This is a genomic window from Psychrobacillus sp. FJAT-21963, assembly GCF_001420585.1.
Classification (GTDB): domain Bacteria; phylum Bacillota; class Bacilli; order Bacillales_A; family Planococcaceae; genus Psychrobacillus.
Genome location: NZ_LJIY01000001.1, coordinates 860,507 through 975,849 on the forward strand (window position 1 = coordinate 860,507; position 115,343 = coordinate 975,849).

At 35.3% G+C, this 115,343-nt stretch carries 113 protein-coding genes, 2 other RNA genes and 1 pseudogene (2 of these 116 running past the window's edge); 45 read left to right on the forward strand and 71 right to left on the reverse strand.

The window, feature by feature from the left end; genetic code table 11:
• Nucleotides 1-1,158, forward strand: the 3' end of a protein-coding gene (locus AN959_RS04120; protein ID WP_056829130.1) for a S8 family serine peptidase. It extends 2,553 nt beyond the left edge of the window; 1,158 of the gene's 3,711 nt are visible here — the last part of the coding sequence; the start codon falls outside the window, past its left edge; its stop codon occupies nt 1,156-1,158.
• 49 nt (nt 1,159-1,207) lie between these two features.
• Here AN959_RS04120 and AN959_RS04125 read toward each other — a convergent pair whose 3' ends face one another.
• The 10 genes from AN959_RS04125 to AN959_RS04170 form a co-directional block, all read right to left on the reverse strand.
• A complete protein-coding gene (locus AN959_RS04125; RefSeq protein WP_056828526.1) occupies nt 1,208-3,310 on the reverse strand; it encodes a methyl-accepting chemotaxis protein in 2,103 nt (700 codons plus the stop codon).
• Between the two features lie 168 nt (nt 3,311-3,478).
• Nucleotides 3,479-4,474, reverse strand: coding sequence for a YecA family protein (locus AN959_RS04130; RefSeq protein ID WP_056828528.1), 996 nt, complete (start codon nt 4,472-4,474; stop codon nt 3,479-3,481).
• A gap of 226 nt (nt 4,475-4,700) precedes the next feature.
• A complete protein-coding gene (locus AN959_RS04135) occupies nt 4,701-5,006 on the reverse strand; it encodes a monooxygenase (protein ID WP_056828530.1) in 306 nt (101 codons plus the stop codon).
• Between the two features lie 49 nt (nt 5,007-5,055).
• Entirely contained in the window at nt 5,056-6,354 is a 1,299-nt protein-coding gene (locus AN959_RS04140) for a hypothetical protein (RefSeq protein WP_056828532.1), read from the reverse strand.
• On the reverse strand, nt 6,351-7,058 hold the full coding sequence (locus AN959_RS04145) for a helix-turn-helix domain-containing protein (protein WP_053590741.1): 708 nt from the start codon (nt 7,056-7,058) through the stop codon (nt 6,351-6,353). Before AN959_RS04145 ends, AN959_RS04140 begins: the two co-directional genes overlap by 4 nt.
• A gap of 47 nt (nt 7,059-7,105) precedes the next feature.
• Nucleotides 7,106-7,858, reverse strand: a complete 753-nt coding sequence (locus AN959_RS04150; protein ID WP_056828534.1) for a sensor histidine kinase — start codon at nt 7,856-7,858, stop codon at nt 7,106-7,108.
• An 82-nt stretch (nt 7,859-7,940) separates the two neighbouring features.
• Nucleotides 7,941-8,942, reverse strand: a complete 1,002-nt coding sequence (locus tag AN959_RS04155; RefSeq protein ID WP_056828535.1) for an ABC transporter ATP-binding protein — start codon at nt 8,940-8,942, stop codon at nt 7,941-7,943.
• Nucleotides 8,939-9,952, reverse strand: a complete 1,014-nt coding sequence (locus AN959_RS04160) for an ABC transporter ATP-binding protein (protein ID WP_056828537.1) — start codon at nt 9,950-9,952, stop codon at nt 8,939-8,941. Before AN959_RS04160 ends, AN959_RS04155 begins: the two co-directional genes overlap by 4 nt.
• Before the next feature lie 11 nt (nt 9,953-9,963).
• Nucleotides 9,964-10,884 (reverse strand): nickel ABC transporter permease, encoded by a 921-nt coding sequence (gene nikB / locus AN959_RS04165; RefSeq protein WP_053590745.1) that lies wholly within the window; start codon nt 10,882-10,884, stop codon nt 9,964-9,966.
• A 14-nt stretch (nt 10,885-10,898) separates the two neighbouring features.
• The gene (locus tag AN959_RS04170; RefSeq protein ID WP_053590746.1) at nt 10,899-11,801 is read right to left on the reverse strand and encodes an ABC transporter permease; all 903 of its coding nucleotides are present in this window, start codon (nt 11,799-11,801) and stop codon (nt 10,899-10,901) included.
• Between the two features lie 164 nt (nt 11,802-11,965).
• Here AN959_RS04170 and AN959_RS04175 point away from each other — a divergent pair, with 164 nt between their 5' ends.
• The 11 genes from AN959_RS04175 to AN959_RS20945 all read left to right on the forward strand — a co-directional run bounded on the left by AN959_RS04175 (nt 11,966) and on the right by AN959_RS20945 (nt 24,712).
• On the forward strand, nt 11,966-13,540 hold the full coding sequence (locus AN959_RS04175) for a glutathione ABC transporter substrate-binding protein (RefSeq protein WP_056828539.1): 1,575 nt from the start codon (nt 11,966-11,968) through the stop codon (nt 13,538-13,540).
• Between the two features lie 58 nt (nt 13,541-13,598).
• Nucleotides 13,599-14,846, forward strand: coding sequence for an amidohydrolase family protein (locus AN959_RS04180; protein ID WP_056828542.1), 1,248 nt, complete (start codon nt 13,599-13,601; stop codon nt 14,844-14,846).
• Nucleotides 14,843-16,057 carry an amidohydrolase gene (locus AN959_RS04185; RefSeq protein WP_056828544.1) on the forward strand — a complete coding sequence of 405 codons (1,215 nt, stop codon included), beginning with the start codon at nt 14,843-14,845 and terminating at the stop codon, nt 16,055-16,057. Before AN959_RS04180 ends, AN959_RS04185 begins: the two co-directional genes overlap by 4 nt.
• Before the next feature lie 429 nt (nt 16,058-16,486).
• A complete protein-coding gene (locus tag AN959_RS04190) occupies nt 16,487-17,365 on the forward strand; it encodes a DMT family transporter (RefSeq protein ID WP_056828546.1) in 879 nt (292 codons plus the stop codon).
• A 119-nt stretch (nt 17,366-17,484) separates the two neighbouring features.
• Nucleotides 17,485-17,787, forward strand: a complete 303-nt coding sequence (locus AN959_RS04195; protein ID WP_056828548.1) for a nucleotide pyrophosphohydrolase — start codon at nt 17,485-17,487, stop codon at nt 17,785-17,787.
• Between the two features lie 121 nt (nt 17,788-17,908).
• Nucleotides 17,909-18,997 (forward strand): hypothetical protein, encoded by a 1,089-nt coding sequence (locus AN959_RS04200; RefSeq protein ID WP_056828550.1) that lies wholly within the window; start codon nt 17,909-17,911, stop codon nt 18,995-18,997.
• A gap of 637 nt (nt 18,998-19,634) precedes the next feature.
• The gene (locus AN959_RS04205) at nt 19,635-21,005 is read left to right on the forward strand and encodes a DL-endopeptidase inhibitor IseA family protein (RefSeq protein ID WP_056828552.1); all 1,371 of its coding nucleotides are present in this window, start codon (nt 19,635-19,637) and stop codon (nt 21,003-21,005) included.
• 210 nt (nt 21,006-21,215) lie between these two features.
• Complete coding sequence (locus tag AN959_RS04210; protein WP_056828553.1) at nt 21,216-21,644, forward strand: hypothetical protein; 429 nt, start codon at nt 21,216-21,218, stop codon at nt 21,642-21,644.
• 176 nt (nt 21,645-21,820) lie between these two features.
• Complete coding sequence (locus AN959_RS04215) at nt 21,821-23,032, forward strand: histidine kinase dimerization/phospho-acceptor domain-containing protein (RefSeq protein ID WP_156350720.1); 1,212 nt, start codon at nt 21,821-21,823, stop codon at nt 23,030-23,032.
• Between the two features lie 119 nt (nt 23,033-23,151).
• Nucleotides 23,152-24,444, forward strand: coding sequence for a HAMP domain-containing sensor histidine kinase (locus tag AN959_RS04220; protein WP_056828555.1), 1,293 nt, complete (start codon nt 23,152-23,154; stop codon nt 24,442-24,444).
• Nucleotides 24,445-24,547: 103 nt separating this feature from the next.
• Nucleotides 24,548-24,712, forward strand: coding sequence for a YfhD family protein (locus AN959_RS20945; RefSeq protein ID WP_156350721.1), 165 nt, complete (start codon nt 24,548-24,550; stop codon nt 24,710-24,712).
• A gap of 25 nt (nt 24,713-24,737) precedes the next feature.
• On the opposite strand, the gene ptsP is transcribed toward AN959_RS20945, so the two are convergent.
• The 4 genes from ptsP to AN959_RS04240 form a co-directional block, all read right to left on the reverse strand.
• Complete coding sequence (ptsP, locus tag AN959_RS04225; protein WP_056828557.1) at nt 24,738-26,459, reverse strand: phosphoenolpyruvate--protein phosphotransferase; 1,722 nt, start codon at nt 26,457-26,459, stop codon at nt 24,738-24,740.
• Nucleotides 26,460-26,637: 178 nt separating this feature from the next.
• Nucleotides 26,638-27,750, reverse strand: coding sequence for a Ger(x)C family spore germination protein (locus tag AN959_RS04230; RefSeq protein ID WP_056828559.1), 1,113 nt, complete (start codon nt 27,748-27,750; stop codon nt 26,638-26,640).
• Nucleotides 27,747-28,826 (reverse strand): GerAB/ArcD/ProY family transporter, encoded by a 1,080-nt coding sequence (locus AN959_RS04235; RefSeq protein WP_056828561.1) that lies wholly within the window; start codon nt 28,824-28,826, stop codon nt 27,747-27,749. Before AN959_RS04235 ends, AN959_RS04230 begins: the two co-directional genes overlap by 4 nt.
• A gap of 25 nt (nt 28,827-28,851) precedes the next feature.
• On the reverse strand, nt 28,852-30,318 hold the full coding sequence (locus tag AN959_RS04240) for a spore germination protein (RefSeq protein ID WP_082460765.1): 1,467 nt from the start codon (nt 30,316-30,318) through the stop codon (nt 28,852-28,854).
• 145 nt (nt 30,319-30,463) lie between these two features.
• Here AN959_RS04240 and AN959_RS04245 point away from each other — a divergent pair, with 145 nt between their 5' ends.
• Nucleotides 30,464-31,267, forward strand: a complete 804-nt coding sequence (locus AN959_RS04245) for an EcsC family protein (protein ID WP_056828563.1) — start codon at nt 30,464-30,466, stop codon at nt 31,265-31,267.
• 24 nt (nt 31,268-31,291) lie between these two features.
• Here the strand turns inward: AN959_RS04245 and AN959_RS04250 are convergent, their stop codons facing one another.
• From AN959_RS04250 to AN959_RS04260, 3 genes are all read right to left on the reverse strand, one after another.
• Nucleotides 31,292-31,900 carry a hypothetical protein gene (locus tag AN959_RS04250; protein ID WP_056828565.1) on the reverse strand — a complete coding sequence of 203 codons (609 nt, stop codon included), beginning with the start codon at nt 31,898-31,900 and terminating at the stop codon, nt 31,292-31,294.
• A gap of 290 nt (nt 31,901-32,190) precedes the next feature.
• Nucleotides 32,191-32,604 carry a pyridoxamine 5'-phosphate oxidase family protein gene (locus AN959_RS04255; RefSeq protein WP_056828566.1) on the reverse strand — a complete coding sequence of 138 codons (414 nt, stop codon included), beginning with the start codon at nt 32,602-32,604 and terminating at the stop codon, nt 32,191-32,193.
• A gap of 82 nt (nt 32,605-32,686) precedes the next feature.
• On the reverse strand, nt 32,687-33,559 hold the full coding sequence (locus AN959_RS04260; RefSeq protein WP_056828568.1) for a patatin-like phospholipase family protein: 873 nt from the start codon (nt 33,557-33,559) through the stop codon (nt 32,687-32,689).
• Nucleotides 33,560-33,842: 283 nt separating this feature from the next.
• On the opposite strand from AN959_RS04260, the gene AN959_RS04265 reads away from it, so the two are divergent.
• A complete protein-coding gene (locus tag AN959_RS04265) occupies nt 33,843-35,105 on the forward strand; it encodes an Nramp family divalent metal transporter (RefSeq protein WP_056828570.1) in 1,263 nt (420 codons plus the stop codon).
• A gap of 37 nt (nt 35,106-35,142) precedes the next feature.
• On the opposite strand, the gene AN959_RS04270 is transcribed toward AN959_RS04265, so the two are convergent.
• The 3 genes from AN959_RS04270 to AN959_RS04280 form a co-directional block, all read right to left on the reverse strand.
• A complete protein-coding gene (locus AN959_RS04270; RefSeq protein WP_053590762.1) occupies nt 35,143-35,328 on the reverse strand; it encodes a hypothetical protein in 186 nt (61 codons plus the stop codon).
• 45 nt (nt 35,329-35,373) lie between these two features.
• The gene (locus AN959_RS04275; protein ID WP_056828572.1) at nt 35,374-36,483 is read right to left on the reverse strand and encodes a low specificity L-threonine aldolase; all 1,110 of its coding nucleotides are present in this window, start codon (nt 36,481-36,483) and stop codon (nt 35,374-35,376) included.
• A 170-nt stretch (nt 36,484-36,653) separates the two neighbouring features.
• Entirely contained in the window at nt 36,654-37,373 is a 720-nt protein-coding gene (locus AN959_RS04280) for a gamma-glutamyl-gamma-aminobutyrate hydrolase family protein (protein WP_056828574.1), read from the reverse strand.
• A gap of 160 nt (nt 37,374-37,533) precedes the next feature.
• Here AN959_RS04280 and AN959_RS04285 point away from each other — a divergent pair, with 160 nt between their 5' ends.
• Nucleotides 37,534-38,415, forward strand: coding sequence for an SDR family oxidoreductase (locus tag AN959_RS04285; protein WP_056828576.1), 882 nt, complete (start codon nt 37,534-37,536; stop codon nt 38,413-38,415).
• Nucleotides 38,416-38,586: 171 nt separating this feature from the next.
• Here AN959_RS04285 and AN959_RS04290 read toward each other — a convergent pair.
• From AN959_RS04290 to AN959_RS04300, 3 genes and pseudogenes are all read right to left on the reverse strand, one after another.
• Nucleotides 38,587-38,784, reverse strand: a pseudogene (locus tag AN959_RS04290) (IS5/IS1182 family transposase); the annotation flags it as partial.
• Nucleotides 38,785-39,129: 345 nt separating this feature from the next.
• A complete protein-coding gene (locus tag AN959_RS04295) occupies nt 39,130-39,969 on the reverse strand; it encodes an aldo/keto reductase (protein ID WP_056829137.1) in 840 nt (279 codons plus the stop codon).
• A 69-nt stretch (nt 39,970-40,038) separates the two neighbouring features.
• Complete coding sequence (locus tag AN959_RS04300; protein WP_056828580.1) at nt 40,039-41,238, reverse strand: MFS transporter; 1,200 nt, start codon at nt 41,236-41,238, stop codon at nt 40,039-40,041.
• Nucleotides 41,239-41,428: 190 nt separating this feature from the next.
• Between AN959_RS04300 and AN959_RS04305 the strand changes: the two genes are divergently transcribed.
• Nucleotides 41,429-41,815: a helix-turn-helix domain-containing protein gene (locus AN959_RS04305; RefSeq protein WP_056828582.1), complete on the forward strand. Its 387-nt coding sequence runs from the start codon at nt 41,429-41,431 to the stop codon at nt 41,813-41,815.
• 59 nt (nt 41,816-41,874) lie between these two features.
• Here AN959_RS04305 and AN959_RS04310 read toward each other — a convergent pair whose 3' ends face one another.
• A complete protein-coding gene (locus AN959_RS04310) occupies nt 41,875-42,225 on the reverse strand; it encodes a helix-turn-helix domain-containing protein (protein WP_253278866.1) in 351 nt (116 codons plus the stop codon).
• 132 nt (nt 42,226-42,357) lie between these two features.
• Between AN959_RS04310 and AN959_RS04315 the strand changes: the two genes are divergently transcribed.
• Nucleotides 42,358-42,987, forward strand: a complete 630-nt coding sequence (locus AN959_RS04315; protein WP_056828586.1) for a nitroreductase family protein — start codon at nt 42,358-42,360, stop codon at nt 42,985-42,987.
• Between the two features lie 77 nt (nt 42,988-43,064).
• Here AN959_RS04315 and AN959_RS04320 read toward each other — a convergent pair whose 3' ends face one another.
• The 3 genes from AN959_RS04320 to AN959_RS04330 form a co-directional block, all read right to left on the reverse strand.
• Entirely contained in the window at nt 43,065-44,468 is a 1,404-nt protein-coding gene (locus tag AN959_RS04320) for a SpoVR family protein (protein ID WP_056828588.1), read from the reverse strand.
• Nucleotides 44,469-44,485: 17 nt separating this feature from the next.
• A complete protein-coding gene (gene yhbH, locus AN959_RS04325) occupies nt 44,486-45,640 on the reverse strand; it encodes a sporulation protein YhbH (protein WP_056828590.1) in 1,155 nt (384 codons plus the stop codon).
• Between the two features lie 107 nt (nt 45,641-45,747).
• Nucleotides 45,748-47,643 carry a PrkA family serine protein kinase gene (locus AN959_RS04330; RefSeq protein ID WP_053590773.1) on the reverse strand — a complete coding sequence of 632 codons (1,896 nt, stop codon included), beginning with the start codon at nt 47,641-47,643 and terminating at the stop codon, nt 45,748-45,750.
• 206 nt (nt 47,644-47,849) lie between these two features.
• Here AN959_RS04330 and AN959_RS20950 point away from each other — a divergent pair, with 206 nt between their 5' ends.
• The gene (locus AN959_RS20950) at nt 47,850-48,023 is read left to right on the forward strand and encodes a hypothetical protein (protein WP_156316806.1); all 174 of its coding nucleotides are present in this window, start codon (nt 47,850-47,852) and stop codon (nt 48,021-48,023) included.
• A 48-nt stretch (nt 48,024-48,071) separates the two neighbouring features.
• Here AN959_RS20950 and AN959_RS04335 read toward each other — a convergent pair whose 3' ends face one another.
• A complete protein-coding gene (locus tag AN959_RS04335; RefSeq protein WP_056828592.1) occupies nt 48,072-48,962 on the reverse strand; it encodes a DUF4349 domain-containing protein in 891 nt (296 codons plus the stop codon).
• A gap of 244 nt (nt 48,963-49,206) precedes the next feature.
• Between AN959_RS04335 and hutH the strand changes: the two genes are divergently transcribed.
• From hutH to AN959_RS04350, 3 genes are all read left to right on the forward strand, one after another.
• Nucleotides 49,207-50,703: a histidine ammonia-lyase gene (gene hutH / locus AN959_RS04340; protein WP_056828594.1), complete on the forward strand. Its 1,497-nt coding sequence runs from the start codon at nt 49,207-49,209 to the stop codon at nt 50,701-50,703.
• 166 nt (nt 50,704-50,869) lie between these two features.
• Nucleotides 50,870-51,115, forward strand: coding sequence for a hypothetical protein (locus AN959_RS04345; protein WP_056828596.1), 246 nt, complete (start codon nt 50,870-50,872; stop codon nt 51,113-51,115).
• Nucleotides 51,116-51,458: 343 nt separating this feature from the next.
• Nucleotides 51,459-52,175, forward strand: a complete 717-nt coding sequence (locus tag AN959_RS04350; protein WP_056828598.1) for a TIGR02206 family membrane protein — start codon at nt 51,459-51,461, stop codon at nt 52,173-52,175.
• Between the two features lie 36 nt (nt 52,176-52,211).
• Here AN959_RS04350 and AN959_RS04355 read toward each other — a convergent pair whose 3' ends face one another.
• Genes AN959_RS04355 through AN959_RS04365 form a run of 3 tightly spaced genes read right to left on the reverse strand, consistent with a single transcriptional unit; the run spans nt 52,212 to nt 54,977 of the window.
• Nucleotides 52,212-53,252 carry a YheC/YheD family protein gene (locus AN959_RS04355; protein WP_053590777.1) on the reverse strand — a complete coding sequence of 347 codons (1,041 nt, stop codon included), beginning with the start codon at nt 53,250-53,252 and terminating at the stop codon, nt 52,212-52,214.
• Between the two features lie 49 nt (nt 53,253-53,301).
• On the reverse strand, nt 53,302-53,742 hold the full coding sequence (locus AN959_RS04360; protein WP_056828600.1) for a CotY/CotZ family spore coat protein: 441 nt from the start codon (nt 53,740-53,742) through the stop codon (nt 53,302-53,304).
• 17 nt (nt 53,743-53,759) lie between these two features.
• A complete protein-coding gene (locus AN959_RS04365; RefSeq protein WP_056828601.1) occupies nt 53,760-54,977 on the reverse strand; it encodes an ATP-grasp domain-containing protein in 1,218 nt (405 codons plus the stop codon).
• A 670-nt stretch (nt 54,978-55,647) separates the two neighbouring features.
• Between AN959_RS04365 and sda the strand changes: the two genes are divergently transcribed.
• From sda to AN959_RS04385, 4 genes are all read left to right on the forward strand, one after another.
• Nucleotides 55,648-55,779 carry a sporulation histidine kinase inhibitor Sda gene (gene sda / locus AN959_RS04370; RefSeq protein ID WP_082355375.1) on the forward strand — a complete coding sequence of 44 codons (132 nt, stop codon included), beginning with the start codon at nt 55,648-55,650 and terminating at the stop codon, nt 55,777-55,779.
• A gap of 212 nt (nt 55,780-55,991) precedes the next feature.
• Nucleotides 55,992-56,438 (forward strand): hypothetical protein, encoded by a 447-nt coding sequence (locus AN959_RS04375; RefSeq protein WP_056828603.1) that lies wholly within the window; start codon nt 55,992-55,994, stop codon nt 56,436-56,438.
• Nucleotides 56,426-56,716: a DUF2653 family protein gene (locus AN959_RS04380; RefSeq protein ID WP_053590782.1), complete on the forward strand. Its 291-nt coding sequence runs from the start codon at nt 56,426-56,428 to the stop codon at nt 56,714-56,716. The genes AN959_RS04375 and AN959_RS04380 overlap by 13 nt, the downstream gene beginning before the upstream one ends.
• A gap of 107 nt (nt 56,717-56,823) precedes the next feature.
• Nucleotides 56,824-57,600 (forward strand): alpha/beta fold hydrolase, encoded by a 777-nt coding sequence (locus AN959_RS04385; RefSeq protein ID WP_056828605.1) that lies wholly within the window; start codon nt 56,824-56,826, stop codon nt 57,598-57,600.
• A 36-nt stretch (nt 57,601-57,636) separates the two neighbouring features.
• Here the strand turns inward: AN959_RS04385 and AN959_RS04390 are convergent, their stop codons facing one another.
• The 7 genes from AN959_RS04390 to cax all read right to left on the reverse strand — a co-directional run bounded on the left by AN959_RS04390 (nt 57,637) and on the right by cax (nt 65,754).
• Nucleotides 57,637-57,846: an alpha/beta-type small acid-soluble spore protein gene (locus AN959_RS04390; RefSeq protein WP_053590783.1), complete on the reverse strand. Its 210-nt coding sequence runs from the start codon at nt 57,844-57,846 to the stop codon at nt 57,637-57,639.
• Nucleotides 57,847-57,989: 143 nt separating this feature from the next.
• Nucleotides 57,990-58,781 (reverse strand): VLRF1 family aeRF1-type release factor, encoded by a 792-nt coding sequence (locus AN959_RS04395; RefSeq protein WP_056828607.1) that lies wholly within the window; start codon nt 58,779-58,781, stop codon nt 57,990-57,992.
• A 153-nt stretch (nt 58,782-58,934) separates the two neighbouring features.
• Nucleotides 58,935-60,161 (reverse strand): amidohydrolase family protein, encoded by a 1,227-nt coding sequence (locus AN959_RS04400; protein ID WP_056828609.1) that lies wholly within the window; start codon nt 60,159-60,161, stop codon nt 58,935-58,937.
• Between the two features lies 1 nt (nt 60,162).
• A complete protein-coding gene (locus tag AN959_RS04405) occupies nt 60,163-61,260 on the reverse strand; it encodes a hypothetical protein (protein ID WP_056828611.1) in 1,098 nt (365 codons plus the stop codon).
• A 195-nt stretch (nt 61,261-61,455) separates the two neighbouring features.
• Complete coding sequence (locus AN959_RS04410) at nt 61,456-63,483, reverse strand: Na+/H+ antiporter (RefSeq protein ID WP_056828613.1); 2,028 nt, start codon at nt 63,481-63,483, stop codon at nt 61,456-61,458.
• 134 nt (nt 63,484-63,617) lie between these two features.
• On the reverse strand, nt 63,618-64,556 hold the full coding sequence (locus AN959_RS04415) for an MBL fold metallo-hydrolase (protein WP_056828615.1): 939 nt from the start codon (nt 64,554-64,556) through the stop codon (nt 63,618-63,620).
• A gap of 142 nt (nt 64,557-64,698) precedes the next feature.
• On the reverse strand, nt 64,699-65,754 hold the full coding sequence (cax, locus tag AN959_RS04420; RefSeq protein ID WP_053590788.1) for a calcium/proton exchanger: 1,056 nt from the start codon (nt 65,752-65,754) through the stop codon (nt 64,699-64,701).
• A gap of 353 nt (nt 65,755-66,107) precedes the next feature.
• Between cax and AN959_RS04425 the strand changes: the two genes are divergently transcribed.
• Both AN959_RS04425 and AN959_RS04430 read left to right on the forward strand, forming a co-directional pair.
• Nucleotides 66,108-66,410, forward strand: a complete 303-nt coding sequence (locus AN959_RS04425) for a YunC family protein (RefSeq protein ID WP_056828617.1) — start codon at nt 66,108-66,110, stop codon at nt 66,408-66,410.
• Between the two features lie 117 nt (nt 66,411-66,527).
• Nucleotides 66,528-66,887 carry a hypothetical protein gene (locus AN959_RS04430; protein WP_253278884.1) on the forward strand — a complete coding sequence of 120 codons (360 nt, stop codon included), beginning with the start codon at nt 66,528-66,530 and terminating at the stop codon, nt 66,885-66,887.
• Here the strand turns inward: AN959_RS04430 and AN959_RS04435 are convergent.
• From AN959_RS04435 to AN959_RS04445, 3 genes are all read right to left on the reverse strand, one after another.
• On the reverse strand, nt 66,884-67,888 hold the full coding sequence (locus AN959_RS04435) for an LLM class flavin-dependent oxidoreductase (protein WP_056828621.1): 1,005 nt from the start codon (nt 67,886-67,888) through the stop codon (nt 66,884-66,886). The two genes, AN959_RS04430 and AN959_RS04435, sit on opposite strands and share 4 nt — an antisense overlap.
• Before the next feature lie 19 nt (nt 67,889-67,907).
• The gene (locus AN959_RS04440; RefSeq protein ID WP_053590792.1) at nt 67,908-68,189 is read right to left on the reverse strand and encodes a DUF3219 family protein; all 282 of its coding nucleotides are present in this window, start codon (nt 68,187-68,189) and stop codon (nt 67,908-67,910) included.
• Nucleotides 68,190-68,283: 94 nt separating this feature from the next.
• Nucleotides 68,284-68,544, reverse strand: coding sequence for a hypothetical protein (locus AN959_RS04445; protein WP_056828623.1), 261 nt, complete (start codon nt 68,542-68,544; stop codon nt 68,284-68,286).
• Nucleotides 68,545-68,731: 187 nt separating this feature from the next.
• Between AN959_RS04445 and AN959_RS04450 the strand changes: the two genes are divergently transcribed.
• Nucleotides 68,732-68,941 (forward strand): hypothetical protein, encoded by a 210-nt coding sequence (locus tag AN959_RS04450; RefSeq protein WP_056828626.1) that lies wholly within the window; start codon nt 68,732-68,734, stop codon nt 68,939-68,941.
• Nucleotides 68,942-68,988: 47 nt separating this feature from the next.
• Here AN959_RS04450 and AN959_RS04455 read toward each other — a convergent pair whose 3' ends face one another.
• Complete coding sequence (locus AN959_RS04455; RefSeq protein ID WP_056828628.1) at nt 68,989-69,561, reverse strand: hypothetical protein; 573 nt, start codon at nt 69,559-69,561, stop codon at nt 68,989-68,991.
• A 149-nt stretch (nt 69,562-69,710) separates the two neighbouring features.
• Nucleotides 69,711-70,637 carry a serine hydrolase gene (locus AN959_RS04460; protein WP_082460767.1) on the reverse strand — a complete coding sequence of 309 codons (927 nt, stop codon included), beginning with the start codon at nt 70,635-70,637 and terminating at the stop codon, nt 69,711-69,713.
• A 140-nt stretch (nt 70,638-70,777) separates the two neighbouring features.
• Between AN959_RS04460 and AN959_RS04465 the strand changes: the two genes are divergently transcribed.
• A complete protein-coding gene (locus tag AN959_RS04465) occupies nt 70,778-71,452 on the forward strand; it encodes a hypothetical protein (RefSeq protein WP_253278867.1) in 675 nt (224 codons plus the stop codon).
• Nucleotides 71,453-71,491: 39 nt separating this feature from the next.
• On the opposite strand, the gene AN959_RS04470 is transcribed toward AN959_RS04465, so the two are convergent.
• On the reverse strand, nt 71,492-72,181 hold the full coding sequence (locus AN959_RS04470) for a YqjF family protein (protein ID WP_056828632.1): 690 nt from the start codon (nt 72,179-72,181) through the stop codon (nt 71,492-71,494).
• Nucleotides 72,182-72,526: 345 nt separating this feature from the next.
• Here AN959_RS04470 and qoxA point away from each other — a divergent pair, with 345 nt between their 5' ends.
• The 4 genes from qoxA (at nt 72,527) to qoxD (ending at nt 76,337) form a co-directional block, all read left to right on the forward strand.
• Entirely contained in the window at nt 72,527-73,450 is a 924-nt protein-coding gene (gene qoxA / locus AN959_RS04475) for a cytochrome aa3 quinol oxidase subunit II (RefSeq protein ID WP_053590797.1), read from the forward strand.
• Nucleotides 73,451-73,511: 61 nt separating this feature from the next.
• A complete protein-coding gene (qoxB, locus tag AN959_RS04480; protein WP_056828634.1) occupies nt 73,512-75,461 on the forward strand; it encodes a cytochrome aa3 quinol oxidase subunit I in 1,950 nt (649 codons plus the stop codon).
• Entirely contained in the window at nt 75,458-76,054 is a 597-nt protein-coding gene (qoxC, locus tag AN959_RS04485; protein ID WP_056828636.1) for a cytochrome aa3 quinol oxidase subunit III, read from the forward strand. Before qoxB ends, qoxC begins: the two co-directional genes overlap by 4 nt.
• A gap of 1 nt (nt 76,055) precedes the next feature.
• Nucleotides 76,056-76,337 (forward strand): cytochrome aa3 quinol oxidase subunit IV, encoded by a 282-nt coding sequence (gene qoxD, locus AN959_RS04490; protein WP_053590800.1) that lies wholly within the window; start codon nt 76,056-76,058, stop codon nt 76,335-76,337.
• Between the two features lie 22 nt (nt 76,338-76,359).
• Here the strand turns inward: qoxD and AN959_RS04495 are convergent, their stop codons facing one another.
• The 3 genes from AN959_RS04495 to AN959_RS04505 all read right to left on the reverse strand — a co-directional run bounded on the left by AN959_RS04495 (nt 76,360) and on the right by AN959_RS04505 (nt 82,852).
• Nucleotides 76,360-76,593 carry a hypothetical protein gene (locus tag AN959_RS04495; protein WP_053590801.1) on the reverse strand — a complete coding sequence of 78 codons (234 nt, stop codon included), beginning with the start codon at nt 76,591-76,593 and terminating at the stop codon, nt 76,360-76,362.
• A gap of 134 nt (nt 76,594-76,727) precedes the next feature.
• Nucleotides 76,728-78,191: a hypothetical protein gene (locus AN959_RS21640; protein WP_253278868.1), complete on the reverse strand. Its 1,464-nt coding sequence runs from the start codon at nt 78,189-78,191 to the stop codon at nt 76,728-76,730.
• A gap of 203 nt (nt 78,192-78,394) precedes the next feature.
• Entirely contained in the window at nt 78,395-82,852 is a 4,458-nt protein-coding gene (locus AN959_RS04505; protein WP_082460770.1) for a S8 family peptidase, read from the reverse strand.
• A 592-nt stretch (nt 82,853-83,444) separates the two neighbouring features.
• Between AN959_RS04505 and AN959_RS04510 the strand changes: the two genes are divergently transcribed.
• The 3 genes from AN959_RS04510 (at nt 83,445) to AN959_RS04515 (ending at nt 84,998) form a co-directional block, all read left to right on the forward strand.
• On the forward strand, nt 83,445-83,828 hold the full coding sequence (locus tag AN959_RS04510; RefSeq protein ID WP_056828638.1) for an SLAP domain-containing protein: 384 nt from the start codon (nt 83,445-83,447) through the stop codon (nt 83,826-83,828).
• A gap of 77 nt (nt 83,829-83,905) precedes the next feature.
• Complete coding sequence (locus AN959_RS21245) at nt 83,906-84,079, forward strand: hypothetical protein (protein ID WP_172794311.1); 174 nt, start codon at nt 83,906-83,908, stop codon at nt 84,077-84,079.
• A 112-nt stretch (nt 84,080-84,191) separates the two neighbouring features.
• The gene (locus tag AN959_RS04515) at nt 84,192-84,998 is read left to right on the forward strand and encodes a S1C family serine protease (RefSeq protein WP_056828640.1); all 807 of its coding nucleotides are present in this window, start codon (nt 84,192-84,194) and stop codon (nt 84,996-84,998) included.
• 145 nt (nt 84,999-85,143) lie between these two features.
• Here the strand turns inward: AN959_RS04515 and AN959_RS04520 are convergent, their stop codons facing one another.
• Nucleotides 85,144-85,902 carry a hypothetical protein gene (locus AN959_RS04520; protein WP_056828642.1) on the reverse strand — a complete coding sequence of 253 codons (759 nt, stop codon included), beginning with the start codon at nt 85,900-85,902 and terminating at the stop codon, nt 85,144-85,146.
• Nucleotides 85,895-89,713, reverse strand: coding sequence for an AAA domain-containing protein (locus AN959_RS04525; protein ID WP_056828644.1), 3,819 nt, complete (start codon nt 89,711-89,713; stop codon nt 85,895-85,897). The genes AN959_RS04520 and AN959_RS04525 overlap by 8 nt, the downstream gene beginning before the upstream one ends.
• 223 nt (nt 89,714-89,936) lie before the next feature.
• Between AN959_RS04525 and AN959_RS04530 the strand changes: the two genes are divergently transcribed.
• Entirely contained in the window at nt 89,937-90,326 is a 390-nt protein-coding gene (locus AN959_RS04530) for a DUF485 domain-containing protein (RefSeq protein WP_082355274.1), read from the forward strand.
• A complete protein-coding gene (locus tag AN959_RS04535) occupies nt 90,323-91,846 on the forward strand; it encodes a cation acetate symporter (protein ID WP_056828646.1) in 1,524 nt (507 codons plus the stop codon). The genes AN959_RS04530 and AN959_RS04535 overlap by 4 nt, the downstream gene beginning before the upstream one ends.
• A 116-nt stretch (nt 91,847-91,962) precedes the next feature.
• On the opposite strand, the gene gltS is transcribed toward AN959_RS04535, so the two are convergent.
• Both gltS and hutG read right to left on the reverse strand, forming a co-directional pair.
• Nucleotides 91,963-93,153, reverse strand: a complete 1,191-nt coding sequence (gltS, locus tag AN959_RS04540) for a sodium/glutamate symporter (protein ID WP_056828647.1) — start codon at nt 93,151-93,153, stop codon at nt 91,963-91,965.
• Nucleotides 93,150-94,112: a formimidoylglutamase gene (hutG, locus tag AN959_RS04545; RefSeq protein WP_056828649.1), complete on the reverse strand. Its 963-nt coding sequence runs from the start codon at nt 94,110-94,112 to the stop codon at nt 93,150-93,152. The genes gltS and hutG overlap by 4 nt, the downstream gene beginning before the upstream one ends.
• Before the next feature lie 120 nt (nt 94,113-94,232).
• Between hutG and AN959_RS04550 the strand changes: the two genes are divergently transcribed.
• Nucleotides 94,233-95,114, forward strand: a complete 882-nt coding sequence (locus tag AN959_RS04550) for a LysR family transcriptional regulator (protein WP_056828651.1) — start codon at nt 94,233-94,235, stop codon at nt 95,112-95,114.
• A gap of 215 nt (nt 95,115-95,329) precedes the next feature.
• Here the strand turns inward: AN959_RS04550 and AN959_RS04555 are convergent, their stop codons facing one another.
• From AN959_RS04555 to AN959_RS04580, 6 genes are read right to left on the reverse strand one after another with little or no spacing between them, the layout of a single operon-like run.
• A complete protein-coding gene (locus tag AN959_RS04555; protein WP_056828653.1) occupies nt 95,330-96,637 on the reverse strand; it encodes an MFS transporter in 1,308 nt (435 codons plus the stop codon).
• 56 nt (nt 96,638-96,693) lie between these two features.
• Complete coding sequence (locus AN959_RS04560) at nt 96,694-97,872, reverse strand: acetyl-CoA C-acetyltransferase (RefSeq protein WP_056828655.1); 1,179 nt, start codon at nt 97,870-97,872, stop codon at nt 96,694-96,696.
• A 19-nt stretch (nt 97,873-97,891) separates the two neighbouring features.
• The gene (locus AN959_RS04565) at nt 97,892-98,647 is read right to left on the reverse strand and encodes a 3-hydroxybutyrate dehydrogenase (protein WP_056828656.1); all 756 of its coding nucleotides are present in this window, start codon (nt 98,645-98,647) and stop codon (nt 97,892-97,894) included.
• On the reverse strand, nt 98,644-99,606 hold the full coding sequence (locus AN959_RS04570) for a 3-hydroxyacyl-CoA dehydrogenase family protein (protein ID WP_056828658.1): 963 nt from the start codon (nt 99,604-99,606) through the stop codon (nt 98,644-98,646). The genes AN959_RS04565 and AN959_RS04570 overlap by 4 nt, the downstream gene beginning before the upstream one ends.
• Before the next feature lie 35 nt (nt 99,607-99,641).
• Nucleotides 99,642-100,295, reverse strand: a complete 654-nt coding sequence (locus AN959_RS04575) for a 3-oxoacid CoA-transferase subunit B (protein ID WP_056828661.1) — start codon at nt 100,293-100,295, stop codon at nt 99,642-99,644.
• A complete protein-coding gene (locus AN959_RS04580) occupies nt 100,279-100,965 on the reverse strand; it encodes a CoA transferase subunit A (RefSeq protein WP_053590814.1) in 687 nt (228 codons plus the stop codon). The genes AN959_RS04575 and AN959_RS04580 overlap by 17 nt, the downstream gene beginning before the upstream one ends.
• A gap of 199 nt (nt 100,966-101,164) precedes the next feature.
• Here AN959_RS04580 and AN959_RS04585 point away from each other — a divergent pair, with 199 nt between their 5' ends.
• A complete protein-coding gene (locus tag AN959_RS04585; RefSeq protein ID WP_056828663.1) occupies nt 101,165-101,770 on the forward strand; it encodes a TetR/AcrR family transcriptional regulator in 606 nt (201 codons plus the stop codon).
• A gap of 102 nt (nt 101,771-101,872) precedes the next feature.
• On the opposite strand, the gene ssrS (AN959_RS20545) is transcribed toward AN959_RS04585, so the two are convergent.
• From ssrS (AN959_RS20545) to AN959_RS04590, 3 genes are all read right to left on the reverse strand, one after another.
• A non-coding RNA gene (gene ssrS / locus AN959_RS20545) (6S RNA) lies at nt 101,873-102,067 on the reverse strand.
• A 132-nt stretch (nt 102,068-102,199) separates the two neighbouring features.
• Nucleotides 102,200-102,394, reverse strand: a non-coding RNA gene (gene ssrS / locus AN959_RS20550) — 6S RNA.
• A 53-nt stretch (nt 102,395-102,447) separates the two neighbouring features.
• Entirely contained in the window at nt 102,448-102,981 is a 534-nt protein-coding gene (locus tag AN959_RS04590; protein ID WP_056828665.1) for a YhcN/YlaJ family sporulation lipoprotein, read from the reverse strand.
• 216 nt (nt 102,982-103,197) lie between these two features.
• Between AN959_RS04590 and AN959_RS04595 the strand changes: the two genes are divergently transcribed.
• Together AN959_RS04595 and AN959_RS04600 are read left to right on the forward strand one after the other, a co-directional pair.
• Entirely contained in the window at nt 103,198-104,091 is an 894-nt protein-coding gene (locus tag AN959_RS04595) for a CdaR family transcriptional regulator (RefSeq protein WP_056828667.1), read from the forward strand.
• A gap of 110 nt (nt 104,092-104,201) precedes the next feature.
• The gene (locus AN959_RS04600; protein WP_056828669.1) at nt 104,202-105,299 is read left to right on the forward strand and encodes an ABC transporter ATP-binding protein; all 1,098 of its coding nucleotides are present in this window, start codon (nt 104,202-104,204) and stop codon (nt 105,297-105,299) included.
• 54 nt (nt 105,300-105,353) lie between these two features.
• On the opposite strand, the gene AN959_RS04605 is transcribed toward AN959_RS04600, so the two are convergent.
• The 9 genes from AN959_RS04605 to AN959_RS04645 form a co-directional block, all read right to left on the reverse strand.
• Nucleotides 105,354-105,965 (reverse strand): hypothetical protein, encoded by a 612-nt coding sequence (locus AN959_RS04605; protein ID WP_056828671.1) that lies wholly within the window; start codon nt 105,963-105,965, stop codon nt 105,354-105,356.
• A 72-nt stretch (nt 105,966-106,037) separates the two neighbouring features.
• Entirely contained in the window at nt 106,038-106,814 is a 777-nt protein-coding gene (locus AN959_RS04610; RefSeq protein WP_056828674.1) for a sulfite exporter TauE/SafE family protein, read from the reverse strand.
• Between the two features lie 57 nt (nt 106,815-106,871).
• Nucleotides 106,872-107,099 carry a sulfurtransferase TusA family protein gene (locus AN959_RS04615; protein WP_056828675.1) on the reverse strand — a complete coding sequence of 76 codons (228 nt, stop codon included), beginning with the start codon at nt 107,097-107,099 and terminating at the stop codon, nt 106,872-106,874.
• 27 nt (nt 107,100-107,126) lie between these two features.
• Entirely contained in the window at nt 107,127-108,254 is a 1,128-nt protein-coding gene (locus AN959_RS04620) for an MBL fold metallo-hydrolase (protein WP_056828677.1), read from the reverse strand.
• A gap of 55 nt (nt 108,255-108,309) precedes the next feature.
• Nucleotides 108,310-108,705 carry a DsrE/DsrF/DrsH-like family protein gene (locus AN959_RS04625; protein ID WP_056828679.1) on the reverse strand — a complete coding sequence of 132 codons (396 nt, stop codon included), beginning with the start codon at nt 108,703-108,705 and terminating at the stop codon, nt 108,310-108,312.
• A 17-nt stretch (nt 108,706-108,722) separates the two neighbouring features.
• Nucleotides 108,723-109,280, reverse strand: coding sequence for a sulfurtransferase TusA family protein (locus tag AN959_RS04630; protein ID WP_056828680.1), 558 nt, complete (start codon nt 109,278-109,280; stop codon nt 108,723-108,725).
• Between the two features lie 51 nt (nt 109,281-109,331).
• Complete coding sequence (locus AN959_RS04635; protein ID WP_056829140.1) at nt 109,332-109,628, reverse strand: rhodanese-like domain-containing protein; 297 nt, start codon at nt 109,626-109,628, stop codon at nt 109,332-109,334.
• A gap of 14 nt (nt 109,629-109,642) precedes the next feature.
• Nucleotides 109,643-109,984: a rhodanese-like domain-containing protein gene (locus AN959_RS04640; RefSeq protein ID WP_056828682.1), complete on the reverse strand. Its 342-nt coding sequence runs from the start codon at nt 109,982-109,984 to the stop codon at nt 109,643-109,645.
• Between the two features lie 78 nt (nt 109,985-110,062).
• Nucleotides 110,063-110,326 carry a metal-sensitive transcriptional regulator gene (locus AN959_RS04645; RefSeq protein ID WP_053590826.1) on the reverse strand — a complete coding sequence of 88 codons (264 nt, stop codon included), beginning with the start codon at nt 110,324-110,326 and terminating at the stop codon, nt 110,063-110,065.
• 202 nt (nt 110,327-110,528) lie between these two features.
• Between AN959_RS04645 and AN959_RS04650 the strand changes: the two genes are divergently transcribed.
• Complete coding sequence (locus tag AN959_RS04650) at nt 110,529-111,413, forward strand: DMT family transporter (RefSeq protein ID WP_056828683.1); 885 nt, start codon at nt 110,529-110,531, stop codon at nt 111,411-111,413.
• Nucleotides 111,414-111,438: 25 nt separating this feature from the next.
• Here the strand turns inward: AN959_RS04650 and AN959_RS04655 are convergent, their stop codons facing one another.
• Nucleotides 111,439-111,672: a hypothetical protein gene (locus AN959_RS04655; protein ID WP_056828685.1), complete on the reverse strand. Its 234-nt coding sequence runs from the start codon at nt 111,670-111,672 to the stop codon at nt 111,439-111,441.
• Nucleotides 111,673-111,698: 26 nt separating this feature from the next.
• Entirely contained in the window at nt 111,699-112,955 is a 1,257-nt protein-coding gene (locus AN959_RS04660) for a cytochrome P450 (RefSeq protein WP_305811683.1), read from the reverse strand.
• A 301-nt stretch (nt 112,956-113,256) separates the two neighbouring features.
• Here AN959_RS04660 and AN959_RS04665 point away from each other — a divergent pair, with 301 nt between their 5' ends.
• Nucleotides 113,257-115,017, forward strand: a complete 1,761-nt coding sequence (locus AN959_RS04665; RefSeq protein ID WP_056828688.1) for a methyl-accepting chemotaxis protein — start codon at nt 113,257-113,259, stop codon at nt 115,015-115,017.
• A 99-nt stretch (nt 115,018-115,116) separates the two neighbouring features.
• A protein-coding gene (locus AN959_RS04670; protein WP_056828690.1) for an alpha/beta hydrolase crosses the window boundary here: on the forward strand, nt 115,117-115,343 show its 5' portion. 403 nt of this gene lie beyond the right edge of the window; the window shows 227 of its 630 coding nt (coding positions 1-227); its start codon is at nt 115,117-115,119; its stop codon lies off the right edge, out of view.

Here is a 115,343-nt window from a genome sequence, read left to right on the forward strand (position 1 = left end):
AATGGAGATGGAACTTTAGATAAAGCTATTCCTGTTTATTCTTTATTACGTAACGCAAAAAACTTTGAAGTTAATATTCTAGATGCAAATGGTAAAAAGTTACGAACCATTCGTACGGAAAGATATTTGACGAAACATTATATTGATTCACCAACTAGAGCTCCATACACTTATAATTCAGCCTATGGATGGGACGGTTTAATAAACGGTAAACCAGCTGCTGATGGACAATATAAAATCCAACTTAGAGGAGTTATTGATTTTGAAGGTGCACAATGGCAATCGATTGAATATCCAATCATTGTTGACACTAAAGCCCCTTCTGCTGATGTTACATTTGATCCATCTACAAAAACATTAGCAATTGCTAATGCAAGTGATGACGGTGTTGGAATTGATCGTGTAGAAGTTTATGTAAATGATCAGGAAGTAACAGAAGCTGCTACTCTTGAGTCTTATGTGGTGGAACAAGCTCAGCCAGGAGATAAGCTGTCTGTTAAAGTTTGGGATATCGCAGGTAATGTGACTACAGAAGAGGCTTCAATAGGAAATGCAACAGAAACAAAAGAACCTGTTATCTTTATTCAATCACCAGAGGCATTAGGAACATATAATACTTCTAATATATTGGTAGAAGGAACTGTCGAAGATGATTCTGCTATCAAATCACTTAAAATAAATGGTGTAGCTGCAAAATCATTCGACGGTAAAGCTTTCTCACACACTTTAACATTCAATAGTGGTGTACACGATGTAAATGTGGAAGCAATCGATGAATTTGATAATAAAATGGCTATCACTCGTAAAATTATTGTAGACACAGAGAAACCAACTGTACAAGCAGTGAAAAAATCATTACCTAAAAATGTTAAAGCAGAAGATCCTAATCCAACAATACAAGTTCAAGTTGGTGATAACTTTGATGAGGTTCGTCTGTACTTGAATGGAAGTGAAGTATTCTATAATCCACTTTCTGAGCCATACGCAATGAAAGGCTACAATCATACTGTAGATGTAGAACTTCCATTAGAACCAGGTAATAATAACTTTGAACTAAAAGTGGTGGACTTAGCCGGTAACGAATCAGTACAAAATATTACTGTTACGAAGCAAGAAGTAAAAGAAACAAAACCACCCAAAGGAAAAGATAAAAATTAAATATGAAAAGGGTTGTCCCAATATCTTTTTGGGACAACCCTTCTTTTGTTTAAGAAAGCTTGAATCGATTTACAACTTCCTGTAATTCTTGCGCAATCTTGTTCATATGTTCAACGGAACCCGCAACTCTTTCTAATTCAGCTTGTTGATCAGCAGCAGAAGCACTAACCTCTTCTGCTGAAGCAGCAGTTTCTTCTGATATAGCCGAAATACTTTGAATGGCCATTATTGCTTGATTTTTATGTTCCAACATATCAGAAAGCTCCGTTACTAACTCGTTAATCGCACTGGCAATGGCACTTGAAAGTTCATTATTATCTTTGAAAGCCGTCTCTGTACTATGGACCGATTCACTCTGTGCTTGCATTAAAGCTACATTAGAAGCAATAACTGCTACGGTTTGTTTTGATTCCTCTAATATACTATCCACAGTGCGCTTAATGACTTCGGTTTCGCTTCTTGACTGTTCGGCCAGTTTTCTTACTTCTTCTGCAACTACTGCAAATCCTTTACCATGCTCTCCAGCTCGAGCAGCCTCGATGCTTGCATTAAGGGCAAGTAAGTTTGTTTGTTCTGCAATACCTTGAATAGAAGCAATAACTTGATTGATATTTGCAATGTTTGAAGATAGGGTTTCTATTTGTTGTTGAACCTTTTCATTCATTTCATTCGTTGCAATATTATTTTCACGTAATGCCGCTACTTCATTCATGCCTTTTTGTGTCGATATACTAGTTTTATTTGATAACTCATTCATTTGCTCAGATAATGTTGTAAGTGCATCTATTTGTTCCGATAATTCAATCATTCGGTGATTCGTTTCTTCTGTATCCTCTGATTGCTTAGAAGCACCTTGTGCAATTTCATTCGTAGCTAAAGACACCTCTTGGCTAGAAGCAACTATTTCATCAAATGCTTCGTGTACATCACTAGACGATTTATTAAGAAGTGTAGAAGAATTAAGTACGGTATGTATTGCATCTTTTGTTTTTTCTAGCATATTGTTATAAGCTAATGCAACCGCGCCTATCTCATCGGATTTAATATATTTTTCTTCCACCTTTTTAGTTAAATCTCCACCTGCAGCAGTTTCAATTGACGCGCGTAAAAACTTCAAAGGTTTTAATTGCCTAAAGATAAACCACGCAGTTACAATTGCCATTAAAGCTACCATTATAATAGCTGCAACAATTGTTAATATTAATATTTGATTATACGTCTCTAAGATTTTAGATTTTGGTAATACCAGTTGAACTGACCATGTATCATCAATTCCCTCAATTATCATTGGTGAAAATGCATTATAGGAGTTTTCTCCAAGCTGCTTCGAATCCACATATAAATGCGCTGGCTTTCCACTATCAAGTGTACTTTTCACTGGGTTCCAATCAATTGAATCCTCCATATTCGTTCCATTCATTTTTTCATTAATGCTATTTACTGTAAGCATTCCACTCTGCGTAATAATACCTGCATATCCACCAGCAGGTTTAATGGAATTTACTAGTTCTGCTAAAAATTCAATGGACAAGTCGGCAGTAAGGACACCAAAAAAAGTGCCGGAAGATGTAACTAAAGGGACGGAGATCGTTGTCATAGAAACTGTTTTTCCATTTACATCATAATCATATGGCTCCGTCAAAACTGCTCGTCCCTCTTTTTTCGGAATCCAGTACCAGTCAGCAGAATCTTCTTTTTCATACCCTTCTATAGGACTAGTTATTATACTATCCCCTTCTTTATACAAATAAGGAATAAAGCGTTTCTCACTATCAGTAAGCGTATTGGAAATAGTGGAATCTACTTCTACTGTTCCGGGTTCCAAGAGTGCCGCTACTCCGAACAAATCATTGTTTTTAGCTAAATTTGTTTCTAAAACATTTAATACTTCGTCTTCTGATAGGTCTCCGTTTGCCTGCATTGTCTCAAGAATATTCTTAGTAGTCTGCAAGACATCATTTGTTTTCTTAAAACGATCGCTCATCTTCGCGGCAGAGAATTGTGCATTTTGAAGAGTTGATTTCTCAGAATCATCTATACTTTGGTTGTACAAAATCACACTTGTTACAACTGTATAAGCAAGAAATAAAATCAAAAATAGACCAATAATAAGTGCTGATAACTTTATAGCAATACTTTTTAACTTTTTCACATTATTACACTCCTTTTTCAACTAAATTTATCATAATGTTTTATTTATCAAGCAACAAGACTATAATTTGGAGTTTAATTAGACCTATTTGATCGTTTTTAGTGAAGGTTTTTTGTCTTAAACAAAAAAACAGCAAGTGGGACTTAATACCACTCGCTGTAGGTCAATTTATTTAGTTAGATTCATGCTTATATAATAATTGTTTAACTCATGATAATACTTATTTAAAGATGAAGTCGATACTTGAAAATTCTCAGCGATTTCCTTCACCGTCAAATTTAACGGTTCAAAAAGACCGTTTTCTTGTCCAAATCGAATAGCACCTGCCGCAATAGCTACTTCTTTACGAGCATTCGGTTGCTGTTCAAATAAATAGTCTTCTACTATTTCTAATAATTTTTCATACTCTCTATCATTGTTCTTCAAAAAATTAATAGCGACTTGTAGTACCCCTGCTTCAAAGTGTGTATATTCCCCACCCTCATAGCCATTTTCTCCAAGTAAACTCCAAAATATTGGGCCGTTTTCTTTAAGAAAATCTGATGGTGATACCTCCTGCTGATCCTCGTATTGTTTCGTTAGATTCTCAAATACGCATTTGTGATCTGTCGGAAAGAAGATTAAGCTGGAAATAGCTAAAAAATGGTTTTCTTCCGTTCCATCTGGTAATACAAAGCAATACGTATGCATTCCTACCGGTACTGGTTTTTCACTTTCTCGTTTCAGTTTAATGTTTTCTTTTGTAAAAATGTTCCTTACAGTTAAATAATATTCTTCCACCCCTTCTACTTCACCAATGTACACTCGAGGTTCTTCCCACATCTTTAACACTTCTAATGTCGAAGGTCGCACTACTTTCTTTTGCTGCTTTTCTAAATAATCTCTCCAAATTTCTGGTTGATGATGGAAAAAGAATTCATCTAGTACAATCGCTTCAATCATTTCTTGGTCCAAATATTTTTTTAATGGCTCACTCCATGTTTTTACAAGCTCTACGTAATTAGGTAAATCTTTTCTTTCTGGATATTCCTCGTAAAACGTCTGTAATATTCGTTCCAACTCTTCTGACTGAACTTCTTCTATTGTAATAGTCTCTTTCGACTCGCAACATTTTTTATATTTCTTCCCGCTCCCACATGGACAGGGATCATTACGTCCTACCATCTAAACACTTCCTTTTACTAATTAACATATCGTTTTAGTCTATCATAATATTGGTAGACAATTAAGGAACTAACGACTTGGTGCATATTTCTTAGTATAAAGCTCTGTTAAATTTCATTGTTGATATGTAATGAAAAGAATGGATGCAGCAATTCGCCTATAGGATATAAAAAAGGAAAACACCAAGCTCTTATTCAAGGCTAGTGTTTCCCTATTTTTTTTTACTTTATTTCATTGGTCCACCGTTAATCGTTGTTAATGCTTCATTCGCCTTAAAAATTTTTCCATTCACTTCGGTTATCCCATAACTTTCTAAGCGTTTGGAGTGCATGGTCAAGTAGTTTTCGGCATCTACTTTTGATTCAAAAAGATAAATTCCACCTACTTCTTTCGTCTCTTCGTTCTCTGCCCATATTTTCCATTTAAACCCTTTTTCTTCATTTATACTTTTTGCCAAATCTGCATATGCTTCATACATTTCTTTTCCGTAAGGACCATTTTGTTTAAAATCTACTTGTAAAATATATGGCATTTGTTGATCTCCTTTTATCTACTTCTATTTTATAATTTGTAGTTTGGCTTTACACGGACATTTCTATCCTCGCAAATAACATCGATATATAAGAAAAAATGGTAGAAAGAACAAAGCTAATCCAAATCGTTTGCAGGGATGTGAACTCTGTAAAAAGAGTCACACTTAAGAGCCAACCAATGACAATTGAATAGGGTAGTAATCTAGAAATCTCACGCTTTGAAAAAATGATGATTAACATTACAGGAATAGAAGCAGCGTATAAGTGTCCATAGAAAAATAAAAAGTCCAGCAAACTAAATTCTACAAAATGGGTTACCACTAAGAGAAAAAATAATAGTATACCTGAAAAAATATACGATTCTTTTTTCAGCTGCTTATCCGACATAGTCTTTTTAATCGGTAACCGTATGTGTTTAATATAATGAATGGTCGTAGCATGTATTTCTGCATTAATCGTTGTTGAAATAGCACCAAAACAAAATAAAAAGAATAAAATCGAAAGAAAAAGCGGGTCTATTTTAGTTATTAATTGAAATAAGAGCGTGTAGGTTTCTCCAAAAGATCCTTCAAAGATTACAATCATGAGCATGGCAGATAGTGCAATAGGAATCGTACTCCAAACAAATGCTGTGGACCAAAAAGTGATTCGGACCTTTCTTTGATCCATCATATAGAGTCTTTGCCAAGTAGATCGATCGGTAAGTACCTGTCCAAAGCCTACTAACATAAAAGTTAAAATAAATACAAAAGCTTCTTGGTTTTTAGCAAACAATAAATATGGATGATATAAGCGTATGCCATCATACACTCTAAATGCCCCTTCTTGAATGAAGAAATACAGTGGGATAAAAATGACAGCAGCAAATATAAAAAAAATGGCAACACCTTCTAATCGAGAAATCCATTTCATCCCTCCTAATCCCGCTATAACAAAACAATAGAGGAAAAAGAAAAATAACGAAATTGTATATGGAATGTGAAATATTAAATCAAATAAAACAGCTGCTCCTATTGCTTGCATAAACAGAGAATCTAATCCTAGAAAAAGAATTATACTTGTCATTAACCAATAGCCATCTTTTCGTAAACGTTTCTGAAACACATCTCCCAGTGTTTCAATTTGAGGAAATCTATTTCTAATCTTTCCTGCTAGATTTCCAAACATAAATATCGAGAAAGCCCCAACTAATGAATAACCAATTCCTCCGAGTAATCCATATTTCACAAGAGATTCAGGGGAAGAAAGAATCGTGTTCCCTGTAATCCATCTTGCCAATAGACTAATCATTCCGGATGAAATACCAAAAATCAAAGAACCTGTTATATAGTGACGATACGTTTTCATATTCCATATCCTACAGCTTTTTTTGGATTAATCCTATATTCGGATGGTGTTATTCCAAACTGTTTCTTAAACATTGCACTAAAATAATGCTGACTATTAAATCCTGCTTTTTCTGAAATAACTGCAATACTCATCTCCTTGTGATCCACTAATAGTTTTTTAGCCATTTCTAATCGATAAGCATTTAAATAATCTGCAAAACCTATTCCAACCTCTTCAAAAAATTTACGACTTAAATAAGTAGCATTCAAGTGTATGCGATTGGCTACAATACTTAAGCTCAACTTTTCATTAAATTCCTCTCGAATAATACGTAGTACCTCTTGAATGGAGTCATTTTGGGAACTCCATTTTCTATACTTCTCAAGAAGACTTAACAATTCATCCTCTACAATAGGTTTAGTTAAATAATCGTTTACACCTATTCGTAAAGATGTCTGTGCATACTCAAAAGATTGATAAGCCGTGACCATAATAATATCGATTTCATAGTTTTTCTTTAGTTCTTTTGCAAGTTCTAAGCCACTCTTACCAGGCATCTGTATATCTAAAAAAGCCAAAGATATAGTAACTTTTCCAGCTATTTGAAGCGCAATAGACGCATCTTGTGCTTTATAAAATGTCCAATTAGGAAATTGCGGCTTCATAATATATTCCAATTGCTCTAATTCCAGAGCTTCATCATCAACTAGTAAGATATTCATTTTTTTCCCCCTTTCTTTTAAATATTTTTATCGAATGGTAATCCTTCTTATTTAGTTAATGGAAACTTTACTTCCACGAGTGTTTCATTTCCGACATAATTCATTTGTAAATAGTGGACCTGTGTCGGAAATAACAAATCTAATCTTTTTTGAATATTCCGTATTCCATACCCACTTTCTTCTGGTTTATATTCTTTCTTTTCATTTATAGGTTCAATTAAATATGTGTTCCAAACTTCCAAAAACAAAAATCCATCCGAATGGTAAACAATTATTTTCAATCTTGCAGGACCCATATTTTTCTCAAAACCATGTTTAAAAGCATTTTCAACAATCGTTTGAATCATAAATGGCGGTAAAAGTGCTTTTTCACATTGTTCTTCTACATGTATACTAACTTCTAGCCTTTCTCCAAAACGTAAGCTCTGAATTTCCAAGTAATTATTTACATATGCTATTTCATCCTCCACTTTGATTAAAGAAGCATGTGTAATATATTTAAACTTAAAGAATTTAGCCATAACCTCTAAACCTTTTATTAATTCTTCTTTTCGATCTAAGCGCGCTAAACTCAACATCGTATTTAATGTATTAAAAAAAAAGTGTGGCTGTATTTGTTGATTCAACTGGTCGTAATTTGCGTGTTGTAATTCTTTTTCTAGAGCAAGCTTAGATGCTTCTTTCTGAAGATTATCAATCTGTCTTTCAAAAATCATTACAAACGAAAGAGTAAAAGCTCCTACTAGAGGAGCTAATACACATATCAAGACGTATAAGGAAAAAGACTCTAAAGGCATCATTTTGTATACGTCCTTTCTTACATATCTTATTTCACTATCGTATCCTCATTATTAAGAATAGTAAATCATCTTAAGTAATATTTTATCTTGTAAATAATTCCTCAGCAAAATGACAAGCGACCGAATGATTTGTCTCTATTTCCCTTAAAATAGGTTCTTCCTGGAAACAACGCTCTGTTGCAAAGGGACAACGCGTATGGAATCTACAACCTGTAGGAGGATTTATTGGAGAAGGAACATCTCCCTTTAAAATGATTCTTTCTCTCCTTTTTGTTTCGTCGATTACAGGTATAGCTGATAAAAGGGCCTTCGTATATGGATGCATAGGCTTATTAAATAAAGAAGATTTATCTGCAATTTCTACTACTTTCCCTAAATACATAACCATTACTCGATCCGAAATATGTCGCACCACACTTAAATCATGAGAAATAAATAAAAATGTAAGATCGAACTCTTTTTGTAATTTCTTTAATAAGTTTAATATTTGCGCTTGAATCGATACATCTAAAGCTGAAACAGCTTCATCACAGATTATTATCTCTGGATTTACAGCTAGTGCTCTAGCTATACCAATACGCTGTCTTTGACCTCCAGAAAATTCATGTGGATACCTTTCTAAGTATTCGGGGCGTAGCCCAACATGTTTCATCAACTCTAACATTCTCACCTCTCGCTTATTAGGAGGGAGTACCTTTTGAATCGCCATTGCTTCCTCTAACATTTGACGTATTGTTCTTCTAGGATTTAAAGAAGCATAGGGGTCTTGGAATATTACTTGTATGTTACCTCTTATATCTCGAAGCTCTTTTTTACTCATTCTAAGAAGAGATTTGCCTTTAAACACTACATCCCCTTCAGTAGGTTCATCAAGACGTAGAATAGAACGTCCAGTTGTCGATTTGCCGCACCCCGACTCTCCTACAATACTTAATGTTTCTCCAGGAAATAGACTAAAGTTTATACCATCAACAGCCTTTACTACCTGTTTAGGCTGGAACATAACTTCTCTTTTCAACACAAAATGCTGCTTTAAATTAGAAATCTTTAATAATGGCACTTTTTCTTTTAGGGTATTATTCATGGCGCAACCACCTCTTTTGTAAAACTCTCTTGCCATTCTTCTGAATACTTCCAACACCTAACTTTACTTAATTCATCCACTTGGGTTAAATTCGGTTGCTTTTGAACACATATATCTTGTGCAAATGGACATCTTTCTGCAAATCTACAACCAACTGGATAGTCATAAGGACTCGGAACAGTACCTTCAATAATTTGTAGCTCTTCTTGATCTTCATATAGTTTAGGAAGAGAGCCAATCAGCCCTTGTGTATAAGGATGTAAAGGATTTTTAAATAAATCTTTCGCAACTTGGTGTTCTACAATTTGTCCTGCATACATGACCCCAACTTGATCACACATTTCAGCTACTACACCCAAATCATGTGTGATAAAGATAATGCCCATTCCAATTTTCTTTTGTAAATCTTTCATAATTTCTAAAATTTGCGCTTGAATAGTAACGTCTAACGCAGTAGTTGGCTCATCGGCAATCAGAACTTCTGGAGTACAGGCTAATGCCATAGCAATCATTATTCTTTGTCTCATACCACCACTAAGCTGAAATGGTTCCTGCTTTGCTCTTTTTTCAGGAGAAGGAATACCAACGAGACCAATCATTTCAACTGATTTATCCCACGCTTGTTTTTTAGTTAATCCCTGATGCAACCTTAATGCTTCAGCAATTTGCTCCCCTACGGGGATAACAGGGTTTAAGCTAGTCATAGGTTCTTGAAAAATCATCGAAATACGATTCCCTCTAATTTTCCGTATTTCCTCATCGGACATTTTTACTAAGTCCTGTCCCTTCAATAAAACTTGACCATCCACTATTTTCCCAGGCGGCGAAGGGATTAACCGAAGGATCGATAAAGAAGTCATGGATTTTCCGCAACCTGATTCTCCAACAATCCCCAGTGTTTCACCCTTTCTCAAAGTAAAATCTATGCCATCCACGGCTTTTGAAATGCCTTTATTAGAAATAAAATGTGTTTTTAAATTCTTTACTTCTAATACAATTTCTCTTTCCATTGTTTTCCCCCCTAGTTTAAATCGATTCGTTTATTGAACACTCTATACATAACGTCTACTAATAGATTTACGAATACAAAAACTAAAGAAGCTACAAGTACTCCACCTTGTACCATTGGAATATCACGTGTACGTATTGCATCTACTATCATTCGACCTAAACCATTTATGGCAAATACTGATTCTACTAAGACAGTTCCCCCTAGTAAACTACCAAACTGTAACCCAACGACTGTAATAACAGGAATCAATGCGTTTCGTAAAGCATGTTTATAAATAATCACTTGACCTTTAAGTCCTTTTGCTTTTGCGGTACGTATATAGTCTTGCCCAACAACCTCGAGCATACTGGAACGCGTCATACGCGCTACAATAGCTGCTCCTCCTGCCCCAAGCGTAATAGCCGGTAAAATTATATGTGCTAAACTATCCCACCCAGCTACTGGCAGCCACTGCAACTTAACCGAGAACACGTACATCAGTAATAAACCTAACCAAAAGCTTGGCAGTGATATTCCAAGCAACGCTATAACCATTACTGTAATATCAGAAAATGAGTATGGTCTCACTGCTGAAATAATTCCAGCAATTAGTCCGAGTACTATTGTTATAGTAATACTAAAAAAAGCAAGCTCCATTGTAATAGGTAGTCTAATCATAATTTCATCTAACACAGGTTGATTATTTTTGAGCGAATTTCCTAAATCTCCTTGAAATACATTCCCTACATACGAAAGATATTGTTCGTGAAGTGGTTTGTTTAAACCTAAGTCTTCTCTCAATTCATTAATAGTTTCTTTCGAAGCTCCCTCCCCTGCCATAATAACCGCCGGATCTCCGGGAACCATTTGCATAATTAAAAACACAACTAAGGTGACACCTAATATGACAGGAACAATCTGCACCAAGCGTTTCATTATAAATAAAAACATGATGAATCCCCCTTTTATTTTTTCATTCTAGGATCTAAAGCATCGCGCAATCCGTCTCCAAATAAGTTAAAGCCTAATACTAAAACAGATATCATAAGCCCCGGAAAGATGGCCATATAAGGTGCACTAAAAATAAAATCCCTACCACTAGACAGCATTGCCCCCCATTCTGGTGATGGTGGCTGAGCACCTAAACCTAAAAAGGATAATCCTGCTGCTGACAAAATAGCAGTAGCAAGCCTTAAAGAACCTTGAACAATAATTGGTGACAAAATATTAGGCAAAATGTGCCGGAAAATGATGATTAAATCGTTTGCTCCTAACGTACGAATCGCATCTATATATTCTAGTTTCTTTACTTCCATCGTTGATCCACGAACAATTCTTGCAAATAAAGGAATGGAAAAAACCCCTACAGCAATTGTTACATTTATAAGACTTGGTCCAAGTGCACTAATAATTGCAAGTGCCAATAAAATCCCTGGAAAGGCAAGCATTACGTCTAAGCAACGGCTTATAATAGTGTCTAACCATTTACCGTAATAACCAGCAATCAGACCAAGAATTATCCCAAAAAATGCTCCAAAAAACACAGATGAAAAACCAACACCTAACGATAACCTAGAGCCATATAAGATACGACTTAATATGTCCCTTCCCTTATCATCGGTTCCCATCCAATGAGACAGAGACGGTGATTGCAACTTGTCTTGTAGATTAATTTCATATGGATCATAAGGTGCAAGAATTGGAGCTAAAAAAGTGAGGGATATATATAGGAAAATGATTACTCCTCCTACCATTGCCGCCTTATTTTGACCTATCGTCCAAAAAAATGACTTCCATTTTTCTCTCCGAACTTTCTTTCTTGCAATGATTAACGCTCCAACATCTACTTCTGTACTATTAATCGTCATTTTTAAAACCCCCTTGTTCTGCATCCTTTTCGTAATAAGGTAACATCACGATATATAAGAAAAGAAAGAAAGTAAATAGAGTTGAAAACAATAGTCAANTATTATTAATTCTTTTATTTATAATTGAAAACTAGCAGCACAAAAAAACATTAGGGGGGAAACAAATGAAGAAATTTAAATGGTTACACATTATTGCATTTTTATCTGTTTTAGTACTCCTTTTACAAGGATGCTCAACAGGATCTTCAGGAGAAAAAGAAAATTCAGAAAGTAAAGAATCTGCAAGTGGAGATAAATCAGGAGGAAACCTTGTTGTCGTTCGCTTATCGGATGCAACTGGACTCGATCCACACTTTATTACAGATATACCTTCTGCGAACGTTGTTCACGGAAAAGTGTATGAAACGCTTGTTGCTTTTGATAAAGACAGAAAAATTGTCCCACTACTTGCTACTGAATGGAATCAAGTGGATGATTTAACTTGGGACTTCACATTAAGAGAGGGTGTAAAATTCCATGATGGAACACCATTTAATGCAGAAGCTGTAAAAGTAACTATAGAAAGATTACTTGACCCTGCGACCGGGTCTCCACAAAAAGATAAATTAGGGATGATTTCAGAAGTAATTGTAAAAGACGAAACACATGTAACGCTTAAATTATCGGAGCCTTATGCTCCTTTGCTTTCCATTTTGGCAAGCAATGAAGGAAGTATCTTAAGTCCAAAATCTATTACTGAAACACCTGATCAATTAGCAACAACACCCGTTGGTACAGGTCCATTCGTGTTCGGTTCTTGGAAATCCGGACAACAAATTACCCTAAATAAGAACAATGACTACTGGGGTGAAAAAGTTAAAGTTGATAGTGTAGAATTCAAAGTAGTTCCAGAGGATGCAACACGACTAGCGATGGTTGAAAGTGGCGAAGCACATATTTCTGATCAAGTTCCTGTTACTGAAATTGATCGAATTGAAAATTCCGATAGTCTAAATCTTTTTAGAACAGATGGTTTAGCTGTAGAGTATGTAGGATTTAATACAACACAAGCTCCGTTTGACGATGTTAAAGTTCGACAAGCAGTTAGCTATGCAGTTGAAAGACAAGCAATTATCGATGGCGTTTATAATAACATCGGAACACTTGCAAACGTTGCAATGAGTCCAAAAGTGTTTGGTTATAGCAAAGATATTGAAGCGTACCCTTATGATGTAAACAAAGCAAAATCACTTTTAAAAGAAGCTGGCCACGAAAAAGGAATTAAAGCTACTCTTTTAACTAGTGACAGAAAAGAACGAATTAATATGGCAGAAGTTATTCAATCTCAGCTAAAAGGCATTGGAGTAGAAGTAGAAATACAAGTGATGGAATATGGTTCATATATCGAGCAGGTCGACAGTGGAAAACATCAAATGTTTATAGGGGGTTGGGGTAATGCAACAGGTGACGGAGACTACAACCAGTACAATCTATTCCATTCGGCATCTATAGGTTCTCCAGGTAACCATTTCTATTACCAAAATCCAGAGGTAGACAAACTAATTGAACAAGGTCGAGTAGAAGTAGATCCTAATAAACGAGAAGAAATTTACAAACAAGCTATGCAAATTGAAATGGACGATGCTGTATATATCCCTATTAGAAACTACGAACATTTAGCTGTCTATAATAATGATGTTGAAAACTTTTGGTTAGACGCTTCAAATTACCTGATTCTAAATGAAGTGACAGTAAAATAATACACACTTCAAAGAGACTGGTTAACCAGTCTCTTTGAATATATCGGGAGGATAAAACATGAAAACTCTTCTTATTAAAAATGCTCTGCTTGAAACTGGTTTTGTTTTTGAAAATGGACGTGTTGTACAAACAAATACGGATCTTTTCGATGTACTTATTCAAGATGGGAAAATTACGGAAATTGAAAACCATATACAAACCACCAGCTCTGACTATGAGGTAATTGAGGCACACGGAAAGCTGTTAATGCCTTCTTTTAGAGAGATGCATATACACGTGGACAAAACTTACTTCAGTGGTCCTTGGAAAGCATGTACACCGATTACAAATGGGATTTTGACAAGAATTGAAGAAGAACAAGTATTATTACCTGCCCAACTTCCATTTGCCTTAAACCGAGCTGAAAAAATGATAGAGTGGCTCATTTCTCAAGGACATACACATATTCGATCCCACTGTAATGTTGACCCACAAATAGGGACAAAACATATTGAGATTACTAAAGAAGCATTTACAAAGTTTGAAAACCAAGTCACATATGACATTGTTGCTTTTCCACAACATGGGTTATTACGTTCAAAAGTTGAACCTTTAATGCGTGAAGCCATGAAATTGGGTGCAACACTTGTCGGTGGAGTTGACCCAGCTACTATTGATCGAGATATCGATCGTTCTTTGAACTTAACTATGGACATTGCAGTTGAATCCGGAAAAGGCGTAGACATTCATATTCACGATCCAAATTCACTTGGTGCATTTGAATTTTATAAGCTTGCAGAACTAACAAAGCAAGCAAAAAAAGATGGGCAAGTTACGATTAGCCATGCAATGGCTTTAGGAGATCTTCAAGGTAAAGAATTAGAAGAATTAGCGGCAGTTTTAGCTGAGTCAAAAATTGATGTCACATCAACTGTCCCTATCGGCCGATCCACTATACCTATTCCTTATTTACATGAGAATGGAGTGCTCGTTTCCCTTGGTCATGATAGCCTGACTGATCATTGGTCTCCATTTGGGACTGGTGATACAATTGAAAAATTAAGCATTTTAGCCGAGAGATTTAAGTTTATCGATGAATACTCCTTAAATCGTTGTTGGAAATATGCCTCAGGTGGTATTACTCCTCTTACTGATTCAGGAGACAGAGTATGGCCAAAAATAGGAGATAGAGCAAATGTACTTCTTCTAAATGCTGTATGCTCCGCTCAAGCCGTTGCTAGAAGACGTCCGATAACGCATGTCATATCAAATGGAAACATTGCTTATATAAATGACGAGGTTCTGGCTAAGGAGGTAACACAATGAGAAAAGTTAAATGGCTTACAAATGTTAAATTAGAAGTTGGAGAGAAATTACTACACAATGGAACAATAGAAACTGAAACCGGGTTATTTCATCTTAAAGTAGAAGATGGGAAAATTGTTGATCAGTTAACAGCAGATGAAAATGTACCTGCAGGTTATGACATTATTGATATGAAACAAAAACTAGCATTACCCACTTTTAAAGAAATGCATAATCATTTAGACAAAACATATATGACATTGGACTGGAAAGCCTGTACCCCTGTAGCAAACTTAAAAGAGCGTTTGGATCTTGAAGCTCAAGAATTATCTATCCTAGCAGGAAGCGCACAGCAAAGAGCAACGAAAATGATCGAAACATTACTTCAATCTGGTTCAACTCATATTCGTACCCACGTAAATATTGATCCATATATTGGACTGAAAAATTTAGAAGGTGTAGTAGCTGCTCTTGAAACATTCAAAGGCAAAGTAACCGCTGATATTATTGCATTTCCACAACATGGCCTATTACGTGAATCAGTTCCTCAACTTATGAGAGAAGCTATGAGAAGTGGAGCAACAATGGTTGGTGGATTAGACCCAGCAGGGATAGATCGTGCTATTGAAAAATCTTTATATGAAGTAATGGATATTGCAACTGAATTTGATGCTGATGTCGACATTCATTTACATGATGGTGGACATGTCGGCTATTATACGACAGATAAATGGATAGATATTGTACTGGAAGCAAACTATCGTGGACGAACTGCTTTAAGTCATTCCTTCTGTCTTGGGGACATCCCAATTCCACAACAAATCGTTGTTGCAAACCGTCTTGCAGAGGCAGATGTAGCCATTATGTCGACAATTCCTATCAATTTAAATCGAGTGATTCCGCCGATCGACCTGTTAGATAATCATGGAGTAAAAGTACACTTTGGTTGTGATGGTTTTTATGATTCTTGGAGTCCATATGGGAATGGTGATGTATTAGAGAAAGCGACACGTTTTTGCGAGCTTACAAATAAAAAGGATGAAAAATCATTAAAAAATGCACTGAAATGGGTAACTGGTGGAATATTACCTTTAAATAAGGAAGGTCAAAAGGTTTGGCCAAATATTCAAGATGACGCAAATTTTATATTTTTTGACGCCGCTTCTTCCGCAGAAGTTGTAGCTAGAAAAACTAAAAATCGTTTAGTGATGGTAAAAGGCGAATTATTATAATGGACCTAAAAGAGAAAGAGGTACCTCTTTCTCTTTTAACTTTTGGTTTTTATATTTATAATGAATGATTTGAAGTGCTTAATAGAATATGTTCTTGCGCAAACTAAAGGGAAGATCACGGATGAACCTCCGCATGATGAATCGCTCCTTCGTCTTGTCGCTCCCCCACCCTTTACGGGGCCTCATTCTTCGCGCTCTTGCTGCGTGTAAAGCGTACCGCCCTGAAACATCTGATGTAAATGAAAACTATTAAATATAGAAGTAAGCCTACCCAGTTCTCAATATCACTTCATCTAAAAGAATCTACTTTAATTTCTTATTAAGAGAAATACACTGACATTCACAAAAAACAACTCTTAGTTCAGTGCAACTTCATTGAAAATAAACAGAGCTTAACTTTTGAAACCCAAAGGAGGATTAGTACTTTTCATGAATAAAGAATGGTTTACTTATTTAGTTCTTTTAGGATGCGTTATTGCTTGGGGAAGCAATTTCGTCTTTGGATCTATTTTAGTGGACGTATTTGATCCGAGTATAATAGCATTTTTTCGTTTAATATTTATCGTTATTTTTCTTTTCTTCATGACCTATCGAACTATTAAAATAAAGGAACTAACTTTACATAATTACATTTGGTTAGGAGTAGCTGGATTTATAGGAGTATCGTTAAATCAATGGAGCTTCTATGCGAGCCTTCAATATACAGAACCAGTTACAGCATCACTCATCCTCGCTTTGTCGCCAATAGTTACGGCCATACTTTCGTCTTACTATTTTAAAGAGAGAAAGACATTACAATTTTGGCTGGGCTCCTTAGTTGCTTTGTTAGGAGTTTGGCTTGTAATAACTAACGGATCATTGCTTGTACCTAATTTCGGAAAAGGCGAGCTATTAATCAGTCTAACCATGTTAACATTTTCTGTTTTCTTAATTTTTGTTCAACATCTTTCCAAGTCTATTCATCCTTCTACTATTACTCTATTAAGCAATCTCTTTGGATTAGTTGGATTACTTCCTTTTGTCCCTTGGAATAAAGCCTATCTAGTATTGTCTGTTCCCCTTTCCTATTGGTTGTTACTTATTATAACGGCGATTATTATGCATGGTCTTTGTACGTATTTATGGAATAGCTCCATCCATAAAGTTGGAGCTTCTAAAGCTGCACTTTTATTGAACCTGGAACCTTTTGTTGCAATGATCTTTGGATTCTTTCTATTAGATATTAATATTCAAGCACTTCAAATGATTGGTGCAATTGTTATTATCATAGGTGTATCTATTTCGCTGAAGCCCAACGCAAATTATTAATCCGAAACCCATCTTTTTACAGATAATGGTGAAAAAATTTTCTTGTCGTTATAAAATACTTCTATAAGGGTCGGTTAAAATGGATACTCAAATAATTGATAGCAAAGTGAGGAATTAAAATGAAAGAACTTACCGAAGAAATACTAAAATTTCGTGATGATCGGGGTTGGGGTGGAAATCATGATGCGCGTAGCCTAGCAATATCTGTTTCCTTAGAAGCAAGTGAATTATTAGAGCATTTTCAATGGGTCTCCTCAGAGGAAGCTATTCAAAAGGACAAGCAGGCAATAGTTGAAGAGGCAGCAGACGTTTTTATTTACCTCTTACAACTTGCGAACGTGTTAGACATTGACCTAAAAGAAGCAGCCCAACAAAAATTAAAGAAAAATGCAGTAAAATATCCTATCCGAACAAACTTGTAATTTACTTTATATGGTTCTATTACCATCGTTATTCACTAGAATAAACAATTACAATGAAATATCCTATATATGGCTTACTTGACCAAAATTTTGTAAGACTAATAAATTTAGGAGAATACCTATGAAGAAATTATTATCAATATTATTAACTGCATTTTTAGTGGTTGCATGTTTTGTTGCTCCCCCCACTTCTGCCGAAGCCGCTTCACTTTCAAAAGCTGAATCATTAGTGAAAATTGCAGAACAACATGCCGGAGCTTTAAAATGGCAAATTTCTTATGAACTTACAAAAGAAATTAAAAATCCTGATATGAAAATCTTTAACGACACAAAAAATGCATATTTAAACGCTAAGAAGGAACTAGATCAATTAAGTGGTCAAAAGAAAGAGGATTTAAAGAAGCGTTTAGAAAATAACGTTGGCATTCACTATACCCGTGCAATGGGATATATTGATGCAATTACTTCTGGTAAGAAAATAGTGGATAAAACAAATAAGTTTAATACTTTATTTGCAGCAAATCCAACAGCTGATGCTACTGAAAAAAGTTACCATGAATTATCTAGTGAGATACGCAAACAAGCGATTTTACTTTACCGTGTTTACGGAAAGTCAACAAGAGATGCAATATTAGTTAAATACAAAACTCCAGGCGAAAAGGCACTTCAGTCATCTAAATATGTTATTTCTACAAAAATGCATTTGGATGCATTAGATAGAATGATTGCTGAAAATGCTGATCAACAAACAGTTGAAAAACAAGTTATTGGATTCTTTGACTTACTCGATGCAATTGAAGATGAAGCTATCATAAACGAGCTTTATGAAACTTATTATGAAATGATAAGAAATGATTCTAGCTTTCTAGCACAAGAGAGCGAGATTATTGAGTTCTTCAAAAAATCCGATGAATACGCAAATGAAGAAAACCTTGAAGCAACACTTAGTTTATATAGCGAAGAATACCCTGGCTATGAAACTCTAAGTGAATTAATTGGCTCTACCTTCCAAGACTATGACATAAAATACGAGACGGTAGGTTTGGAAGTTCAATATATTTTAGAAGGTACTGCATTCGTTATTCATGATCAAAAAGTAACTATGGATGAAAATGATTCATTTGAATATACCGCTTATTACATTTTAGAAAAAGATGAAACTGGTAACTGGAAATACCTCGATTCATTTGATGAATCTGATTTTGAATAAGTAGAATAATATATTACCAACTGCAGTAATACTTGTAGAAATACGAGTGCTGCAGTTTTTTTATGTATGGCTCTGTTATTACGGATGATCTATACGTGTGTTTCACTGCTTAGAATAGACACGGATATGCGCTTACCGCACGCAAATCATGACCCTCCTCAGGATGAGTCGCCCCTTTGTCTCTCCTATTCACCACTGTCTATAAAAAAAATCCCATTTATAAATCATTAATAACAGTATTTAGGATTTCCAATACTATGGAGCACATTTTAATAGAAAACCTTATGACTAACACCCCTGCATTCGCGCCTTCCCAGCCGCAAGACGCGCCGTATGAGACAGATGGATGCGCCTAGCGCATACAGCGGCTCATGCGGACGTGCGACCAGCGCGAATGCATATAGATAAGTAGTATTTCATATGACCTAAAACCTAATAAACTCCTATTTCAACATGAGAAAGGGGCTATTACTATACGATTTTCATATGAACAATGAAATTTAAAAGGGATTTATGAATAAATACAATTAACTTCTACTATAAATAAGATGGAGCAATTTTTTTAGATGTAACAGCATGATAGTCTGCGACGTCTAATCAAATGTTAGAAAATAAAACATTTTTTGGGGGTTATGAAATGACTAGAAGTGCAAAAAAGCTACTAATCACAGGTTTAACCATCGGACTATTAACTGTACCATTTTCACAAAATGCTAACGTCCTTGCAAAAGAACAAACAAAAGTCGACCAAAAAGCGAAACAAAATGAACTGTCTACAAAAAAAGTGATAGATTTAGCAAAGGAATTTAACACAATAGCTAGTTATATTCAACGCGGAGGAGATTATAAGAAAGGGGAATATAAAACCTTTACTCACAACAAAAAAACCTATCGCTATTTATCGAGTTCTATCGATACTAAAAAAGAACTAAAAGCATACTTAGAAAAGGTTTTAGTACCTGCTGAAGCAGAGCAATTTATAAAAAGTAGAGAAATTATTGAATATAAAGGAAAATTAGCACAAGTAGAAGCAGATGGTGGTTCCTTATTACAATGGGAAAAGGCAACTGCTCAGTTTGTGAAGAAAAATAAAAATAATCTTCAATACCGTCTAACTGTACCTGTCTGGAATACAAACGAAAAACAAAACTTTCTCATTGAATATCAATTTGTAAACAACAAAGCTGGATGGAAAATCAGTAAAGAACCAATTCAAGAAAAGAATACTGATCTTACGGATAAAGTAGCAGTTGAACTAGCAGCTAAATTTGCACAGGCTACACTCTATGTGCAGGCTGGCGGAGAATATAGTCCAGGAGAATACAAAACATTTCTTCATAACGGTTCTACCTATCGTTACCTTTCAAGCAAAATTGACACAAAAGCTAAGTTACTGAGCTACTTAATGCAATCCATGACACAAGTTGCTGCTGAGCAGTTTATAAAAGACCTTGGAATCATCGAGTACAAAGGAAAACTCGCACAAATTGAAGCAGATGGTGGCACTTTAGCACAATGGAATAAAGCAACAGCGGAGTTAATCAAAAAGGATAAAAACTCCACGTATTATAAAGTGATTGTTCCTATTGGAAACACGAATGAAAAACAAGTGTATATTGTAGAATATCAAAATGTAAATAATGTTGGTTGGCGAGTTAGCAAAAAGCCTTATTGGGAATTAGATATTCCGGGAAATGTAAACCCTATTTATGTTCTCTTCAATTATTTACTAATTGATTCTAAAGTTGCTCAAAATCAGTTCCTACCTCATTCTACTTTTGATGTGACCGAATTTAAAAAAGGCATCAAAAAACTTGAGTTCGTAAATCTGAAAGAAACAGAAAGAAACAATTCACAAGTTGAATTTCTAGTTACGATAAAAGTGGAAGTAGAAAATAATTATAATGGTCCTTTAACAAACGGATTAAATAAAATGTTATTTACCGTCCAACCATACGGTTACATGGAATTTAAAATCGACCAAGTCGGCATTGTAAACATGTATTAGTTACACTAGTTTCTCCTAAGAAAATGGTAAAGTTTTAAAAGCTAAGGTTATTAATATTACCTTTTGTTTTATAGCGTTTAATTGGCGATGGCTTTTATAACTTCTACAAACATGAATTAAGAAAATATTCCTAATTTTGAAGTGATTTTAGACGAATTAGGGTATACTTAAAATATGTGATGTGTTTTATTACGTATAGGAGGTATGTATATGTCAGTCGCTAGTGCCGCTTCACAAGTAAATCTTGATTTTCTTATAAATGATTTAGGTTTTCGTCAAGTATCCAATACTTCCATATTTCAAAAAGAACATTTTTTTATCATTTCTCCCTCTGTTCAAAACAAATCAAATTCGTTTGAACTGGGTGACTCGCTTATAAAAAAATACAATCCTGATAAAGTTGAAGGATACTTGCTTATTCGTATTAAAGATAAGTTCCTTATGGCAAAACTTCATTCTTTTCAAAGAAAAATGATGACTATGGAAACGGAAAAAAGCACAAAGAGTAAGCCTTCCTTTTGGAAGTTCAATGTAATTGAATCTATTGTACCAAAAATTGTAAATAGTGAAGATCGATCATTGATGTATAAAATTCAAGCTCCATCTAATAAACAGTTGATTTCATTTTTCAATAAATAAAAGTAAAGAAGCACTTAAATCTTCTATCCATCGGTTAGAGATTTAAGTGCTTTTTTCATTGTCTTAAAAAAATATTACATTAAAAGAATGTTCAAAATATTTTATAAAAGGCATTGTATATTTCTTTCTTACTAGTTACTATTAATTTATAAAAGTAGATTAGAAGAGGTACAACATTGGAAAATATAACCATGCATTTTCTGTTTAATCTTTCCTTATTAATCCTTTTACTTTTCGTTAGTTTGACCATTATTCGTACAATGAGTAGTAAAAGTATTTTTAACTTCAAGCGAACAGGTTTACTTTATTGTGTTATTTCTTTAATACTCTGTTTCCTCTATTCCTATCAATTAGGCGATGAAGCTGTTTTAGATCTGAGAATTGTTCCTTTTTTAATAGGATCGCTTTACTTAAGAATTAGCCATATACTTTTTGTAGTAATTATTGTCAGTCGTGGGTTATACGGAATTGATTTCGGATTCTTTTTCGGACTATTAATTTATTCTATTATTAGCCCTATATTATGGTTTATTTCCCCATGGTTTCTAAAGCTAGCGTCCAAACATCGAATTCTTTTATTGATGGGAATATCTATATTCATAAGTGTAGGTATATTAATAGTAGTTTTATATGAATCATCGGCTGGTCATACATGGGATTTGATATTGGCCTATATTATTGTTCCTCCACTTGGTGTTGCAATGATTGCATATATCATCGAGGCAACAGAAAAAAATATTCAATTGCATCAACAAATAATAAAAGCGGAGAAATTAGAAGCAGTAGAACAAATGGGAGCAGCAATTTCCCATGAAATACGAAATCCATTAACAACTGCAATTGGTTTTGTGGAACTGCTTTCCAATAACTCACTAAAGGATAATAAAAGAGTTCAATATCTTTCTATTTTAAAAGAAGAATTGGATGCAGCAGAAGGAATTATCCAAGACTATCTAACCTTTTCTAAACCAATAATTGAATCAGATGAAAAACTGCAAATCGATACTGAACTTACTCATACTTTAAAGTTGCTTAAGCCTTTAGCAAATCTTCATTCTGTGAAAATTATTACCCATTTCTCATCAACTCAATTTATCGAAGCTGATCGTTCGAAATTTCAACAAGCATTTATCAATATTATTAAAAACTATATCGATTGCATGCCACACGGTGGCACCTTATTAATAGAAACTGTTGATACCAAAACGAGTATTTTAATCTCAATTACAAATGATGGTGTGTTAAATGGAGAACAACTATCTACTTTGACTTGCAGAATGACAGCCGCCTTTAATATTGTACGTGATTTGAAAGGAGCAATAGATATTAGGAGTCGAAATGGAAAGGATACTATTTTCAGATTTTCCTTTAAATCAATAAAATATTAATTATAAAATTCTNTAGGAGTCGAAATGGAAAGGATACTATTTTCAGATTTTCCTTTAAATCAATAAAATATTAATTATAAAATTCTCTACCTAAACCGTTGTTGAAGAGAGGTATTTCTTTGGATTTAACAGAGCACTTTTTTTTCAATTTATCTTTATTGATTGTATTAATGTTTTTTTGTGTATTATGGGTTGAACGGTTAAATAATTTACTACAAATTCAACAGATTGCCATTCTATATTTTGTTGTTAGCTTCTTCCTATGTTTTGCATTTAGCTATCCAATACATGATGGCTTTCTGTTTGACTTAAAAAATATTCCCCTCATTATAAGCGGTCTCTATATGGGGCTAGGACCTTTATTAGGGTTACTAACCATCTGCATTAAAGCATTTTATGGAATTAACGATTCTTTTTGGGTGACTTTTACACTTTATGGTGTAATAACAATTTCGCTATGGCGACTTTCTCCAGTTTTTTTAAAACTATCTTCTAATCAACGCATATATTTTTCTGTCGGACTAACTTTTCTCTTCAGTTTAATACAAACAGTATTGGAATTTTTGCATCTACCATATCCTAAATATGATTTGTATTTTGCTGTTTTATTTATACAGCCTTTAGGAGTTGGAATGATTGCATATTTTATGGAAGAAATTACTAGAACCATCCTGTTGCGACAGCATCTTTTAAATTCAAAAAGGCTGGAAGCAGTTGAACAAATGGGGGCTTCTATTTCGCATGAAATTCGCAATCCATTGACTGCAGCGATTGGTTTTGTTCAACTTTTGCAGAGTGAGAACATTTCTATGGAGAGTCGTGCTCAGTATCTCTCGATTATAAAAAAAGAACTAAAATCAGCAGAAAGGGTTATTCAAGATTATCTAACTTTTTCTAAAACGGAAGACTTTTTAACAGAAACTATTCATGTTCATGATCAGCTCATGCAAGCTGTTCAAGCACTGCAATTAACTGCAAAGAAAAAGTCCATCAAGATCAAAACATTCTTCTCAAATGATTTAGTGATAATTGGTGACAAGCAAAAGTTTCATCAATGCTTCATAAACATTATGAAGAATGGAATCGAAGCAATGCCTAGAGGAGGAACATTGACCATTGAAACAGAGTCTACCTCTTCAGCAGTTAACATTCTAATTAAAGATACAGGAACAGGCATGACACCTGATCAATTGGTACGTTTAGGAGAACCTTATTATTCCACAAAGGGAAATAAAGGGACAGGCCTCGGTCTGATGGTAGTCTATAGTATAGTAAGTGCTATGAATGGAACAATCCATGTGGAAAGTGAAATAAATTCGGGTACGACCTTTAAGTTTACGTTCCCCTTATTATCTCAGTCTTTGGAACAAATAGAAATTCTCGAAAATAAAAAGGAATATGTTTTAAGTTAAACCTGTCACGCACTGAGCTAATAGCTCAGTGCTTTTTTATGATTAAATTGAGTTTAATAAGCCATATTAGTAAAGAACGTTAATAGGAGAAAGGAGAATTCACTTGGGAAGAGACAATAAGCAAGGAAAAAGTAATAATAAAGATTCGCTACCACAGACCCCAAAAAACCAAAAGATAAAGCCAAATGAAATTCAAGAAGAGTTTTCACGTGAATTTGCTGAACTCAGAGAAAATGGAACAAACAAGTTAAATAATAAGAAGAGCTAATTGTGAAAACAATCCCACTAGAATTTCAACTAGTGGGATCTATCCTTTCTTTAACATATTGCATTACTTGTTCAGATGTCTGCAAAAACAAGGCTTTATCTACAAGTTCCTTCATTTCACTTTCCTTCAAATGATTGATTTGATTTCTAGCTTTTAACATGGATGGTGCGCTCATAGAAAACTCATCTAATCCTAGCCCTAGCAATAATGGAATCGCTATGGAATCCCCAGCCATTTCTCCGCACATCCCTACCCACTTTCCTTTTGCATGTGCAGCGTCGATGACCATTTTGACTAATCTTAAGATTGCAGGATGATATGGTTGATACAAATAAGATACATGCTCGTTCATTCTATCCGCTGCCATTGTATATTGGATTAAATCATTCGTTCCTATACTAAAAAAATCAACTTCATTTGCAAATTGATCAGCCACTATTGCTGTAGAAGGAATTTCTACCATTATTCCAATTTCGATATGATTAGCTACCTCGAATCCTTCCTTTAAAAGAACTGCTTTTTCATCTAATAAAAGCCGCTTGGCTTCTCGGAATTCTTCTAGAGTTGCAATCATCGGGAACATAATTTTAAGATTTCCAAAATTACTTGCTCGGAGCAAAGCACGTAATTGAACTCGAAATAATTCTTGTTCTGCTAAACAAAGACGAATTGCTCGGAAGCCTAAAAATGGGTTTAACTCCTTAGATAAGTTCAAATAAGGAAGCTTTTTGTCGCCACCAATATCCAATGTTCTAACGACCACTGGCATATCTTCCATCTTTTCTAGGACTTGTTTATATGCTTGAAATTGTTCTTCCTCTGTAGGAAAAGTATCTCTTTCCATATAAAGAAATTCAGTTCTGTAAAGGCCTACTCCCTCCCCTCCATGTGCAATGACACTTTCGATGTCCCGTGGCGAACCAATATTAGCAGCAACTTCAACTTGTTTACCATCTAACGTGATCGTTCGTTTATTTTTAAGTAATGTTAATGTTTTCTTTTGAAGTTCTAGCATGTTTCGTCTCTCTATATATAAATCAATCTTTTCTTTAGATGGATTTATAAAAACTTCTCCATTATCTCCATCAATAATTAGTAAATCCCCATTTTTTATAGAAGAGGTTGCATTTGATGTACCTACAACAGAGGGTATCTCCAATGAGCGGGCCATAATAGCAGAATGGGATGTTCGTCCCCCCATGTCTGTTGTAAATCCCTTAGCGTATTTCTTATTTAGTTGTGCGGTGTCAGAAGGAGCTAAATCTTTTGCAACTATTATTACCTCTTCATCAATCATTGCTATGTTAGGGATTTCTAACTTCAATAGCTTTGCTAATAGTCTTTTTGTGACATCTCTAATATCTGCGGCACGCTCCTGCATATATTCGTTATCCAATTGCTCAAACATCTCGATTAAAGCATCCGTAGTTTCTTGCAATGCAAACTCTACATTTACATTATCTACTTTTACTTTACTCTCAATTGTCCCCAATAGTTCTGGATCACTCAGAATTAGCAAATGAGCACCAAAAATTGCACCATGTTCTTCACCTATACCATCTGCGGTACGATCTCTGATTTTTTGTATCTCTCTTTTTGCCTCTTGTAAAGCGGAGTGAAAACGAGTAATTTCTTCCTCCATGCTAGTAATGGCTTTTTTAATGACTGTAAGATTAGGTTCCACTAGCAAAAAAGCCTTCCCAATGGCAATTCCAGTGGATGCAGCTATCCCTTTTAAATTCACCATGTAGTAGTCCTGAGAATTATTATATTGATTGTTCTAAACATCGATCGTCCCCTTCTTGCTATAAAATCTATTACCATCATAGTAAAGCAATACAATACTTATTCTTAAAAAAGAAAAAAGCCCGGATTGTTTTAACCGAACTTTTCCTACTGTTGATATTTAGTACTTCTCTTACAAATTATCTTAAAATCCCAGTACTCAAAATAGAAGTATCCACTTGAATATCCCACTCTAACTTACTAATGGTTTCATTTGTTAATTCCTTATCCCAATTTCCTTTGTAGTGCATTCGAAAATTTTCAGTTAAACCTATTGGGTCCACTTCTAGTTTTTTAATTTCCTCCAAAAAATTACTAATGTCTTGTTCAACTTTTTTATTCACATCTTTTTCCAGGCCAACGATGTTATCTATACTTTTTAACTTGTTTTCTCTCTCGCCTCTATATTCTATTAAAGTACCTGATATTTTTAGCACAATGTTCAATTTGGGTGCTTTTAAATCTTTATTACTTCTAATTTTTATTTTGCTATCAATCAAGTCAATCAATAATTTTTCTTTTTGGTTTTCATTGTTAAGCTCGATATTTAGTGGTGCCAGTTTTTTTCTTCCTTGCAACGCCTGTATGATTAACCCTTCATTTGTAGATAAACTTTTGAGCATCCTTTTTTCTTTAAATAAAGCAATGCCATCAATATCTATTTTCCCGTCTTTAGATTTTAGGAATGGAACGATAGAGTCAAAATTAGGGTTGGTTTGTGTATACATAAAATCATGAATATTCGTATTTGGATTAAATGCTGTATTAACACTAGGTTGTAATAAATCGTTTAAATACATTATCACGCTAGGTTTATCTGGATATTCTTGTTTCAGCATATCCTCTGCACTTTCTTTTACTACTGCAATGAGTACTTTGTTACCAACTTCAGCGTTTCTATATAGCTGTTGAATTGCTTCACGAAAATCCCCATGAAGTGCAAATTGCTCATTAACAAGAACAACCCGTAATTGATTTAGTACTATCTTTTTATCAGAAAGTGCTTCTATTTCCACTATTCCTTTTGATATCAAATCAGTGGAAACACTGAAGATTTGTGTGTGCTCCTTCGCTTCTGGATCGTATTGAGGGATGGCTACCGTTATCTGTGTTTGCTCATCATCTATATAGTCAAATGCCAATACTCCTACCATGCCTACATCTTCAAGAGGTATTTTTAATTCCTTTTCTGTACAACCTGCTAAGAATATAAAGCAGAAAGTAATTGCAAGCAATTTTAATTTTCCTTTCATTGTTGCACCTTCTTTTTTCTAAGTACATGTACAATACTCAAAAATATTGGCCAAACTACCAGCAGATAACCTGCATAAAAGCTTACCTCATATAGTTTTTGCTTCATTTCATTAGAATAAGGGAAGATAATGATCAAAAAAACAACGGTTGTAAGTATATAAACATGAAGCTTGCTTTTTTTAGATCGAATGGAATCTAATCCTTTCTTCGCACTCCATAGGTATACTGCCAATGAAGACAAAACTAAAAATACCCACATCGTCATTCCAATAATATCTATCCTTTCTATAAAAGTAAGCTCACCTGCTTTAAACAATTGCAATACGGAGAATTCGACATTCTTTAATTGCCATTCTGAATAGTACATAACACTTACAAATGTTGTTATGAGACAAAGAATTATACTTATCCAAATTCCAATAGATGCATGTTTAAATGCCTTTTTTTGATTCACAATATAGGGATAATAAAACAAGATTAATTCATACCCCAGAATAGATAAATATCCTTTTCGTAAAGCTTCAAACATTTCTTTGAAATTGAAATTAAATAAAGGGAAAATATGACTTACATCCCCTTTTTCAATTGCCCATCGTAAAAAATATAGCAAAGGTAATGTTAAAAAAAATGCCATCATACAAAATCGTGCAATAGATTTTATACCACCTTTAACAATGTATATTAGAATCAAAATTAATAAAAATATAGGGGCAGTAATTTTTTGTTCCGGCAGGGCAGTAGTTTGAATAAGCTGCATATAGTTACTGATGATTGCAGCTAGAAACAAAGTAAATTGTAGAACAAAAAATATATTTATACTTTTGCCAATCCATTTACTTAGCAAAAGCTCGTTTATTCGAAACAAATTTTCATTTGGAAATTTAGACATAATCCATATCATTGGCCATAATGTTAAACTTGCAATTATACCTAGCACTAATGGAAAAAATGCCTCACTGTAACCTAAAGAACTTAGCCGTTGAGGAAGTGAAAGGATTCCAGTACCAAACATTGCACTTTGCGCCAAGAAAACTACATGATAACCATTCAAAAGCTTCCGTTTGTTTGTACTCACCCTAACCTACCTCTCCAAACTGATTTTACTTTTTCTGCGATCTTGCTATTCCTGTTTTATTTTTAAGGAAAGCTATTGGAAATCTAAAAATGCCATCCTTTAAGTCCCCTGCTTTTCTTGGTATAATCGGTGACATAAAAGGAGTACCTAAGGAATTTAACCTTAGTAGATGAGCGATTAACCAAGCAAACGCAAGCATTTGACCCATTAACCCAAACATCCCTGCCGAAATAATAAAGATATATCGAACAAATCTACTTGTATTACTCATTAAAAAGATAGGAGGAAGAAATGATAGTAATGCGGAGATTGCTACTAATACAATTAGAATATTACTTATTAGTCCTGCCTCCACTGCAGCTGTACCAATAACAATACCTCCTACGATACCTATCGTTTGTCCAACTTTTGCAGGCATTCTAGATCCAGCTTCCCTTAATACTTCTATAATTAACTCGAGAAACAAAACTTCAAAAAGAGGAGGAAAAGGAACTTTTGCCCTAGACTCCTGTAAATTCAATAAAAGTTCATAGGGAAAAATTTCTGGGTGAAACGTTAATATCGATATATACATAGGAGTTATCATTATGGTTAAGAAAAAACCAAAAAATCGAAGGAAACGAAGTAAAGTAGCTGTTGTCCAACGATTATAATAATCTTCAATGGAAACAAACATCTCTAAAAAGGATGTAGGACAAATAAGTGCCGATTGGCTATTATCCATAAATATAGCAATTCTTCCATCGACCAAATAATGTGTTATGCTATCAGGCCTAACCGATATATAGAACTGTGGAAAAGGTGAAAAGGGATTATCCTCTATAAGCTGTTTTAATATAGAAATATCAGTGAAATAAGGATGGTTTATTTTATCAATTCTGCCTCTTACCTTTTCAAGATTTTCTTTATTTACGATGTCCTCTATATATAGAATAGAAATCTTTGTATTCGTTTCCGATCCAATCGTTCTATCTTCATTCTTTAACATTGGATTACGAATACGTCTTCTTACTAATGATATATTTGTTTCCAATGATTCCGTAAATGCATCTTGTGGCCCTATAACCGTTGATTCTGTCTCGGTATTTGTAATAGCCCGAGTAGGTGCACTATAAGTATCTATATTTACCAACAATTTTGTTTCGTGAAAATACAAAAGTGTATAACCTGAAGTGAGTTTAGACGTGACCTCAGAGGCATTGGATGCATCCAACTTTTCAGATACTTGATGAATTTGATTTAAATGATTGGCAAGCGGAATTAAAACCATTGCTTGTAACGTCATTTTCTCTACGAGTGAGTTGCTATAAATAACTGTGACTAATCCCTCATCGGTAGATATTTTTTTATATATAACATCATTAATTTGACTGGTATACTGCTTGATTATTTCAATCGGTTGTTCCGGTTCCGATTGAGCTTTAGTTTTATTTTCTTCTCTTTTTTGAGATGGACGACCTATTGTGGTACGTACCAACTTACGATTTTTCATTCGTACCACATACCCTTCTACAAGCTTTAATGACTAGTTTATCCATTTTAAATAATAGTATTCCATAATATCTAAAAGTGAATTGAGAACTTTTTCATACGAATTTCGTTCAAGTAAATAAGAAAAGAAAGAGGCGAGCGGTCAAGTGAAAGATTCGAAAGAATGGTTAACAGAAGAACTAACAAAGGTAGAGGCTTGGGAGAAAGATCAAAGTGATTTATGGTTTTGGGAAAAGCTCGGACGTATCCCTTTTAAAATGATTGATAAATGGACACCTAAATTTATACAAAACAAAATAGGGGTACTTTTGGACGAGCTTGGTCAGTACGTTCAAACTGGTGGTAACTATTTAAGTTCTGTATCTAAGATCCCATCTTATTATCCTGATTTAGGAGTTGAAACATTAGAAGATGTACAAAAACTATCTGTCTCTCTAATGGACAAATCAGTAGCCAATCTTACGAAAAATAGAAAAAACATCGCAACCATTCAAGGTGCTGGAACCGGCATTGGAGGAATTTTTACACTTACACTGGATATTCCGCTCCTATTAGGTTTACAGTTAAAAACTTTACAGGACATAGCCATTACCTATGGTTACGATCCTAATGACAAAAAAGAACGTTTATTTATTATAAAATGCTTACAATTTGTGTCCGCTGATATTGTTGGAAAACAAACTATTATTTCACAATTATCGAAGTTTGATCATCACGATGAGATCATCAAAAGAGAGGTTGTTTCAGAGATGCAAGGTTGGCGTGAGGTAGTTTTTGCTTATAGAGATCAATTCGGTTGGAAAAAGTTATTTCAAATGATTCCAATAGCCGGACTAGTCTTTGGTGCCTTTATCAACCGCTCCGCTGTGAATGATATTGCAGAAGCAGGCATTATGCTTTACCGTAAAAGAAGAATCAACGAGAAGCTAAACAAGAACGATCATTTATAATAACTAGTCAAAGACTTATGCCACTTAATCTCTATAAAATGGTATAAGTCCTTTTTTATATAAATTACCAATACCATCTAGTAATCTAGCAGATAATTTCTTTGGAAAATAACGTTTTCTATAAAACTGTCTATGGAATTTTTTTAGATGATTCCAACGCATACATTCTTTTGATTGTCTATAACGAGCAACATCAATAATCTTAATGTCCCCATTTGGTGTAATAATAATGTTACGTAAGTGAATATCAGAGGGATTTAATCCTTTATTCGAAGCTAACGATAGTGCTAGATCAATTTCTTTTACTTGGGCTGAGGTTATTTCATTTCCAAGAGTAACATTCTCAAATATCGTATCACCTTCAATGAAATCAATTACTATATAATTGACCCCTGTATCATAAAGAATAGGGTAATAGTCAATTCCTTGAAGCAGTTGATAAATTTCTGCTTCCTCTTGTGCAACAAATATTAAGTTTGGATAGTACACTTTAATTGCAATTTTTGTTGATATTATTCTGAAAACAAATGCACTTCTTCCTACCCCTACAAGCTCTAAGGATTGATCATATGAAATAAGTCGATTTTCTTCGTTTATAATAACTGAACTCGCGAGTGTATAATAATTATTCAAAGCTGTGACCCCCAATAAATAATAAAAAAGAATAATACTCCTTCATCACCTCAACCTGAGGAAGTAGCTTCTAATCGTAAAAAAAAACGACATAACCAATATTTGGTCATATCGTCTCTTAGACAAACCTTAACCAAATAATTGGTAAGGTCTCGCTAACAACTTTCGTTGCCAACAAAGCCGAGGAATCTATTCCTGTATTGACGACTTTGCCGTATAGCTACTCCCCTTAACGGAAGATATTTTTTATTTTGTAGGCTTAGTATATGCGTTTCCAAATGGAGAGTCAATCATTTGAATTCGATTACCTGGGGCTCTTCCCCTTTTGTGTTCATTACCCTAACTTGTGTAGGAGTTATTTTTAAGATAGTCAGATCAGGATCATCCGGACCTGTAAACCAACCTTTTAAATCAGCATTCCACACTTTTTCCTTTACATTTTCTTCATCGGATTCCTCTACAGTACCTTCAATTTCTAAAAAAGAATCTCCTAGTCCTTTACCTTCGTACCCGATTAGAATATGCGTGTTCGGATTTTTTTGAACCTCTTCCACTTTGTGTGTCTTTTTACTAGTCGCAGTGTACAGGATAAATTCATCGTTAAAGAAAGTCATATAGCGGGAGTGTGGTTTATTTTGCTGTATAGTCGCCATTGTACCAATTTTGCTATCGTTTAAGATTTTAAGTGCTAATTCTTTTGCCATAAATAAATCGTCTCCTTCCACTCATCTCCTTTTTATTATTCCTTAAATAATCCTAATTAAACATTGATTTTAGAATGAATAATTACCATATTTTCAGAAATTGAATAGCTCGTTGACGTCCCTTTTCCAACAAATCCTTTTTCATTTCTTCCGTCATATCAAATTGAGTAGCACTATAATCCTCCACTGGAATAAAAATTATATTCTTTTCAATTTTTCTTGAAATGTATCTTTCATCATGTGCATTTTTCATTGTTGAAAATAGAGCTTCGAACAACTGTAGACCATTGTTTATTGTATGTCCCGGAACGTCCTCAGAGTTTCCACTTAGCTTTAAACCAAGGACCGGACGTTCCTTATTACCATTATCATATATCCACATAGGAAAGTTACTTAAAACTCCACCATCCACTACTATTGTATCTCCAGTTCCTGTCTTTAATTTGATCGGTTCAAAGAAAAATGGAATCCCGCAGCTCATTCGTATAGCTCGAGCAACAGGAAAACTGTCAGCAGATATTCCATAATCTCCTAAGTCGTCAGGAATCACAATCATTTTGCCATTCGTCAGATCCGAGGCAACTACTTTTAGTGAACCTGGTTGTAGATCAGAAAATGTATAAACACCTTTTATTGCAAGTTTTTCTAAAAACCAGTTTTCTAATGCCTTTCCTTGATATAATCCCATACGCCAATACAAGTTTAACCATTTCATTAACGGAATAGGAAGAAGTGTTTTTCGAGGATCCAGTAGAGTGTTTGTATCCAGCTCATCTAGTAAATTTTCTATTTCTTTACTTGAAAAACCAGCAGCGATAAAAGCAGCTAGAATTGATCCTGCACTTGTTCCAGCAACTCGTTTGAAACGGTAACCTTTCTCTTCTAACACTTGATATGCGCCGACTAGGGCAAAACCCTTTAATCCACCTCCTGAAAACACCCCATCTATTAACATATCTTTATCCCCCTTTTTTCTTGGTGTTGTTACACTTTAAGAGAAAAATAGGAATAATAGAACTAAAATTGTTGAAACATCTGCAACTCCATCACTTTTAGATAAATCTAACTAATTTAAAAATTTTAATTGATATTATTTATTTGCTTCGTTATAATAAATCTATTATCGAAAAGCGTACTTTTGTACGATATACGTACAAAATATGAATCTACTTTTTAATGCACATGTTTTTGTCATTAGAGAAATGTAAGGGGTTACATGAACTAAAGGGGGAACATACATGACAATAGAAATTAATCAACAGCTAATTCCACCTAGAACTTTTGGTGAAAAATTAAAAAACATTGGCCCAGGAATTGTCGTTGCCGCTACAGGAGCCGGAACAGCAGATCTAATCACTTCTCTTGTACTCGGCACTCAATTTGGTATGACATTTGTATGGGCAATTATTGTTGGATCTGTTTTAAAATACTTTCTAAATGAAGGCGTAGGAAGATGGTATTTAGCAACAGGTCAGACAATCTTAGATGGCTGGCAACAGTTGGGTAAGTGGGCTACAGGATATTTCGGGGTCTACTCCATCATTTGGGGCTTTGTTTATGGTGCTGCTGCCGCATCCACTTCAGGCATGGCAATGCACGCAATGTTTCCTATTATGCCAGTTTGGGCCTGGTCTATCATTCATGCAATTGTAGGATTTATTTTAATTTGGGTAGGAAAATATCTTCTTTTTGAAAAAGTTATGACGGCTCTAATCGCTGTTATGTTTGTCACGATTATCGGTACAGCAGCTTTATTTTTACCAAGCTTCGGTGACTTTGCATTTGGCTTCGTGCCACGAGTTCCACAAGGTTCTTTCATCCTAATGCTTGGATTGATTGGTGGTGTAGGTGGAACTATCACGATGGCTTCCTATGGATATTGGTTACGTGAAAAAGGTTGGAACGGTAAACAGTGGATCGCAGCAATGCGTACAGATGCAAAAATTGCATATTTTCTAACTGGTTTATTTACTCTTGCAGGTCTCATTATTGGTGCACAATTTTTAGCTGGAACGGGTGTAAGTATTCGAGATGACGAAGGATTAATAAAACTTTCCGAAATGCTAGGAGCTGAGTTTGGTACACCAATGAGATGGATGTTCTTAGTGGCTTTTTGGTCCGCTGCCTATTCGTCACTGCTTGGAGTATGGAATGGAGTTCCCTATCTGTTTGCGGATTTCATCAAAACAATCCGAAAAAATAAACAAGAAGTATCTGTTAAAGATCCAGCATACCGCTTTTATCTATTCTGGCTTACTTTCCCACCGATGATTTTATTCTACTTTGGGAAGCCAGTTGAGCTGATCATTCTTTATGGAGCACTTGGAGCTATATTCATGCCATTTTTAGCACTTTCTTTACTGCTCCTATTAAATTCAAAAACAATAGCAATAGAGTCTAGAAACAAATGGGTACCAAATGCTGTGTTAACTGGTTGTTTAATTATGTTTGGCTATCTTGGAATACAAGAGTTAGTTAAGCTATTCTCTAAATTTATGTAATGGAAAACCCGTTTATTGTATATAAACGGGTTTTCTTTTATTTATGACGATTATTATTCGTTGGCTTTACTTTGTTTTCACTGTCTGCAATTGTCTCTGCCTCATCATTAATGCCTCTTACATCTAAATCATCCGGACTTAAATCGTACCCGTATCCATATTCTTCCCGATCTAATGTATTACTTTTCTTAAGTTTATTTTTGTTTTTGTTATTGTTTGTCATGAATTTTCACCTCCATGAAGAATAACTTGTGCAAATGAAAGGTTTTTATTCCATCTCAGTGAATGTAGAACGTATTATCTGCTCATCGATCATTTGAATTACTTTTTTCACTTTTTCTTTTGGAAGCGTTGCATATTGATCCCCTATATTCACTTCGAAATAGCAAGTTTTATTCGTTTTTTTATTTACATACCCAGTTAAACCAATGCCCATTTGTTCATATACATTTATTAAAACCTTTTCCATATCCTCTTTTGGTGCCTGGAAGTAGACATGGAACATATTAGACACAGGCTCTCTTGGAATTGTAGAAATTGCTTGACATGAGTTAAAAAAAGAAGCTAACTCCTTTGCATCTTCGTAATACTGCTCCATTTTTGGACATTTTTCTTTGAAATAATAATCCGCACTTATAATATACGGATACAAGCTTATTAAATCACCACCATGTCGTCTTTTCCAAATCTTAGATTCCTCTGTAAAGTCCTTTTCCCCAGCAAGAATAGCTCCAGCAATACCCCCGATACCTTTGTAAAAAGAAACGTACACACTATCAAAAAGACTACAAATTTCAGCAGCTGTTTTATTATAAAAAGGAAGAACCTCAAAAAGTCTTGCTCCATCTAAATGTAGCTTAATCCCTTTTTTACGACAATAGTTAGAAATTTCTTCAAGTGTTTCGAAATCAGGTAATTGACCGCCGATTTCTCGTTGTGGCAGTTCTAATAATAAGCAAGCAATATCCTGCTGCATATCTACTACATCATCTAATTTGATTAGTCTATTTTTATCCGCTAACAAAATAGGTTCAATATGATGTAATTCCTTTAAGCCGTTTTCCTCATGAATCTCTAAATGGCATAAAGGATGATAGGCAACTTTTTTCAATTCTTTTTTATCACACCATATACGTAATGCAATTTGTTGGGCCATTGTACCACTGGGGAAAAATACAGCCGTTTCTTTCCCTAAATAAGATGCCATTTTTTCTTGAAAATTTATAATAATCTTTCCATTCCCATAAATATCACTCTCTAAATGGTCGTCTACCTCTTGGAACACTTCTTTTAAAACGTGTATATTTCTTTTTCCATGTCCATTTATCTGATACTGTGTTTGTCTGAATGATTCAAACAGATTATTTATTTTCGTCATTTTAAATTCCGCCCTTTTATTTTATTTATTCATACAATTCTATATAAATATATTGTAAAATTCATCAAACAATTAGTTTGTCACTAATTCTCTGTCTTGTTGCTAGTTTTATCATATAAGAAAATAAAGAGAGATATCACTTTTTTAAGTGATATCTCTCTTTCAAAGGTTTACTTTTCGCCTTGTCGTTTTAATGCAGCTTGAATGTATGCTTCGAAAATTCTTTTTGAGGCTTCGTCCCCATCCATTGCAAATTCCTCGGGATGCCATTGAAAGCCGAATACAAAATTGTGCTTCGTGCTTTCCACGCATTCAATAATCCCATCCGTTGCTTTTGCAACTACTCGTAAATCTTTTCCTATTTCATTTACTGCTTGGTGGTGAAAAGAATTCACCTTAAATTCCTCTTCTTGCACTAATTCATATAAACGACTATCTTTTTCTACTTTTACAGTATGCGACCTATGTGTTCGCTCAGCCTTTTGTAAATGCTGAATAACAGGCTCCTTTCGCTGCGAGTGAATCGACTGGTATAGAGTTCCTCCAGAAACTATGTTCAGCATATGTAATCCCCGACAAACTCCTATATAAGGTTTATTTAGCTCCAGTATTTTCTGTACCGTTGCAAACTCCATTGCATCGAGTTTGGGTGTGATTCTACCTAGATGAACTATTGGTTCCGCACCATAATAGGATGGGTCTATATCTTCTCCCCCCGTAAGAAAAAGTCCATCGATTTTTTCACAAAGCTCATCTATATCCATATCTGGAATTAGAGGAATTAATACGGGTATACCTCCAGCTTGTGAAATCGCTTGACCATATACTGAGGGCATAAAATAATTTCCATCCTCTTTTACTTCTACCGTTATACCAATGATTGGTTTCATATAATATTCTCCGTTCTTTCATATGTACTACATTAATTTAATATACCCCCTATTTATTTAATAAAAACGAAATTTACCTTCCAATTATTTGCTGATTATAAGTTTGTTTTAGTGCTTTAAGGGAAGAATATGATAGATAACATTTAGAAGGAGGATTCCAATGACTAAGGATAAATATGAAAAAATTCATGAAGAAGTCCCTGGACAAACTCAGAAGCAACAACCTGGTGTAGAGGAAGAAATGACTCCTGCTCCTATTTTTGACGACAAAAACTATAAAGGTTCCGGTAAATTAAAAGGGAAAGTCGCGCTCGTTACAGGTGGTGATAGCGGGATTGGACGAGCAGTTTCTATAGCCTTTGCTAAAGAAGGAGCTAATGTCGCCATTGTTTATTTGGATGAAAATGAACAAGATGACGCTGAAACAACCATAAAGCATATAGAGGAATACGGAGTAAAAGCATTTAGAATACAAACAGATTTAAGTGATGATGAGAATTGTCAAAATGTTGTAGATCAAGTGATTCAAAAATTTGGACAGATAAATGTCTTAGTAAATAACGCTGGAAAACAGTTTCCTACAAAAGACTTTTTAAAGATAACGCCAGATCAATTACAAGAAACGTTTTCTACAAATATTTATGCCATGTTTTATTTAACACAGGCTGCACTCCCTCATATGACAAAGGGAGATACTATTGTCAACACCTCTTCTATCACTGCATATAATGGTTCTCCGGAACTTATTGACTATTCAGCGACAAAAGGGGCTATTACTTCCTTCACACGGTCACTTGCACTTAACTTAGTCGAGAAAGGAATACGTGTAAATGCTGTTGCTCCTGGACCAATTTGGACGCCGCTTATTCCAGCAACTTTTGATAAAAAGAAAGTGGAAGAGCATGGGGACAATACCCCGATAGGCAGACGAGGTCAACCAGCTGAAAACGCGCCAGCATATGTATTTTTAGCCTCCTCCGACTCCAGCTATATGACTGGACAGACCATCCATGTAGATGGCGGTGACTTTGTCGGCTCATAAGAATAAGAACAAAAAGAAGTCTTTTCCTATGGAAAAGACTTCTCAGACCTGTAGACAAAGTACCCCGAGAGTTCGTCTCTCGGGGTACTTTGTCAATTTTGAAGGTATTTAAGTTCAAATTTCCCCTGAATTTTATGTATGAGTCGTCTCTACGAGACGTTTTCAACTCGCATACATCATTTTAAATAACATAACGGGATCAATACTTGGTCGCCCATTAGCAGAGTAAAGATGTTCTACTAATGGATAAATGAAATGGAAATCAATCGCGGCATCTAATTTACGAACCAAATGGTCCTTCGGTACAAGCTGCTCAATCGTTAGCATTTCAAGTTGTTCACATTCATTGATTTGGTTATTAGTCATCATGATATTTAAACAACTCAACCTCTTACGATTTAGAAACTCAACACTTTTTAAATTAGCCAACACTAGTCGATTGGAGTGGAAGGCGCGAAGACTCCTACGGGAACAGCACGAGCCGAAGCACCCGGACTGAGCGTAGTGAAATTAATTTTTGCGACGAGCTTGCGCAGGAGCAAGGGAGAAGGCTGAGGCCGTGCCCGTGGAAAGCGTAGCGCCTGAAACGGAAATCGACGATTTTTACTATGTATTTTAAATAAAAAAAGACTATAGACAATTTCAAATTTCTTTGAGTTTGTCTACAGTCTGAAAGAAGTCTTTTCCTAAGAAAAGACTTCTTTCTATTGCTTCCTAAAAATCAAAATTATCAGGATTTGGTCCTACTCTATGATTTTGATTTAAACGATTAATGCGCTCCATGTCTTCTGTAGTTAATACAAAATCAAAAACGTTTGCATTTTCAACAATTCGATGTTCCTTCGTCGACTTTGGAATTGTAACAACTCCATTTTGTAAGTCCCACCGTAAAATAACCTGTGCCACCGATTTTTCATATTTAGCCGCTATGTTTTTCAAATCATCATTGTCGAGTAATTGTCCCTGCATAAGCGGCGACCATGCCTCTAACTGAATATTTTGTTGCTCACAGAATACTTGTAAATCTTTTTGAGTCAATCGTGGATGATATTCTATTTGGTTCACCATAGGTTTGATTTCTGCGTCTGTTAATAAATCCTTCAAATGATGTATATGGAAGTTACTTACACCGATCGCTTTAACTCGTCCATCTTTATAAAGCTTTTCTAATGCTCTCCATGCATCTTTATATTTGCCTTCCACCGGCCAATGAATAAGGTATAAATCTAAGTAATCTAAGCCTAGCTTAGTTAAGCTCTCTTCATAGGCTTCAATTGTTTTTTCATATCCTAGCTCCGAGTTCCAAACTTTCGAAGTAACAAAAAGGTCTTCTCTTGCAACACCCTCTTCTTCTATTGCTTTACGGATACCTTGTCCAACCCCGACTTCATTACCATATACAGCAGCGGTATCAATACTACGATAGCCATGAGTAATTGCAGTTTTTACTGCATTTACTAGCTCTTGTCCCTCTTCTACCTTAAATACTCCCAGTCCTAACCAAGGCATTTCCACACCGTTATTCAAAGTTGTAGTAGATTGTAAATTTTGCATTGTTTCATTACCTCCGATATTTTTTGTTTTCAGCCAAAGTTCATTCAAGCCCATATAAAGTTACCCTTATTACAATATGTTTAGTCGTTTTTTATCTTTTGTTTCCAGCAATCGACTAACAGCAGTTAAAATTGCAGCTATTATAACCATTATTGCTCCAATCCAAGCAGTATGGATTAACCCTATTGAATCCGTCACTACTCCCCCTACAAACGAACCAATTGCTATTCCTGCATTAAAAGCAGCTATGTTCATTGCTGAAGCAACGTCAACAGCACTTGGTACAAAACGTTCAGCTAATATTACAACGTATACTTGGAGTCCAGGTACGTTCATAAATGCAAACAAGCCCATTAATATAATTGTTATTAATCCAGCAATTTTAAATGGTGCAGTAAAAGTTAGAATTAGAAGCACGATTGCTTGTGCAACAAACATATAAAATAAAGCACCAATTGGATTTTTATTCGAGAGCTTTCCTCCAATCATATTTCCGATTGCAATTGCAATACCATATACAAGCAATATAATCGCTATTGTACCTTGTTTAAATCCAGTTACAGCCTGAAGTAATGGAGTTAGGTAGGTGAATACAACAAATGTTCCGCCATACCCTAAGGCTGTAATGAATAATACTAATAATAAACGTCCGTTTGTTATTAGCTTAAACTGATCTCTTATTGTTGTTACAGTACCTTGTCGTAAATCGGACGGAACAAGAACGCTATTTGCGATAAAACCAATTACACCAATGACAATGATTAGGACAAATGCAAAACGCCAGCCAAGCTGTTGACCGATAAATGTACCAAACGGAACTCCGGTTATCGTAGCAACGGTTAGTCCCGTAAACATGATGGAAATTGCACTCGCCCTACGATTTTCAGGAACCAAATCTGCGGCAATAGTTGAACCTATCGACATAAATATTCCATGAGAAAATGCCGAAATAATTCGGGCAACTAATAAGACTGTAACACTTGTTGCACTTGCCGCAATACTATTCCCTATGATAAAGACTATCATAATCCATAGCAGTAACGATTTGCGAGGAATTTTTGAAGTTAGGGATGTTAAAACTGGAGCTCCTATCATTACACCTAATGCATAAAGCGAAACAGTCAGACCTGCTGTTGTAAGTGATATATCCAAGTCTTTAGAAATAAGAGGCAAGAGTCCAACGCTAACAAACTCTGTTGTTCCTATTGCAAATGCACTAATTGCAAGTGCTAGAAGTGCAAACATACTTCTTTTTTTATCTAAACTCATTTCTCTCTTCCTTTCTTGAGTGTGCTGTATGAATAAATCTCCGGAGAACAAAATATAAACATAGTGTAAATACACCAGCAGATGTTATTATGGTTCATAGAGATTCAAAAGAAAAGTACGCACTTTCAAGTAATATAGACACCAAAAAGTTATATAGGTACTTTTTAGTTCCTTTAGAAAGAGGTATTGAATGAAAAAAAAGAAATATAATATATCCGTTGAAGCAACATTAGAAGTAATCGGAGGGAAGTGGAAATGTGTTATTCTCTGCCATCTTACTCATGGGAAGAAAAGGACAAGTGAATTGAAACGCCTTATGCCTGACATTACACAGAAAATGCTAACGCAGCAGTTAAGAGAACTTGAAGCAGATGGGGTAATTAATCGTATTGCTTACAATCAAGTACCACCAAAGGTAGAGTATGAATTGAGTGAGTATGGTCAAAGCCTTGGGAGTATTTTAGATGCATTATGTGCCTGGGGAGAGGTTCATATTACAAAAGTATATGGAGATAAATTTTCTGTCTTGGAGGACAGTATATTAAATGACAAACTTAAAAACGAGATTCCAACTTAATGGAACCTCGTTTTTTATCCGAATTGTCCAAAGTAATAAGCTACACTGGTTTAGTACTTTTACTTTGAATCTTGAGTTTGCTTTTCAATTTCACAAATTTCAATCCATTTCTGTAATGATCCAATCACTTCTTTAAAGGCAATACCGCTTGCAGTTAGCTCATATTCCACTTTTTTGGTTGAGGATTCGAGAAATTTTTTATTTACTAACTTGGCCTCGACTAAATCATTTAGTCTTTCTGTAAGTAATCGATCAGAAATGCCTGGAATATTAGCGAGAATTTCGTTGTAGCGTTTGGAGCCTGATAATAATGTGTAAATAATCATCCCCATCCAACGCTTGCCCATAAATTCAATCGCCTGATGATAGTTGCTACAATAGTTGCTACATATATCTTTAGGTTTATCCAATGAAAAACCCTCCATTATTATCACTTTTACTTTATTGTATCATATAAGATTTTATAGTTGACGCATAAACTTACTAATGGTAAGCTTACTTTCGAATAAACTTACTAATAGTAAGTTTCAGGAGGAAACAATATGTCTACAGTAAAAGATTCAAATTTGTATACAATTATGCATGCAAGAAAATCAGTTAGAGTGTACGATCCCACTCATAAAATTCCACAGAAAACACTTGAAGAAATTATTAAAGAGGCGACAACCGCTCCTTCTTCTAGTAACCTCCAGCCATGGAAACTCCTTGTCATTCAAGATGACAAAACAAAAGTAGAGCTTCGTGCGATAGCGAATAACCAAGAACAAGTTGAAACTTCTTCTGCAGTTATAGCAGTACTAGGGAATGCTGAAATGTACAAAAACGTGGAACAAATATATTCCCAAAATGTAGCTGAAGGTCATATGGATGAGACTACGAAGGATATAATGATCACTAGCACAAATCGATCTTATCCATATGCTTCACTCGAAGTCAGAAAAAATATTGCAACCTTTGACGCAGGTCTCATTTCCATGCAGCTAATGTTAGTCGCAAAAGAAAAAGGATATGACACCGTTACTATGGGTGGATTTGATAAAACAAAATTTGTAGAAAGATTCGATTTACCCGAGCACATTTTTCCTGTTGTTCTTATTGCAATAGGTAAGGCAGCTGCACCAGCATATGGTTCATCCCGTCTACCACTAAATGAGTTTGTTCAATTCATTTAAGAAAAGCATTTATGCAACAATAATCGAGATTCCAAATTAATGGAATCTCGTTTTTAAATGATTATTTTGTTTTTAATTTATATAGTACTTCTAGAAACCTTTTTTCCATCATATGAATAGAGGGTTGGCTTTTCCTCTACATATGTTTCCAAAAATACAGCACGCCCCCATAGTTGATAAATATAAGGTAATACATTTTCTAAATAGTGAGGGTCTAGCTCCATCCCCTCATATCCATGCTTTAAGTACAGTTCTCCAGTTCGTGAATAATCACCATCTTCCACCACAATGTATGGAAAGCCTCCATTAACTCGCATGGAAACTAGTTGATCTCGTACATGTTCATAATCTTTATCCGTAATTTGATAGTTCCCATTCTTTTTCTCAAACAAATATAAATCTTCCTGCTTCATTAAATCCTTCGTTAAGTAATTTCGTATAAACGAAATATCCGATTCGATTTCTCTTACTTCAAAAATCTTTTCTCTCCCCGAATCAGGCTTAATCCCCAATCTTTTCATTTCCTCTGATGGCTGATTATATCTCTTTTCAATGTCTTCAAAAATTTTCAACCCTAAATAGTATGGATTAATAGTCGTCGCTGATGGCTGGACTACGTTTGCATTTAATTTAGCAAACTCTATCGTTTCATCTGTAGTTAAATTCATTTCTCTTAAAATTCGTTGATGCCAATAAGAAGCCCAACCCTCGTTCATAATTTTCGTTTCTAATTGCGGCCAGAAATAAAGCATTTCTTCTCGCATCATTGTTAAAATATCCCTTTGCCAATCCTCCAATTCTCGACTGTACTCTTGAATAAACAACAATAAATCTTTTTCAGGATTAGGGGGAAACTTTTTTCTCTTAATATTTAAAGGTTTTTTATTAACGGATGATTGATCTATATTCCATAAATCATCATAAGGTGTTCTGCGTAGGTCTTCTTTTTCTTCCTCTTCCTCTTGCAAATCATATTCCGGCAGTTTAGGTCTAATAATGGATGGATCAATATGTTCTTGTATAGCCAATACTGCATCAAGAAAGCTTTCTACTTCTTCTTTCCCATAAATCATTTCGTAATTCGCAATTCTTTCTGCTGTTGCTGTCATACTTTCAACCATATCTCTTCTTGTGTTAGAAAAACGAACATTATTTTTAAAAAAGTCACAATGCGCTAGCACATGGGCGATAATAAGTTTATTTTGTATTAAACTATTCGTATCAAGCAAAAATGCATAACAAGGATTCGAATTAATAACTAGCTCATAAATTTGGCTTAATCCAAAATCGTATTGGATCTTCATTTTGTGAAATTGCTTTCCAAAGCTCCAATGCGTAAAGCGAGTTGGCATGCCGTATGCTCCAAATGTATAGATAATATCAGCAGGACAGATTTCATAGCGCATCGGATAAAAATCAAGGCCAAATCCAGAGGCAATTTCCGTAATCTCCGCAATTGCATGATGAAGCTTCGTATCCATTCATTGTCTCCTTTCTGTTATTTTGGCACTTTAAAAAGACTTTTCAAAGCTTCATATACATCTTTTTTATCCTTTAATACATAATGGCGGAACTTTGGGTCATTAATTGTTTTATACGTATTCATTAACGTAGAATATCGGCTATGGGGATTCACTTCTCCATACCCAAACATACTAGATACTTCCATTAGTTGGGTTACAAGCTTCATACATTTTTCATTGTCACTTGTCATATTTTCACCGTCTGAAAAGTGAACAGGATAAATATTAAATTGATTAGGACTATACTTTTCTTCTATCAGTGCTAGTGCCTGGTAATATGCAGATGAACAAATTGTTCCACCGCTTTCACCTTTCGAGAAAAACGCCTCTTCCGTTACAACTTTAGCTTCCGTATGATGTGCTATAAATTCAATATCTACGGATTTATATTTCGATCTTAAAAATCGGGCCATCCAAAAAAAGAAACTTCTTGCACAATACTTCTCAAAAGCACCCATCGATCCACTCGTGTCCATCATCGCAAGGACAACTGCTTTTGACTCTGGTTTTGTCACTTCATCCCATGTTTTAAAACGTAAATCATCATTATGAAGTGGTGAAATTTCTGCTTTCCCTTTCATCGCATTTCTTTTAATAGCAGTCATTATTGTACGCTTCTTATCGATATTTCCCATAAGTCCTTTTTTACGTATATCATTAAATTCGACTTTATCCGTTATAATGTTTGCCTGTTCTTTTTGCTGTAAATTCGGTAATTCCATCTCTTTAAAAAGTACGCTTTCTAATTCTGCTATAGTCACTTCTGCCTCGTAATAGTCTTTTCCTGCTTTATCTCCAGCTTGTTTTCCTTGACCGGAAGCCTGTTCTCCTTCACCGGAATCACGAGCAATCACATCTCCTACCTGACTGTCGCCATCCCCTTGGCCGACATGTTTGGTTTTATCATAGTTGTAACGAATCTTATATTCATCCAATGAACGAATTGGTATTTTAATTACTTCTCGTCCATTTGACATAATAATGCTTTCTTCACTGATCAAGTCTGGTAAATTGTCTTTAATAGCTTCTTTCACTTTATCCATATGACGTTGCTGATCTTGGTAACCTTTACGGTGCAATGACCAGTTTTCCTGTGAGATGACGTAATGATTCTCTTGTTTTTCATTCATTTTCATCAACACCTACCTATGGTTTATCATATGCCAGCTACTCAAAGTTATTGCCAATGTATATAAAAAAACAAGACCAATATAAAAATCAGTCTTGTTCTTCTTTATTACCTGTTGAGTAGACTACCTACATACCGCAATAACTCGTTTGCTGAAGTGGAATTATAGCCATGTTCATCTATTAGTCTTGCAACAACCTCATTTACCTTCTTCAGCTGAGTCTCATCTGGGGTTTTAGAAGAAGTGGTTATTTTCACAACATCTTTTAAATCTGCAAAAAGTTTCTTTTGAATAGCTTCACGCAAACGTTCATGAGAATTATATTCGAAACGTTTTCCTTTTCTAGCATATGCAGAGAGTCGAATTAGGATTTCCTCTCTAAAAGCTTTCTTCGCGTTTTCAGAAATACCAATTTGTTCTTCAATCGAGCGCATCAATTTTTCATCTGGATTCATTTCTTCACCCGTAAGTGGGTCTCTCATTTTGTTTTTATTACAATAAGCCTCCACATTATCCAAGTAATTGTTCATTAAGGAAATGGCTGACTCTTCATATGAATAAACAAACGCTTTTTGAACTTCTTTTTTCGCGATTTCATCATATTCTTTTCTGGCAATAGCAATGTAATTCATGTATTTTTCACGATCTTCTTGTGATATAGATGCATGTTGATCAAGACCTTCTTTTAAAGCTCTTAATACGTCCAACGCATTAATAGAAGGGATTTCCTTCCGTATGATTGCAGAAGATATTCTATTAATGACGTAACGAGGATCTATTCCATGCATTCCCTCGTTAACAGTTTCCTTTTTCAATTCCTCCACATCAATTTCGTTAAATCCTTCCACGCTTTCTCCATCATAAAGTCGCATTTTCTTTACAATATCAATGCCTTGCTTTTTAGGAACTTCCAGTCTTGTTAAAATGGAAAAGATAGCAGCTGCCCTTAATGCATGTGGTGCAATATGAACATGCGTCATATCACTTTCCTTAATCATTTTTTCATATATGCGTTCTTCCTGACTTACTTTTAAATTATACGGAATAGGCATAACGATAATTCTTGAGTGTAGTGCTTCATTCTTTTTATTGGAAATAAAAGAACGGTATTCTGTTTCATTTGTATGCGCTACTATCAACTCATCTGCACTAATTAAAGCAAATCTTCCTGCTTTAAAATTTCCTTCTTGCGTTAACGATAATAAATGCCATAGAAATTTTTCATCAAGTTTAAGCATTTCTTGAAATTCCATCATTCCACGATTCGCTTTATTTAATTCACCATCGAAACGATATGCACGTGGATCTGATTCGGAGCCAAACTCTGCAATTGTTGAAAAATCGATACTCCCTGTTAAATCAGCGATATCTTGCGATTTAGGATCAGATGGAGTAAATGTTCCTATTCCGACCCGTTTGTCTTCTGAGAAAAAAATTCTCTCTACTCTAACATTTTCAATTCGTCCATCGTATTCTTTTTCTAGTCTCATCGTATTAAGTGGCGACAAACTACCCTCAATACGGATTCCATATTCATCTACAAAATCTTCCCGTAAATGTTGTGGAATTAGGTGGAGCGGATCTTCATGCATAGGGCACCCTTGTATAGCATAAACTGCTCCCTCATCAGTTCTAGAATACTGCTCTAGTCCTCGTTTTAACAATGTAACAATGGAGGATTTACCTCCACTAACAGGTCCCATCAATAAAAGAATTCGTTTTCGAACGTCTAATCTTTTTGCAGCTGGATGAAAATATTCTTCTACCAAGCGTTCAATCGCTGTCTCTAATCCAAATATTTCTTTCCCAAAGAAATGGTACATCTTAAGTCCATCTCTCTCCGTTAGCCCTGAGCTTTTAATCATGTTATATACACGAGAATGTGCAGTTTGGGCAACTTCTGGTCTATCCCTCACAATGGCTAAATACTCCTCGAACGTGCCTTCCCACTTAAGTTTACTCTCTTCTTCACGGTAGTTCCTAACCTTGTTCAAAATATCCATTTATTCCCTCCATTCAGGGGCATTGTTTTATACATAGTATGAAAAGAGAGAATTTATGATACCTATTAATTTTGTAGATGCTAATTCTTTCTTACATGAACTACACATTATTTAATTACGATTTATGTTTAATATCAATTTGTTTTAGGGTATCTACTCAGTAAGTATGTCGAAACACCACTAATTGTAGAATTGGAGGAATTATTATGACGATGAAATCAATTGCAGGGGAAAAATGGTGGAAAATCGGGGCTGCTGCATTTCTTTCAGTAGGTTTATTGGCTGGTTGTGGAGACGGTGAAAATGAATCAGATGTGGATGACAATATGGAAGAAGATGTAGACCAAGAGCTTGAAGAAGAAGACAAAGACGGTGAATAAGTTATAAAAATGCGGTGTTCTAAAATAAATTTAGAACACCGCATTTTATTATTTTTCTATTCTTTTTCTTTTTATCGTCCAATACACAGCAAAAGTTATAACACACAAAATGAGGAGCACAGGTAAGTTCCCAATGAAAAATACAATAACTCCCGAGCCAGCAGTCAATATCACATTAGTACTCGTGACAAATTGCTTCTTTGTTTTTTCCCATGTATTTAAATCTTTGTTTTCTATCTCAGGAACGATTACACGGTTTTCATACAAGGCTATTTCGATTGTTGAAAAAGATGTTTGATTTTCTAAATAGTTAACCTTACCAACTAGGACTTCAATTTCTTCTTGAACGTTCGCTAAATCAGACGAAATTTTCAATAAATCCTCGGTTTTCTCTGCATTTTCCATAAATGTTAGCAAACGTTCCTCCACAACTCTCTTCGACTTGATGCGAGAGGTTAAGTCGACAAATTGCTCGGTCACATCCTGACCAGTAACATTACGTTCTATCACTTTTGAAGCTTCTCCTTCTGCTTCGGATAAGAAAGTTTCAAAATAATGTTCTGGAATTCGAACAATCATATTACCACTACTTGATAGATCATCTTCCTGATACACATCCGAACTCACAATATATCCACCATACTTTTTAACCTTTTGTTCAATATTATTCTGCGCCTTCGCGAGTTCTTTTACATTTGCCTTAATAATTGCTTTGTGAATAATCATACGCTCAGTTGAAGTTTCAGATATAACTTCTGAATCATCCACTGGTTTATCCTCTTCTACCACTTCGAGTGAACTCTTCTCCTCTTTGACAGAGTAGATAGCAGAGTCGTTCGCTTCCTCTGTTTTAATTTCTTCTGCCATCTCCTTATTGCTACAAGCGATGAGAAAACCAAATAAACCGATAAAAAATAATAGCAAAACTATTTTTTTCATTGCCAATTTGCCCCCTATCTTTGAACAATCAGACGATTTCGGCTAAAAATCGTTACACAATATCTAGAAAATTTTTCTATTTATCAGTCTACTATGCTAATGTAGCACCAAATTAGCAGATGAGAAATTTTTACTTTTTTCACAAAAACACTTAATTTATTGAAATATTTAGATAGAATATAGATAAGAATTAAGGAGGGTTTTTCATGGACATTAACTTAAAAAAGAAAGATTGTGATCAAAAATGATAATATTAAAAGGGCATGGGCTTACATTAGAAAATATGAGAGCAATTTTATATCAAACAAAAGAAGTGAAATTGGATCAAAAAGCAATAGAACTAGTCCAAAATAGTCGGAAAGCTGTTGAAAGAATCGTAAAAGAGAAAAGCACTGTATATGGTATTAATACTGGTTTTGGTAAATTTAGTGATGTTAGCATTGAGGAAGAGGATGTTCATGCACTACAGCTCCATCTCATACGTTCCCATGCATGTGGTATCGGGCAACCATTTGATGAAATAGTGTCTCGTGCAATGGTTATTCTACGCCTAAATGCCTTGTTAAAAGGATTTTCTGGAATTCGACTTGAGGTACTTGAACGACTTGCATTCATGGTAAATAATCATATTCACCCTGTAATTCCTCAGCAAGGTTCTCTCGGGGCATCGGGTGATTTAGCTCCCCTTTCACATTTAGCACTGGTTTTAATTGGTGAAGGTTTTGTTTGGGATGGAGATAAACATGTCCCTTCTAATGAAATATGGGCTAAACATAACTTGACACCTATTGTTCTTGAAGCAAAAGAAGGTCTTGCACTTATCAATGGAACCCAAGCAATGACTGCACAAGGAGTAGTAAACTGGTTGGAATCAGAAACACTTGCATACCAAAGTGAGTGGATTGCTTCTATGACGATTGAAGCACTTCAAGGAATAACAGACGCTTTTCATCCTGCAATCCACGAGGCACGTGGATATCCTGAGCAAATATCTGTTGCAAAACGTATTCTTCAATGGCTTGAAGGGAGCAAACTTGTTACAAAGCAAGGAGAAAAACGTGTACAAGACGCATATTCTCTACGCTGTATACCTCAAATTCATGGAGCCAGCTGGCAAGTACTAAGTTATGTTAAAGAAAAATTAGAAATCGAAATGAATGCTGCAACAGATAACCCTTTAATTTTTGATGATGGTGAATTAGTCATTTCTGGAGGCAACTTTCACGGGCAACCAATCGCTTTTGCAATGGATTTCTTAAAGATTGCTATAGCAGAGCTAGCAAACGTTTCGGAGCGTAGAATTGAACGATTAGTGAACCCCCAATTGAATGAGGGTCTTCCTCCCTTTTTAAGTCCACAACCTGGACTACAATCCGGTGCCATGATTATGCAATATGCGGCTGCAAGCTTAGTATCAGAAAACAAAACACTTGCTCATCCTGCTTCTGTCGATTCTATTCCTTCTTCTGCAAACCAAGAAGATCATGTAAGTATGGGAACAATAGGCGCTCGACATGCTAACCAAATTATTCAAAATGCACGAAGAGTACTTGCTATCGAATTAATTTGTGCCATCCAAGGCATTGAATATCGAGGTATAGATTTAATGGCTCCATCACTGTCTAAAAAATGGCATGATATAAGAGAATTTGTTCCTTCCATTACGAAAGACAGGATCTTTAGTTTAGATATAGAAAACTTGAATAAATACTTAAAATCAGAGACAGCTATAACAATATAGTTAAATAAGAAAACGGCGAATGGAAAACGATCATTCGCCGTTTTCTTTGTTTCTTTTAAGTGGTGTACACCCCCCCCTAAAATCTTAAGGAGAAACGTTTATCTTTCATTTCAAAAAGGGTAGATAAGACAAAGTAAGTTAAATTGATAATTGGAGGACATTTAATATGAACTTAACTTTAGAGCATAAATGGCTGAAAATTGGTATAGCAGCCTTTCTTTCCATTGCTTTGCTTGCAGGATGTGGTGATGGAAATGACACGGATACAAACGAACCAGTGGAAGAGGATCTAGATGTTGATGTAAACGTGGATGATAATAATGACGAAAATAGCGAAAACAATGGATCAGACGAGGATAAAGAGGACGTAGAAGATACAGATGACGAAGCTATGGATAAAGATCGAGAATAGAAAAACCGCCTTCTCGGCGGTTTTTTATTTTCCACACTTACATGGTCCTAAACCTGTTTTTTTACATGTCTTACATTTCTTATTCGCCAAATACATCACTCCTTTAATCGAATGATAAAGAATATGAAAAAGCGGGATTGTCCTATTCAAAAATTAATTGCAATATTAGTCTGCCTCTTACGTCCTCAAACCTTCTTCCCTTGTTTCAATTAGTTCGAATATATACATTCATAGGGAAAGACACGTTTATAAAAGGCGTGTCTTTCCCTATTTTTATAGGAACTTTTTATAGCTATTTCCATACAAATAGAATAATTAAGAACTCATGGAAAGGGGAAATTTCATGGAAGAAAACAATAAAAATGTATTCATCATGTTCTCATTTGAACACATAATAGCAATTGTCTTATTAATTGTAATTATATTTTTCCTATTTATGTTAAAAAATAGATTATCTGATTCAACCATGAGTTCCAACTTATTCGAACGTCTCTTTGCACTTTCATTATTGATGATGGAAATCACTTATCATCTTGTACTCATTTTTACCCGAGAGTGGAATTTAAGTGAATCTATGCCATTCCATTTATGCAGTTTCAGTTTGTTTTTTTCAGTTTTTATATTATGGACTGGAAACAAACGTTTTTATGATTTCATCTTCTTTGCAGGCTTTGGAGGTGCTCTTCAAGCTTTACTAACACCATCTTTGGAAATAGGGTTTCCCAGTTTTAAGTTTATTCAATTCTTTTTCATTCACTCTGGGATAATAGTGACTGCATTTTATATTTTATGGGTAAAAAAATATACCCCTACATTTAAAGGACTTCTTAAAACGATGTTTTACTTAAATAGTATGTTTCCCTTTATTTTTGCTATTAACATAGTTGTTCATGGTAACTACATGTTTCTAAGAGAAAAACCTATAAATGGTAGTCTGCTTGACTTCTTAGGACCATACCCGTGGTATATTTTTTCTTTAGAAATGGTAGCATTTTTTATGTTTTCGGCTTTCTGGTTAATCTTCAGGAGATGGAATCGACAATCTAAAAGGACTACTTGAATGATTGTTCTAAACAAAAAAACTCCCCTCTTTATTTCAAGAAGGTAAGTTTTTATTGTTATTAGCTAAAAATTCAGCATATTTAATTGTGTTTTTTGCTACATCTAATTCTCCGTTAAATATTACAGGGATTCCTGGTCTCCAGTTTACTTCAAACAACCATATTCTTTGATTTTCATCCATTCCAACGTCTATTCCTAGTTCATCTAGATAAAATTCATCATATAAAGAATCAAAGTGAGTTGCAAAACTTACTGAAAAGTACTCAAGTGTTTTTTTTACATCAAACCATTCATTGTCAAACTCTATTTGCAAAAAAGGATCCGGAAAAGCAGTAAATCCTCCGTTACCTAAATTTGATGTTATGCTACCCAAAGCTCCTATACGAGGGTAAATGGATGTGGTTACCCACTCACCATCTCCATTCTTTTGGACATGCAATCGAAAGTCTAATACCTGGCCCGATTTTATTTTACTTGATATAAATTTTTGAATGATATATTCTTCTTCCTCTATTTTAAGTAATACAAGGTCTATTAAATCCTGTTTACTACAAATCGTGGTTTTTCCGGAATCATTTATAATAAACGTATTGGCATTTTCTTTTTCAATAAAAAGAATTCCAGATCCTCTACTTCCAGAAACAGGTTTGATAATAACTTGCTCATGCAATTCAATCATATCAAGTAAGTCTTTTTCCTTCTTTAATTGGACTGTCGGAATTAAATAGTGCTTAAAATCTTTTCCTTTCTTAATTCTGTTTTGCACGTCAGATTTATTACCTATGGAATGACTTGTAAATGGAATTCTTTCAGATAAATAATCAACGATTAGTTCTGCTTTGTCAGTTAAAGGAAAACTTGCATTATAAATGGCATCAGGAAAAGGATATTCCTTTTCAATCCATTTACCATTTTCATAGTATTTCCCTAAAATTTTTTCGTTCTTAATATCAACTTTCCCAGGCGTAAAGTAAAAAAAATCTACACCTTCTGCTTTTGCTACTACAGCATATGCATATGCCTTTTTTACTTTCTCGGGTTCTGCTCTATGATGCAGCATACCAATTAAGGTCATTTAATTCCCAACTCCCTTTTCTCTTTTTTATTAATAATTTAATTATCACTTACCATTTATCTCCAATATTAATACTTAATCTATTTACTAATTTCGGATCGATACACTGAACGCTACAAAAGTTTTGTAAGGATGCACTCACAATAATCTTCGTTTTTTCCAATCGATAAGGAATACGCATCGTGTCTAGATAATTACCTTCTACGTCCATGGGACATAATAACGATAGGTAAACAAGCTGGTTGACTATATCTTCAATCCGAAAGAAACGTGTTCTAAACTCATTTTGGGATGAGGAGGTTGTTCCGTAGGCTAAATAAGGTTCGTATGTCGTGGTTGTAAACAACACAATTGGAATAGTTTCATGCAGGATACCTTTGAATATTACTAGCTTAGCCTTGTTTTGTGTCTCATAAATTGTTTTTAAAATAGATTCAAGATTATTGAGAGAATCGTCTATTTTTATTTTATCTTGCTCCTTTTCACCCATCACACATTCACTCCCTTCTATACAGGTTCAATATAAAAACGGATTTCCTTTGCAGCATCTTTAGCAAGACTAATGGCTTGTTCCTTATCAACTGAAGAAGCTAAGATATATCCATATCGATCTCCCATTGATAAAGGTGGATGAAGTAGTTTCCCTTTTTTAGGTTTTATAAAGACCTCTTCTATACCCGGTAGCCCTGAACAGCGTTTTCTACCTGTTACTTTTATTAGAGTACCAGTAGAATCACTCGTTAAATATTGAGCAAACACAAACCTTTTAATCTTCCTATTAAAATTAGGCTCTTGTCCTAAAAATATCTTTATTGTTTCTTCAACTAAATTAAATCCATACGCTATCTCAATTATTCTATTCATCGCTCCTCCTGATATGCGCGGATTTATCTCGATTAACTTCCATTCATTATTAACTAAACGCATTTCTAAATGACAGGACCCATTATCCATACTAAATCGCTCTAAAATAGAACAAACTGTTTCATAAATTTTGTTATGGAAGTTTGTATCCATTTCTGCCAACAGACAATAACCAGTAACAATAAAACGCTCAAAAAGCTTAATTTCCTGTTCAAGAACTGCTATGATGTGAACTTCGCCATCGTACATACAAGCCTCGATTAAGTATTGAGGACCCTCTAAATATTCCTCAATTAAAATTTCATCGCATCCTTTCTCTATTAACTTATTTATACACTGAGTAAATTGTTTTTCATCTTTGACTAATAAAACATCTTTAGATCCTGTGGAAATTGGAGATTTTACAATTAGGGGAAAACGATTTTTTTGATTTGCAATAAACGTTTCTAGGGATTCCCCTTTTTTATATGTTTCAAAGTACGGAGATGCAGAGAGACCTTTCAATAGTTCTCTTGTCAATACTTTGTCTTCCATTTTTTCTAATGGTTCTGGGGGAACTTTGGTTATATTTAATTCCTTAGATAATTTTGCAGCTACATGGACAAATGGATCAATAAAGCTTAAAATAGCTTCAATTTTTTTACCTTGTTCTTGGACTTTTCCTATACATGATTTTAATAAATTATAATTAGTTAAATCTGTTAAAACCATTTGGTGAACCTCGGGGAAATCATCCCTGTTTTCTAGAAAAACTTCTCTATCGGTTAGTAACACAGTGAAAAAACCTAGCCTTGCAGCCGCTCTTAGTGCTTCTCTGCTTGATCCAGATTTATTACTTCCGACAAATATGATTGTCTTCATAATTTATTTTCATCAACCTTTCAATTGCTTTTAGGCAAATATTTAATCTTCCCAATATAGTATTCAATCTTAAATTATTATGATTGGGACGATGATTCAGATAAACACATAGTTTTTTATGAAAAATTTACCGAGCCTGAAAATGAAAAGGTCTTGGATATTGGTGTATGTTTATTTTGTGGATAACGTTATCAACACTACAATCCTTATTAAACAGAAGTTAATAGAGACTAAATATAATTAATTAACACCTTATCCACAAATAATTGTGGATAAGGTGTTCATTATTTCAGTAAAATCTATTAAATAGATTCTTATTTAGGATAAATACATAAGAATACGAATGGAAATATATATTTTTTGTATTTATACATAAAAAAGCACACAAAATTCTTATTTTCAGTTAAAATGTTTCGACAAAATTCGATGTTTTCCACTACTGTGGATAAAGTTATACACATTATCCCAAGCGTAAACTATGACCTTTCATTAAATACAAACAAGTTAATAACAGTTTATCCACTTTTATCTGTGGATAAACGAACGGTTGTTCCAAACTAATCTTTTTGGTAGATTTATAGTAGATTAATTAATCTAACAAAAAGGTTTAAGTTACATAAAATGGTGGTACTTTTATCAAATTATAGGAGGTGGATTTAAGGTGAGTAAGATGTCGGATGAATTATTAATAGAATCTTATGTTGCAGCAAAGGAACTCAAGCTATCTCCAGACTTTATATTCTTATTAGAAATGGAAATTCGCCGTCGTTCTCTAGTGATTGAACAATTAATTCTAAAATGATTGATCTCATCTCTTTTACTTTTAAGTTCACTTACAGTTGCTGGCCCTTCCGAAGTAAAGTGCCGTTTTAGACGCATTTTAGACATATGTATGGAGATAGGAGAAAAATCAGAGGTAAAGTGAAACTATTTTCACTTTATATCGTATATAATAGATGTAAGATGATAATCTCTTATAAAAAATCTCACATTCCATATTGGAGGGTATATAAATTGAAAAAACTAGTAGCAGCTTTGCTTACAGCAACACTTGTATTTTCATCAGTTGGTAGCTTTGTATTCAATGATCAATCAACGACTGTAGAGGCTAAATCTTATAAATCTGGAAAGAAAAGCTTCAACACGAATAATAATAGTACTAACAACAATTCTAATATTCAAAAGAAACAACAAGATTCTACTACTGCAACAAACAAATCAAATACGACTACTAACAATAAAGGTGGCTTTTTCTCAGGTGGTCTTATGAAAGGTTTATTTGTTGGAGGAATTGCTGGATTACTCTTTGGTAGCATGTTTGCTAATATGGGTGCATTAGGCTCTCTTCTTGGTTTCGCTATCAATGCTGCAGCGATCATTTTTATCGTCGTTGTTATTCGTAAAATCTTTGACATCTTTAAAAAGAAAAAACAAGAGGAAGCTAACTCATGGAGAAGCTAATCATTCCGGAGCAAAATATTATAAATGCGGTTTGCGTTTATATTTCACGTAAAAAGAATGTGGAAGTGGAAGAAATCGAAGTAGAATTAATGTATGACGATGAAAATGGATTTTCAGCCGAAGCATATATTAAAGGAGAAACTGAAGTTCTTACTACATTCAACTTAATAGAAGCTTTGCGTCAAAGTATGGAGGAATTTCTAAATATAGATCCAATCTCCGCTGGAATAGAGCTTATATTAGATGACGAAGAAGGTATTATTGCTGCAATACATTAAATAATAATAGATTAGACCAAGTCACTTACTGATTTGGTCTTTTTTTTACCTATCTAATAATAATAAAATAGTAATAATATTCGTCATAATACAAGGAGATGATAAACTTGGTAATACATTATGTTGAATATGGGGATAAAAATGCTCCATTAATAGTCTTCCTACATGGTGGTGGAGTTAGTGGTTGGATGTGGGATGAGCAAGTCCGTTATTTCAAACAATACCATTGTTTAGTTCCAGATTTACCCGCACAAGGTATTAGTAGTGAGAATAGCTTTTCTATTAAAGGTAGTGCTGAAAAACTAAATGAATTAATTGAAGAGAAAGCAAAAGATAAAGAAATTATTGTTACCGGTTTTTCTTTAGGAGCTCAAGTACTGATCGAGATGCTAAGTTTAAAGCCTAACTTAATTGATTATGCAATTATAAATAGTGCCTTAGTTAGACCAAGTACAGTCGCTAAATCATTAATTGGCCCTTCCATTCGATTAACTTTCCCATTAATAAAAAATAAAGCATTTTCTAAATTCCAATCAAGAACTTTATATATCAGAGAAGACCAATTTGAAAAGTATTATACAGAAAGCACTCAAATGAAGAAAGAAACGCTTATACAAATTTTAGAAGAGAATATGTCCTATAAAATACCGCATAATTTTAACAAGGCTAAATCAAAGATATTAGTTACTGTTGGCGAAAAAGAAAAAAGTATTATGAAAAAATCAGCAGTAGACCTCGTAAAAAGTAACCCTCATTGCAATGGTTTAATCATTCCAAATGTAGGTCATGGCATACCAATAGCTGACCCGGATTATTTTAATAATCTACTTGAAAATTGGATTACTTACGAAAGAACACCAATAGACAGTATAAAAATAACATAAAACAACCGGTGGTAATTTACCCACCGGCTTAAATAATTATTGTTGGTTGTTTTGAAAACCGCTCATTTGTGATTGGGCTTGAGCTACTAGTCGCTTAGTAATTTCTCCGCCAACGGAACCGTTAGCACGCGATGAAGCTTCTCCTCCAAGTTGTACACCGAATTCTTGAGCAATTTCATATTTCATTTGGTTAAGAGCTTGTTCCACTCCTGGTACTAGAAGTTGATTACGATTTGAATTTGCCATGTTATTCACCTCCCTGTGAGAATAGATTGTGTAAATTTGAAACGATTATGCAAAAAAAGTTGAAGGTGAAATTTGACAATGAGTATTTGACTTTTTAGAAATAGGTACTGAGTAATATGGTTTTACTCAGCACCCCTAAATTATTATTTTTCAAATATTTGATGAATAACATCATGTGCTTTGCTGTTATTTAGATTTTTGTAAATACAACTTGCTGGAGTATCTCTTATGCTTTCGGAAAAAGCATTGGCCATTTCAGCTTCCCCAGCTACATGGAATTCGCGCCATCCTCTTTTTTTCTTCAATTGCTCGAGAGTCGTACTCATTCCTTTGAAGAAACTGTTTTTATTCACCTTATATTTCGGATCTAGCACAGCACTTTTACTATCCGCCACTGGACGTCTACCCTGTGCGTCCATTTTTTTCATTTCTCCCCACACTTCAGAAACTGGATCGTATTTAAACGTCAAATCATCTCGCACGAATCCCATTGCAGTATCTAAAATGCGAACTTCCCCAAAGCTAGGCATGATAATTCCTGCTTCTGGATATGCTTTATACATATACTCTAACTGTTCAATCACAGGATGGTTTTCCCAATAAAAACTTGTTTTTACTGGAACTTGAACATAATGGACAGACCATAAATCATCAGCGGCACTTGCAAAAATGACTACTCCTTTTCGCATTTCCTGTTGATTGTCTTCCAATTCATTTATTATTTTTTTCTTTATTTTATTAAAAGCTTTTTTTTCATTTTCATCTGAGCCCTCTAAATACTCACCAAGTCTCTTCAGACCACTCTTTAAATGGATTTTCCAACCGCCATTTAATTGTTGCGGATCACCTGGATTGGTGTTTAAATAAACACTCAATACACACCGATCACTACAGCTATACTCTTTTAATGCCTGAAGTTCCTTGTTAATTGTCATTTTTTATCCTCCTTTTTTTTGCACAACTTTAGCTTTCCCCTCAAATGTTCTAGATAATACGACAGAGAAGTGTTATGTTTTGGATGGAATTTTTACTTATATAATAAAAAAAATCAACCAAAATAAATTGGCCGATTCCATTAAAACAGTATATTAAAGTACTTTTCGATCTATCACTTTTTTCCCTAAATAAAACACTTTTTTTATTTTTTCTACGTCCGTTATTTCCAAACCAGGAATACCTTCTGCAACAAGGAAATTTGCATCCAACCCTTTTTCTAAACGCCCAAATTGATGATCTTTCCCTAATATTTTTGCTGGATTGTCGGTAATTAAGGCTAAAATTTCATTTTCATTATGGTGGTTATTCTTTAAAAGCTGCATGGATGGATGTGCGATCAACATTAAAACTTCTGGTCCCCTCAAAGATAAATTTTCAAAAGGCAACCACGAAGTTCCTAAATATGGCGGAAGATATGCATCAGTCGAAATAGAGACAGGAATATTTTTACTTACCATTCGAAGAATTTCATTAGGAGAATTTGGACATAAATGAGTACCACCCATTGGAGTTGCCACAATGTCCTTCCCTTTTTGTGAAACTTTTTCTAATTGTATGTCAGATATTCCATGTGCATGATGCAAAACATCTACCCCTGCTTCTAACGCTAGTTCAATTCCTTCCTCTCCAGCTACATGGGCTCCAATTTTTTTATTTAAACTGTGATATATTTCTGTAATCTGTTTCATTTCTTCTAGAGAATAAATAACTTCCCCAGCTTTTGGTACTTCTTCTTTTGTAAAATTAGCAGGTGTTGCATTGATAAAAATGTTCTCCCCTGGATATTCACTCTCTAAAGCAATTTTCTTCACTAACGACGGATTAATTAAATCCTCTTTTTGGATACTTTGAGATTTTGTTACGAATGAAAAATGCGCTAAATTTTCAAAACCTATAGAAATACTCGTTGTAGCAAATGAAACATTTATTGGCAACTCATGAACTGCCTGTTGATAATCTTCTTTTGAAAAGTCACAAAACGGGTTTCCACAAATCTGTTCACCTATCGCAGTAATCCCAGAGGAAATGGCATGTAATAGAATACTCTTGGCTGCTAGAAAGTGCGTTTCGGATGTAATCGGATAAAGTGAACTTGGAGCAAATTCCAATAAATGTGTATGACAATCCACCAATGCTGGCGTAATTATATAGTTTGAAAAATCAATAACAGGAATAGATGGATATCGTACTCGAAAATCTTCCCATAATCCAACATCTAAAATTTTTCCATCCTTAATAACCATTGCACCACTCATTAAAGTTCCAAGTTTACTAACAGTGACAATTTTTTGACCTCGAATGATGTAACAATTATTCATACTAGCCCACCAATAATGGAGTTAAAAAATACGCCAATATACAAGCAGTTAAAACTCGGATAATCATTCCAACAATGGCAGCAATTAAAGCTTCTCTTTCATTCAGATCAGAGGATTCTGCCCATGTCACTGGAATCTGACCAAAGATAACGGATAAAGGTAAGCCAGAATTAGCTAATACAAATGATCCAACAATGAGACGCGGATCAATTGTACTAGCCAGTTCTGCAAGTTGAGCAACAGCAAGTGTAGGTGCTGCTAATATGGAAACAATTCCAGTCGATGGCTCGATACTGAGAAAGGTTAATATGGAGGATAAACTTGATTCAATTACGTTCCATGCTCCAAAGAATTTTAAAGCACCTATAAAGAAAAATACCGCCGCTACTGCAGGGATAATAGTTAAAAAAAGGAGCTCGGCACCTTCTTTAGCAGATGTGAAAATTGTTTCTAGAAATCTAGTCTTAGGAGTAAAGCGAGGTAGCTCTTCTAACTCAACTTTTTTGGTGTCTCGATATATTGTTTTGGATAAAATGAATGGAACAACAACAATTGGAAGGAATATGGAGATAATTATAAGAGGAAATGCATTAATATTAAACATGGATAATGCTATAAGCCCTAATACTAATGTCGCAAAAGATTGAGGTGATTGAATCATTGTAGCTACTGCAATTTTCTGTTCCGCTTTTGTTGCTTTTGCTTTAACTAATACCGGACCAGAAATTTTTCCAGCCGCATTAATATCACCAAGGATATTATAAACACTTGGAATAATGACTGATGGATTTATTTTTAGACCCTTCATAATTGGGACAAAAAGCCGAATTAAACCATCCGTAAATCCAAGCCTTTCAATTATACGACCAAATATAACACTTATAATAATAGCAATACCTATCTCACTAGTTAAAAAGACATCTACAACAATCGGTTTAACTTCAGAGATCACTGCATTAAAGAAATCGGATAACGAATTTGGATTAACTAATAGAATTAGTAAGGATGCAACTACTAATATTAAACCTATTACTTCAAAATAATGCCATTTAGATCGAGAAGTTTTTATTTTTGAATTAGACAATTGATCTTTATTCAACGAACAACCTCCTCACACTTTTTATACCTTATGTACTCAAAGAATTATGTGTGAATACCATCTATCGTTTAATTAACATGTTGCCATCTGGTACGAAATTTCTACAGCTGCAATCATCGTTGCTCAACAAATAGGCTTGTAGGGTTTGTATAGTAAAAAGCAGTCAATTAATCATTAATTGACTGCTTTTTACTGTTAATGCTTTTGTAAACTATTCTCTTCCATCCAATACGCTTCTCTAATATTAATCTGTTTACGAAGTTTTCTCGTGACTTCGGCAGTAATTTCTCGATTTTCGAAAAGGTTTTGAATTTCATCTCGCTCCGCTTGAAAAGCCTTATTTTGTATTTCTCTTTTCATTTGGGCATATTTCTTAGGCTCTGCACCTTTTTTGGCTAGCTTAAATTTCATAATCATGTCATTATATTCACCGATAATCAACAAATAAACTTCTTCGTTTTCAAGAGTCATTTGTGACTTCAGATAATTGATTGCAGCTTTTGCCATATTCACTTTAAGTTGAATAACTTTTTGATGATCAACAGATCGTTTTTTATTTTTTTTAGGTGTAAATAATTGAATGAAATTGAAAAAAGTTCTTTTAAAAATTGTCCAAATAAATAATCCTCTGTAGTGCATCCGGTTTGTAACCGCTACTCTCATCCGTTGAATATGTTCATCCATCAAATAAATAATTTCCCGGTCTATTTGGTCCTCTTCTTTCAATCCATCAATAAATTTTTCTTCCTCCGCAAGTGCCTTCATACGAATATCCGTTTCCATCAATTTCAATTGCTCGGTATCCGCTGCATTTACATTCTTCAGAGCATTTCGCATGCGAGAATAATTAGAAATGATGGATACAGCAGCGCCATTATTTTCTTCATTCATCACTTCACGGATAAAACCAATGGCAGCATCTATAGAACTGATCTTCGCAGTCCTTTCCATCTCATCTTTCAACTCTTCTGAATTACCTTTATCCGATTCTACAAGAAGAGGTAAGAGGATACTTGCTAATACTAAAGTAACTAATATTACTCCTGCAGCTATGAAAATGATTAGTGATCGTTCAGGAAAAGGACTTCCATCTGCTAGAACGTATGGGATAGTAAAGGCTCCAGCTAATGTAACTGCTCCTCGTACACCAGAAATAGTTGTTATTGCGATCATTCGCAGAGAAGGTTTTGGAATTTGCTTTTTATGCAACCACCCTCCCCACCATCCTAAGTACACCCACAAAAATCGTAATATTAATAGTGCTACAGTAATTATTAAGATGAACTTAATTACCTCGTAATTATTAAACATTGGGTTCTCAAAAATTTCATTCATGACACTCGGAATCTGTAAGCCTAACAATACAAATACTAAGCCGTTCAAAATATAAATGAGAATACTCCAAGTACTTTTAGAAACAACTTGAAGTTGCATTAAAGGAGACTGATCTCGATCTCTATAGATAGCATGCACAATACCAGCTGCAACGACCGATAATATACCAGAGAGATGAAAATGCTCGATGATGTAAAAGATAACAAATGGAGTAAGAATTTGAATTAGCATGTGAAGTGTGACATCTTCCATCCCAAGTCGTCGGATAAATATCTTCAGGCGAATAATGAGAAATCCAAGAATTGCACCTCCTGCAAATCCTCCAATTGCAATTACTAAAAAGCTCCAACTTGCCTCTGCTAATGAAAATACACCCGTCACGGTTGCCGCAACCGCAAATTTAAACGCAACTAAACCAGAGGCATCATTCATCAGACCTTCGCCTTCTAATACATGCATAATTGTTTTTGGCATCTTAACACGGCTAGAAATAGCTGCTACTGCCACTACATCTGTAGGTGAAAGAATCGCCGCTAACGCAAAAGATGCAGATAAAGGAATCGACGGAATCAGCCAATGAATTAAATACCCAATAACTAATACAGTGATAAACACTAAACCAAGTGCAAGCAATAGAATTGGTTTGCGTAATTTCCATAATGCATGTCTCGAAACATTTTTGCCATCATGGAAAAGCAAAGGAGCTATAAATAGAACAAAAAATAGCTCTGGATCCATAGGCACATGAATTCCTAAAGGAAAGGCTGCTAACAAAACTGCTAGTGCAATTTGGATAATTGGCACTGGTATGTATGGCATAAAATGATTAATAAAATTTGAGAGACCGATGGTGATGAGCAAAAGTAGTATGATTAAAAAAAATTCCATCCCGTGTCCCCTCTCTATTTCTTTACACTATTAATTTTAAAGAGATTATGGAGTTATTACAAATTACCGGTTTAAAATCTACAAAGGGATTAACTTTTCACAAACATTGTTTGTAGCTAATCCCTTCTAATCTATTATTTTGATAAGTAATCGATGATACCCATTGCACTTACTTCCATATCAAGCTGAATTAAATTATATACCTCATGGTCGTCTGGAATATTCTCCACTCGAAGATGGTTCCTCACTAGGTTTAATAATTTTAGTGCAAGCTCTTCGTACCCCTTTTGTTCTGCAACTATATTTCTTGCTTCCTCCAAAAAAATAGGAAGCCAATTAGATACTTGGTTTAGAGCTTTTTCTGGAATGTCAGTCATACCAAAATGCCCATAATAAATATAATTTACATTCATATCCTTAATACGATCGATTGCCCTTTGCATTGCCTCCGGGTCGAATTGATTTGGTGAAGTAGACGGAAGGAACAAATGAACCCCTTCTGAAATCAATTGTTCATATCGAACTCCTACTGTATCTCCTGTAAACACACCATTACTAACAGGATCATAAATACTAAAATGATGTTTTGCATGACCTGGAGTGTCTAAAAATTTTAACATACAATTTGGACCAATCTTTAAAGTGTCTCCATCATTTTTAACAAGTAGTAACTCCTCTTGAATAGGAATTACCGGATCAAATAACTTCGAAAACTTTTCTCCATATACCGCTTTAGCACCAGCAACTAGTCTTTCAGGATTCGTTAAATGTCTTGCACCTTTTGGATGGACTACTACTTTAGCTTTTGGACATTCTCTCATTAGTAAGCCCGCTCCGCCCGCGTGATCTAAGTGAATATGTGTAACAATAATGTATTTTACTTGATCCAATGTAATTCCTAGCGCTTCTAATCCGGCTTTAACGTGCTTTACGGATGGACTTGGTCCTGTCTCAACAATCGTTATCTCTTCCTCTAGAATGACATATGTACCCGTTCGCTCAGCCACTCCTAAGTCATATCCATCTATCAAATAAATTCTATCGTTTAACTGGATTGGATAATCATTTTGCATCATCATTTCCCCTTTATTTAAATATTGACTACAATATTCAGCCTTTTCAATATTTTATCATTTATTAATAGTATAAACATACATAGATTGGCACAAAAAAAAGTAACACCACAGTTAGTGGTGCCGACTTATTATTTTGCTGCTAAAGAAGAAAGAATCCAATTCCCATAATTAAGTATGCTGCGAAAAGTGTTAACCCTTCAAACCAGTTCGATTCCCCGTCATTAGAAAGATTAATGACAAGTAATGCAGCAGTAATCATCGCAACCAATTCAGGTAACGTGAAAACTAGCGGCATTGCTTCTGGCATAAATAAAGAAATGATAACTAGTATTGGAGCTACAAACATTGCCACCTGTAGCGTAGAACCAACCGCAATTTCAACTGATATATCCATCTTATTTTTGGCAGCCATCGTAATTGCCGAAACATGCTCCGCGGCATTCCCGACAATTGCAACAATGATAACACCAATAAATAACTCAGACCAACCAAACTTTTCTCCTAGCATTTCAAATGTATGAACAAGCTGCTCTGAAACAAAAGCAACCGCTACAGTAGCAATAAGAAGCACTAAAATTGATTTACCCTTTGTCCATTCAGGTATCTCTTCTTCTTTCTGAGGTTGATCAGTAGAAGCAAATATACCTCGATGGGTAACAAGTTTAAAAAATAATCCTGCAAGATAAAGAGCAATTAAAACCACTGCAATTCCAATACTTAAACTCAATGTTTCTTGTGTATCCATTGATATAGAAAATACTTCTGGGATAACAAATGCAACAATTACCGCAAAAATAAGCAAGCCTGAGTTGTATCTTGCATCATGCACGCTAAACTTTTGACGCTTAAATTTTAATCCTCCTACAAAAAAAGAAAGTCCAAGCACAAGTAGCAGGTTTCCTAAAACCGAACCAGTAAGCGATGCGAGTACAATACCAACCATACCAGCCTTCAATGTAAATATAGAAATAATAAGTTCAACCGCATTACCAAATGTTGCGTTTAATAATCCACCAATTCTTGGTCCGCTTACAATAGCTAAACTCTCGGTTGCTTTCCCTATATATCCGGAAAGCCCGACGATACTTGCACAACAAAGTAAGAACATAATCATATCTGACCAATCAAAAAATGCGCCAGCCAGAACTAGTGGCACACCTCCAAAAACGAGAATGGCAAACAATTTGTCCACCAAAATCACCTCTTTATCAAAGTATACTTCCTTTCTATCTTCCCCATTTTGAAAATAAAAAAACAACTCTATACGGAAACTATATTTCTAATCAGTTTAAACAGCCTTTGGACTTGTGTCGGAGAATATCCCGGAGTATCTCAGAAAATCTCCGGAGTATCTCAGAAAATCTCGGGGTATCTCAGAAAATCCACGGGGTATCTCAGAAAATCCCAGAGTATCTCAGAAAATCTCGGGGTATCTCAGAAAATCCCAGAGTATCTCAGAAAATCTCGGGGTATCTCAGAAAATCGACGAGTAAACACTTTTCCTCCTACTTACATAAGTTAAGTGAGAAGAAAAGGAGTGATGTATAGATGATTGAGATGTACCCAATCGATATTGAAGGTCATACATTTATAGCAGTTTCTGTGGAGTTACCTAAAACAAACCTACTTACCGTTTCAAACGAAAAAGGATATATTATGTGCGGTGCCCTAGATGTTGCATTGTTGAACGAAAAATTAAAGGACAGGAAAGTAATAGCAGGAAGAGCGGTTGGCGTAAAGACCATTGAACAACTAATTAATGCGCCGTTGGAGTCAATTACTTTCCAAGCAGAAGAACTGGGAATCACAGAAGGAATGATTGGGAGAGAAGCACTGTTAAAAATGATATAAAAAGAGAGTTAGGCAGTTAAATGCCTAACTCTCTTTAAATCTATCTGTCATAATCTTTCTAATCTATTTATATACTTACCATATATCTATTAGTTTGGAGGGTTATCCTTGAATAAAGTGGAGTTCAAACAGTATTTTGATATCGGTTATAAAGAAATGATTTTTACTGCAAATAATGGTGATACCATTATTGCGATTAAAAGTAATTATTCTGTTCCATCCTCTATGGTGACTTCCTCCATTATTCATGTTAACGGTAAAAGATTCGAAGAAAAAAGATGGGGGTTTTTCTTTACAGATTTAGTAGAAATCGAATCCAATGTACGAGCAAATGTGTATATTGAGTTAGAAAAATATGAGATTGATCCCGAAGACTTTGACGATGAGTCATTCATTCAACACTTAATAGACGAAGCAACTGAAAAAATACAAGAATCAAATGTATGTACTGCTCTAAATGAAATGGAAGTAGTCTAATCCTTCTGTATTAATTCGGCTGCAATTAATTTATAGGAGTTAATTCGGTCTTCCGCAGAATATGTAACTGTGTTGATCATGATTTCATCTGCTTGATAACTAGCTTGAAGTTCCATCAACCTCTGTTTCACGTCTTGTGGATTACCAATAATACTATTCTGTCTCATATTAACCAAAGTCTCTCTTTCACGAGCATCCAGTTTATATTGCTTTGCTTCTTCTATAGAAGGTACACCTTGCTGACCTTCCCCTTTTGTTTTTTGTAAAGACCAAATAAACGAGCTTAATGAAATTTCATCTGCTCGTTCGGTAGTTTCAGCACAGAAAACTGTGACAGTTACCATCACCTGAGGAACTTGTCCACCCTTTCTAGGTACATAAGCATCAAGATAGTCCTGAATAATAGCTGTTCCATCCTTATCACTCATAAATTGCCCAAATGTATAGGCAAGTCCATATTCCGCAGCAAGTAATGCACTTTTTCTACTTGTCCCGAGAAGCCAAGTTTCTGGTAATTCATTTGGAACAGGTGAAGGAGAAATTTTTGAAAACTGATGGTCAGCAGGAAAATCATTATCTAAAAAATGGAGTAAGTCTTTTAATAAACTTGGCATACTATACACGTTCTGCAAAAAATTATCTGATAAAGCGTTAGTTGCTTCGGCTGACCCACCAGGTGCACGTCCAAGACCTAGATCGATTCGACCAGGAAATAATGTAGCAAGTGTATTAAAAACCTCCGCCACTTTAAAAGGTTTGTAATGCGGTAATAAAGTAGCACCCGAACCTAACCGAATTCTTTCCGTATTTGATCCGATGACTCCAAGGATCACTTCAGGTGCAGAACTTGCCAGACCAGGTAAATCATGATGCTCTGTCATCCAAAATCGAGTATAACCTAGCATCTCACCAACTTGTGCTAGCCTCATCGATTCATATAATGCCTCTCTAGCAGATTTATTGGACGAAATAGGCGATTGATCTAGAATACTTAACTTCATGAAACAAGCCTCCTTCCATTTACTCTTCGATTAAACTTAATTTATATTCTCCCACTTGACCTTTTTCATATAAATTTGTAATAGAAGTAGAATAATTATTAATGGTGCCCGTAAAGGACAAATCTCTCTCAGGGACTTTTACATGAAAAGTACCTTTGTATAGTAAAACTGCAATGTCATGATATTCTTCACTCGTTACACTAAAAACGATCGAAATTTGTTGTAAACCATTTACTATTTCTTCCTTATAACTGTCTATCTTTATACAAGCATTATCTAGCATAATTTCTTTTACAACCATGCAAAAACACCTCCGAATTCAGTACTTGTTTCCAGTGTACCATCTTCAAAGGTGTTGTACTCTATTCCGCTATTCTTTAGCTTGTTACTTCCTGTTAACTTAATCTGTTTAATCTTTCCTTATCTTGATTCAACTGCTCCTGCAGTGAACTAATAGGCTCCAAATTCCCTCTACTGTCTAGAGCCATATTAACGGAACGCTCTGCACGGTCAATCATATCCTGTGCATTTTGAATAAATTGCTCTGTGGGATTAGTTAGAGCTTGCCCTACCGCAAAAGTAACATTATCAACAGAATTGTGCAGTTGAGAAATGACATTATCTTCTTTCCAGCTCATTTGGGTGTGATCTACCAAAGTAACGTCCTCCTTAGGTTTTTCTCTAATTCAATACGTCTTTACTATGGCAATTTAACACCATTTTTATTCATCTGAAAGTTTTCTACCAAAAGTTTTCCTTTAGTAATATAATCCTCAAATAGTTTTGTTGAATTTGGAAATACTATTTCATGAAAGATTCTAAATTAATCGAGGAGGAAATATAATGCCAAAGCATAATGATTCTGCTGATAATAAAGAAATATTTAAAAAAACAATTCATAATATGGAAGCAGCTGAAGCAGCGATGGAATTCGCTGAAGGAAAAGAACTTGCTGCAATCAAGGAGAAAAACGAACGACGTAAAGAAAGTATGGAAGAATTGAAAGATGAGATTGTGGCAGAAGAAAAATCCCGAATTAATGGGTATATTTAAAAGCCATAAATTAGCCCAATAATCGTTAGATTACTGGGCTAATTGAATTATTCAACACCATTTTCTTCGACATACTGTAAAGGTATTTGCATTGCTCTCACTGTACCATTTAAATTTCCTTGTAAATTTGTTACGTAACTATTTTGTTTCATCGTCATCATTTGTCCATCCTTAAAATAAAATTCATAATAGGATAATTCATCATCCTCAGGTAGCTTTACATAATAAACGAGCTTCTCAAGATCTTCCCAAGAATAGGATTGTTTTTCTTTTGAAAAAAGAGTCCGATAAGAAATTTCTTCCCCTGATAAAGTAATATAAGATAAAGAAGCAATATAAAAAACCAAGCTACTAAGAAGTACACAAAACACCCCTGCTCCAACCGTCCATTTCCGTATACCGAGAAATCCCAATACTAAACAGGCCAGAACGATTAAAAACAAGCTTACCCCAAATGTCACATAATTTTCCGTTGGTGCATACGTAATCCAAATACCTTTTTTGTAATAGAGCGTATTCACAACCGCTAAAGGTATAATAAGCAAATAAACAGGTGAAAACAAAACGATACAAGCCCCAATAGCCAAAAAGATATGCTTTTTATCGTATCTTCTATGCATCCCAATAGTCCCCTTTTTTTAAATCAATAACCTATTAAACGCGCACGCTGCGCTTAAGCCTCCGCAGAATAAATTACACCTTCGTCGCTCCCATATCCAGAAGATACCCTTAGACGCATTTGGTGCTGAAGAAGACAGAAACACAAGCTTTAAATTAAAAAACTTTTTTGGACTATTCTTAATGGCAGTAAGCTATTTTCATATATTTCACTCGTGATCACTATGACTATCTCTTCTTTTGGATAAATGAATATATATTGCCCGCCAAATCCTAATGCAAAATGATACGTATTTTCGTATGTAAAATATTGTTTATCATCCAGTTTATTTATCCACCAATGCATCCCGTAGTAACCAATTAATTCATATGTTTTAAAATATGGTGTAGTAGAAGTCTTTATCCATTCCTCCGAAACTATTCTTTTATTGTTATAAACACCATTTTGCAACATTAGTTGGCCGATTTTCATCATATCTGTCGCTTTTAAAACGAGCCCATCTGCCCCCTTATTGATGTTCACATTATCTGAATACCAATTAAATTCTTTAATACCTAACGGCTTGAACAAATACTTATTGGCAAATTCCTCCGTTTTCATGTTGGTTACTTTCTGGAGAATAGCAGATAATATATGGGAGCAACCCGAGTTGTAGTTCATATATGTGCCAACAGGATGGATTATTGGACGTTCTAGAACAAACTTCATTATATTCGGATGATAGACCATTGGTGCAAAGCTATTCCATTCACCAAATTCGGGAAAGTCCAATCCATCTGTCATCGTTAACAAATGATAAATAGTAATATCTAATTTACGACTATCCGTTTGTTCTTTAAAAAGCTCTGGGAAAAAGGTATAGACAGGTAAGTGAATGGATGTTAAATGCTTTTTCTCTAGTGCAATTCCAACTAAGATTGAAAGTACACTTTTGGTACAGGAATTCATTTTATGAACCTTTTCACGTTGTTTATTGTTTTTGTAGTATTCGAAAATACTATTTCCCTTTTGATATACAAGTAAGGAAGTAACTTTCTCCTTTTTTATTTCTCTTTTTAAGTAGTCAAAATCTATCATGTTTTTACCTTCTATTAATTCTTACTATTCAAAAAATTACTTACTATTATTATAATAAGTAACTTTTGGGAACTCAACCTTTTACTACTAATCACAAGAATGAATCCTTTCGAGTATTGTAACTTATAGGCAATTAAAAAATGAAAAGGAATGATGATATTTTGTATTTCCGTTATTCTTCTTATCCCCTAAGCTCGTTTTATAAGACTCCTTTTTCTCAATATACAGCTCCAGTTCGATATATATTGAATCAAGAGGCTGATCATGATCAATTTATTAGTAAAAATGAATTCGATTTTATAAGTATGAATCGTCTTTTGTGGATGGAGCACGTCAACTGGACGAGAATGACAATTACAAGCATTGTATTTAACTTACCTGATTTGCCATTCGTCCAAGAACGGCTTTTAAGAAACGCAACCGATTTAGCGAATTGTATTCGTCCTTACTATGGAGACCAAATTGCAAATCAATATGAGGGGTTATTAAAGGAGCATTTAGTAATAGCAGCGCAACTAGTAACCGCTGCAGTAAAAGGTGATTCAACAACTGTGGAGGAAAAAGAAAAAGCATGGTTTAAAAATGCAGATGAAATTGTTGCATTTTGGAGCAGTATTAACCCTTATATTAATAAAGAAGAATTAAAAGAAATGTTTTATACTCATTTGACATTAACAAAATCAGAGGCAGTTAATATGATTGAAAAAAATTATAAAGTGGACATTGAGGTTTTTGACAAAATCGAAGAGCAAGCTTTAGAAATGGGAGATATGATTGCCGAGGCAATCATCAAGCAATTCCCTCAATATTTTTAATTTAAAAGGTTTCAGAACAATAAAACGTTCTGAAACCTTTTATTTCTCTTTGATAGGTAAATAAGATCGAACTTTTTTCCTTTTTGAGTAGTGAGCGATTGGTGGATTTTTTTGATAATCACCTTTTAGAAAAGAAGCCATAGAATTTTCTACAACTTCCCCTTTAACATTTTGCAATTTCCATGGAGCATGCCAAATATCCACACGGTATAAATCATTATTTATTTTTGTCCATAAACAATAACGCTCTGTCAGCCAACGTTCTAATGAAGTTCCTTCCATAATTTCTGGCATCGGCTCAAATGAAGTGATTAGCGTTTCGGGAATTGAATTCGCATTACTCACTTTACTAGAAACTGAAAAAATGTTGTTTCTTTTTTGTAAATGGATATTAGCTTGACGATAAGGTAAAAAGTTTCCTATGGTCGCCAATTTTACGATTGCTGGATTATTCGCATCTAAGCTAAAGAAAAAAACACCTGATTTCCCTTTATAGCTGACGTATGTACGAACGTTTAGTTCTAAATAAGAACTCAATCCTGGAATAGGGGGGACAAGTCTCGGGCGATTACCTTTTACCTGAAAAGAGACTAAACCAAGCCAAGCCATATTGTCATATAGATCTAACTTTAGCTCCGAAGGTATGTGATCACGTATATCCTTTGCCGAAACTGGCCAATGAAGGAAAAGGACATCCCGCCATTCCTGCGTCATAACCCATGGTCTCATTCCAAAATTCGTCTCCTTTCTGCCTAGGATCTTTTAAGAATTATTTCCAAATAGGTGGACCTTCAAACTTGCAAAAGTTTGATATTATTAATTTTTTGATTTGAACCAAGATTATCCACAATAATGAATACTTTTTGACATTTTACCTCTGTTTTCACAATTGTGTTACGGAACTATTTTAATTTGTTCATATCTTCATGAACATTTTGTGAAGCCCGATTCTATTAGTTTGTTTTTTAAAGTTGCGGTAATAAGATAGAGGCACGGATAGGAATTCCTCCAATTAGTATTCGCATGAATTAGTTACCACAACTTTTTATAAACAGAATTGAAAGGGGTACAACTATGAAATTAAAAATGAAGTGGGCTCTAATGACGATGGTTTTCACTATTGCCACTGTGTTAACAGGTTGTGAACCATTACTAGTTTTAGACCCGAAAGGTCCTCAGGCTAAAACTCAGGCTGATGATATTATGCTTTCTATCTGGCTGATGTCAGGTATAGTTATTGTCGTTTTAGCTATTTTAGTATTTGTGCTAATAAAATATCGCGCTTCTAATCAAAGTAAAGATTACGAGCCACCTCATATAGAAGGAAGTCCAATCGTTGAAGCAATTTGTATCGGTATTCCTATTTTGATCGTCATTTTTCTTTCAATCGTTTCTGTAAAAAGTAATTATGAAGTAGAGGCGACTCCAGCAGGATATGAAGATCAAGAGCCGTTAATAATTTATGCTTCTTCTTCTAACTGGAAATGGCATTTTAGTTATCCAGAAGAAGATATCGAGACTGTTAACTACTTGTACATCCCTGAAGACCGTGCAATTGAGTTTAAATTATATTCTTATGGACCAATTACTAGTTTTTGGATTCCACAATTAGGTGGACAAAAATATGCCATGGCTGATATGGTCACCACCTTGCACTTAGCAGCAGATACACAAGGTGAGTTTGTTGGAAGAAATGCTAACTTCAGTGGAGCAGGATTTGCAGAAAATACATTTGAAGTTACAGCTATGTCTCAGGCAGACTACGATGATTGGGTGAAAGAAGTACATGAAACAGCAAAACCTCTAACCGAAGAAAAGTTTGAGGAATTATTAGAACCAGGCCATCTTGGACGTTCTACTTACACAGGAACACATTTAGAATTCTCACCTGCGCCTAACCATGACCATGGCTCTACTGAAACGGACGCAGAAGAATCAGAACACGAAAATCACGAATCAACTAATACCGATGAGGAATCAAGTCACGCTCATCATTAATTAGAAGTTTATTAGATTACTATAGTTCAAGCTATAGATTCCTGAAAGGAGTTACAAAAGTATGGATTTCTTTGATCGCTTTGCCGTACCACATCCAAGCTTTTTAATATACGCATCCATGGTTGGTATTGGTCTTACGATGATTGCTATAGTCGTAGGAATTACCTACTTTAAGAAATGGGGATACCTTTGGCGCGAATGGATCACAACTGTTGATCACAAACGTATAGGGATCATGTATTTGCTATCAGCCTTACTTATGCTGTTCCGAGGTGGCGTTGATGCAATTATGATGCGCTATCAGCTGTCAATGCCGGAGAACACGTTTCTAGATTCTCAGCATTATAATGAAGTTTTCACAACACATGGGGTCGTAATGATTCTGTTTATGGCTATGCCGTTCATTATATTTTTCTTTAATTACCTAGTACCATTACAAATCGGAGCACGTGACGTTGCATTTCCTCGTCTAAATGCATTGAGCTTCTGGTTATTCTTTATGGGAATGGGATTATTCAACATTTCATTTATAGTGGGTGGATCACCTGATGCTGGTTGGACTTCTTACTTCCCTCTTGCAGGGAATGAATTTAGTACATCCGTTGGTTCGAATTATTACATGATTGCTATTCAAATCGCCGGAATTGGTACATTAATGACTGGTATTAACTTTATAACGACTATCTTAAAAATGAGAGCTCCTGGCATGACTCTTATGAAAATGCCAATGTTCACTTGGTCTGCATTTATCGCAAACGTCATCATTGTTTTTGCTTTCCCTGTATTAACAGTATTGCTTGCAATGGGGACAATGGATAGATTATTTGGAACAAACTTCTTTACAACCACCAATGGTGGTATGGATATGCTTTGGGCTAACTTGTTCTGGGTTTGGGGACACCCTGAAGTATATATCTTGATTTTACCTGCATTCGGTCTATATAGTGAGATTATTTCAACCTTTGCACGACGCAACCTTTATGGTTATAAGTCCATGGTTGCTTCAATGGTAGTCATTTCTTTACTATCATTTGTAGTTTGGGCTCACCATTTCTTCACAATGGGCCAAGGTGCGTTAACAAATAGTATATTCTCCATCACAACGATGGCAATAGCTGTTCCGACCGGGGTTAAAATATTTAACTGGCTGTTCACCCTTTGGAAAGGGAAAATTGAATTTACTACCCCAATGCTTTATTCCATAATGTTTATCCCACTATTTACATTAGGTGGAGTTACCGGAGTAATGCTTGCAATGTCAGCTGCTGACTATCAATATCACAATACGATGTTCTTAGTAGCTCATTTCCATAACGTAATTATTCCAGGTGTGGTTTACGCTATGCTAGCTGGTCTTACATTCTATTGGCCAAAAATATTTGGTTTCATGTTAAACGAAAAGCTTGGTAAATGGACAGCTTGGATTTTATCAGTCGGATTTGTCCTAGCCTTCATTCCAATGTATATTACAGGCTTAGATGGTCAGGCACGTCGCATGTACACTTACTCTGAATCAACCGGTTTTAGTGCGTTAAATATGGTTTCTTTCATTGGTGCAGCAATTATGGCAGTAGGTTTTGTCCTTCTTGTCTACAATATTTACTATAGTACTCGTTATGCTTCAAGGGATATTGCTAGTGACCCATGGGATGCACGTTCACTTGAATGGGCAACACATACTCCAGTACCAGAATATAATTTTGCAATTACACCACAAGTTGCATCGACACAAGCATTTTGGGATTCAAAGAAAAATGGTCATGAATTATTCAATGGAAAAATTGAAAAAATTCACATGCCAAATAACAGTGGTTTACCATTTATCATGAGCTGTATCTTCTTTGTCTTTGGATTTGCGATGATATTCAGCATTTGGCCACTTGCCATAGTGTCATTGATCGGTATTTTAGCTTGTTTGACTTATCGTTCATTCGAGAAAGACCATGGAAGATATATTTCTGTAGAGGACATCGAAGAAACTGAAAGAAAATTGCGAGGTGCTAAAAAATGAAGGTAGATAACTCGCTTCCACTTGAATACAGCACGGAAGAAAATAGCTTAAAAATCTTAGGTTTTTGGATTTTCATTGGTGCGGAAATTATGCTTTTCGCGACACTATTTGCATCTTATTTTACTTTAGAAAATCGTATTGGCAATGGACCTTCTGGGGCAGAAATTTTTGAAATTACACCAGTATTAGTTGAAACGATTTTACTATTAACAAGTAGCTTTACGATTGGACTTGCCATTCATGCTATGCGAATGAACAATAAAAAAGCGACAATGGCATTCTTTGCGGTTACTCTTATACTTGGGGCAGCATTCGTAAGCTTCGAAATTTATGAGTTCATTCACTATGTGCATGTTGGAGCAGGGTTACAAACTAGTGCTTTTACTGCCATTTTGTTAACGACCTTAGGAACACACGGATTACACGTTACACTTGGTTTCTTCTGGGGATTATTTATCCTATTGCAGATCAAAAAACGTGGCTTGACTCCGGAAACAGCCAATAAATCATTTATTTTCTCTCTCTATTGGCATTTCTTAGATATTATTTGGATTTTCATCTTCAGCTTCATCTACTTGAAAGGAATGATGTAATATGAAAGAATTATTCCCTCTTAAACAAGTAATGGGCTTTGCATTCTCATTAGTTCTTACAGCAGTGGCACTATTAGTGTATTTTACTGATATGTCCTACTCAATTGGTATGACTGTTCTTCTCCTTACGGCATTTATACAGGCTGGTCTTCAGCTGGTAGTATTTATGCACGCAGGTGAGACCAACGATAAAAATTCTATTTATGTAAATATATATTATGGTTTAATCCTTGCTATATTAACCATACTAGGCACCTTGCTGACGTTGGTTTGGGATATGTAAACAGAAAAAAGAGAGCGTCATTTTAGACGCTCTCTTTTCTATATTCTTTAGAGTTTAATACCATTTCTTCCGAAGCAACTAGAATCATCCCTATTAGAAAAATAAAGACTGCTCCCATTACTATTCCAATACCTACACCCATAACAGTACTATATTCGCTTATTAATGATCCATATAAAAAGGTAGCTATTCCTACAGTTAACAAAATTGCACCTACAAATTTTGTAGCATGTAACATTTTCACGTATGATTCCATTTAAAACACCCCTCTTACTCTATATTATTCAACGTGTTCACAAATTTGTCAAATACTTTTTGTCAATTATATGAACAATCGGTAATAAAAAAGAACTGCTACAAAAATGTCACTTGTAGTAGTTCTTTATCCTATTATCTATTAGATAAATCCTCGCCAAAAATAGATACACTTTGTCTTTCGGTGATAAATTCGCTTCCATTCCAGCTTAATACATTTTGAACATACCCTAATGCATCCGCATGATATCTTCCCGCGATTCTTTGAAATGCAGTAAGCTCGTAAGTTCCGTCTCTAGCGAAATCGATTGGATATAAACCACTCACGGGATCTACCCAACCCTCAATCGGCTCTTTTAATGTTCCATTTTCGTTATAGATCTCCGATAAATATTCTTCCCCCTTATAAGTTAAATCCAATGTATATTTCTTCAAAGGATAACTACTAGTTACAGTCGCTTTAAATTGATTTTGATAGTTAACCTCATATTTTGACTGTTCGTTATATTCTTCTACATCAAACACTTGACGCATGTTCCCTTCCATATAAGAAAAAATATAAGCGTAAATCGTACCACCACTTCCACCTGTATCTATGACAATCAAAATGTCATATACCTGGTTTCCAGTAAAATCTCCGAGAAATAAGGTAGGATTATAGCCAGCATTTTGCTTTAGTGAAATTCTCTCTACTATATTGTCTTTTCCATATAGAATATTTAACGTAATGTTTTGCCAAAACGGGCTATCTTCTCTCTTCTCACCCGTAAGGTAGATGGTATCCATAATACCATCACCTGTCACATCTCCTCTAGTATGTGTAATAATACCTTGACCGTTAGATTTATTATCTTGTAAGAGTCTAAGAATCTGTTGTTTTTTATCTAGCAACATATCTCTTGAAGGGTATGGGGAGCGAAAGGACAAATCTTTATCAATGGAAGCTAAACTTTGTTCCAAATCACCAGCTTTCTTCTGTGCATCAGCCAAATAGTACCAGTAATAGGAGAAATCATTCGTTTGTAATAATCTCTTGTAGTAGTCCCCCACTTTTTTAAAGTAATAAGGATAGACATCCTTTGCTCGTACTAGTCCACTATCGGTGAATCGATATACTTCTACTTTATAGGCTTCTCCAGTATCATGAGTCCAAACCGCCATTTCATATTGACCATCCTCTCCATAAGTACCTGGCATATCTTCTACTTCCAACTTACTATATACAAGATCCTCAGTAGATAGCTGTACAAATCCACTATTTGTCCATTGCAACAGATCTAATTGAGACCATATACTACCTATTTGCCAACCTACTATCAATGTATTGATCCAACTATCTGTTATTGGCGCTGCCATTAAATTTGCTATGCCATAACCATTACCTTGAATATGAATTAATGGAAGCCATTGTTCATGATTGTTCTTTAATATTAAGAGATAGTTTTGTTCTTCATGTCTATATGCGCCAATTAATTCTTCCAAACGATCTCCATCGATATCTGCTAGAATTACAGCCGGTATATCTTGGGGTTCCGGTAACTCTAGAATCTCTGCATTTAGAGGCAAAAAGTTCTTAAACACATTTACATAATAATTCATCGCACACCCCTTTCAACACATCATATGCGGAGTAATGAAAGGACTACACTAGTTTTTTATAGGAGTTTTATTTTCAACAAAGAGGGTCATTTTTCCAACTAAAAGCTCTTTTATTCCATCTAAAGTTTTTATTTTTCAACTAACTATAAAACTAAAAAATGCCAAAGAGGATTTTTATCCTCTTCGGCATTCAATAGAATCGTTTATTCCGCCATCTTTTCAGCAGGTGTTTCCGTTTCAGCAGGCGCATCCACAGGAGTCTCTGCAGGTGTCTCAACTGATGGTTGAGCTGAAGGCGCTGCTACATTGATGTATAATTTACCCGCTGCTCTTTCGCGTGTTTCGTTTTCGAAGCTGTCAACAGCTTTTACTTCGATAACTGCTCCGTTGGCAACAGTATCTGCTGGTACTGTCCAGTATCCGACATAGTGACCATTAGATTGTTCCATCATTGGTAATTCCGTAGCGTTTTGAACATCTCCAACATTTGTTAGTGGCATATGGATGACAAATGTTGTCTTCAATCCTGGCTCACTATCAAATTCAATTTTAACGCTTTTACCTGTTGTCAATTGAAGGTCTTGTGCAGGTTTTAAGTTCTCAATGACAGGTGCATCGTATTGTGCAGTTACTGTTACTTTTTTGGAAGTTTTATTTTTAGCTTTATCTTGAGCGATGACTGTAATTTCATTCGCACCGTTCTCAAGAAGTATACGTTTTGAATATTTTCCATTAACAACTTGTGCAGTTTGACCGTTAACCTTTACGAAGTCAAGGTTTGCGTCTGTAACGGTACCTTCGACAGTTACCGATTCACGATTAGTTTTATCACCATTTTTTGGGCTTGTTATAGTCATTTCAGGTTTTATTGTATCTAAAATCACTGTAACTGGTTCAGATTCACCTGTAGTTCTGCCATCTAACACTGAAACCACTTTGAACTCATTAGCACCTTCCGTAAGTGTCGCAGGGATTGCAAATTTACCGTCATTGCCTACAATAACAGATCCAGAATCTTTACCGTTTTGTTTCAACTCTATAGTAGCAGTCGGTGATGCAGTCCCCTCAACAGTCAACGCTTCTTGACTTGTTGTCAAATTAGCAGCAGGAGATGTGATGACTGGCGCGCTTACTTCATAGCTTACTCGAGCACGAATCATATAGTTACCTTCAGCAGTTGGTGATGGAGACCAAGCACCAGAAACTCCTTGATAACTTCTTCCTGCATTTGTTCCATTTTCATCTGTTGCTAAACCTGGTGTATTTGGGTTTGCAAAAGTTTGGCGGTATACCATGAAGAAGTCGCCATTTACGACAATGTTGTGTTCAGTTAAATTCACAACTGTCCATTCACCGTTACGTAAAGCTGTTGCATCTATCGGGCCTGCAAGCATCTTACCTGGTGCACCATCTGCACCTGTAGCATCCCAAACTTCAACAGCAAATGCAGTTCCACCAGGGACTGGCCATTCAGTGTCCCAGAATCGGAATACGCCATCTGTCACGATACCGTTTTCTTTGCCTTCAGGTAGAGACATTTTTACCGCCCATGCATTTCCTGCTGCATTAAAAGCACGAGCATTTTCAGCTGAACCGTCATCATAACCTATTTCTCCACCAGGATACGTGTAGAATGGCTCTAGTGCAATATTTTGCGTAATTGCTTCATCACCAATAGTAATGGAAACTTCTTGGCTATGGTAGCCTCGAGCAACTACTTTTAATGTGTAATCACCTTCGTATGCTGTAAGTGAATAGTTACCCGATGCATCCGTTTCCACAGGGGTGATGTTTGCATCTTCCACAAGTAAAATTGTTGCTCCTGCAACACCTTCACCTGTCGATTGGTCCGTAATTGTACCACTTACTGTATTTTGTGCTACTTCATCTAAAGTGAAATTAGCAGTTGTTGTACCATCAGCTTCAATCGTTACAGATTGTTCTTCTGAGGTGAATCCATAAGCTTCCGCTTTTACGGTGAACGTTCCTGCACCATGTGTTAATGAATAAGAACCATCAGCTGGATTTGAATAAACCGAGCGTCCTGATTCTAGTACACTAACTTGAGCACCTAATGGTAGAAGGGTAGGATTAACAATTGTTTCTTCTACTGGTGGTGCTTCTTTTACAGGTAATACAGGTCTGATTGTCTTTGGATCAACCGCTTCTTTTAATGCATCTTTGTCTTTATCCTTGTTATTTCCGTTATTTGTATTTCCATTATTTCCGTTATTTCCGATTGTTCCTTTATTTCCTTTTGATACTTTTCCAGTTTGTGAGATATTAGCTAAAGATACATCATCGATATACCAGCCATCTCTTTGAACGCTTCCATCAGAGAATGCATTAAATCCAATGTAAATACGTTGACCAGCATAAGCAGACAGATCAACCTCTGCACTTACCCATCCATTCGATTGACCTTGAACCATTAGTAATTGCGTCCAGTTTTCTTGGTCAGTCGAAACAAATACATGTCCATAATCCCAAGCTCTTCCTGAGGAAGATTGCTCAAAATTGTGCCAATGTTTGAACTGCAAGTATGAGTTTCCTTCTGGCAGGTCAATTGGAGGTGCAACAAGTGTCGCGTTCATGCGATTCGCGTATAATCCAGCTAAGTTTGTTGCATATACCTTTTCACCTGATGCAGCATTACCTGGTCCGGATGTAGGCACGCCCCATTCCCAACTGTTTTGTTCTCCAAATGAATACCAACCCGTTGGCTGTCCTTCAAAGTCTTCAAAGTATCCAACCGTAATTCCAGGTTTCACTTGAACAACATATTCTTCACTGCTTACTTCATTATTACCAAAATCGTTTACAATCCATTTGTACGTAAATGAGTTACCTGTGATTAATTCACCAGGAACTACTACACCGAACTCGCCAGCTTTATAATCACCAGATTTGCGACCAGCTTCAATTACTTGCCAAGCTCCATCTGCATCTTTATAGTTTAGAATAACTGAAGCAACGCTAATGTTATCATTAACATCTATCAACAATTCTAAATCCATTCCCGCATACGTCTCGCTTGGAGCTGTATGTTCAAATGTTGGTGCTTCATTGTCATCACCTTGTTGGGTTACTTGTCCTTTTAATGTTCCTAATCCAGTAATAATCGAGGATACTGCTTCATAAGCATCCACTAACCCATATCCATATGCATGGTTAGGAACTGCTGGATATTGAGCATCTGTCAAAGGATTAGCTGTATTAAGCAAAATTTCCTCCATTTCATCAACCGTCAAATTCGCATTTACTTGTCGAAGAAGTGCCGCTACACCAGATACCGCTGGACCTGACATAGATGTCCCATTCCAACCACCTTCATAGCCACCACCCGGTACGGATGAACGGATATTTACACCTGGTGCTGAGATATCTGGTTTAATCTCCGCATAAGGCGAAGGACCACGTAGTGAGAAGCTACCCACTTTGTTATTGATATCAGTTGCACCCGTCGCAAATGATTCAGGATAGTTTGCTGGTGCTGCAACCGATCCTGCACCACCTGGATTTGAAAGCGTTGTGTTACCTGCAGAGAATTCAGGGAAAATTTCTGCTGCACGCCAGTTAATAACTACGTCACGGTACCATTCATCAAGACCAGGACCGCCACCCCAAGAGTTATTAACAATGTCCGGAGCCATATCAACACGTGCGTTTCCAGCTGCATCAGTTGGTGCTAAAATCCATTGTGCCGCCTCTAACAAGTCGACATCAGTACCACCAGCTGCTGAGAAAGCTTTTACTGCAATATATTTTGCTCCCGGAGCTACACCAATTTGGTTTGCACCATTTGGTTCACTACCAACCATTGTTCCTGTTACGTGCGTCCCATGGTCAATATCATCATATGGAGTAGCTCGTCCAGCTGTTGCATCAAACCAGTTATAGTCGTGTGTGACTTGTCCAGTTGCTGCATTGTAACCACGATATTTTTGTTTTAAAGCTGGGTGATCCCACTGAACTCCTGTATCGATACTTGCTACTACCGTTCCTGAACCATCAATGCCCATCGCCCAAACATCTGGTGCTTTCACACGCTCAATGTTCCACTCGATATTTGCAGTTTCTGCTTTAGGAACGACCGCATTTTCTGTTTTTGTTGTAAACAGTTGACGAGTTTCATTTGGTAATATTTTTTCTACTTCTGCGAAAGTTGCTATCTTTTCAGCTACTTCCTGTGTCGCAGTAACTGCCATCCCATTTACGATGTAGTAGGAGGTAAGATCTTCGGCATTTCCTTTCGCTATTTCTTGTTCTAAAAATTGTTTAACCGTTTGTTGAGACTCAATAGACGTTGCCTTTAACTCAGACACAACAGCAGAGCGTTGAATAAGCTTTGTATTATGAGCTGATAGGTTTGCTTCATCTGCATTTTTTCTTGCTTCTTCAGCCACTTGAAGAGAGTCAGATTTTTCCTTGAATTTAATCAGGAATGTAACCTTCTCATCGTTTTTAAAGTTTTCAAGCAGACGGCTATTTAATTTGTCTTTCACAGAAATGTTATTAGAGCTTGAATCTCTGAACGATTGATGAAGCTTACTAGTTGTTTCTGCGCTTACAACATTTGGTGCTACTAGCGAAAACGTCATGAGTAAAGATGCTACAACACTAAGAGCTTTGACTGAACTACTTTTCTTCCTCAACTTCATTCCTCCTTTGAATTTTACAAAAATTAAATTAACGTCCGCTGCTCGCCCTTGTTTAAAAAAGACTAAATAAAAAACACCTTTACCTCCTTTCCTAAGTTACTTAGGCAAACAGAATCAATGGTGTCGTTCGTGAATCTCTTGTTGTTAAGTATCACTATATTTGAAATGAAGTGTGAAATTTGTCGTACTTTGTCGTTATTTTTCAGAATTTTCGGAAATAATAACTATTTACTATTTTGCACTAAATTCTCAATAGTTCTATTTATCTATGAAAAATTAATATTAGTTTAATAGAGCATTGATATCATTGGCATTAAAGAGAATATCAAATTTTTATCATAACTACAATATTTGGTTATTTTTTCTAAAAATACTTCATTCATCCTATTTAATCATTGTAGTCATATTGACTACTAACTTTATTAATCATTATTTAGTTCTTTTTATCTACATTTCTAATTTATGTTAAGAATGAATTAGCAATTATAGAANGTTTTATCAGGTTATTTTTTCCAAAATCATTATATTTATTAATATAGTCTTAATTAATCATTCGATAATAGGTTAATACTCATACAAGGAGGTTTCACGAATGCAAAAGCTTGAGTTTGAAGCATCATGGGATAAGTCCTTATCCAGTAAGGATCGAAAAGAAATCGAAGAAATTTTCCTCCAAACATACAAAACGGAGTCTCAAGATATTCTTCTAACACCAATTTGCCAAGCAGTGAATCATAAGAGTGAATTATTGATTACTGTACTTGTACATAATTTTTCTGAAGAAGAGATTACTTTTTATAATAAAAAATTAGCTTATATGGAAAATGAAAATTTTCTTGCTGAGCATACTTTTACACTACAAACATTGAAAATTAAACCCAAAGTTAGTATGCCATGGACTTTCATATTTCCCGTTGAGAGCCTAAAGAATTATGCTACATTTCAAAACGGTTATTTAGTCATTATTAATAATTAGTCCATATTTGATATACATCTTTTACTCCTATTGAACCAAGTTAAAGAGGTATGAAAAATTTTAAAGGAGGTTACTTTATGAGTGAAAATCGCAGGGGCGCTAGCAACAATAAAGGTTCTATGGCAAAAAATCCAAGTAGTAAGAAAGAAGAGATATCTCTAGAATTAGCTGAACTCGGAAACTTAAAACCAAAGCATGAACCAATGACCCCAAATCAACGTGAAAAAAGCGAGAGAGAAAAATCTTACTAACTACAACATGCAAAGCAGTCCTATAAGAATGGGCTGCTTTGTGTTATGTAGAAAGAGCTAAACTTTGTGTATAATACTTCTTAACATGTGTTTGAAACAAAGGCGGGTGCGTATGGATCCAAATGAAAAACAACATAAGGATGATTGGAAAGAGGAAGAGCTAAGCGAAGAAGAGTTTCTCGAACTTGTATTAGAGGCACAGAGGGAAGCACTTCAGAAAGAAGCTCTTGAAAAAAAGAGTAATAGACCAAAGAGACCTTTTCCAAAATGGGTATTCTATTTGATGGCTTCTATTCTGTTTGTCAGTACATTTGCATCAATCTTTCAAATTTACTCTATTCCAGCTATTGAATTTATTAAAACGTCTGCAAAATTGTCTGCTCAGGAAGAGATAGCAGTTTATAAAAAGTCTGTCGTAGTCATCTTAACAGATGATAGCAAAGGAACCGGCTTTTCTATATCAAGCGATGGTATGATTTTGACTAACTATCATGTTGTGGAAGGTAATGAAACTGTAACAGTTGGTTTTCCTGATGACAGGCGTTTTCGTGCTAAAGTAATAGATACATATCCTTCTGTCGATCTTGCTGTATTAGATATTAAGGAGGAGGATCTTCCATTTTTGGAGCTTGCGGAGAGAACTACTTTTGAAGCTGATGAATCTATATACTTTATTGGTAATCCACTAGGTTTTACTGGTATTGCAAATGAAGGAACAATTATTGATTATACTCAGTTAAGTGATTGGGACGTACCTGTAGTCATGATGAAAGCACCAGTTTATCGAGGGAATAGCGGAAGCCCTGTTTTGAATAAAGATGGTAAAGTAATTGGGGTTATTTTCGCCACATTAGATCATGATGAACATGGCAGGGTCGGATTATTTGTGCCTATAGATGAGTATCTTAATACAAAATAATACAAAGAGACCCCTTAGTGCAGGAAACTAAAGGGTCTCGGTTGTGTGAGAATTGGTCTCGATTTTTGAAATTTGGTCTCGGTTACCGGAAAACTTGTCTCGCTTACATTTACATTCGTCTCTTTCTGCCACTTAATGTAAAATACTATTCTAAATAAGTTTTCCGCCAATCCAAGCGTTCTTTCTCATTCAGTTGGTTTTCGAGTTTTTCATCCCACCGCTCTAATAATGTATTCCATACTCGTGCATATATGATGTCTTGTTTTTTATCATACAAAATAAATTCTATACAAGGAATATCATCGATATATAAATCCGTCGATGAGACAATTTCAGATAGTACCGTCTGAACGTCTCCTTCTCCTGATTCAGCACCGTTTATACGGAGTGCATTTATCAATGTCTCATCCTCAAAAGACAATTCTTCATCCAGATATCCTTCTTTTACATATCTATAAACTTCTAATTCTTCTTCACCCGTTGCTTCCTTAAGTTCACCTTCCAAGAATGCCTCATGAGAAGGGCTATATAGTATATTGTTAGTCTCAGGCTTCTGTTCCTCTTCAAATATGCCATTTGCTAATTGTTGGTTTCCTTTATCTGTAAGCCTATATCCGCTCTCTATCTTCTCTAGCAGAAGTGTTCTTTGCATTAAATCAATTAAATCCTGTATAAAAAGTTGCTCTACAAGTAATAATTCACTTAATTCTTCCGCATTTATCTTTGTAGTCTTTTGAAAAGCAATGAGCATCATCTTCATAAGCACGTCCATTTTTGTTCGCTTCACACATATAAATTCAGCCTCAATCGAATGAACTGGTATGCTCCACATAGATGAATGCATAATTTTGACGTTCAAATTCTGTTGCAGTTCTCTTTTTAATCGGTTTTCCAACTCACGCATTTTCTAGAACTCCTATTACATTTCCTTTTATATCTTTTAGTCCATCTTTATTTTTTACAACCTCTAGCAAGCCACTGTACATTTCTCTAGCATCTTTTCTTTTAGCACGTTGAGTGAACATTTCAGTACTTCCTACTAGAACTAGTAATTCCCTAGCTCTAGAAAGGGCTACATTCAAACGTCTATAATCATTCGCAAACCCTATATCGGCATTGTTATCTTTGTTATTACGTACCATACTTAAAATGATAACATCCATTTCCATCCCTTGAAATTTATCTACCGTCCCTGTTCGGAAAGTCAAATTTTTAAAGTTTGTCTCTTGTTGAATTAATCGATCAATTCTTTTCACTTGCTCTCCATAAAAACTAATTACCCCGATACTCTTTCTTTCATCTAAGCCCATTCTTCCTTCACTTTTCGCAGACTCTGTAGCTTTGTCTAAATCCATCAAAACGTCACGTATAGTATTCAATTCACCTTGGTTAAAACGACTTTTTCCGTCCTTTACTTTTTCTTCAAAGTAGGATCTTTCGTTAGGTATATCCATCCAAATTAAATGATCACTTCTTTTAACGTAGTGTGAATCTAGTAAATGATCACGTACTGTATCAGAATCGACTAATCCACATTGCAATCGATAATTCTCCTCTGCGTAAAAGGGAGTAATCGTCTCCATAATACTTTCGTGCATGCGATACTGAATGGCAAGCATCGTTTTATTACTCTTAGGTAGATTTTTAAATAGTCTTTCGAATAAAGACTCCTTCAAGAGTTTCTTCAGTTCGTCCTTTTCCTCAAAACTATCACTTTCTTCTAGAATTACTTTTAAAGTTTCATCCAGCGTATCTTCCCCAACAAGTGGAGGTAACTGATGATGATCTCCAACTAAAATTATTTTTTTACCTTTTAGCATTGGTAATAACAATTCTGGAGGTGTAGCTTTTGAAACTTCATCGATTATCACAACATCAAAGACAGGATAGTTGTCCATAAACTCTTTTCTTGCGGAAGCTACACAAGTTGTTCCAATTACATTTGCATGTCTGACATAAAGCTTTCGAATTTCATCTAAATCATGGTCATTTGCTTCACTTAGTAGAGAAAACCATTCGTTTTGAAGTTCCTGTGTAATAGGTAAACGTTCTTTTTCACGCGTTAAAGAGAGCTTCTTTTCAGATAGTTTTTCAATTTCAACTACCACTAGCTCGCGCTCTTCCTCTAAATTTTGCCTTAATAATTCATCAATAGCTTTAAGCTTTCTTTCCTGTTCTAATCCTTCGGAATTAATTCGTTTACCTTCTATCTCTGTTTCTAATAGAGTCTCTTTATAGGACTCCAATTGATCGGAGCTAACCCGCTCTTCATTCTTTTTAAGTTCTAGTCGATTTATATACTGTTTTAAAGTTTCTTCTGTTTTCTTTAAGTCATTAAATAAAAATTCTTTTTGTTGTAGTTCTTCTTCTAGTTTTTGTGGTGACTGTATATTTTCTACATCTCCAAGTTTTATTTTAATATTTTTACTTTTCTCCATTAATACATTTAACTTTTCGCTATTAGCTGTACCATTGTTTTTTAATTCATATATATCTCGTTCTGCTTGAATGATTGCTCTTTTAAGTTGCTCTTCCAATTCTAATTTAATCGTTTGAAAACGTTTAGTTGAGTCTGATTTTGAGTTGTTTAAAATTGTTCCTTGCTTCCAAACAAATTTTTTCCTTACGTTCAATCCTTCCCAATACACTTTTAGCTTCTCTAAATCGATTTCTCCTGACGTAAGCATTCGTTTCATGATATCTATGAATTGATGAATTTCTTTTACTGAGTAAGATGAATCAAAAAACACTCCGCTACTACCTACATTTTGTAATGATATATTGTTTTTTTTGAATATACTCTCTATGTAAACAATAGCTGATTGTAACCTGTTGTTTAGTTCTTCCCAGTCTTCAAATGACTGTATTTTTTCTATTAATTTGTCCAATTCTTCTATTTGCTTCTCTAACATAGAAAGTGGTGTAAACTCATAGTGTTTTATCAAACTCTTTAACTGTTCGAATTTACGCGTAGAAGGTATCTCCGTCAAAAACTGTTTGAAACTGTCTATTTTAAGCTGCCGCATTTTAAACTTTTGTCTTGTGTCATTTACTAATTTTTCGGCTTCACTAACTTCTTGCATTATTTGCTGATAATAAAGCTGATTTTTAATAATCTCTAATTCAGCTTCTAAAAGTTTTAGTTTTTCTTTTAATTGTTCACCAGATGGATTTGCATGAATAAATTCTTCCATCTTGGTAATTTCCATCTGCAGTCCTTGTAGCGTTTTTTCTAAAGTGGTTTTAGTTTTTTCTAATTCTTCTTGTTCTTTCTTTAAAAGTATCAAACTTCTTTTAAGCCCTTTTATCTCTTCCATTATTGACGTATGCTCAATCTTGGCATTTTCTTTTTGTGTTATCTTTTCTTTTAATAAAACCAATTGAGTTTGAAGAGAATCAATTTGTTGTTCAAGGGTAGTAATTTCACTTGATAATTGTTCTTTTTTTACGGGATGAGAGTTTAACTCTCTTTGTAGTGCACTAAGTGTCTGGTCTTTCCAATATTGCCCTACATTTTCCTCTATGAACTTCTTACCTTCTTCTTCAATGCTTTCAGTACGGCCGAAGCGCAAAATACGAATGTCTTTATTTGAGAGTAATCTACTAAGTGCGTTATCAACAGCTAAATTGGACTGAGAAGCAACTAAAGTTCTGAGTCCCGCCTTTGCATTTTGTTGACAGATTTCGGAAATAACGGTGGTCTTTCCTGTTCCTGGTGGACCTTGTATTACATATAAATCTTTCGCTGACATAGCACCTGTAACAGCTTCTTGTTGAAACTCATTCAATTGATTATGAAATTTCAGTTTCTCTGTCTTATTTGTAATACGTATAGCGGGTCTATCTTCAAATAATATTTTTTCAAGATTAGCATTTGCTGCAAGCCCGTTTTGTAAATCTTCAAATCCTTTGCGAAGTCTTCTAATTTGGCTCAGTGTAGCAAAATTACTAAATACAGCTTCTTTTGTTTTGGGGTTCAATTGATTTCTTCTTGCCATATCTCTGATCTTTGGCCTTAAATCAATTTCTATCGTTTTCTTAGAACGATCGACCTTCAAAACATCACCAATATCATATTGATATCCCTTCAACGCAACGCTAAGACCTTTTATTTTATTCCACTCATTTCCGTTTAAGGTAGTACCAATGAGTGTCATTCTAGAAAAATCTTCATTTAACATTATTTTAGAAAATTCTGTAGTAATATCTGCAATATCAGCATTTCGTTCTTGTATTTTTAAATATCCTTCCCAACTTGTAATTCGTTTTTTTACATATTCTGATCTTTCCTCAGCAATAGGCAATTCACGAATTTTAGTGTGGAGTTGAATTGGTAGGCCCGCTCCATTATTTCGAGCTGTAACAAACTTCAAATTTACAGCTAAACGGCGATTTGTTCTGACTCTAGTTTTCTCTCCTCTTACGTGAAAACCAGTAGCTAGAAACCCATCATTCTGAAGTACACATTCCATTACAGCAACCTTACCATTTAACTTATCTGATAGAATTCTATTCATTTCATTATCAAAGTAAAGAGAAAGCGACGTGTTTCCATGAGAATTGACCGGTCTCTTTTCCATATATATAGCAAACGATTCCTGCATCTTAAAAAAGGCATGTTCATCTGTAGACCATTCTAGAATACCTTTACGTGCATTATTCGTCACAATAAGATTGCTTCGGAACGTTTCTATTCTAGTTAATTCCTTCTCCATGCACATGCCTCCTTACAAATTAATCAACCTATCTATGTTAGCACTTTTTGAGCAAATCTTGAATGGAGAAGGTTGGATTTTAATTTTCATCATTAAGTTTTTGTTAAAATTGAATATTTTGTGAACTTTTATTTGATATTTTTTTAATAGTTTCATATTATTAAATTACAGTTTAGGACAGAATTTTCCAAAAACTGATTCGGAATTAATGGAGGTATGGAAAATGGCAAAGAATTTAGAAAGCGTTTACATTTCAGATGACCACAGAAACAGTAAAACTCTTTCAAAAGATGATGCTCAAAAAACATCAACAAATTACACAGCTATTGCACAAAGTCCAGAATTCAAAGAATTAAAAAGAAAAAAGAACAGATTCATATTACCAATGTCATTATTCTTTTTTGTATGTTATATCACCCTACCAATTTTGACTTCCTACACAACAATTTTAAACGTTAATGCTTTTGGAGACGTTTCTTGGGTATGGGTTTATTCGATTGCACTATTCATTATGACTTGGACGTTATGTATGATCTATGTTAGAAAGGCAAACACGTTCGATCAAGAAGCAAATGACATTTTAGAGAAGGAAAAGGCTGGTGGATATAAATGAGTCTAATTGGTTTATCATTCTTTGTAGGTATTGTGGCATTAACTTTATACGTTACGTATATCGCTTCTAAACGTACTAATTCAGCTAGTGAGTTTTACACTGCTGGTGGTGGTTTGTCTGGATGGCAAAACGGAATCGCAATTGCTGGAGATTATTTATCAGCCGCATCCTTCCTTGGAATTGCTGGTGCAATTGCACTTTTCGGATTTGATGGTTTCTTCTATAGTATTGGTTATTTAGTAGCTTATTTAGTTGTTTTATATATTGTTGCCGAGCCTTTACGTAACTTGGGTCGATATACGCTCGCAGATATGATTACTGCCCGTTTTAATCAGAAGAAAATCCGTGGGGCTGCAGCAATTAGTACTTTAACAATTGTTTTATTTTATATGATCGCTCAACTTGTTGGGGCTGGCGCACTTATTCAATTATTATTAGGTATTGATTATTGGATTGCTGTTCTAATCGTTGGAGTTATGATGACTGTCTATGTTTTATGGGGAGGAATGGCAGCTACCAGTTGGGTTCAAATTATCAAAGCTGTTCTATTAATGGTTGGTACTGTCATTATTTCTTTCTTAGTTTTATGGCATTTCAATTTCAATATATTTGGTATGTTTACAGAAATGAAAGGCGCAACATCTCACGGAGAAGCATACTTACATCCTGGGGTAAAATATACAAATGGTTTAGACACGATATCTATGATGATTGCATTAGTGTTAGGTACTGCAGGATTGCCTCATATATTAATGCGTTTCTTTACAGTAAAAGATGCGAAGACTGCTCGTAGCTCAGTTATATACGCTACTTGGATCGTAGGAATCTTTTACATTTTAACGATTTTCCTAGGTTTTGGTGCAGCAGCTTTAGTAGGTTCTGAAAAAATAATGGGAGCAAATGCAGCTGGAAATATGGCCGCCCCGCTTCTAGCACAAGCCTTAGGTGGCGACATTTTAATGTCTTTTGTCTCTGCGGTAGCATTTGCAACTATTTTAGCAGTAGTTGCAGGACTAGTATTATCAGGCGCTTCTGCTTTTGCCCATGATTTATATGGACAAATCTTCAAAAAAGGTAAAGTAACAGAAAAAGAACAAATGAAAGCAGCACGTTTAGCTTCAGTTAGTGTTTCTGTAATTTCCATTATATTAGCATTAGGTGCACAAAACATGAATGTAGCTTTCCTAGTTTCACTTGCTTTCTGTATTGCAGCAAGTGCAAATTTACCTGTAATTATTTATACAATCTATTGGAAAAATTTCAATACGACAGGTGCATTGACAGCAATTGTTACTGGACTTGTCGTTGCCCTTATCTTAGTAGCATTAAGCCCTAACTTATGGGCAGCGGATGGTTCTATGACTTTTACAGGTGAAGCATTATTTCCATTAACAAATCCTGCGATTATATCTGTTCCAGCCGGTTTTATCGGCGGTTGGTTAGGCTCACTAGTTGGAGCTCGTGCAGATCAGAAGAAATATGCAGAAGTCGATGTTAAAGCAAACATTGGTTTAAAATAATTACTGAATAGTTTTATGTAATTAAGAATGAAAGTGGCGTTAAACTTGTTCTCTATAATCTAAAACATAAAATAAAAAGAAGCAAAGAGCAATTCGGCTCTTTGCTTCTTTTATTGTTATTGAAAAAGATTTATAGTCGTGATAATGATTGGCATTGCAAAAACATCAATTAGGAATGCACCTACAATCGGTACAACCAAATATGCTTTTTTAGAAGGACCAAACCTTTCCGTTACAGCTGCCATATTTGCCATTGCATTTGGTGTTGCACCAAGTCCATGTCCAGTAAAACCAGCAACCATTACAGCTGCATCGTAATTTTTTCCCAATAAGCGAAACAATACGAATATACCAAAAAGGACGATGAAAACAACTTGTACAAAAACAATAGCTAAAATAGGTAAAGCTAAATCAGCTACCTCCCATAGTTTAATGCTCATCAAAGCCATCGAAAGAAAAATACCTAATGTAATATCTCCTACTAGACCTATACTTTGCATATCTACTATTTTAGGATTTACTTTGTCTACTATATTTCTGACTATTACTGCCACAAACATTGCACCCACATATCCTGGAAGTACAAATCCAGTTGCCGAAGAGAACAAGCTACCTAAATAAGTTCCTAATGCCATACAGAAAGTGATGAGGAATAATTGTGTAAAAAACGTATTCGTTTGTATTGGCTTGTTACTTTCCAATGGTTTTACTTCCTCAACTTCCTCAAGTTCTGTAGATTTCAAACCATACTTAGAAACGAGGAACTTCACCACAGGTCCTCCTACCAGCCCTCCAGCAACTAGCCCAAATGTTGCTGCAGCTACCCCGATAGATAACGCTGAGTTTATACCGAGATCTTCCACAGTTTGGCCAAACGCTGTAGCCGCTCCATGACCACCTTCCATTGAAACTGCTCCTGCCATCATACCGATAAGCGGATGAATATCAAATAAATAGGCCATCGAAACTCCAATTGTATTTTGGGCAAGGGCTAAAAAACCACATGCCAGCCAATAAATAACGAGTAATTTCCCTCCTAATTTTACTAGCTTAAAGCTTGCACCTAGCCCAACTGTTGTGAAAAATGTGAGCATAAATATTCCTTGTAATGATGTATCCAAAGTAATTTCTAATAATCCTAGAGCTTTCGCTATGGTTGCAACTAAAGCAAAAAGCAATCCTCCTACTACCGGAGCAGGTATACAAAACTTATTTAAGAAACCAATATTTTTTACTAAAAACGTACCTAGCACTAATAGAGCTATGGCAAGAAAGATAGTAGTAACTTGATCTAATGCTAGTGTCATTTAATATCCCTCCTAAGAAAACTTGTGATTGCTTCATTCACTAAATACGCACCTAGTTTTACAGTACGGTTATGTTCGTCTAAAAGAGGATTTACCTCTGAAATATCAAAGGATAATGTTTTTTTATGTGCTGTTACACTCCTTATAATAGATCTCACAATACTTGGATCTAAACCAAATGGTGATGGAGCGCTTACACCTGGGGCAAAAGCAGCGTTCAGAACGTCTGCGCACAAAGTAAGAATGATATAATCATTTTCTTCTATAAAATCGTTTAGTGTTTCATTTACTTTGTCTATTTGACTTACATTCATACTTTCCTCAAGGATATATTTAACGTTCAATTCATCAGCTCGATCAAAAAGCTCCTGCGTATTCCCAAAACGCTGAATGCCAACAACACAATAACAACTGTTTGGATCTTGGTCTAATATTTGCTTAAACATAGTACCGGAAGAGGGTTGCTCATCATAAGATCTTAAATCAAAGTGAGCATCGATATTTATAATTCCTAGCTTTGCCTGTGAGCCAATATAATTACGTGCACCGAGATAATGTCCGTAAGCGGTTTCATGTCCGCCACCTAAAATAATTGGAGTCATTTGTTTGTTTAAAACTTTTGTAATTGTTTCTCCAAGTTGACGTTGAGCTTCTTCTAAGTTTTCTTCAGTACACGTAACTGACCCGATATCCGCAAGTTGCTTGTGTGGTGGAAATGCCCACGGTAAGTTTGCTAGTTCAGATCGAAGAGCGTCTGGAGCTTTTGCAGCACCAACTTTACCTTTATTTCGTCTAACCCCTTCCTCACTTTCAAATCCGATAATGACACAAGTTTCTTTGTTAGGTTTACAATCATCCATCTGAGGTAACTCTATGATTTGGTGATATCGAAAGCTAGATCTATTTTCACGATGATCGGTCCGACCAGACCAAATACCGTCCTTCACTTTATTTAACATGCTGCACGTCCCTTCTTAATTCTTTCTATTTATATTTTCTAAATTATATAAGAACTCATTTATTATTNTAATTGTTATAAATCTATAGCTTTAAACTATATATGTACGGAGGAAATCCAAATGGACTTAAAACAACTCTCTTATTTTGTAACAATAGTAGATCAAATGAGCTTTTCCAAAGCTGCTCAAATACTTCATATTTCACAACCTTCTCTAAGTAATGCAATTAAAAGCTTAGAAGGTGAATTAGGATTTCAAATACTTGAACGGAGTACTAGGAATATAGGAATAACTGAAGCGGGACATATTTTATATAAAAGGGCCGTGCATCTTTTATCCGAGATGGAAATTGCAAAAAAAGAAATGGGAGAAGTCAAACTTATCGGGAGTGGAGAACTTCAAATAGGAATGATAGAATCCGCAAAACATTGGATACCAAAAGTGATTCGGCCATATATAAAAGAGTTTCCAGATATTCGAATTAAATTAACGGAAGTATTAAGTGGAGCTGATGTAAAAAGCTCCTTACGAAACTATGAAACACACCTTATTATTACCAATCAATTTATCGAGGAAGACGATATTACAACCATTCCTTTATATCACGAAAAGCTTGTTTTATTACTTCATACTAACCACCCACTTGCAAAGCTTGAATATATAGAGCTAAAAGACTTGGTAGGAGAACCATTTATAATAAGTAGCGAGGGGTTTCAAACTAGGCATGATGTTTTAAATTTCTTTAAAACTGAAAATATTATACCTACCATAAAATATGAGATTGAACGTTTTGAAACTGCATTAATTTTAGTTCGTGAAAACTTAGGCATTACACTAATACCTGAAAACTATTTGCAAGGACCTTATGATTACTCAATAGTTAAAAGAACCATTGATTCTATAGAAATAGATCGGACCGTTTATTTGACCTATTTAAAAAATCGTTATGTATCCCCTGCTATACATGATTTTATTAACCGAACTAACTCTTATTTTAATTAGATTTATGAGTCTTAAATGTTATTACTTCCACTTAAACTGCTTCAGTGTGTAAAATTGCACCACTTTAAGGAAGTATCCAAGATATGCGCATTACACGCCGCAAGAGTGCGACGAATGGACTCGCGCTGACTGCACGTCCTTGTGTTTGGCTTGCAAGGCGCAAATACAAATTAAAAAACCGGTCCCAAAAAGGAACCGGTTTTTATAATGGAAATTTAATTAGCTTGGACTTCTTTTAGCTTTTCTAACTTTCTTTCTGAAGCTAATTTTAATGACATTAATGTTACTCCTCCTATTGCAAGCAGCCCTGCAATAATAAACATACCTGAAGTAAACGCTACAGCTCCTAGAATCATCGGACCAACAAATCCTCCTAAAGCTGCAAATGAATTAACTAAAGCAATTCCAACAGGTGCGGTAGATTCTGTAAAGAAGAAAGTTAAGTATGCAAAGAAACAACCAGTAAATCCATATAGCCCAGCAGAAGTTATGGCTAACATAAGGACCATCATAAATACACTATTGGAAAATCCGCAACCTATAAATCCTATGATCGAAATAAGGAAACATACAAGTAAATGTGATTTATGTGCATTCGTTCTATCAGCACTCCAACCAACAAATAGAATAGCAGGTATACCGACAACAGCAGGAATCATAGCCAACCAACCTATTTCTAAGTTAGTAGTCGCTGTTGCAGATAGAGATTTAATAATAGTTGGCATCCAGAAAGATAATCCATATATTCCTGTATATGCTGCGAAATAAAGTAACGACAGCTTCCAAACTTTTGAGTCTTTTAACATTTCTCGTTTTGAAACTTTGTTTACCATTAAGCTTTGTTGTCTTTCAGACTCTAGTTCTCCTTCTAACCAATCCTTTTCTTCTTGAGACAACCATTTAGCATTTGCTGGTCTGTTTGTTAAATAGAATATAACAATGAATCCTAGAATAGCTGCTGGAATACCTTCTAAAATAAACATCCATCTCCACCCAGACATAGATAGCCAAGAGATATTATCTAGAATCCATGTCGATACAGGTGCTCCAATGAGTCCCCCAACTGGTAAAGCGAGTAATAATACGGCCGTTGCTTTTCCTCTTTCACGGGCTCTAAACCAATAAGTTAAATACAATATAATACCTGGGAAGAACCCAGCTTCAGCAACACCTAATAAAAAACGAAGAATGTACAAATGAGTTGTTGTTTGTGCAAAACCAGTTAAGACAACTATAATACCCCATGAAAACATAATACGTGCAATCCAAACCTTTGCGCCAATTTTGTGCATAATCATATTACTTGGAACTTCAAAGAAGAAATAACCAATAAAGAAAATACCTGAAAGAAGTCCGAAAACTTCCGCTGTTAATGCTAATTCCGCGTTCATTTGCAACGCTGCATAACCTAAATTCACTCGATCTAAGTAGGCTACAATATACAAAACTAATATAAATGGTAAAATGCGAAGCATTGTTTTATTTATCGTTCTTTTTTCAAGTGCATTAACTGTTTGAGTCATTTTTTTCTCCCCTTTGTGTGATCTTTTACTACATTCTCATTCCCCGTCGCAGCTTTTTAGTTCACGTTTTCCAAAATCATCGCAATACCTTGTCCCCCACCAATGCAAAGCGAAGCTAGCCCATAACGGACATTTCTTTTCTTCATTTCAATTGCTAATGAATAAGTAATTCTCGTACCACTAGCACCTACAGGATGTCCAAGTGCAACTGCGCCACCATTCACGTTTACTTTTGATGTATCCAAGCCTAGTTCTTTAATCACCGCTAATGATTGTGCAGCAAATGCCTCATTTAATTCAAACAATCCTATATCATCTAAAGTTAAACCAGCTTTTTCTAATGCTTTTTTGCTTGCTGGAACAGGACCAATACCCATAATTTTTGGATCAACACCTGCCACTCCCCAAGAAACAATCTTTGCTAATGGCTTTAAGTTATGCTCTTTTACATATTGCTCAGAAGCAAGTAATACAGCTGCAGCTCCATCATTAATTCCACTTGCATTCCCAGGAGTTACCGTGCCATCCTTCTTAAATGCTGGCTTTAACTTCGCCAATCCATCTATTGTTGCACCTTCTCGAATATGCTCATCAGTATCAAATGTTACTTCTCCTTTTTTACCTTTTATCGTAATCGGCACTATTTCTTCCGCGAAGCGGCCACTATCTCTCGCTTGTATTGCTCTCTCCTGGGATTGAACTGCAAACGCATCTTGTTCTTCACGGGAAATATCATATTGTACTGCTAAGTTTTCAGCTGTCATCCCCATCCCGCAACCAACATATTTATCTGTTAAAGTATCCCAAAGCATATCTTCTACTAACGGCGCTTTGTTAGGCGAGCCGAATCGGGTTCCCCTTAATACATGCGGAGCTAAGCTCATGCTTTCAGTTCCTCCAGCAACTATTACATTTGCATCCCCGACCGCAATTGCCTGTGCTCCTGAGACAATGGATTGTAAGCTCGATCCACAAAGTCTATTTAGTGTTAGTGCACTAGAGGATTCTTTCATTCCGCTTTTTAGTCCAATATGTCTTGCTAGGTAAGCAGAGCTACCACTTGTTTGGATAATATTTCCGAAGATGATTTCATCTATATCAGAAGCTGGTATTCCACTTCTTTTAATAGCTTCTCCTGTAGCTGCTACACCTAAATCGATATCACTCACATCTTTTAGTGAACCTCCAAAAGTTCCAAAAGCTGTTCTTGCACCATCAATAATATAAGTTGTCATTTAATATCCCCCTTTGTCTTTACATTCCACCTGAAACACTTAAATGTTCACCTGTAATTCCACTTGCCTCATTTGCTGCAAGATACGCCACACCTGAAGCAACCTCTTCAGGGGAGATAAAGCGTTTCATCGCTTGTCTTGGATACATAATAGTCTCTAATGCTTCTTGTTCTGTTTTTCCAACACTTTTTAAATCGTTTAACTGTCTTTCAAGTAAAGGAGTAAGTACTGGACCTGGTAATATGGAGTTAGCGGTAATATTAAATGGTGCACCTTCTAATGCTGTCACACTTGTTACGCCTATCACACCATGTTTTGCTGCAACATATGCTACTTTTTCAGGACTCGCCAACCTTCCATGAATAGAGGATATATTGACAATCCTTCCAAATTGATTTTTCTTCATGTAAGGAAAAACATGTTTCGTCATTAAAAATACTCCGGTTAACATAACGTTGATAAGTAGATTCCACTTATCTAACGGAAACTCCTCAAGTGCTGATCTATACTGTAGTCCAGCATTATTTATTAGAACATCGACGGAGCCTTTTTCCTCTACAATTGCTTGTATAACAGCTTGAACGTTTTCTTCATTTGTTACATCTAGTGCTATCCCTTTCGTGTTTTCTCCTAATTCTTTCGCTACTTTTTCTGCTGCTTCTTGATTTAGATCGGCAACGTATACGAAGTCATTCTGAGTAACAAATTTTTGGGCGATGGCATATCCCATTCCCCCGGCACCACCCGTCACGATAACTACTCGTTGCTTACTCATAAGTTGACCTCCTCTTTTGCCTTCAACTCGGATTGGGTGTTAAGAAGATGTTTAATCAGTTGAGAGTCCCTTTCTTTTACATATCCATCAAAACTTTTACCAGGATATTCATAAAATCCTTTACCTGCTTTAACACCAATTGCTCCTGATTCAACCCTTTCCTCAATTGCTTTAAACTCTCTAACATTCGATTCAATTTTCGATTGAAGGCCATCTAATACAGCCTTCCAAATGTCCAATCCTCCAAAGTCTAAAATCTTCAACAGACCGCTAGAGGAAAAACGGAACCCAGGTCCTTGGAAGATTGCTGTATCTAAATCTTCTTCACTTACAATCCCATCTTCAATTAAAGCCAGTGCCTCTCTTACAATAGCTACTTGGATTCTATTTGCTACAAGGCCATCGATCTCTTTTTTCACTTCAATCGTCACCTTATTGTTTGATTCTAAAAAATCTTTTACTTCATTAAACACATGATCACTTGTCTCATTTGACCTTAGAAGTTCCACAAGCGGAACAATATGTGCAGGGTTGAAGAAATGAGTCAATATTGTTCTATCCTTATGTTTCTTAACGTCAACCGTAATGTCTGAAAGTTTTAAACTTGACGTATTGGATGCTAAAATTGTATGTTCTGCGCAAATGTCATCTAATTGTTTAAAAAGCTTTTGTTTCAAAGTTAAATTTTCTGATACACTTTCTATTATTAAATCGACATCCGCTAAATCATTAATGTTCGTTGTAAAAGAAATATGAGATAACACTTCATGATCGCTGTATCTAATGTCATATCCTTCCGCACGAAATAAATCTAAGTAAATGTGAAATTTCCCCTTTGCTGTTTCAAGCATTTCTTCAGAAATATCCGTTAGCGTTGTTTGCACTCCATTAATAGCAAATTGAAAAGCAATTCCAAACCCCATCGTTCCAGCACCAATAACTCCTAAATGATTTATCAACCGTTTATCCCCCTCGTTGAATGTTTCGCTCACTATTAAATCTCTATTGGACTATTTAAATAATCTAATGAAATACCTACCTTTTCACTCAATTGTTCTAAAGACATATCTCCCAATAACTCTACTACTCTAGGACCTTCTTCCGTGAATTTAATAACAGCATATTCACATACAAACAAATCTACTTTTCGAATCCCACTCGTTTTATACGTAAGTTCCCTCACTAATTTTGAAGTTCCATCCTTCGCAAACAATGTAGCCGCTACTATTACCTTTTTTGCACCTGTCACTAAATCCATTGCTCCCCCAACACCTAAAATGGGTTGGTTGGGTACTGCCCAGTTAGCAATTTCTCCATGGACATCAACTTGGAGAATACCAAGTACTGCAACATCCACATGACCGCCTCTAATTAATGCAAATGAATCTGCACTACTGAAAAAAGAGGCACTTTTTAAATACGTTACAGGCTCTTTTCCAGCATTAATCAAATCAATGTCCAAATTATCTTCTGTTGCAGGTGGTCCCATTCCTAATAATCCATTTTCCGTTTGTAAAAATACCTCTTTATCTTCTAAATACTCGGATACGATTGTAGGAATACCAATTCCTAAATTCACGATTTGACCATCTTCTAGCTCTTCCGCAATTCTCTTTGCAATGATATGTTTTTTATCTAGACTCAACATACTCACTCCCTACTTTGGAATATTTACTTTGGATGACATAATCGACATAAGCATGAGGGGTCACAATGTATTCAGGATCCAATTCCCCTACTTCTACAATTTCATCAACTTCTGCAATGACAATCTTACCAGCAGTTGCCATCATCGGATTAAAGTTTCTTGCAGTGGTGTAATATACTAAGTTTCCAAGTCGATCTGCTTTTGCTGCTTTAATAATGGCAACATCGCCTTTAATAGCCTTCTCAAAAATATATCTTTCCCCATCAATTACACGTTCCTCTTTACCTTCACTTAATTCAGTTCCTACTGCCGTTTTCGTGTAGAACCCCCCGATGCCGGCCCCGCCACAACGAATTGCCTCAGCAAGTGTACCTTGTGGTAATAATTCAATATCTAATTCACCTTTAGACCAAGCAATTACTGCTTCTCTATTAATAGAAAAAAAGGAACCGATTGCTTTTTTTATCTTTCCTTGCATGAACAACTTATGAAGTCCTTGCCCCAAGTCTCCTAAATTATTACTGACAACTGTCAAATCTTTTATATCTGTTTCTAATAATTCATCGATAATCGTAAGAGGTGTTCCTGATAAACCAAATCCACCAGTTAAAATTTGATCGCCACTTTTAAATAACTTTCGAATTTCCTTTGAATCAATTATTTTGTTCAATGTTATCCCTCCACTTTATAGTTCAACTAATAGAAAGCGCTTTCTTTTTTTGGAAAACTAAAATAGAATTAAATAAGTTTTAACTGTACAAAAAATTTAATCGGATTGTTTTAGTATATAATGAGATACATAAAATTAGACCGCAGTCTAATATTAAAATATTTGTGAGTATTCTGTCAATAATAGTTGGAGGTAATTTATGATTGAACGTGTAAAAAAACAGCGTAGAGGGGAAGAAACAAAGGAAAAAATTCTAAGAGTTGCACTAAAACTTTTTGCGGAAAAAGGGTTCACCAAGGTAACAGTAGATGATATTGTGAAAAAAAGCGGAACATCTAAAGGCTCTTTTTATCAGCATTTCCGTTCAAAATCCGATATTTTTTTAGTACGTTTTACCGAAGTGGATCATTATTATGAGGAAGTTTATAAATCCTTTCCCGACGACATGGATCCGATGGAAAAGTTGTCTATTTTCTCGCAAAAGTTAATGCGCTTTCTAGACGAAGAAATGGGAAAAGACTTGATGAAAGTAATTTATAGTGCAGCATTAGAAAACAACGAGCATAAATATTTTCTAGATTCAAATCGTTCACTCTTTAAAATCATCCGCTCATTATTAGAAGAAGCTATTACAAAGGGAAAACTCCATCCTGAGCTTTCCTTAGATGATGTTTCGACAATAATCACCCAATCCTATATGGGCACAATTTATCATTGGGGTTTACAAAATACCGATCGTAGCTTAGAATCGTTTTCCATCCCTATTACTAAAGCAGTTCTTGACGGATTAACAAAGAAAAGTTAGAAAGATGAATCTCTTGATTGCCAATCATAAAGAAATGGAAAGATCCATAGAACAATACAAAAAGACCGGCTCCCATTGGAACCGGTCATTACTATTTATAATTAGTCAGCCGCCTTTGCCGTACTTACATAAGAAAGTTTTAAACCACCACTCCTCAAAGTGGGTGTTCGCAAAAACTATCCTGCATGTCCTCATTGTCTTAAGAGAATGAAGCCTGTCATTCCAGTTTTTATATAAAACTCCCTGTTACAGCATAAAGGTTAAAACTTAATATTTATACGTGCAATGCAGCTTGTATACATATAATAAACCTATTCTCGCCTATTTTCAACGGTAATTGCTACCAACACATTATGCTAGCCTTCTGAGTCCCTAAGTCAATAAAACAAAAAACACCATCCGTTAAGATGGTGTTTGAAATGTACATTTAAGGAAGCCGCCTTTGCCGTACTTACATAAGAAAGTTTTAAACCACCACTCCTCAAAGTGGGTGTTCGCAAAAACTATCCTGCATGTCCTCATTGTCTAAAGAGAATGAGGCCTGTCATTCCAGTTTCTATATAAAACTCCCTGTTACAGCATAAAGGTTAAAACTTAATATCCATACGTACAACGCAGCTTGTATTTATATACTAAACCTATTTATTACTTTTTTCAACGGTAATGCATTCCAGTAATTACTTTGCTTCTGGGAACACTCTGTTAATTGTATCTGTAAATCCTTCCATCAATCCCTCTACAGGCTCATTTGCTCTAATTTTATCTCCATATTCAGTTATTTCTTGAGCAAAGTCTGGGTTGGTTGACACATATACATTATCGAAGTTTCCATTTGTTGCTTTTGCTTGATCGGCAATTTTACTTTTAAGATCGTCATTTTCATTAACTCCTTCTTTTAAAAGGACCCCAACATAAGCATTGTTATTTGTCACAATAACATTGGCGCTTTCCACTTCTTCCATTTCTGCAATTTTACTCGCAACGTCATCTGCTAATTCTAGCTGTTGATCTCCATTATTTCCATTTGTTCCGTTATCCTCATTAATATCAGTACCTGTTTCATCGTTAGCAGTATTTGTATCTACCGTTTCGTTAGTTGTTACATCATTATTATCATCATTTGCGTTATTGTCATCATTATTTGCCGTTCCACACCCCACTAAAGAACTAATTAAAAGCAAAGTCATCGATGCTTGTAACATTTTATTCATTTTTAAATCCTCCCTCATCATGTCATAACGATAGGATGAGTAATTTTAACCGAGATATTCTTAGGAGAATAAAATATTTTTATAAAGTGCTTATTTACGTTTTCGCTAATCGTCTTTAGTTATTTTTCTCATTATGATTAAATGATAATATAATCTAAATCTCTTTTTTTATCCCTGAAATTACTCTAATACTTTTAAGAAAGGAGATTCAACTAATTGAAAAACGAACTAACTATACTATTTCCATCCATTCAAATTCTGTCCGAATATCCTACTAAATTAGAAGAAGAAGTGTATATTTTCCACAATCCGTATTTGAATAATTGGTTACAAATAAACAAATCGGAAGTCTCTCGTCGTGAATATTCATTACTTGCATCTCTCTATTCAGAAGTAAGTTTAGATCTATCAACTAATCAAACTGTTTCCATGAAGTGGTTGAATTTTCTACGTGGAGATGGTCTTGCTCCTATAAAAACTGAAACTGATATTCGAGTCATTCAAATTCATTTTAAGAAAAATGTTCATGAAGCTGATTTAGAAGAAGCTGTTCATGTATTTTTTGGTGATGCTATGCAATTTGTTTTTGTTTCTTCTCAAAATGCGTTACTCATTGAGGAAAAGTCTTCATATGTTCAAACAACGGAGGATTTTGCTTCTTTTATTGCTGCACTTGAAAGTGATTTCTTTATAAAAGCAAAGTTATATATCGGGAAGTTTCACCAAACCAATATGCTATTTTCTGTTCATTTCTCTACAGAAAAAGAATGGTTTCAAAAAGGCATCTCCGCCAACCATGCGGAAAGAATTTATACATTGGAAAATATTTTTCCCTTTAACTTGATTGAACAAATGTCAGAAGAAATGAAACATATTATTCGCAAAGAGATTCTCAATCCAATTGAATATGATATGGAGTTACTACAAACAGTCCACCAATTTTTTGAAAACGGCTTTAATGCATCTGTCACAGCCAAGAAATTACATATTCACCGAAACACGTTCCATTACCGTCTAACTAAATTTCAAGATATTACAGGAATATCCGTTCGTAGTTTTGACGGTGCCCTTATTGCTTACTGTGCAAGCTTAATTGCTAACAATCGTTAAATCAAAGTTGCACAATTTTCTATATTAATAATTGTGCATATCGTCCATACCATCCATCTGTCTCTATTGGTAACCTTAATGTATAGATTAAATACTAAAGGGGTGCTTATATGGAGAAGTTAGTTCTTGATAATATTTTTAAAGTTTATGATGACGGTTCTACTGCAGTTTCCAATTTTAATTTACGTGTTCAGGATCAGGAGTTTATCGTTTTGGTTGGACCATCCGGCTGCGGAAAATCTACAACACTCCGGATGATTGCCGGTCTTGAAGAAATTACGACTGGTGAATTGCGAATCGAAGGCAAATTAATGAATGATGTCCCTCCAAAAGATCGTGATATCGCAATGGTATTTCAAAACTATGCACTGTATCCGCATATGAATGTCTACGATAATATGGCTTTCGGATTAAAACTTAGAAAGTTTTCAAAAGCTGAAATTGATCAGCGTGTAAAAAATGCAGCTGACATTCTTGGCCTGCAGCAACTATTAGATAAGAAGCCAAAAGCTCTATCTGGTGGTCAACGTCAGCGGGTAGCACTTGGTCGCGCAATTGTGCGTGATGCAAAATTATTCCTAATGGATGAACCATTATCTAACCTTGATGCAAAACTGCGTGTTCAAATGCGTGCTGAAATTGCAAAATTACACCTACGTCTAAAAACAACTACAGTTTATGTAACACATGACCAAACAGAAGCAATGACTATGGCATCACGTCTTGTCGTTATGAAAGATGGTTTCATACAACAAATTGGATCACCGAAAGAAGTGTATGAGAACCCAGAAAATGTCTTTGTAGGTGGATTTATTGGTTCACCAGCAATGAACTTTTTTGAAGGAAAAGTTAATAATGGTTATTTCAAGATTGGTGATTTTAATTTGAGAATTCCTGCAGAGAAATGGAACTTGCTTAATTCCCAAGGATATGATGGAAAAATAGTTATATTAGGTGTAAGACCTGAACATATCTCTGGAGATACTGAAGCTCTCGCTCTATTTCCTGATTCTATAGTAGATGCTGATATAGAAGTTTCCGAATTAACAGGGGCTGAACTTATGGTGTATTCATCTATTGCAAACCAACAATATGTAGCTAGAATAAATGCTGATGCTACAATGGAACCTGGTCAAAAAGTTAAACTCGCATTCGACTTAACTAGAGCCCACTTCTTCGATAAGGAAACAGAAAGTCGCATTAGATAGAAGTAAAGAAGGAGCCCTCATCTTGGATGTGGACTCCTCCTTTTTTTATGGACTTTAAATCTTCCAACGTTTTTCACGAAATAAAATTGCCACACAAAACATAGTAGCAGTAATCATGGAAGTACTTATAAGGGGTTTCTGTAAAACTAAATGTAACACGCAAAATAGGAATAAAAATAGAATTGCCAATCGAATAGATTCTTTATATTTGTATATTAACAATGCTATGAAGAAAACAAGGGTTAATGTGAACCCAATTTGAAGAAGAGAAGAATTATTCAGAATAACTACTAAAACCGCGAAACTACTATAAAACGAGATAAAAGTAAAAATTAGAGCATTATTCAACGGAAACGGCTTTTGCTTCTTAAGAAGATAAAACATATAGAGAATTATCCACGCTACCCCTATGTATACGCCTGTTCTAGCCCCTGAAAAATATAATATCATCCAAGGATGTTGGATAATCGTGGAGAAATCTGTTAATACAATGCTAAGTTTCCATACAACAATAAAAAGGAAAATCATATCACTAAATTGATTGGAAATTGCTTTACCGAATTTAACATATAGTATTAAAGCTGTAAGTATAGCTGCGAATACAAAGGCTAACCATGTCGAAGGAACTGTCATGGAAAAAACCCTATACCATTCCGTTGCAACCAAATGCTCTAACCTCCTTTTTTATATTTATTTTCATAGCAAAACTTGAAGCAATTTCTGCTTCAAGTTGCCCCTTTACAGTATATCCATCCAAATTTTAATAGCAGTCGCTAAAATAAGTGCCGCTAAAATCATTTGAAGTATCTTTGTGTTCAAACGTTTCCCAATTTTTGCTCCTAGTGGTGCTGCAATAAGACTTGCAATGATCATAATGACTGCCGGAAAGTATTCTACTTGTCCCGTAGTAACTTTACCAATTGTAGCTCCAATCGATGAAATAAAAGTAATCGCAAGACTTGTTGCAATGGTCATACGTGTAGGGATTTTTAGAACAACGAGCATGATCGGCACTAACAAAAATCCACCAGCCGCTCCTACAATCCCTGATCCAATACCTACAATAAATGAAAGGATAGCTGCTAATGATTTATTAAATGTTACTTGATCAAGCGGAATATCATCCACTTGTTTATTTGGGATGAACATCATAATTGCTGCAATTAATGCGAGTATTCCATATACAATATTCACACTTGCTTCCGATAAAGATTGGGAACTAAAACTACCAACAAAGCTCCCTACTAAAATAGCTCCTCCCATATAGACGATAAGAGATTTATTTAAATAACCGCCTTTACGATATGCCCATACACCAGCTATCGATGCAAAAAGTACCTGGACTGCGCTAATACCAGAAACTTCGTGCGCTGTAAAAGCCACAAATCCGAACATTGGGGGAATATATAATAGCATTGGGTATTTAATAATCGATCCACCAATACCTAGCATCCCTGAAATATATGAACCGATAAAGCCTATTAAAAAGATAGTAATAATCCATGCTATATCCATTATTCTTACACTCCTATCTAAAAAAGGGAAGCTCTTTTTTGGCCTCCCTCTCCATTTTTACGCTTTTTGAATCCAGAATTTCAAAACGTCATCCTCTTCTTTTTGCTCTATAATCGTGTGGCCGCCTGAAGCCGCCCATGCTGGAATGTCAGCAACGGCTCCTTTGTCGGTAACATGTACTTCTAATATTTCGCCTGATTCAATAGTATCTATAGCCTTTTTCGTACGAACGATTGGCATCGGGCAAGCTAATCCTTTTGCATCTAATATTTTAGTTGAATCCATATTCATCTCTCCTTTCATAATTTATTTTTAACGTACTGCACAACGGTTTGGACCGATTTCCATTTCTGCTTGTTCGTTCCCCGAAGGGACAATTTTCCCCATATTAACTTGACGAATTTCTTCGTATGCATTTGGCTGAGGAGGTAAATTATCGGTAACAATACTACGGAATTCTGTTTCATCCATAATATTTAAACCATGGTTTTCTTCAAACAAATCGCCTAATCGTTTTGCCACTGTACCATCTTCATTTAACTCATCGAGAATCATAAAGTGTGCAGGTAATACGATTAACTCATTTGAAAGCTCACGATAACGGCTATATAGAGTTTCACGGAGATCACCTACCCAGTCCTCTGCAAGACCCGCCAAATCAGGTCTTCCTATGGAATCAATAAATAAAATATCTCCTGTTAATAAAAACTTATTATCTACAACAAATGATGTTGACCCAATAGTGTGTCCAGGTGAATACAGGGATTGAATGGCAATCGTACTATCGCCAATTCTCACCTCTACTCCGTTTTCTAAAGGTGTGTAATCAAATACAACTTCCTCTGCATCTTTTGGTGGCAAGTAATAAGTTGCACCAGTCTTTTCTGCAATATGACGTCCCCCAGAAATATGATCCGCATGTAAGTGAGTGTCAAATACATTTGTTATCTTCACGTTTTTACTTGCTGCAAAATCTGTAAATACATCTACCATCCGTGTTGCGTCAACAATTGCAGCTTCTCCATTTGAAATAATCATATAAGAAAGACACCCTTTACCTAATCTTACGAATTGGTAAAGCTCTCCCCCATTTTCAAGATTACTCACTTTTACTGGTTCAAGATATTCGCTCCACGTTTTCATACCACCCTCTAAGTAAGCTGCTTCACGCCCAGCATCAGAAAGCATTTCCGCTACCATTATAGATGAGCCTTCCTTTGCACAAACAACTAATAAAGGTGTATTTGTAGGAATTTGCGGTAAAATTTCTTCTACTCCATCCAATAATTCAAAGTAAGGAATATTTAAATACCCAAATTTGTGACCTTCAATTTTCCAGTCAGCAAAAGCATCCGCATTCCGAACATCTAAAATAAATAATTCTTCGTTCTTCATTACTTTCTTTGCTACTTGTTCTGCTGTCCATTTATTCAAAGTCATTCAATTACCCCCATAGGTATTATTTTCGATAAAAATTTTTAAAGGTTTCTCCCTTTTAAAAAGTTAGTGTTGGTGACGCGTCTTTTGCGAACTCTAAAAAGGTCACTGCTCCTCCAACATCCATTCCATCTGCAAAATCATCTTTCGTTAATCCCATAACATCCATTGTCATTTGACAACCAATAAATTTCACTCCAAGTTCTTGAGCCATTTCAACTAATTGCGGAATGCTTGGCACATTGGACTTTGCAAATCCTTCTGCAATAGCTTCACGACCTTCTGGCATAGGTAGTGCCTGCATACCTTGCTTGTGAATCAAGTTCAATCCTTCAAATGTGAAGAAGATGGTAACTTCCTTTTCAGTGGCAGCTGCAGCTGTCGCTATATTAAATACTTTATATGCGTCGAATAGACCACCATTACTCGCGATAATCGCTACTTTATTTGACATTGTTTATTCCTCCAAATTTAAATTGATTTTTTAATAGCGCCTTTCCATTGGGTCATACCAGGTATTACGTTCCAGACATTTATAAAACCATTGTCCGCTAATTTTTGTGCCGCTAAATCACTACGCTTACCTGTACGGCAAATAACATATATGGATTTATCTTTTTCTAGCTCGTTCATCCGCCTCTCCAATTCGCCCATTGGAATCGATTTCGCGCCTTCGATATGCCCAAAAGCGTATTCTGCTTCTTCTCGGACATCTAAAAGTAAAGCTCCCTCTGAAACTGTTGTTAATAGTTCGTCCAAATGAATAATTTGTCCATGTAACTTTTCCACAACTGTTTCGTTGGAACACTTACGGATATAATGCTTTAATACATCCCCATCCTCAACAGTTCCAATATATTGGTGACCAACCGATTCAGACCATGCTGCAATATCCGCTGTTGACCCTCGATCCGTTGCTACTACCTCTATTATTTGACCATCTATCAAATCATTCATCGCTTTTTTGGTTTTAACAATAGGCATCGGACAAGCCAAGCCCTTAGCGTCTAAAGAATAGTCTACTTTCATCTTTTTCACTCCTTAAATACCTGTAAGGGTATTATTTTTGATAAAAAATTTTTAGCGAACTTCACCTTCCCAAGCTAGCATTCCTCCACTCATATTTGTCGCATCGTATCCCTGACTTTCTAAGAACTGTGTAGCTCGACCACTTCTTCCACCAGAACGGCAAACTACAATATATTGTTTTGATTTAGATAATTCTTGCAAACGAAATTCTAACAAACCAAGTGGAATATGAATGATATTAGCTATTTTACCAGCCTCTACTTCATCTACTTCACGGACATCAATTATATGAAGGTCTTCGCCACTTTTAAGTTTTTGCTCTACTTCTTTTGCTGTAATCTCTTTCATCTGATTTCCTCCTCTTAACGCCATGCACTCATGCCCCCACGGACATTTGTCACGCGATCGTATCCTAGTTTCTTTAATTTTTTACAAGCATTATTGCTCCGCATACCACTCTGACAAATAACAACAATTTCTTTATCCTTTGGCAACTTTTCAAAAGATGATCCAAGTGGGATGTTTTTGAATTGTCGTATATTTTGTGCTTTATACTCAGAAGGAGTTCTCACATCAACAAATACTTTATCTTGATCGTTCAACATATTTTTAAGCTCTGCTGTAGAGATTGTTTTTACGCCTTTTGAAGGCATCAGTCTCCATGCAAAAAAACCAACAATTACAACAATAAAAACCCATTCCATTTTCTTCACCTCCTTTAAAGCTTTCGATACTAAAATACCAACCGGGGTATAATTTCATTTAAAAATAAAAGCCGTATTTTATCGGCTCTTAACTACTAGGTTCATCGCTTCTTGAATTGCTGAATTTACTTTATCAGAATTACCTTCTGCGTTTTGTACACATTCTAATAGATTGTTACTTACTATTACACCGATGGTTCGGTCTGCTGCAGAACGAACTGCTGAAAGCTGAGTAACTACTTCTTTACAGTCTTTCCCCTCTTCCATCATACGTAATATTCCTCTCAACTGTCCTTCTATACGCTTAATCCTATTAATCGTTTTAGCATCATAAGACGACATATTAGAATTACCTCCTTCCAAAAAGGTGATCACTTTCTTTTTATGTTCTTAAGATGATAATATACCCCATTAGGTATAATGTCAACAGATAAACTTCATTTTATATACTCTGTCTTTTTTTGTTGCATGAAGTGCCAGTTAGCCGTATCATGAACAATTGTTAGCCTTCATAGGACAGTCACAGAAAGTTAGGTGTGAAAAATTGAATAAAAAAGCATTTCTCTTAGCAATATTTACAGTATTTATATGGGGCTCAACATTTGCTTCGATAAGCGCCAGCCTTCAAGGAGGCTACTCTGCTGGCCACTTGATATTATTTCGTTTTATTATTGCTTCCTTTATATTTATTATTCTTGCTTTTATACCTCAAATGAGATTTAGTTTACCTAAAAAAGAAGATGTGTTACCCATTTTTGCTCTAAGTTGGATTGGAATTAGTATTTACCATGTCTGTGTAACATTCGGTCAATTGACTATCACTGCTGGTACAGCTGGTATGCTCATTGGTTCAGCACCTATTTTCACTACGATCATTGCTGTAGTTGTGTTAAAAGAACGAATCGGGACATTTGGATGGATAGGATTAGGATTCGGGTTTATCGGTATTACAATTATTGGCTTAGGAACTGGAGAATCATCTTTTGACATTTCTCCTGGTGTATTTTTAGTGATTATAGCTGCTTTAGCTACTTCCATCTTTTTTGTTTTCCAAAAATCTTTATTAACAAAATATACCCCGATCGAATTAACTGCGTATTTTACGTGGGCAGGGACTTTACCTTTTCTAGTTTTTGCTCCTGGACTTATAGAAGATATACAGCATGCATCGCTTGTAGCTAACTTGTCAGCCATTTATATAGGCATTTTCCCTACGGCAATCGCATATCTTATGTGGGCATATGCATTGTCTCAAAGCAAAGCAAGTTCAGTTTCCAGCTTGCTCTATGCAGAACCCGTAATATCCATTTTCATAGCTTGGATCTGGTTGCACGAATTACCGTCACCTCTATCTATTAGCGGAGGAATAATTGCCATTTCAGGCGTTCTAATCGTTCAATTGTTCGGTAGAAGGAATAAGAAAAAATAAATTAAATAAAAAAGTACCAGGATTATTATTCACTGGTACTTTTTTTACTTTTATCAATTCTATGATATTCAGAAATTTGAATGACTCGTACATCACTTGTATTCAACTCGTGGTAAATTCCCCTGCTATCTCGAAAGGATATATATTGATCTCGCTCACTTTGAATCAATTCCTCTGCCTGATCTTGTGATTCTATATGGATGAACCTTCTAATATAATGGTCTTCCTCAAAGAAGTAAGTCACTTTAAATTCTTTCACAGTTTTTCTCCTAACGTTTGGTAAGTTTAAATTCTTTCAACGTTTGTTAATATCATTTTACTATGAGGAATGCTAGGCATACTCACCATGCTATAGCTTAAGTCTTGTTCTGGAAGATCATATTTCAACTTGTTAACTAAATAATCTAAACTAACTTTCATTACCTCAATCGTAACAAACTCACCTGCGCAACGATGTCCTAACAAATAGTCACCGCCGCCTTGTGGAATAAAGTTAAATGGGCTTCCTTTCCAGTTACTAAAACGTTCAGGATTAAAAACCTCCGCATTATCCCAAAGTTCAGCGTCATGATTTGTTCCATACAAATCGAGCAGAGTCAATGTTCCTTTTTCGAATGTGTAACCATTCCACACAAATTCATTTTTCACCTTGGCAGCTACTAAAGGAAAAAAAGGGTAATATCGTCGAACTTCCTGAACAAACATTTGCGCATATTGATTATTTGCTACCTTCAACTTACGTCTTTCCTCGGGATGATGATGAATGGCTAACGCCGTAAAATTAATATAAATAGCAATTGCCACAATTGGCCTAATAATATTTACTACTTCCACTGCAGCTATTTCTATATCTAATAGCTCGCCTTTTAAATCTTGATGAATGGAAATGGTATGGAGAGCAGAACCCTCCTTGGGCTTCAACTGTCCTTCTCTTACCTGTTCAATCAATCCCGCAACCCATTCCTCTAGATTTTTGCGGGCATGCCGACCTTTCCAATGCTTTGGCCCAATTGCAGTTGGTGATTCGAATAATAATCCTAATTGTATTGTTCGTTCCTTTACTTCCTCTTCCTTTAAAGGCACTCCAGCCCACTCACAAGCAGTTCTACACAGGATTTCTTTACTTTCCTCGTAAAGTATTACTTCGTCTGTTAGTTCCCACTTATTGACTGCATTTTCCCATTGCTTTTTAGTGATATTCTTTAACTCCTCCAGCTTATCTAGTGTCATCAGTGACATAAACATTTCTTTACGGTGTCTATGAGCCTCGTTATCTAAAGACTGAACTCCCCCAACGCCAAATAAAGTCTTTTGAACACGCTTTGGAGCAACCCCATTTCGCAAAAACTTTTCGTCATCATAAAAAATCTCCGCTGCTTCCTTTCCCCCTATACAAATTGCCTTTTGACCTAATAAACGGGTCTCATAAACATTGGAGGAGAAACTTTTTCTCCTATTAGGAATATACAAATAACCCTCTCTCAAAAAACTTAGGCTATGATCTATACCCTCTTCACGAGGCATCTGATTTGAATTCATTATTTAATCCATCTCCTTAAAGGTCTTCCTCACAAATCATTTTTAATTAGTGTTCCCCTGTTTATTTTTATTAAAACTTACGATTACATAACCTCTTTTTAATGACTGGAAAATTATTATTCGCAAGTTATTGACACACTTCAATATTTATTATATTGTTTACTTTGTCTTTATAATACGAAATACCTAATTATCGGAATATTGTAGTAAAAAGGTAATGTTCACTTGCATTTCTTTAAGTAATTCAATAGAGACAGAAGCCAATACATAACTTCAAAGAAATAGAAACGAAAGGTGTTTTAAAATGAACTTAAAAAATATTATAAAAAGGATGTCTTCCATTAAATTTAAACTTATTAGTATTTCCATCCTGCTTTTAGTAATTCCTTTAATTGTTCTCGGAATCGCTAGTTATGAAAGGAGTGCTTCCAGCTTAGATGAAATCGGAGAACAGAACTTAAAAAATAGCGTAGAAATGACCCTTGAAATGATACGTGTATTAAATGAAAGCGTAGAAAAAGGCGATTTGTCACTAATTGAAGCACAGGAAAAAGTTAAGAAAGCTATACTAGGCGATGTAAATCCAGATGGAACACGTCCAATTAATAAAAATATCGGCTTAGGTGAACATGGATACATGTATGTTTTGGATAGTGAAGGACTAGAACTTGCTCATCCAACCGCTGAAGGTGAAAATCTTTGGGACTCAGAAGATTCTAACGGAGTTAAATTTGTTCAAGAAATAATTAAAATGGGGAATGATGGTGGTGGATTCGTTTATTATGAATGGCCTCATCCAACAAACAACAAAGTGATAGAGACAAAGGTGTCTTATTCTGAAACCGATCCTTATTGGGGTTGGGTAGTCAATGCAAGTACTTTTATGATGGATTTTAATCAACCCGCTAATGAAATTTTACAGATGATTTCTATAGTAATTGGAATTACATTAATTGTTGGTATCTTGATCATATGGGTGTTTGCTAATAGTATTGCTAAACCGATTAAGAAAGTGTCTGAACATATGAACCATCTTGCTCATGGTGATTTGACTCAAGGACATATACAAGTGAAATCAAAAGATGAGACTGGCCAGCTTGCAGACGCAATGAATAAAATGCAAAGTAGTATAATAAATGCAATGAAAAGTATATCTAGTAGCTCAGAAACATTGTCGAGCCATAGTGAAGAGCTGACTCAATCTGCTAATGAAATGAAAGCAGGTACTGAACAAATAGCTACAACCATGCAGGAGTTGGCTTTTGGAACAGAATCACAAGCCAATAGCACTGGAGAATTGTCTTCCATAATGGATTCGTTTGTTTCTAGAGTGATAGAAGCTAATGAAAACGGAGAAAAAATACAACATTCAACAAGCGAAGTTTTACAGATGACTAACAAGGGCAAGCATTTGATGGAATCCTCTAATAAACAGATGGAAAGAGTAAATCAGATTATAAGAGAATCCGTTCAACAATTCCAAGGTTTCGAGGAACGCACGAAAGAAATAGCTAATCTCGTTACCGTGATACGTGATATTGCAGGGCAAACCAATCTTTTAGCATTAAATGCTTCGATTGAAGCGGCACGCGCAGGAGAACACGGAAAAGGATTTGCTGTAGTTGCAGACGAAGTAAGGAAGCTTGCAGAGCAAGTAAATGATTCTGTCACTGACATTACGGCCATTGTAAATAATACACAAGAAGAGTTTATTGAAGTAAAAAGTTTCTTACAGAGTGGATATAATGAGGTCGAAGAAGGCGCAGGTCAAATTAAATCTACAGGCGAAGCGATTAGCAATATCAATGTTTTAGTATTAGAAATGGTTGAAAATGTACAAACAATCTCTAATAACTTATCTGAAATCGCAGCTAATAGCCAAGAGATGAATGGTTCAATAGAAGAAATAGCATCTATATCGGAAGAATCAGCAGCGGGAGTAGAACAAACTGCCGCAACCGCGGAAGAAGCTAGTAGTTCGATGGAAGAAGTAGCTGAAAGCGCAGAACAACTTGCGAAGTTAGCTGAAGATTTAAATGGAGTTGTACAACACTTTAAACTTTAAAGGATAGATTTTACACTTTGTATAATGTCGAATGACTTATACAAAGTGTTTTATTTTTGTTAAAATGGATTTACTTTAGCCTGAAGGGACGAAAAATAAATGAACTCACCTTTTACATACAAATATACCGCTCCACAGGTAGCAGAAAAAAATCAACCAACTTTGTTTTTATTACACGGTATGGGAAGTAATGAAGAGGATTTGCCTCAGCTAGTGAAGGGATTTGAAAAGACACATCATATTTTTAGCTTGCGCGGTCCAATCGTTTTCAACCCTGGGTATGCGTTTTTTACAATAGAAGAAGAGGGCAAACCTAATCGAGAAGT

What these genes read in the sequence shown, in the direction of transcription:
- AN959_RS04130 (WP_056828528.1), bottom strand. Translation starts at nt 4,474, where the DNA reads ATGGTAGGACGTAATGATCCCTGTCCATGTGGGAGCGGGAAGAAATAT.
- AN959_RS04135 (WP_056828530.1), bottom strand. Translation starts at nt 5,006, where the DNA reads ATGCCATATATTTTACAAGTAGATTTTAAACAAAATGGTCCTTACGGA.
- AN959_RS04140 (WP_056828532.1), bottom strand. Translation starts at nt 6,354, where the DNA reads ATGAAAACGTATCGTCACTATATAACAGGTTCTTTGATTTTTGGTATT.
- AN959_RS04145 (WP_053590741.1), bottom strand. Translation starts at nt 7,058, where the DNA reads ATGAATATCTTACTAGTTGATGATGAAGCTCTGGAATTAGAGCAATTG.
- AN959_RS04150 (WP_056828534.1), bottom strand. Translation starts at nt 7,858, where the DNA reads ATGATGCCTTTAGAGTCTTTTTCCTTATACGTCTTGATATGTGTATTA.
- AN959_RS04155 (WP_056828535.1), bottom strand. Translation starts at nt 8,942, where the DNA reads ATGAATAATACCCTAAAAGAAAAAGTGCCATTATTAAAGATTTCTAAT.
- AN959_RS04160 (WP_056828537.1), bottom strand. Translation starts at nt 9,952, where the DNA reads ATGGAAAGAGAAATTGTATTAGAAGTAAAGAATTTAAAAACACATTTT.
- nikB (WP_053590745.1), bottom strand. Translation starts at nt 10,884, where the DNA reads ATGTTTTTATTTATAATGAAACGCTTGGTGCAGATTGTTCCTGTCATA.
- AN959_RS04170 (WP_053590746.1), bottom strand. Translation starts at nt 11,801, where the DNA reads ATGACGATTAATAGTACAGAAGTAGATGTTGGAGCGTTAATCATTGCA.
- AN959_RS04175 (WP_056828539.1), top strand. Translation starts at nt 11,966, where the DNA reads ATGAAGAAATTTAAATGGTTACACATTATTGCATTTTTATCTGTTTTA.
- AN959_RS04180 (WP_056828542.1), top strand. Translation starts at nt 13,599, where the DNA reads ATGAAAACTCTTCTTATTAAAAATGCTCTGCTTGAAACTGGTTTTGTT.
- AN959_RS04185 (WP_056828544.1), top strand. Translation starts at nt 14,843, where the DNA reads ATGAGAAAAGTTAAATGGCTTACAAATGTTAAATTAGAAGTTGGAGAG.
- AN959_RS04190 (WP_056828546.1), top strand. Translation starts at nt 16,487, where the DNA reads ATGAATAAAGAATGGTTTACTTATTTAGTTCTTTTAGGATGCGTTATT.
- AN959_RS04195 (WP_056828548.1), top strand. Translation starts at nt 17,485, where the DNA reads ATGAAAGAACTTACCGAAGAAATACTAAAATTTCGTGATGATCGGGGT.
- AN959_RS04200 (WP_056828550.1), top strand. Translation starts at nt 17,909, where the DNA reads ATGAAGAAATTATTATCAATATTATTAACTGCATTTTTAGTGGTTGCA.
- AN959_RS04205 (WP_056828552.1), top strand. Translation starts at nt 19,635, where the DNA reads ATGACTAGAAGTGCAAAAAAGCTACTAATCACAGGTTTAACCATCGGA.
- AN959_RS04210 (WP_056828553.1), top strand. Translation starts at nt 21,216, where the DNA reads ATGTCAGTCGCTAGTGCCGCTTCACAAGTAAATCTTGATTTTCTTATA.
- ptsP (WP_056828557.1), bottom strand. Translation starts at nt 26,459, where the DNA reads ATGGTGAATTTAAAAGGGATAGCTGCATCCACTGGAATTGCCATTGGG.
- AN959_RS04230 (WP_056828559.1), bottom strand. Translation starts at nt 27,750, where the DNA reads ATGAAAGGAAAATTAAAATTGCTTGCAATTACTTTCTGCTTTATATTC.
- AN959_RS04240 (WP_082460765.1), bottom strand. Translation starts at nt 30,318, where the DNA reads ATGAAAAATCGTAAGTTGGTACGTACCACAATAGGTCGTCCATCTCAA.
- AN959_RS04255 (WP_056828566.1), bottom strand. Translation starts at nt 32,604, where the DNA reads ATGGCAAAAGAATTAGCACTTAAAATCTTAAACGATAGCAAAATTGGT.
- AN959_RS04260 (WP_056828568.1), bottom strand. Translation starts at nt 33,559, where the DNA reads ATGTTAATAGATGGGGTGTTTTCAGGAGGTGGATTAAAGGGTTTTGCC.
- AN959_RS04265 (WP_056828570.1), top strand. Translation starts at nt 33,843, where the DNA reads ATGACAATAGAAATTAATCAACAGCTAATTCCACCTAGAACTTTTGGT.
- AN959_RS04270 (WP_053590762.1), bottom strand. Translation starts at nt 35,328, where the DNA reads ATGACAAACAATAACAAAAACAAAAATAAACTTAAGAAAAGTAATACA.
- AN959_RS04275 (WP_056828572.1), bottom strand. Translation starts at nt 36,483, where the DNA reads ATGACGAAAATAAATAATCTGTTTGAATCATTCAGACAAACACAGTAT.
- AN959_RS04280 (WP_056828574.1), bottom strand. Translation starts at nt 37,373, where the DNA reads ATGAAACCAATCATTGGTATAACGGTAGAAGTAAAAGAGGATGGAAAT.
- AN959_RS04285 (WP_056828576.1), top strand. Translation starts at nt 37,534, where the DNA reads ATGACTAAGGATAAATATGAAAAAATTCATGAAGAAGTCCCTGGACAA.
- AN959_RS04295 (WP_056829137.1), bottom strand. Translation starts at nt 39,969, where the DNA reads ATGCAAAATTTACAATCTACTACAACTTTGAATAACGGTGTGGAAATG.
- AN959_RS04300 (WP_056828580.1), bottom strand. Translation starts at nt 41,238, where the DNA reads ATGAGTTTAGATAAAAAAAGAAGTATGTTTGCACTTCTAGCACTTGCA.
- AN959_RS04305 (WP_056828582.1), top strand. Translation starts at nt 41,429, where the DNA reads ATGAAAAAAAAGAAATATAATATATCCGTTGAAGCAACATTAGAAGTA.
- AN959_RS04315 (WP_056828586.1), top strand. Translation starts at nt 42,358, where the DNA reads ATGTCTACAGTAAAAGATTCAAATTTGTATACAATTATGCATGCAAGA.
- AN959_RS04320 (WP_056828588.1), bottom strand. Translation starts at nt 44,468, where the DNA reads ATGGATACGAAGCTTCATCATGCAATTGCGGAGATTACGGAAATTGCC.
- yhbH (WP_056828590.1), bottom strand. Translation starts at nt 45,640, where the DNA reads ATGAATGAAAAACAAGAGAATCATTACGTCATCTCACAGGAAAACTGG.
- AN959_RS04330 (WP_053590773.1), bottom strand. Translation starts at nt 47,643, where the DNA reads ATGGATATTTTGAACAAGGTTAGGAACTACCGTGAAGAAGAGAGTAAA.
- AN959_RS20950 (WP_156316806.1), top strand. Translation starts at nt 47,850, where the DNA reads ATGACGATGAAATCAATTGCAGGGGAAAAATGGTGGAAAATCGGGGCT.
- AN959_RS04335 (WP_056828592.1), bottom strand. Translation starts at nt 48,962, where the DNA reads ATGAAAAAAATAGTTTTGCTATTATTTTTTATCGGTTTATTTGGTTTT.
- hutH (WP_056828594.1), top strand. Translation starts at nt 49,207, where the DNA reads ATGATAATATTAAAAGGGCATGGGCTTACATTAGAAAATATGAGAGCA.
- AN959_RS04345 (WP_056828596.1), top strand. Translation starts at nt 50,870, where the DNA reads ATGAACTTAACTTTAGAGCATAAATGGCTGAAAATTGGTATAGCAGCC.
- AN959_RS04350 (WP_056828598.1), top strand. Translation starts at nt 51,459, where the DNA reads ATGGAAGAAAACAATAAAAATGTATTCATCATGTTCTCATTTGAACAC.
- AN959_RS04355 (WP_053590777.1), bottom strand. Translation starts at nt 53,252, where the DNA reads ATGACCTTAATTGGTATGCTGCATCATAGAGCAGAACCCGAGAAAGTA.
- AN959_RS04360 (WP_056828600.1), bottom strand. Translation starts at nt 53,742, where the DNA reads ATGGGTGAAAAGGAGCAAGATAAAATAAAAATAGACGATTCTCTCAAT.
- AN959_RS04365 (WP_056828601.1), bottom strand. Translation starts at nt 54,977, where the DNA reads ATGAAGACAATCATATTTGTCGGAAGTAATAAATCTGGATCAAGCAGA.
- sda (WP_082355375.1), top strand. Translation starts at nt 55,648, where the DNA reads ATGTCGGATGAATTATTAATAGAATCTTATGTTGCAGCAAAGGAACTC.
- AN959_RS04380 (WP_053590782.1), top strand. Translation starts at nt 56,426, where the DNA reads ATGGAGAAGCTAATCATTCCGGAGCAAAATATTATAAATGCGGTTTGC.
- AN959_RS04390 (WP_053590783.1), bottom strand. Translation starts at nt 57,846, where the DNA reads ATGGCAAATTCAAATCGTAATCAACTTCTAGTACCAGGAGTGGAACAA.
- AN959_RS04395 (WP_056828607.1), bottom strand. Translation starts at nt 58,781, where the DNA reads ATGACAATTAACAAGGAACTTCAGGCATTAAAAGAGTATAGCTGTAGT.
- AN959_RS04400 (WP_056828609.1), bottom strand. Translation starts at nt 60,161, where the DNA reads ATGAATAATTGTTACATCATTCGAGGTCAAAAAATTGTCACTGTTAGT.
- AN959_RS04410 (WP_056828613.1), bottom strand. Translation starts at nt 63,483, where the DNA reads ATGGAATTTTTTTTAATCATACTACTTTTGCTCATCACCATCGGTCTC.
- AN959_RS04415 (WP_056828615.1), bottom strand. Translation starts at nt 64,556, where the DNA reads ATGCAAAATGATTATCCAATCCAGTTAAACGATAGAATTTATTTGATA.
- AN959_RS04425 (WP_056828617.1), top strand. Translation starts at nt 66,108, where the DNA reads ATGATTGAGATGTACCCAATCGATATTGAAGGTCATACATTTATAGCA.
- AN959_RS04435 (WP_056828621.1), bottom strand. Translation starts at nt 67,888, where the DNA reads ATGAAGTTAAGTATTCTAGATCAATCGCCTATTTCGTCCAATAAATCT.
- AN959_RS04440 (WP_053590792.1), bottom strand. Translation starts at nt 68,189, where the DNA reads ATGGTTGTAAAAGAAATTATGCTAGATAATGCTTGTATAAAGATAGAC.
- AN959_RS04450 (WP_056828626.1), top strand. Translation starts at nt 68,732, where the DNA reads ATGCCAAAGCATAATGATTCTGCTGATAATAAAGAAATATTTAAAAAA.
- AN959_RS04455 (WP_056828628.1), bottom strand. Translation starts at nt 69,561, where the DNA reads ATGCATAGAAGATACGATAAAAAGCATATCTTTTTGGCTATTGGGGCT.
- AN959_RS04460 (WP_082460767.1), bottom strand. Translation starts at nt 70,637, where the DNA reads ATGATAGATTTTGACTACTTAAAAAGAGAAATAAAAAAGGAGAAAGTT.
- AN959_RS04465 (WP_253278867.1), top strand. Translation starts at nt 70,778, where the DNA reads ATGAAAAGGAATGATGATATTTTGTATTTCCGTTATTCTTCTTATCCC.
- AN959_RS04470 (WP_056828632.1), bottom strand. Translation starts at nt 72,181, where the DNA reads ATGAGACCATGGGTTATGACGCAGGAATGGCGGGATGTCCTTTTCCTT.
- qoxA (WP_053590797.1), top strand. Translation starts at nt 72,527, where the DNA reads ATGAAATTAAAAATGAAGTGGGCTCTAATGACGATGGTTTTCACTATT.
- qoxB (WP_056828634.1), top strand. Translation starts at nt 73,512, where the DNA reads ATGGATTTCTTTGATCGCTTTGCCGTACCACATCCAAGCTTTTTAATA.
- qoxC (WP_056828636.1), top strand. Translation starts at nt 75,458, where the DNA reads ATGAAGGTAGATAACTCGCTTCCACTTGAATACAGCACGGAAGAAAAT.
- qoxD (WP_053590800.1), top strand. Translation starts at nt 76,056, where the DNA reads ATGAAAGAATTATTCCCTCTTAAACAAGTAATGGGCTTTGCATTCTCA.
- AN959_RS04495 (WP_053590801.1), bottom strand. Translation starts at nt 76,593, where the DNA reads ATGGAATCATACGTGAAAATGTTACATGCTACAAAATTTGTAGGTGCA.
- AN959_RS21640 (WP_253278868.1), bottom strand. Translation starts at nt 78,191, where the DNA reads ATGAATTATTATGTAAATGTGTTTAAGAACTTTTTGCCTCTAAATGCA.
- AN959_RS04505 (WP_082460770.1), bottom strand. Translation starts at nt 82,852, where the DNA reads ATGAAGTTGAGGAAGAAAAGTAGTTCAGTCAAAGCTCTTAGTGTTGTA.
- AN959_RS04510 (WP_056828638.1), top strand. Translation starts at nt 83,445, where the DNA reads ATGCAAAAGCTTGAGTTTGAAGCATCATGGGATAAGTCCTTATCCAGT.
- AN959_RS21245 (WP_172794311.1), top strand. Translation starts at nt 83,906, where the DNA reads ATGAGTGAAAATCGCAGGGGCGCTAGCAACAATAAAGGTTCTATGGCA.
- AN959_RS04515 (WP_056828640.1), top strand. Translation starts at nt 84,192, where the DNA reads ATGGATCCAAATGAAAAACAACATAAGGATGATTGGAAAGAGGAAGAG.
- AN959_RS04520 (WP_056828642.1), bottom strand. Translation starts at nt 85,902, where the DNA reads ATGCGTGAGTTGGAAAACCGATTAAAAAGAGAACTGCAACAGAATTTG.
- AN959_RS04525 (WP_056828644.1), bottom strand. Translation starts at nt 89,713, where the DNA reads ATGGAGAAGGAATTAACTAGAATAGAAACGTTCCGAAGCAATCTTATT.
- AN959_RS04530 (WP_082355274.1), top strand. Translation starts at nt 89,937, where the DNA reads ATGGCAAAGAATTTAGAAAGCGTTTACATTTCAGATGACCACAGAAAC.
- AN959_RS04535 (WP_056828646.1), top strand. Translation starts at nt 90,323, where the DNA reads ATGAGTCTAATTGGTTTATCATTCTTTGTAGGTATTGTGGCATTAACT.
- gltS (WP_056828647.1), bottom strand. Translation starts at nt 93,153, where the DNA reads ATGACACTAGCATTAGATCAAGTTACTACTATCTTTCTTGCCATAGCT.
- hutG (WP_056828649.1), bottom strand. Translation starts at nt 94,112, where the DNA reads ATGTTAAATAAAGTGAAGGACGGTATTTGGTCTGGTCGGACCGATCAT.
- AN959_RS04550 (WP_056828651.1), top strand. Translation starts at nt 94,233, where the DNA reads ATGGACTTAAAACAACTCTCTTATTTTGTAACAATAGTAGATCAAATG.
- AN959_RS04555 (WP_056828653.1), bottom strand. Translation starts at nt 96,637, where the DNA reads ATGACTCAAACAGTTAATGCACTTGAAAAAAGAACGATAAATAAAACA.
- AN959_RS04560 (WP_056828655.1), bottom strand. Translation starts at nt 97,872, where the DNA reads ATGACAACTTATATTATTGATGGTGCAAGAACAGCTTTTGGAACTTTT.
- AN959_RS04565 (WP_056828656.1), bottom strand. Translation starts at nt 98,647, where the DNA reads ATGAGTAAGCAACGAGTAGTTATCGTGACGGGTGGTGCCGGGGGAATG.
- AN959_RS04575 (WP_056828661.1), bottom strand. Translation starts at nt 100,295, where the DNA reads ATGTTGAGTCTAGATAAAAAACATATCATTGCAAAGAGAATTGCGGAA.
- AN959_RS04585 (WP_056828663.1), top strand. Translation starts at nt 101,165, where the DNA reads ATGATTGAACGTGTAAAAAAACAGCGTAGAGGGGAAGAAACAAAGGAA.
- AN959_RS04590 (WP_056828665.1), bottom strand. Translation starts at nt 102,981, where the DNA reads ATGAATAAAATGTTACAAGCATCGATGACTTTGCTTTTAATTAGTTCT.
- AN959_RS04600 (WP_056828669.1), top strand. Translation starts at nt 104,202, where the DNA reads ATGGAGAAGTTAGTTCTTGATAATATTTTTAAAGTTTATGATGACGGT.
- AN959_RS04610 (WP_056828674.1), bottom strand. Translation starts at nt 106,814, where the DNA reads ATGGATATAGCATGGATTATTACTATCTTTTTAATAGGCTTTATCGGT.
- AN959_RS04615 (WP_056828675.1), bottom strand. Translation starts at nt 107,099, where the DNA reads ATGGATTCAACTAAAATATTAGATGCAAAAGGATTAGCTTGCCCGATG.
- AN959_RS04620 (WP_056828677.1), bottom strand. Translation starts at nt 108,254, where the DNA reads ATGACTTTGAATAAATGGACAGCAGAACAAGTAGCAAAGAAAGTAATG.
- AN959_RS04625 (WP_056828679.1), bottom strand. Translation starts at nt 108,705, where the DNA reads ATGTCAAATAAAGTAGCGATTATCGCGAGTAATGGTGGTCTATTCGAC.
- AN959_RS04630 (WP_056828680.1), bottom strand. Translation starts at nt 109,280, where the DNA reads ATGAAAGTAGACTATTCTTTAGACGCTAAGGGCTTGGCTTGTCCGATG.
- AN959_RS04635 (WP_056829140.1), bottom strand. Translation starts at nt 109,628, where the DNA reads ATGAAAGAGATTACAGCAAAAGAAGTAGAGCAAAAACTTAAAAGTGGC.
- AN959_RS04640 (WP_056828682.1), bottom strand. Translation starts at nt 109,984, where the DNA reads ATGGAATGGGTTTTTATTGTTGTAATTGTTGGTTTTTTTGCATGGAGA.
- AN959_RS04645 (WP_053590826.1), bottom strand. Translation starts at nt 110,326, where the DNA reads ATGTCGTCTTATGATGCTAAAACGATTAATAGGATTAAGCGTATAGAA.
- AN959_RS04665 (WP_056828688.1), top strand. Translation starts at nt 113,257, where the DNA reads ATGAACTTAAAAAATATTATAAAAAGGATGTCTTCCATTAAATTTAAA.